The organism is Streptomyces sp. NPDC030798 (genome assembly GCF_055572275.1).
The window spans coordinates 401298-516640 of the sequence record NZ_JBVIDR010000003.1 but is presented as its reverse complement, the minus strand read 5'-3'; the positions used below and the strand labels follow the sequence as shown (position 1 = coordinate 516640).

General features: G+C 73.2%; 96 protein-coding genes and 1 pseudogene (2 of these 97 cut by a window edge). 57 read left to right on the top strand and 40 right to left on the bottom strand.

Annotation, left to right across the window (positions count from 1 at the left end; translation table 11 throughout):
* Positions 1–889, bottom strand: partial view of a fibronectin type III domain-containing protein gene (locus ACZ404_RS10570; protein WP_468438045.1) — the 5' portion only. The gene continues 98 nt to the left of window position 1, outside the view; the window shows 889 of its 987 coding nt (coding positions 1–889); it begins with the start codon at positions 887–889; its stop codon lies off the left edge, out of view.
* 384 nt (positions 890–1273) lie between these two features.
* Here ACZ404_RS10570 and ACZ404_RS10565 point away from each other — a divergent pair, with 384 nt between their 5' ends.
* Positions 1274–1969: a glycoside hydrolase family 75 protein gene (locus ACZ404_RS10565; protein WP_468438043.1), complete on the top strand. Its 696-nt coding sequence runs from the start codon at positions 1274–1276 to the stop codon at positions 1967–1969.
* A gap of 31 nt (positions 1970–2000) precedes the next feature.
* Here the strand turns inward: ACZ404_RS10565 and ACZ404_RS10560 are convergent, their stop codons facing one another.
* From ACZ404_RS10560 to ACZ404_RS10530, 7 genes are all read right to left on the bottom strand, one after another.
* Positions 2001–2411 (bottom strand): PTS sugar transporter subunit IIA domain-containing protein, encoded by a 411-nt coding sequence (locus ACZ404_RS10560; RefSeq protein ID WP_468438041.1) that lies wholly within the window; start codon positions 2409–2411, stop codon positions 2001–2003.
* Positions 2404–3015: a dihydroxyacetone kinase subunit DhaL gene (gene dhaL / locus ACZ404_RS10555; RefSeq protein WP_468438039.1), complete on the bottom strand. Its 612-nt coding sequence runs from the start codon at positions 3013–3015 to the stop codon at positions 2404–2406. The genes ACZ404_RS10560 and dhaL overlap by 8 nt, the downstream gene beginning before the upstream one ends.
* 46 nt (positions 3016–3061) lie before the next feature.
* The gene (dhaK, locus tag ACZ404_RS10550) at positions 3062–4054 is read right to left on the bottom strand and encodes a dihydroxyacetone kinase subunit DhaK (protein ID WP_468438037.1); all 993 of its coding nucleotides are present in this window, start codon (positions 4052–4054) and stop codon (positions 3062–3064) included.
* A gap of 415 nt (positions 4055–4469) precedes the next feature.
* Positions 4470–5174 (bottom strand): FadR/GntR family transcriptional regulator, encoded by a 705-nt coding sequence (locus tag ACZ404_RS10545; protein ID WP_468438036.1) that lies wholly within the window; start codon positions 5172–5174, stop codon positions 4470–4472.
* 33 nt (positions 5175–5207) lie between these two features.
* Positions 5208–6251 carry an ABC transporter permease gene (locus tag ACZ404_RS10540; RefSeq protein WP_468438035.1) on the bottom strand — a complete coding sequence of 348 codons (1044 nt, stop codon included), beginning with the start codon at positions 6249–6251 and terminating at the stop codon, positions 5208–5210.
* The gene (locus ACZ404_RS10535; RefSeq protein WP_468438034.1) at positions 6235–7824 is read right to left on the bottom strand and encodes a sugar ABC transporter ATP-binding protein; all 1590 of its coding nucleotides are present in this window, start codon (positions 7822–7824) and stop codon (positions 6235–6237) included. Before ACZ404_RS10535 ends, ACZ404_RS10540 begins: the two co-directional genes overlap by 17 nt.
* 48 nt (positions 7825–7872) lie before the next feature.
* On the bottom strand, positions 7873–8922 hold the full coding sequence (locus ACZ404_RS10530) for a sugar ABC transporter substrate-binding protein (RefSeq protein WP_468438033.1): 1050 nt from the start codon (positions 8920–8922) through the stop codon (positions 7873–7875).
* Positions 8923–9260: 338 nt separating this feature from the next.
* On the opposite strand from ACZ404_RS10530, the gene ACZ404_RS10525 reads away from it, so the two are divergent.
* Genes ACZ404_RS10525 through ACZ404_RS10500 form a run of 6 tightly spaced genes read left to right on the top strand, consistent with a single transcriptional unit; the run spans position 9261 to position 14515 of the window.
* Positions 9261–10115 carry a fumarylacetoacetate hydrolase family protein gene (locus tag ACZ404_RS10525; RefSeq protein WP_468438031.1) on the top strand — a complete coding sequence of 285 codons (855 nt, stop codon included), beginning with the start codon at positions 9261–9263 and terminating at the stop codon, positions 10113–10115.
* Positions 10116–10138: 23 nt separating this feature from the next.
* Positions 10139–11515, top strand: coding sequence for an L-fuconate dehydratase (locus tag ACZ404_RS10520; RefSeq protein WP_468438029.1), 1377 nt, complete (start codon positions 10139–10141; stop codon positions 11513–11515).
* Positions 11512–12267, top strand: coding sequence for an SDR family NAD(P)-dependent oxidoreductase (locus ACZ404_RS10515; RefSeq protein WP_468438027.1), 756 nt, complete (start codon positions 11512–11514; stop codon positions 12265–12267). The genes ACZ404_RS10520 and ACZ404_RS10515 overlap by 4 nt, the downstream gene beginning before the upstream one ends.
* 9 nt (positions 12268–12276) lie before the next feature.
* Entirely contained in the window at positions 12277–13302 is a 1026-nt protein-coding gene (locus tag ACZ404_RS10510; protein ID WP_468438026.1) for an aldo/keto reductase, read from the top strand.
* Positions 13299–13610 carry an L-rhamnose mutarotase gene (locus tag ACZ404_RS10505; RefSeq protein WP_468438024.1) on the top strand — a complete coding sequence of 104 codons (312 nt, stop codon included), beginning with the start codon at positions 13299–13301 and terminating at the stop codon, positions 13608–13610. Before ACZ404_RS10510 ends, ACZ404_RS10505 begins: the two co-directional genes overlap by 4 nt.
* Positions 13607–14515: an amidohydrolase family protein gene (locus ACZ404_RS10500; protein WP_468438022.1), complete on the top strand. Its 909-nt coding sequence runs from the start codon at positions 13607–13609 to the stop codon at positions 14513–14515. Before ACZ404_RS10505 ends, ACZ404_RS10500 begins: the two co-directional genes overlap by 4 nt.
* Positions 14516–14642: 127 nt before the next feature.
* Here the strand turns inward: ACZ404_RS10500 and ACZ404_RS10495 are convergent, their stop codons facing one another.
* The 8 genes from ACZ404_RS10495 to ACZ404_RS10460 form a co-directional block, all read right to left on the bottom strand.
* Positions 14643–15341, bottom strand: a complete 699-nt coding sequence (locus tag ACZ404_RS10495) for a gamma-glutamyl-gamma-aminobutyrate hydrolase family protein (RefSeq protein ID WP_468438020.1) — start codon at positions 15339–15341, stop codon at positions 14643–14645.
* The gene (locus ACZ404_RS10490; RefSeq protein ID WP_468438018.1) at positions 15338–16828 is read right to left on the bottom strand and encodes an aldehyde dehydrogenase; all 1491 of its coding nucleotides are present in this window, start codon (positions 16826–16828) and stop codon (positions 15338–15340) included. The genes ACZ404_RS10495 and ACZ404_RS10490 overlap by 4 nt, the downstream gene beginning before the upstream one ends.
* A gap of 18 nt (positions 16829–16846) precedes the next feature.
* Positions 16847–17653 (bottom strand): acetoacetate decarboxylase family protein, encoded by an 807-nt coding sequence (locus tag ACZ404_RS10485; protein WP_468438016.1) that lies wholly within the window; start codon positions 17651–17653, stop codon positions 16847–16849.
* 153 nt (positions 17654–17806) lie between these two features.
* Positions 17807–19171, bottom strand: a complete 1365-nt coding sequence (locus ACZ404_RS10480) for a pyridoxal phosphate-dependent decarboxylase family protein (protein ID WP_468438014.1) — start codon at positions 19169–19171, stop codon at positions 17807–17809.
* Between the two features lie 39 nt (positions 19172–19210).
* Positions 19211–20056, bottom strand: coding sequence for a fumarylacetoacetate hydrolase family protein (locus ACZ404_RS10475; RefSeq protein ID WP_468438012.1), 846 nt, complete (start codon positions 20054–20056; stop codon positions 19211–19213).
* A 14-nt stretch (positions 20057–20070) separates the two neighbouring features.
* Positions 20071–21006 carry a 3,4-dihydroxyphenylacetate 2,3-dioxygenase gene (locus tag ACZ404_RS10470; protein ID WP_468438010.1) on the bottom strand — a complete coding sequence of 312 codons (936 nt, stop codon included), beginning with the start codon at positions 21004–21006 and terminating at the stop codon, positions 20071–20073.
* Positions 20999–22468: an aldehyde dehydrogenase gene (locus ACZ404_RS10465; protein WP_468438008.1), complete on the bottom strand. Its 1470-nt coding sequence runs from the start codon at positions 22466–22468 to the stop codon at positions 20999–21001. Before ACZ404_RS10465 ends, ACZ404_RS10470 begins: the two co-directional genes overlap by 8 nt.
* 152 nt (positions 22469–22620) lie before the next feature.
* Entirely contained in the window at positions 22621–24012 is a 1392-nt protein-coding gene (locus ACZ404_RS10460; protein ID WP_468438006.1) for a helix-turn-helix domain-containing protein, read from the bottom strand.
* Between the two features lie 282 nt (positions 24013–24294).
* On the opposite strand from ACZ404_RS10460, the gene ACZ404_RS10455 reads away from it, so the two are divergent.
* The 4 genes from ACZ404_RS10455 to ACZ404_RS10440 all read left to right on the top strand — a co-directional run bounded on the left by ACZ404_RS10455 (position 24295) and on the right by ACZ404_RS10440 (position 27974).
* Positions 24295–24762, top strand: coding sequence for a hypothetical protein (locus ACZ404_RS10455; protein ID WP_468438004.1), 468 nt, complete (start codon positions 24295–24297; stop codon positions 24760–24762).
* A 94-nt stretch (positions 24763–24856) separates the two neighbouring features.
* Positions 24857–25096: a hypothetical protein gene (locus ACZ404_RS10450; RefSeq protein WP_468438002.1), complete on the top strand. Its 240-nt coding sequence runs from the start codon at positions 24857–24859 to the stop codon at positions 25094–25096.
* A gap of 147 nt (positions 25097–25243) precedes the next feature.
* On the top strand, positions 25244–26224 hold the full coding sequence (locus tag ACZ404_RS10445) for a LysR family transcriptional regulator (RefSeq protein WP_468438000.1): 981 nt from the start codon (positions 25244–25246) through the stop codon (positions 26222–26224).
* 148 nt (positions 26225–26372) lie between these two features.
* Positions 26373–27974 carry a M4 family metallopeptidase gene (locus ACZ404_RS10440; RefSeq protein WP_468437998.1) on the top strand — a complete coding sequence of 534 codons (1602 nt, stop codon included), beginning with the start codon at positions 26373–26375 and terminating at the stop codon, positions 27972–27974.
* Between the two features lie 82 nt (positions 27975–28056).
* On the opposite strand, the gene ACZ404_RS10435 is transcribed toward ACZ404_RS10440, so the two are convergent.
* The 4 genes from ACZ404_RS10435 to ACZ404_RS10420 all read right to left on the bottom strand — a co-directional run bounded on the left by ACZ404_RS10435 (position 28057) and on the right by ACZ404_RS10420 (position 32191).
* Positions 28057–28737: a pyridoxamine 5'-phosphate oxidase family protein gene (locus ACZ404_RS10435; protein ID WP_468437996.1), complete on the bottom strand. Its 681-nt coding sequence runs from the start codon at positions 28735–28737 to the stop codon at positions 28057–28059.
* Between the two features lie 150 nt (positions 28738–28887).
* Positions 28888–30549 (bottom strand): serine/threonine-protein kinase, encoded by a 1662-nt coding sequence (locus ACZ404_RS10430; protein WP_468437994.1) that lies wholly within the window; start codon positions 30547–30549, stop codon positions 28888–28890.
* 89 nt (positions 30550–30638) lie between these two features.
* Positions 30639–31115 carry an SRPBCC family protein gene (locus tag ACZ404_RS10425; RefSeq protein ID WP_468437992.1) on the bottom strand — a complete coding sequence of 159 codons (477 nt, stop codon included), beginning with the start codon at positions 31113–31115 and terminating at the stop codon, positions 30639–30641.
* A gap of 344 nt (positions 31116–31459) precedes the next feature.
* A complete protein-coding gene (locus tag ACZ404_RS10420; protein ID WP_468437990.1) occupies positions 31460–32191 on the bottom strand; it encodes a GAF and ANTAR domain-containing protein in 732 nt (243 codons plus the stop codon).
* Positions 32192–32447: 256 nt separating this feature from the next.
* Here ACZ404_RS10420 and ACZ404_RS10415 point away from each other — a divergent pair, with 256 nt between their 5' ends.
* Together ACZ404_RS10415 and ACZ404_RS10410 are read left to right on the top strand one after the other, a co-directional pair.
* A complete protein-coding gene (locus tag ACZ404_RS10415) occupies positions 32448–32885 on the top strand; it encodes a hypothetical protein (protein WP_468437988.1) in 438 nt (145 codons plus the stop codon).
* Between the two features lie 441 nt (positions 32886–33326).
* Complete coding sequence (locus ACZ404_RS10410; protein ID WP_468437986.1) at positions 33327–33788, top strand: hypothetical protein; 462 nt, start codon at positions 33327–33329, stop codon at positions 33786–33788.
* A 133-nt stretch (positions 33789–33921) separates the two neighbouring features.
* On the opposite strand, the gene ACZ404_RS10405 is transcribed toward ACZ404_RS10410, so the two are convergent.
* Together ACZ404_RS10405 and ACZ404_RS10400 are read right to left on the bottom strand one after the other, a co-directional pair.
* Positions 33922–34485, bottom strand: a complete 564-nt coding sequence (locus ACZ404_RS10405) for a hemerythrin domain-containing protein (protein ID WP_468437984.1) — start codon at positions 34483–34485, stop codon at positions 33922–33924.
* A gap of 101 nt (positions 34486–34586) precedes the next feature.
* On the bottom strand, positions 34587–34802 hold the full coding sequence (locus ACZ404_RS10400; RefSeq protein WP_468437982.1) for a hypothetical protein: 216 nt from the start codon (positions 34800–34802) through the stop codon (positions 34587–34589).
* Between the two features lie 662 nt (positions 34803–35464).
* On the opposite strand from ACZ404_RS10400, the gene ACZ404_RS10395 reads away from it, so the two are divergent.
* The 16 genes and pseudogenes from ACZ404_RS10395 (at position 35465) to ACZ404_RS10320 (ending at position 52031) form a co-directional block, all read left to right on the top strand.
* A complete protein-coding gene (locus ACZ404_RS10395) occupies positions 35465–36550 on the top strand; it encodes an NAD-dependent epimerase/dehydratase family protein (protein ID WP_468437980.1) in 1086 nt (361 codons plus the stop codon).
* A gap of 33 nt (positions 36551–36583) precedes the next feature.
* On the top strand, positions 36584–38218 hold the full coding sequence (locus ACZ404_RS10390; protein WP_468437978.1) for a carbamoyltransferase family protein: 1635 nt from the start codon (positions 36584–36586) through the stop codon (positions 38216–38218).
* Entirely contained in the window at positions 38215–39210 is a 996-nt protein-coding gene (locus ACZ404_RS10385) for a glycosyltransferase family 2 protein (RefSeq protein ID WP_468437976.1), read from the top strand. The genes ACZ404_RS10390 and ACZ404_RS10385 overlap by 4 nt, the downstream gene beginning before the upstream one ends.
* Positions 39207–39836, top strand: coding sequence for a D-glycero-alpha-D-manno-heptose-1,7-bisphosphate 7-phosphatase (locus ACZ404_RS10380; protein WP_468437974.1), 630 nt, complete (start codon positions 39207–39209; stop codon positions 39834–39836). Before ACZ404_RS10385 ends, ACZ404_RS10380 begins: the two co-directional genes overlap by 4 nt.
* Positions 39833–40843 carry a glycosyltransferase family 9 protein gene (locus ACZ404_RS10375; RefSeq protein WP_468437972.1) on the top strand — a complete coding sequence of 337 codons (1011 nt, stop codon included), beginning with the start codon at positions 39833–39835 and terminating at the stop codon, positions 40841–40843. Before ACZ404_RS10380 ends, ACZ404_RS10375 begins: the two co-directional genes overlap by 4 nt.
* On the top strand, positions 40840–41802 hold the full coding sequence (locus ACZ404_RS10370) for a glycosyltransferase (RefSeq protein ID WP_468437970.1): 963 nt from the start codon (positions 40840–40842) through the stop codon (positions 41800–41802). Before ACZ404_RS10375 ends, ACZ404_RS10370 begins: the two co-directional genes overlap by 4 nt.
* Positions 41799–43034: a glycosyltransferase gene (locus tag ACZ404_RS10365; protein WP_468437968.1), complete on the top strand. Its 1236-nt coding sequence runs from the start codon at positions 41799–41801 to the stop codon at positions 43032–43034. The genes ACZ404_RS10370 and ACZ404_RS10365 overlap by 4 nt, the downstream gene beginning before the upstream one ends.
* 34 nt (positions 43035–43068) lie before the next feature.
* Positions 43069–43648, top strand: a pseudogene (locus tag ACZ404_RS10360) (D-sedoheptulose-7-phosphate isomerase); the annotation flags it as partial.
* Positions 43649–44150: 502 nt separating this feature from the next.
* Positions 44151–45581 carry a PfkB family carbohydrate kinase gene (locus tag ACZ404_RS10355; RefSeq protein ID WP_468437966.1) on the top strand — a complete coding sequence of 477 codons (1431 nt, stop codon included), beginning with the start codon at positions 44151–44153 and terminating at the stop codon, positions 45579–45581.
* A gap of 402 nt (positions 45582–45983) precedes the next feature.
* Positions 45984–46961, top strand: coding sequence for a glycosyltransferase family 9 protein (locus tag ACZ404_RS10350; RefSeq protein WP_468437964.1), 978 nt, complete (start codon positions 45984–45986; stop codon positions 46959–46961).
* A 458-nt stretch (positions 46962–47419) separates the two neighbouring features.
* Positions 47420–48346: a glycosyltransferase family 2 protein gene (locus tag ACZ404_RS10345; RefSeq protein WP_468437962.1), complete on the top strand. Its 927-nt coding sequence runs from the start codon at positions 47420–47422 to the stop codon at positions 48344–48346.
* A complete protein-coding gene (locus tag ACZ404_RS10340) occupies positions 48343–49251 on the top strand; it encodes a glycosyltransferase family 2 protein (protein WP_468437960.1) in 909 nt (302 codons plus the stop codon). Before ACZ404_RS10345 ends, ACZ404_RS10340 begins: the two co-directional genes overlap by 4 nt.
* A gap of 131 nt (positions 49252–49382) precedes the next feature.
* Positions 49383–49823: an STAS domain-containing protein gene (locus tag ACZ404_RS10335; protein ID WP_468437958.1), complete on the top strand. Its 441-nt coding sequence runs from the start codon at positions 49383–49385 to the stop codon at positions 49821–49823.
* A 120-nt stretch (positions 49824–49943) separates the two neighbouring features.
* On the top strand, positions 49944–51200 hold the full coding sequence (locus tag ACZ404_RS10330) for an ANTAR domain-containing protein (protein WP_468437956.1): 1257 nt from the start codon (positions 49944–49946) through the stop codon (positions 51198–51200).
* 81 nt (positions 51201–51281) lie between these two features.
* Positions 51282–51476: a hypothetical protein gene (locus tag ACZ404_RS10325; protein WP_468437954.1), complete on the top strand. Its 195-nt coding sequence runs from the start codon at positions 51282–51284 to the stop codon at positions 51474–51476.
* Positions 51477–51575: 99 nt separating this feature from the next.
* On the top strand, positions 51576–52031 hold the full coding sequence (locus ACZ404_RS10320; protein WP_468437952.1) for an RpiB/LacA/LacB family sugar-phosphate isomerase: 456 nt from the start codon (positions 51576–51578) through the stop codon (positions 52029–52031).
* 39 nt (positions 52032–52070) lie between these two features.
* On the opposite strand, the gene ACZ404_RS10315 is transcribed toward ACZ404_RS10320, so the two are convergent.
* Positions 52071–52436, bottom strand: a complete 366-nt coding sequence (locus ACZ404_RS10315) for a DUF6479 family protein (RefSeq protein ID WP_468437950.1) — start codon at positions 52434–52436, stop codon at positions 52071–52073.
* A 142-nt stretch (positions 52437–52578) separates the two neighbouring features.
* Here ACZ404_RS10315 and ACZ404_RS10310 point away from each other — a divergent pair, with 142 nt between their 5' ends.
* Positions 52579–52953, top strand: a complete 375-nt coding sequence (locus tag ACZ404_RS10310; protein ID WP_468437948.1) for a four-helix bundle copper-binding protein — start codon at positions 52579–52581, stop codon at positions 52951–52953.
* Positions 52954–53065: 112 nt separating this feature from the next.
* Positions 53066–54244, top strand: a complete 1179-nt coding sequence (locus tag ACZ404_RS10305) for an acyl-CoA dehydrogenase family protein (RefSeq protein WP_468437946.1) — start codon at positions 53066–53068, stop codon at positions 54242–54244.
* A gap of 56 nt (positions 54245–54300) precedes the next feature.
* On the opposite strand, the gene ACZ404_RS10300 is transcribed toward ACZ404_RS10305, so the two are convergent.
* On the bottom strand, positions 54301–55011 hold the full coding sequence (locus tag ACZ404_RS10300) for a response regulator (RefSeq protein ID WP_468437945.1): 711 nt from the start codon (positions 55009–55011) through the stop codon (positions 54301–54303).
* A 119-nt stretch (positions 55012–55130) separates the two neighbouring features.
* Positions 55131–55499: a CBS domain-containing protein gene (locus ACZ404_RS10295; RefSeq protein ID WP_468437943.1), complete on the bottom strand. Its 369-nt coding sequence runs from the start codon at positions 55497–55499 to the stop codon at positions 55131–55133.
* A gap of 253 nt (positions 55500–55752) precedes the next feature.
* Here ACZ404_RS10295 and ACZ404_RS10290 point away from each other — a divergent pair, with 253 nt between their 5' ends.
* A complete protein-coding gene (locus ACZ404_RS10290) occupies positions 55753–56661 on the top strand; it encodes a universal stress protein (RefSeq protein ID WP_468437941.1) in 909 nt (302 codons plus the stop codon).
* 15 nt (positions 56662–56676) lie between these two features.
* On the opposite strand, the gene ACZ404_RS10285 is transcribed toward ACZ404_RS10290, so the two are convergent.
* Positions 56677–57132: a pyridoxamine 5'-phosphate oxidase family protein gene (locus ACZ404_RS10285; protein WP_468437939.1), complete on the bottom strand. Its 456-nt coding sequence runs from the start codon at positions 57130–57132 to the stop codon at positions 56677–56679.
* 256 nt (positions 57133–57388) lie between these two features.
* On the opposite strand from ACZ404_RS10285, the gene ACZ404_RS10280 reads away from it, so the two are divergent.
* Positions 57389–59113 carry a GAF domain-containing sensor histidine kinase gene (locus ACZ404_RS10280; protein ID WP_468437938.1) on the top strand — a complete coding sequence of 575 codons (1725 nt, stop codon included), beginning with the start codon at positions 57389–57391 and terminating at the stop codon, positions 59111–59113.
* A gap of 123 nt (positions 59114–59236) precedes the next feature.
* Here ACZ404_RS10280 and ACZ404_RS10275 read toward each other — a convergent pair whose 3' ends face one another.
* Positions 59237–59695 carry a Crp/Fnr family transcriptional regulator gene (locus ACZ404_RS10275; RefSeq protein WP_468437936.1) on the bottom strand — a complete coding sequence of 153 codons (459 nt, stop codon included), beginning with the start codon at positions 59693–59695 and terminating at the stop codon, positions 59237–59239.
* 275 nt (positions 59696–59970) lie between these two features.
* Between ACZ404_RS10275 and ACZ404_RS10270 the strand changes: the two genes are divergently transcribed.
* The 6 genes from ACZ404_RS10270 (at position 59971) to ACZ404_RS10245 (ending at position 69584) form a co-directional block, all read left to right on the top strand.
* The gene (locus ACZ404_RS10270; protein ID WP_468437934.1) at positions 59971–62355 is read left to right on the top strand and encodes a phosphoketolase family protein; all 2385 of its coding nucleotides are present in this window, start codon (positions 59971–59973) and stop codon (positions 62353–62355) included.
* Between the two features lie 3 nt (positions 62356–62358).
* Positions 62359–62931, top strand: a complete 573-nt coding sequence (locus tag ACZ404_RS10265) for a TspO/MBR family protein (protein ID WP_468437932.1) — start codon at positions 62359–62361, stop codon at positions 62929–62931.
* 337 nt (positions 62932–63268) lie between these two features.
* Positions 63269–63832: a fasciclin domain-containing protein gene (locus ACZ404_RS10260; protein WP_468437930.1), complete on the top strand. Its 564-nt coding sequence runs from the start codon at positions 63269–63271 to the stop codon at positions 63830–63832.
* A gap of 73 nt (positions 63833–63905) precedes the next feature.
* Complete coding sequence (locus ACZ404_RS10255) at positions 63906–64772, top strand: oxygenase MpaB family protein (protein WP_468437928.1); 867 nt, start codon at positions 63906–63908, stop codon at positions 64770–64772.
* Positions 64773–64892: 120 nt separating this feature from the next.
* Positions 64893–67112, top strand: coding sequence for a serine/threonine-protein kinase (locus tag ACZ404_RS10250; protein ID WP_468437926.1), 2220 nt, complete (start codon positions 64893–64895; stop codon positions 67110–67112).
* Positions 67113–67520: 408 nt separating this feature from the next.
* The gene (locus tag ACZ404_RS10245; RefSeq protein WP_468437924.1) at positions 67521–69584 is read left to right on the top strand and encodes an alpha-L-fucosidase; all 2064 of its coding nucleotides are present in this window, start codon (positions 67521–67523) and stop codon (positions 69582–69584) included.
* A 549-nt stretch (positions 69585–70133) separates the two neighbouring features.
* On the opposite strand, the gene ACZ404_RS10240 is transcribed toward ACZ404_RS10245, so the two are convergent.
* Positions 70134–70349, bottom strand: coding sequence for a hypothetical protein (locus tag ACZ404_RS10240; protein ID WP_468438164.1), 216 nt, complete (start codon positions 70347–70349; stop codon positions 70134–70136).
* Positions 70350–70368: 19 nt separating this feature from the next.
* Between ACZ404_RS10240 and ACZ404_RS10235 the strand changes: the two genes are divergently transcribed.
* The 5 genes from ACZ404_RS10235 (at position 70369) to ACZ404_RS10215 (ending at position 77500) form a co-directional block, all read left to right on the top strand.
* Positions 70369–70974 (top strand): expansin EXLX1 family cellulose-binding protein, encoded by a 606-nt coding sequence (locus ACZ404_RS10235; RefSeq protein ID WP_468438152.1) that lies wholly within the window; start codon positions 70369–70371, stop codon positions 70972–70974.
* Between the two features lie 584 nt (positions 70975–71558).
* Positions 71559–73124, top strand: coding sequence for a phytoene desaturase family protein (locus ACZ404_RS10230; protein ID WP_468437922.1), 1566 nt, complete (start codon positions 71559–71561; stop codon positions 73122–73124).
* Between the two features lie 143 nt (positions 73125–73267).
* A complete protein-coding gene (locus tag ACZ404_RS10225; protein WP_468437920.1) occupies positions 73268–74377 on the top strand; it encodes an NAD(P)H-dependent flavin oxidoreductase in 1110 nt (369 codons plus the stop codon).
* Complete coding sequence (locus tag ACZ404_RS10220) at positions 74374–75924, top strand: acyl-CoA synthetase (protein WP_468437918.1); 1551 nt, start codon at positions 74374–74376, stop codon at positions 75922–75924. Before ACZ404_RS10225 ends, ACZ404_RS10220 begins: the two co-directional genes overlap by 4 nt.
* Positions 75925–76003: 79 nt before the next feature.
* A complete protein-coding gene (locus ACZ404_RS10215; protein ID WP_468437917.1) occupies positions 76004–77500 on the top strand; it encodes an acyl-CoA synthetase in 1497 nt (498 codons plus the stop codon).
* A 25-nt stretch (positions 77501–77525) separates the two neighbouring features.
* On the opposite strand, the gene paaK is transcribed toward ACZ404_RS10215, so the two are convergent.
* The 5 genes from paaK to ACZ404_RS10190 form a co-directional block, all read right to left on the bottom strand.
* A complete protein-coding gene (gene paaK, locus ACZ404_RS10210) occupies positions 77526–78821 on the bottom strand; it encodes a phenylacetate--CoA ligase PaaK (protein WP_468437915.1) in 1296 nt (431 codons plus the stop codon).
* A gap of 160 nt (positions 78822–78981) precedes the next feature.
* Positions 78982–80709 (bottom strand): allophanate hydrolase, encoded by a 1728-nt coding sequence (gene atzF / locus ACZ404_RS10205; protein WP_468437914.1) that lies wholly within the window; start codon positions 80707–80709, stop codon positions 78982–78984.
* A gap of 89 nt (positions 80710–80798) precedes the next feature.
* A complete protein-coding gene (gene uca / locus ACZ404_RS10200; RefSeq protein WP_468437912.1) occupies positions 80799–84365 on the bottom strand; it encodes an urea carboxylase in 3567 nt (1188 codons plus the stop codon).
* The gene (locus tag ACZ404_RS10195; protein WP_468437910.1) at positions 84362–84952 is read right to left on the bottom strand and encodes an urea amidolyase associated protein UAAP2; all 591 of its coding nucleotides are present in this window, start codon (positions 84950–84952) and stop codon (positions 84362–84364) included. Before ACZ404_RS10195 ends, uca begins: the two co-directional genes overlap by 4 nt.
* Entirely contained in the window at positions 84949–85782 is an 834-nt protein-coding gene (locus tag ACZ404_RS10190; RefSeq protein WP_468437908.1) for an urea amidolyase associated protein UAAP1, read from the bottom strand. Before ACZ404_RS10190 ends, ACZ404_RS10195 begins: the two co-directional genes overlap by 4 nt.
* Positions 85783–85921: 139 nt before the next feature.
* On the opposite strand from ACZ404_RS10190, the gene ACZ404_RS10185 reads away from it, so the two are divergent.
* Positions 85922–86599 carry a TetR/AcrR family transcriptional regulator gene (locus tag ACZ404_RS10185; RefSeq protein ID WP_468437906.1) on the top strand — a complete coding sequence of 226 codons (678 nt, stop codon included), beginning with the start codon at positions 85922–85924 and terminating at the stop codon, positions 86597–86599.
* A gap of 39 nt (positions 86600–86638) precedes the next feature.
* Here the strand turns inward: ACZ404_RS10185 and ACZ404_RS10180 are convergent, their stop codons facing one another.
* Complete coding sequence (locus ACZ404_RS10180) at positions 86639–88207, bottom strand: amino acid permease (RefSeq protein ID WP_468437904.1); 1569 nt, start codon at positions 88205–88207, stop codon at positions 86639–86641.
* Between the two features lie 197 nt (positions 88208–88404).
* On the opposite strand from ACZ404_RS10180, the gene ACZ404_RS10175 reads away from it, so the two are divergent.
* Positions 88405–89241 (top strand): alpha/beta fold hydrolase, encoded by an 837-nt coding sequence (locus ACZ404_RS10175; protein ID WP_468437902.1) that lies wholly within the window; start codon positions 88405–88407, stop codon positions 89239–89241.
* Between the two features lie 34 nt (positions 89242–89275).
* Here the strand turns inward: ACZ404_RS10175 and ACZ404_RS10170 are convergent, their stop codons facing one another.
* Positions 89276–90889 (bottom strand): acyl-CoA synthetase, encoded by a 1614-nt coding sequence (locus tag ACZ404_RS10170; RefSeq protein ID WP_468437900.1) that lies wholly within the window; start codon positions 90887–90889, stop codon positions 89276–89278.
* Between the two features lie 180 nt (positions 90890–91069).
* On the opposite strand from ACZ404_RS10170, the gene ACZ404_RS10165 reads away from it, so the two are divergent.
* The 7 genes from ACZ404_RS10165 (at position 91070) to ACZ404_RS10135 (ending at position 97791) form a co-directional block, all read left to right on the top strand.
* The gene (locus tag ACZ404_RS10165; protein WP_468437899.1) at positions 91070–91870 is read left to right on the top strand and encodes a crotonase/enoyl-CoA hydratase family protein; all 801 of its coding nucleotides are present in this window, start codon (positions 91070–91072) and stop codon (positions 91868–91870) included.
* Positions 91871–91983: 113 nt separating this feature from the next.
* Positions 91984–92925, top strand: coding sequence for a Zn-ribbon domain-containing OB-fold protein (locus ACZ404_RS10160; protein ID WP_468437897.1), 942 nt, complete (start codon positions 91984–91986; stop codon positions 92923–92925).
* A complete protein-coding gene (locus tag ACZ404_RS10155) occupies positions 92922–93992 on the top strand; it encodes a thiolase domain-containing protein (protein ID WP_468437895.1) in 1071 nt (356 codons plus the stop codon). The genes ACZ404_RS10160 and ACZ404_RS10155 overlap by 4 nt, the downstream gene beginning before the upstream one ends.
* Positions 93989–95155 (top strand): thiolase domain-containing protein, encoded by a 1167-nt coding sequence (locus ACZ404_RS10150; RefSeq protein WP_468437893.1) that lies wholly within the window; start codon positions 93989–93991, stop codon positions 95153–95155. Before ACZ404_RS10155 ends, ACZ404_RS10150 begins: the two co-directional genes overlap by 4 nt.
* A 92-nt stretch (positions 95156–95247) precedes the next feature.
* On the top strand, positions 95248–95490 hold the full coding sequence (locus tag ACZ404_RS10145; protein ID WP_468437891.1) for a DUF397 domain-containing protein: 243 nt from the start codon (positions 95248–95250) through the stop codon (positions 95488–95490).
* A 138-nt stretch (positions 95491–95628) separates the two neighbouring features.
* The gene (locus ACZ404_RS10140) at positions 95629–96531 is read left to right on the top strand and encodes a universal stress protein (RefSeq protein ID WP_468437889.1); all 903 of its coding nucleotides are present in this window, start codon (positions 95629–95631) and stop codon (positions 96529–96531) included.
* A gap of 762 nt (positions 96532–97293) precedes the next feature.
* Positions 97294–97791, top strand: a complete 498-nt coding sequence (locus ACZ404_RS10135) for a hypothetical protein (RefSeq protein ID WP_468437888.1) — start codon at positions 97294–97296, stop codon at positions 97789–97791.
* 19 nt (positions 97792–97810) lie between these two features.
* Here the strand turns inward: ACZ404_RS10135 and ACZ404_RS10130 are convergent, their stop codons facing one another.
* Both ACZ404_RS10130 and ACZ404_RS10125 read right to left on the bottom strand, forming a co-directional pair.
* Entirely contained in the window at positions 97811–99784 is a 1974-nt protein-coding gene (locus ACZ404_RS10130) for an N-acetylmuramoyl-L-alanine amidase (protein WP_468437886.1), read from the bottom strand.
* Between the two features lie 255 nt (positions 99785–100039).
* The gene (locus ACZ404_RS10125) at positions 100040–101185 is read right to left on the bottom strand and encodes an aminoglycoside phosphotransferase family protein (protein WP_468437884.1); all 1146 of its coding nucleotides are present in this window, start codon (positions 101183–101185) and stop codon (positions 100040–100042) included.
* Positions 101186–101495: 310 nt separating this feature from the next.
* Between ACZ404_RS10125 and ACZ404_RS10120 the strand changes: the two genes are divergently transcribed.
* Positions 101496–102989 carry a DNA-binding protein NsdB gene (locus ACZ404_RS10120; protein WP_468437882.1) on the top strand — a complete coding sequence of 498 codons (1494 nt, stop codon included), beginning with the start codon at positions 101496–101498 and terminating at the stop codon, positions 102987–102989.
* 66 nt (positions 102990–103055) lie between these two features.
* Here ACZ404_RS10120 and ACZ404_RS10115 read toward each other — a convergent pair whose 3' ends face one another.
* Positions 103056–104486: a PP2C family protein-serine/threonine phosphatase gene (locus ACZ404_RS10115; RefSeq protein WP_468437880.1), complete on the bottom strand. Its 1431-nt coding sequence runs from the start codon at positions 104484–104486 to the stop codon at positions 103056–103058.
* Between the two features lie 348 nt (positions 104487–104834).
* Here ACZ404_RS10115 and ssgD point away from each other — a divergent pair, with 348 nt between their 5' ends.
* The gene (gene ssgD, locus ACZ404_RS10110; protein WP_468437878.1) at positions 104835–105248 is read left to right on the top strand and encodes a spore wall synthesis regulator SsgD; all 414 of its coding nucleotides are present in this window, start codon (positions 104835–104837) and stop codon (positions 105246–105248) included.
* 11 nt (positions 105249–105259) lie between these two features.
* Here the strand turns inward: ssgD and ACZ404_RS10105 are convergent, their stop codons facing one another.
* Positions 105260–106276, bottom strand: coding sequence for a Gfo/Idh/MocA family protein (locus tag ACZ404_RS10105; protein WP_468437876.1), 1017 nt, complete (start codon positions 106274–106276; stop codon positions 105260–105262).
* Positions 106277–106909: 633 nt separating this feature from the next.
* Positions 106910–108004 (bottom strand): baeRF3 domain-containing protein, encoded by a 1095-nt coding sequence (locus ACZ404_RS10100; protein ID WP_468437874.1) that lies wholly within the window; start codon positions 108002–108004, stop codon positions 106910–106912.
* A 421-nt stretch (positions 108005–108425) separates the two neighbouring features.
* Between ACZ404_RS10100 and ACZ404_RS10095 the strand changes: the two genes are divergently transcribed.
* Together ACZ404_RS10095 and ACZ404_RS10090 are read left to right on the top strand one after the other, a co-directional pair.
* Positions 108426–110150: a fatty acyl-AMP ligase gene (locus ACZ404_RS10095; protein ID WP_468437872.1), complete on the top strand. Its 1725-nt coding sequence runs from the start codon at positions 108426–108428 to the stop codon at positions 110148–110150.
* A 110-nt stretch (positions 110151–110260) separates the two neighbouring features.
* Positions 110261–115343, top strand: the beginning of a protein-coding gene (locus ACZ404_RS10090; RefSeq protein WP_468437870.1) for an SDR family NAD(P)-dependent oxidoreductase. It continues 8573 nt past the right edge of the window; the window shows 5083 of its 13656 coding nt (coding positions 1–5083); it begins with the start codon at positions 110261–110263; the stop codon falls past the right edge of the window.

Below are 115343 nucleotides of genomic sequence, written 5' to 3'. Positions count from 1 at the left end.
CGTGGGGGTCCCGGCCGGCGTAGAAGCTGTAGTGGGCCCTGCCCGCCGGTGGGTTGCCGCCCCAGACCAGGGACGTGGCCGTGGTGCCGTCCAGCTGGATCTGGTACTCGGTGACGACCCCGTCGACGGCCGGCGGATCCCAGGACAGGTCGAGGTAGTACGACCCGCCGGAGCCATGGCTGGTGGCTCTGAAGGCGGTCGGTGCGGTGTCGCGGCCGTCGTCGGTGCCGGGCGTGGCGAGCCGGACCGGTGTGCTCGCGGGCGAGAGGTTGTCGGCCGCGTCCCGCGCCCGCACGGTGAAGACGTACCGGGTGCCCGGCCGCAGCCCGGTGACCACGGTCGCGGTCCGGTTCCCGCCCACGCTGTGGATCTTCGCACCGCCCTGGTACACGTCGTACGACACCACGCGCCGGTCGTCCCGGGAGGCGCCCCACGACAGCCGCACGGCCCGGCTGCCGACCACACGCCCGGCCGCCTGCGAGGGCCGGGTCGGCGCCGAGCGGTCCGCCGCAGCCGCCGCGGGTGTCCGCGCCCGCACCGCCCGGCTCGGCGGGCCGAGGCGGCCGTCCGCGTCCCGGGCCCGCACGGTGAAGACATACATGGTGGACGGCCTGAGCCTGGTGACGTCCACCATGTGCTGCGAGCCCGGCACTTCGGTGACTTTCGTAGGGCCCCGATACACCTCGTAGGTGCGGATCCCGGTGCCGCCCGCCACCGCGTTCCACATCACATGCACGCTGGTGGCGCTCCCCGCGGCGGCGGTCACCCCCATCGGGGCGCCCGGCGCCCGGCCGCCGTCGCTCTCGGCCGCACCGCTCCAGCCGCAGGACGCGACCAGCAGCAGCGCCGCGCAGGCCGCCGGCACGGCCGGAAGGGGGGTACGTCGCACCGTGTGCCTCCCCGGGGGACGATTTCGCGGGAAAGGTCCGGACCAATATGGCCCTGCCTCGGTGGCGACGGCAAGGGGGCGGTGCTGGTCCCGCGCGCGGGGAGTTACGTATGCTGAGGTCTTCCTACGGCTGAACCACCCGCGAGGGCAGGGGAGTTCATGCCTCGGTGGGCGCGGAAACGCTGTCGTCGCAGGACCGGCGCCCCCCGCGGGCGGCCGGGTGACCTGGGCGAACGCGCGCCCGGGTCCCCGGCCCCCCCGCCACCTCCTCACGAAGCGTCAGGACACTGCTCCATCCGGCCCCATCCGGAGTGGCCGTCCCCGCCGACCGGCATCGGATTGTGCATGGTGTCCGGAATGTCCCCGAGGAGAGGGTCCCTCAGAGTGCGTGTCCCGCCGCTGACGCTGGCCGCTGCCGGTGCCGCCCTGCTCGCCCCGACGACGTTCCCCGCCGCCGCCGTGCCACCCCGCGACCATCCGGCGGCCCGCAGCGAGGGCGCCGTCACCGCCGCCGACCTGCTGGACCGGCTGCACACCTGCACCCGGGTCTCCAGGGGCCGCTACCGCACCGACGACGGCGCCCCGAGGAGCGTCCCCGTCTGCGGCACCCGCACGGCGGTGTTCTGGAAGGCCGACCTCGACATCGACTGCGACGGGCGCCCGACCGGCCGCTGCAACCGCCGCACCGACCCGTGCTTCTCCGCCACCACCGCCTACCAGCAGTCCGACGGCCGCTACCTGAACGCCCAGTCCCTGCCCTACATCGTGCTGCCGGCCCCGAGCCGGATCTGGGACCACCGGGCGTCCGACGTCGGGGGCGGGTCCGTCGCCGCCGTGATCTACCGGGACCGGATCCAGTACGCGGTCGTCGGCGACATCGGCCCCCGCGACCTCATCGGCGAGGCCTCCTACGCCACCGCCAAGGGGCTCGGCATCCACCCGGACCCGCGCGGCGGCGGTGCCGCCAAGGACGTCACCTACGTCGTCTTCAAGGACTCCCGGGTCGATCCCATCGAGGACCACGGCGCCACGACGGCCGCGGGGGAACGGCTGGCCCGGCTCTTCGCCCGGGTCGGCTGAGCGCGGCCCCGGCCTGCCGCCCCACGGACGCTCACGCCTTCCGGTAGCTGTACGCCTCGGTGGCCGCCGCCTCCACCGCGTCGAGATCGGCGCCCGTGGCCGCCGTGACGACCGCGGCCACCGCACCCTCGACGAACGGCGCGTCCACCAGCCGTGCGCCGTCCGGCAGTTCACCGCCCTCCGCGAGCAACGCCTTCACGGTGAGCACCGCGCTGCCGAGATCGGTGATCAGAGCGACTCCCGCCCCCCGGTCCACGGCCGCCGCCGCCGCGGAGACCAGCGCCGCGCTGGTGCCGATCCCACCGCCCTCGGTGCCGCCCGCAGCGGCGACGGGCACGGTCGCCCCGCCGCCCGCCAGCCCCTTCGCCAGCTCGGCGACGGAGGCCGCGACCTCCGCGCTGTGCGACACCAGCACGATGCCGACCCGCTTCTCCTCACCCACCGGACGCCCCCGCAGCCGCTTCCTCCAGCGCCGCGATCAGCAGCGCCGAGGACGTGGCCCCAGGATCCTGGTGCCCGATGCTGCGCTCGCCCAGATAGCTGGCCCGGCCCTTGCGGGCCTGCAGCGGGGTGGTGGCCACCGCGCCCTCCTCGGCGGCCGACCGCGCCGCGGCGAAGCCGTCACCGAGCGCGTCCACGGCCGGCACCAGGGCATCGATCATGGTCTTGTCGCCGGGGGCCGCCCCGCCGAGCGCCATCACGCCGTCCACGCCCGCCCGCAGCGCCTGCGCGAGCTGCTCCTCGCTGACCTCGGCGCCGTCCCCGAGTGCCTTGCCCGCCCGGCGCAGCAGCGTGCCGTACAGCGGTCCGGACGCCCCGCCGACCGTCGAGATCAGCTGGCGCCCGGCCAGGGTGAGCACGCCTCCCGGGGTGTCCGGCGCCTCCTTCTCCAGGCTGGCCAGCACGGCCGTGAACCCGCGCTGCAGATTGCTGCCGTGGTCGGCGTCGCCGATGGCCGAGTCGAGGGCGGTGAGCCGGTCCGCCTCCCGGTCGACCGACGCGGCGGTCGCCGTCATCCAACGGCGGAAGAAATCGGCGTCGAGCACTGGATCTCCTTCGGTGGTAGAGGGGTTGACCGCCGCGTCCGCCGCGTCACATGCCCCAGCGCAGCGCCGGCGTGTTCACCGGGGCGTCCCACAGCCGCAACAGCTCCTCGTCGACCTGGCACAGCGTGACCGAGGCGCCCGCCATGTCGAGGGAGGTGACGTAGTTGCCGACGAGGGTGCGGGCCACGGACACGCCCCGCTCGGCCAGTACCCGCTGCACCTCGGCGTTGAAGCCGTACAGCTCCAGCAGCGGCGTGCCGCCCATGCCGTTGACCAGGACGAGCACCGGGTTGCGCGGGGGCATGTCCTCCAGGACGGCGTGCACCGCGAAGTCGGCGATCTCGCCGGAGGTCATCATCGCCCGCCGCTCGCGACCCGGCTCGCCGTGGATGCCGATGCCCAACTCCAGTTCGCCGGGCGGCAGATCGAAGGTGGGCGTGCCCTTGGCCGGCGTCGTGACCGCGGTCAGCGCGACACCGAAGCTGCGCGCGTTCTCGTTCACCTGGCGCCCGATCGACTCCACGCGCTCCAGCGGCTGCCCCTCGGCCGCGGCGGCACCCGCGATCTTCTCCACGAACAGGGTCGCGCCGGTGCCGCGCCGCCCGGCCGTGTACAGGCTGTCGGTGACGGCCACGTCGTCGTTGACCAGTACCTTGGCGACCTGGATGCCCTCGTCCTCGGCGAGTTCGGCGGCCATGTCGAAGTTGAGCACGTCACCGGTGTAGTTCTTCACGACGAACAGCACCCCGGCCCCGCTGTCGACCGCGGCCGCGGCCCGCGCCATCTGGTCCGGCACCGGCGAGGTGAACACCTCTCCGGGACAGGCCGCCGAGAGCATCCCCGGACCGACGAATCCGCCGTGCAGCGGCTCGTGCCCCGACCCGCCCCCGGACACCAGCGCCACCTGCCCGGCCACGGGCGCGTCCCGGCGCACGACCACCCGGTTCTCCACGTCCACGGTCAGCTCCGGGTGAGCGGCCGCCATACCCCGCAGCGCATCCGCGACGACGGTCTCCGGGACGTTGATCAGCATCTTCATGCCTGTCTCCTCGTGAGCTTCGCACTGGGGCTCAGGACCCGCGTCTTCACAGGTCACCGGCGCCGAGGACGGTTGTTGATCAAGGGTCACCCGATGGAGGCGGTCGCCCACCCCGTCTATTGGCAGTATCGGCCTTGCGGCAGCGAAGGTCACCTGCGGCGGCCCGTCTTCACGGTGCGTGGTCGGGTGGTCGACCGATGGTCGTCACTGCCCGTGCACGTCCACAGGTTGTGGTGAGGGCCGTGCCGCCGTGGAGCTGGACGGAGACCTGGTGCCCGCCCTGGACGAACACCGTGCCCGTCCCCGTCCCGGCCGGACGGCGGGACGGGGACGATACGCAGCAGCGGGGGACATCAGCGGGGGGCAGCGGTGGGGGACAGTGGTGGGGGATCGCCGAAGACAGTGAGGCGGCCGGTCAGCCGGCAGTCGGCTCGGCCTCGTCGCCCGTGCTCAGGCTCCGGGCCAGCCACTGCTCGACGCTCGACACGTGCACCGTGGCGGCGGAGGCCGCCAGTTGGGCGTCGCGCGAGGCGAGCGCGGCGAGGATCGCCTCATGGTCGCGATGGGCGTTCTCGATCGCCGGGCCGACACTGGCTCCCCGCAGGATGCGGACGCGCTGGGTCGGGGTGGAGACCACCTGCAGAAGCATCGAGAGCACCGGATTGCCGGACAGGGCCACGATCGCGCTGTGGAACTCCATGTCCAGCCGGACGAACGCCTCGGGGCTCTCGGCGGCCGCGCTCCGGTCCAGGATCGACCGCAGGTGGACGAGGTCCTCGTCGGTGATGCGGCCGACCGCCAGGGCCGTCGCCGGCGGCTCGAGCAGCCGGCGGACCTGGAGCAGTTGCAGGGCCGTCCGGCCGTGGGAGACGTCGGACGCGAAGGAGAGGGTCTCCAGCAGCAGGTGCGGTTCGAGGCTGGACACGTAGGTGCCGTCGCCCTGCTTGGGGATGAGGATCTTCATCGCCGTCAGTGCCCGGACCGCCTCGCGCAGCGAGTTGCGGGACAGGCCCAGCTCCTGCGCGAGGTCGTCCTCCTTGGGCAACCGGGTGCCGGGCCGCAGCTCGCCGGAGACGATCATCTCCTTGATCCGGTCGATCGCTTCGTCCGTCACGGCCATGGCGACCCCCTCCTTTCCCGTCCTTCAGCCTGCTCAGTCCTGCTTCTCACCGGAGGCGAACCGGGAGATGATCAGGGCGATGATGATGATCGCGCCGTTGAGGAACTGGTTCCACAGCGGGGGGACACCGGCCAGCGTCATCACGTTGACGACGAGCTGGAGGGTGAGGACGCCGGTCAGGGCGCCGAAAAGGGTGCCGCGGCCGCCGTTGAGGCTCACCCCGCCGATGACGGTGGCGGCGAACACCTGGAAGATCCAGCCGCTGCCCTGGTCGGCGGAGATGGAACCGTAGTGGCCGGTGTAGAGGATGCCGGCGAAGGCGGCCAGCAGGCCTCCCAGGATCAGCACCACCCACACCACGCGGTCGACGCGGATGCCCGCGGTCCGGGCGGCCTCGCTGTTGCCGCCGATCGCGTAGAGCGCGCGGCCGTGCCGAAGCCAGGCCAGGGCGCTGCCGCCGGCCAGGAACAGCAGGACGCAGATCCAGACCGGGGCCGGTACCCCGAGCCACGAGGTGCTGCCCAGGTAGGTGAAGGAGCCGGGCAGCTCGACGATGGACTGGCCCTGGGAGATGGCGACCTGGAGGCCGCGCAGCATGGTGAGGGCCCCGAGCGTCACGATGAAGCCGTTGAGCCGCAGTTTGAGGATCAGGAAGCCGTTGATCGCGCCGATCAGGACGCCGACCAGCAGACAGACCGGAACCGCGGTCCATGACGGCAGCAGGCCCAGGCCGTGGAACCGCCCCCCGTGCGCGGGCAGCACCAGCCACACGGCGATCACGGGCGCCACACCGATGGTGGACTCCAGGGACAGATCCATCCGGCCCGCGATGAGGATCATGGCCTCGGCGAGGACCAGCAGGCTCAGCTCGGTCGACTGCTGTGCGACGCCGAGCAGGTTGTCGGAGGTGAGGAACGCCGGCGAGACGATGAAACCGATCAGCCCCAGGACCACAAGCACCGGGATGAGCGACAGGTCACGGTAGCGCCGCAGGTCGAGTCCGCGCCGTTGGCCGGCGCTGCTCGGGAGATCCTCCGTCGCCGTCTTCGCGGCGGACGTGTCAGTCGTGGCGGACATGGCCGGTCGATCCCTTCGTTTCGTTCGTGTCGGCCTTCGCGGCCATGCCCTCCATGGCCGAGACCAGTTGCTCGTCGGTCCATCCCGCCGGGAACTCGGCCACCACCCGGCCGTGGAACATCGCCACCACCCGGTCGCAGACGCGCAGGTCGTCCAGTTCGTCGGAGACGATGAGGGCGGCCTTGCCGTCGTCCGCGACGCGGCGGATGCGGCCGAGCAGGGATTCCTTGGACCTGATGTCCACACCGTTGGTGGGCCGGATGGCGACCAGCAGGTCGGGCTCGGTCGCCAGTGCCCGGGCGACGACGACCTTCTGCTGGTTGCCGCCGGAGAGGTCGGCGACGTCCGTCGCCGCGCCGGGTGTCTTGATGTCCAGGTCGTCGATCATGCGCTGCGCGAAGACCCTGGCCCGGGAGGGCAGCACGGTGCCGCAGGGGCCGAGCTGGTCGGTGACGGTCAGCGTGGCGTTGTCCGCGACGCTCCGCCCGGTCACCAGGCCCTGGAGGTGCCGGTCCTCGGGGACGAAGCCGACACCAACCGCCAGCGCCTTGGGTACGTCGCCGGTGCTCAGGGGACGGCCGGCGACCCGGATGCTGCCCCCACGGGTGCGGTGCAGCCCGGCCAGGGTCTCACCGAGCTGCACGTTCCCGCTGGCGGTGGCACCGGCCAGGCCGACCACCTCTCCGGAACGCACCGTCAGCGAGACATCCTGGAAGCTGCCGGGCAGGGCCAGGTCCGTCACCTCCAGGACGGACCTCGCGTTGTCCCGCCGCACACCGTTCGCCGGGCTCGACGGGGCCGGCCGGGCGGCGCTCTCCCCGGTCATCGCCTCCACCAGGGCGTCATGGCCGAGTTCGGCCACGGGCGCGGTGAGGATGTGCCGCGCGTCCCGGTAGACGGTGACGCTCGTGCACAGGTCGTAGACCTCCTGCAGGTGGTGGGAGATGAAGAGGAAGGCCACCCCCTGCTCCTGCAGCTCGCGCAGCTTGGCGAAGAGCCGGTCGATGCCGCGCGCGTCGAGTTTCGCGGTGGGCTCGTCCAGGATGATGAAGCGGGCACCGAAGGAGAGCGCCCTCGCGATCTCCACGAACTGCCGCTGCTCCACCGACAGATCCTTGATCACCGCCGACGGGGAGACCTCCACCCCGTACTCGGCCAGCAGCGTTCCGGCCCGGTTGCGCAGTTCCTTCCAGCGGATCGGCCGCCACGACCCCGAGCTCTGCCGGTCGAGGAACAGGTTCTCCGCGACCGTCAGTTCGGGGATGACGGTGGACCGCTGGTAGACGCAGGCGACCTTGGAGCGCCAGGCGTCGGTGTCGCCGAACGCCGGCGCCGGTTCACCGGAGAAGCGCAAGCTGCCGGAGTCCGGCTGCTGGATGCCGGTCAGTACGGAGACCAGCGTCGACTTGCCCGCGCCGTTGCGCCCGACCAGCGCGTGGGACTCCCCGGGCGCGACCGATATGCGGGCCTCGCGCAGGGCCACCGTGGCGCCGAAGCGCTTGGTGATCCCCGCGGCCTCCACCACGGGGACCGTCGTGGCCCCCGTGGTGGAGGCGGTCAGCGTGTCCGCCATGCTGAGTGCCTTCCTTTCTCGTGGATGAGGCGGGCTGCGGACCGGGGGTCACTTGGAGATGTTGTTGCCCCACAGGCTCTTGTCGTCCACGTTCTTCTTGGTGACCAGCGGGGCGGGCAGCTGGTCCTCCAGGCCGTTGGGCAGCTTGATGATGCGGGAGCCGTGGTCGGTGGCCCCGGGCTTGAACGTCCTGCCCGACGCGGCGGCCTGGGCGTAGTACAGGGCGTACTTGGCGTAGAGGTCGGCGGGCTGCGAGATCGTGGCGTCGATCTTGCCGCTGCGGATCGCGTCGTACTCCTGCGGGATGCCGTCGTTGGAGATGATCGTGATGTGCCCCGCGGAGCCCGCCGGCTTGAGCAGGCCCTTCTGCTTGAGCAGGGAGAGGGTCGGCTGCAGGAAGACGCCACCGGCCTGCATGTAGATGCCGTTGATGTCCTTGTGCTGGGCCAGCAGGGTCTGCAGCTTGCTGGAGGCGACCGAGCCGTCCCAGTCGGTGGCCAGCGGGTAGACGGTGATGTTCGGGAACTCCTTCTTCATGCAGGCGGCGAACGCCTCGGAGCGGTCACGCCCGTTGATGGAGTCCAGCGCACCCTCGAGTTCCGCGACCTTGCCCTTGCCGCCGAGCTGCTTGCCGAGGTACTCGCAGGCCTTGGTGCCGTACGCCTTGTTGTCGGCCCGCACCACCATGTAGACCTTGCCGCTGTCGGGCCGGGTGTCCACGCTCACCACCGGGATGCCCTTGTTCGCCAGTCGGCCGAGGGTGGAGGCGATGGCACCGGTGTCCTGCGGCGCCATGACGACGGCCTTGGCGCCGGTGTTCTCGAAGACCTGGACGTTGGCCACCAGCTTGGTGACGTCGTTCTGGGAGTTGCTGATCGGCAGGGCGTTGATGTCCTGGGTGCCGATGAACCGCCTGGTGTACTGCGCGTAGGAGTTCCAGAAGTCCGAGTCGGATCGCGGCAGGTCGATACCGATCTTGGGCTTGCCGGCGGTGGTGGCGCCGGCGGCGCTGCTGCCGCGGTTGCACGCCGTGGTGGCTCCGGCGAGCAGTACGGCTCCGGCCACGAGGGCAGTGACACGCAGGTGGTTGGGCTTCATGGGCTGCTCTCCTCATGGAGGGGCTGTCATCGGTGTCATCGGATGTCTCACGACGTGGCGAGGACGTTACGACCGCGTCACCGACGCTGACAAGAGCCCTCCGATGAATTCGCGAATTCGTGACCTGACAGCCCCTCGATTCGGCGGACACAGCAGGCCCACGCCGTGCAGGACACGGACATACGAGCCCAACCCGGCATCGCCGCTGATCAAGTCATCGGATGACTCCTTGCGCAAGCCCCAGCCCGGTCGTATCGTCATGGCCCGCTACGACATTCATCCGAGGAATACGTTCTCGCTGGTCGTGACGACCGGCGCGGGCGCAAGGAGCTGCACCGATGAGACTGATGCGCTTGGGAGCCCCCGGAGAGGAAGCTCCGGCGGTCCTCTCGGACGACGGCAGGGTGCTGGACCTGTCCCCGCTCACGGCGGACATCGACGCAGGGTTCCTGTCGACCGGCGGCATACCGAGGACCCGGGCCGCACTCGAGGCCGGCGAACTCCCGGAGCTCGCCGGATCGGACGGCCTGCGGATCGGTCCGCCGATCGCCCGCCCGGGGAAGATCGTGTGCGTCGGGCTCAACTACCGCGACCACGCCGCCGAGACCGGCGCGCCCGTCCCGCCGCGCCCGGTGGTCTTCATGAAGGACCCGAGCACGGTGGTGGGCCCCTACGACGAGGTCCTCATCCCGCGTGGTTCGCTGCGGACCGACTGGGAGGTGGAACTGGCCGTCGTCATCGGCGCCACCGCCCGCTACCTGGAATCCCCGGAGGCCGCCCTTGCCTGCGTCGCCGGCTACGCCATCAGCCACGACGTCTCCGAGCGGGAGTTCCAGCTGGACTTCTCCGCGCAGTGGGACCTCGGCAAGTCCTGCGAGACCTTCAACCCGCTGGGCCCCTGGCTGGTCACCGCCGACGCCGTACCCGACCCGCAGGCGCTCGGGCTGCGGCTGTCGGTCAACGGCACGGCGCGCCAGGACGGCCACACCAAGGACATGATCTTCGATGTGCCGTACCTCGTCCGGTACTTGAGTCAGTACATGGTGCTCCGCCCCGGCGACGTGATCAACACCGGGACCCCCGCCGGCGTGGCGCTCGGCCTGCCCGGAACCCCCTATCTGCGCCCCGGCGACACGGTCGAGCTGTCGATCGACGGCCTCGGCAGCCAGCGTCAGACCTTCGCCCAAGCCTGACCGCCCGAGTGAAAGGCCTCCCCGTGCCCACGAGCGTCCCGCGGATCACCGCCCTGGACACCTACGACATCCGCTTCCCCACCTCCCGTGAGCTGGACGGGTCGGACGCCATGAACCCCGACCCCGACTACTCGGCCGCCTACCTCGTGCTGCGCACGGACGCGCCGGACGGGCCGGAGGGCCATGGCTTCACCTTCACCATCGGCCGGGGCAACGACGTCCAGGTGGCGGCGATCGAAGCCCTCCGGGCCCACGTGGTGGGCCGCTCCCTCGACGAACTGTGCGCCGACCCCGGTTCGCTGGGCCGCGACCTGACCGGCGACAGCCAGCTGCGCTGGCTCGGCCCGGAGAAGGGCGTGATGCACATGGCCATCGGCGCGGTCCTCAACGCGGTCTGGGACCTGGCCGCCAAGCGCGAGGGCAAGCCGCTGTGGCAACTGCTGGCCGACGCCGAACCCGAGTGGCTGGCCGACCAGATCGACTACCGCTACATCGCCGACGCCCTCACCCGCGACGAGGCGGTCACGATCCTGCGGCGCGGCCAGGAGGGCAGGGCGGTCCGCGAAATGGACCTGCTCGCCCGCGGCTATCCCGGCTACACCACCTCGCCCGGCTGGCTCGGCTACAGCGACGAGAAGCTGACCCGGCTGGCGCGCCGGGCGGTGGCCGACGGCTTCACGCAGATCAAGCTCAAGGTCGGTGCCGACCTCGACGACGACATCCGCCGCATGCGTGCCGCCCGCGCGGCCGTCGGCCCGGACGTACGGATCGCCATCGACGCCAACCAGCGCTGGAACGTGGACGAGGCCGTCGCCTGGACCACGGCGCTGGCCGAGTTCGACCCGTACTGGATCGAGGAGCCGACCAGCCCCGACGACGTCCTCGGACACGCCGCCATCCGGACCCGGGTGGCGCCGGTCAAGGTCGCCACGGGCGAGCACGTGCAGAACCGCATCATCTTCAAGCAACTGCTCCAGGCCGACGCCATCGACGTGCTCCAGCTGGACGCCGCCCGTGTCGGAGGCGTCAACGAGAACCTCGCGATCCTGCTGCTCGCGGCCAAGTTCGGGGTGCCGGTCTGCCCGCACGCCGGCGGCGTGGGCCTGTGCGAACTGGTCCAGCACCTGTCGATGTTCGACTACCTCGCGGTCTCCGGCACGGCCGAGGACCGGATGATCGAGTTCGTCGACCATCTGCACCAGCACTTCATCGACCCGGTGGTGATCCGGGACGGCCGCTACGTGGCCCCTAGGGCGCCCGGCTTCTCCGCCCGGATGTCACCCGAGTCGATCGCCCGGTTCACCTACCCGGGCGGCGAGTTCTGGGCCGCGGATCTGGCGGACGACGCGGACGACACCCACGTCACCGGCGGTGCCGAGAACGAGGAGGCGGCAGCGTGAGCGAGTTCGACGGACTGCGGGCCGTGGTGACCGGCGGAGCTTCGGGCATCGGCCGCGCCACCGCCGAGCTGCTGGCCGGGCGCGGAGCGAGGGTCGCCGTGCTCGACCTCGATCCCTCCGCTGTCGAGCAGCCGCTCGTACCACTCCGCGCGGACGTCAGCGACGACGCGGAGGTGCGTGCCGCCGTGGCGGAGGCCGCCGAACGGCTCGGCGGCATCGACATCCTGGTCAACAACGCCGGCATCGGCGCGGCCGGAACCATCGAGGACAACCCGGACGAGCAGTGGCACCGGGTCCTCGACGTCAACGTCCTCGGCATCGTCCGCACCACCCGGGCGGCGCTGCCGTACCTGCGGGCGTCCGCGCACGCCGCCGTCGTCAACACCTGCTCCATCGCCGCCACCGCGGGCCTGCCGCAGCGGGCCCTGTACTCGGCCAGCAAGGGAGCGGTGCTGTCGCTGTCCCTGGCCATGGCCGCCGACCACGTCCACGAGGGCGTCCGGGTCAACTGCGTCAGCCCGGGCACCGCCGACACCCCTTGGGTGGCCCGGCTGCTGGACGCGGCCGACGACCCGGAGGCGGAGCGGGCCGCGCTCAACGCCCGTCAGCCCATGGGACGTCTGGTGACGGCGCACGAGGTGGCCGCGGCCATCGTCTACCTGGCCGGCCCCGACGCCGCGTCGGTCACCGGAACCGCCCTCGCGGTCGACGGCGGCATGGCGGGCTTGAGGCTCCGCCCGCCGGGGAAGTGAGCCGAGACCATGCGATCCAAGGAACTGGGAAGCAGCGGCGTCCGGGTCACCGGCCTGGCCTTCGGAGCGGCCGCTCTCGGCAATCTCTACGCCCCCGTCGGCGACGACCAGGCCGCCGCGACGGTCGACGCCGCCTGGAGCGCCGGCATCCGCTACTTCGACACCGCTCCCCACTACGGCCTCGGCCTCTCCGAACGGCGGCTGGGCCGGGCGCTCGCCCAGCGGCCGCGCGGCGAGTTCACCGTCTCCACCAAGGTCGGACGGCTGCTGGAGGCCGTGGCCGAACCCACCGGTGACGACCTCGCACAGGGCTTCGCCGTGCCGGCGACCCACCGCCGGGTGTGGGACTTCAGCGCCGACGGAGTGCTGCGCAGCATCGAGGCCAGCCTGGAGCGGCTCGGCCTGGACGCCGTCGACATCGTCTACCTGCACGACCCGGACGACCATCTGGACCAGGCCCTGCGCGAGGCCTACCCGGCACTGGAGCGGCTGCGCTCCGAGGGGGTCGTGGGTGCCGTCGGCGCCGGCATGAACCAGGCGGAGGCGCTGACCCGCTTCGTCCGCGAGACCGACATCGACGCCGTCCTGCTCGCCGGCCGCTACACCCTGCTCGACCGGACGGCCCTCACCGCACTGCTGCCCGCCGCGGCCGAACGGGGGGTGAGCGTGGTCGTCGGAGGCGTGTTCAACTCCGGCCTGCTCGCCGATCCCCGGCCGGGCGCCACGTACAACTACACGACGGCCCCGACGGCGCTGGTCGAGCGTGCCCTGGCCCTGAGGACGGTGACCGAGCGGCACGGCGTACCGCTGCGGGCCGCGGCGCTGCGCTTCCCCTTCGGCCATCCCGCGGTCGCCAGCGTGCTGACCGGCGCGCGGTCCCCCGAGGAGGTTCGCGACACCGTGGAACAGGTGCGGCGCCCGGTCCCGGCCGCCGTCTGGGACGACCTGCGCGCCGAGGGCCTGCTGGCCCCGGACACCCCCGTGCCCGTGTCCACGCCGATCCCGGCCCCCGCGCCGTCGAAGGAGCCGTCATGAGAGTCGCCCTGCACACCAAGGTCCGCGCCGATCGCGTCGAGGAGTACGAGGCGGCGCACCGCGAGGTCCCCGAGGAGCTGACCGCCGCCATCCGGGCCGCTGGGGTGAGCGAGTGGACGATCTGGCGCAGCGGCACCGACCTGTTCCACGTCCTGGAGGTCGAGGACTACCGGGCGATGATCGCCGAACTGGAGAAGCTGCCGGTCAACATCGCCTGGCAGACGCGGATGGCCGAACTGCTGGACGTCGTCCACGACTACTCCGCCGAGGGCGCCGACGCCTCGCTGCCGGTGGTGTGGCGGCTGTGACCGGTACGGAGCCCGGCACGGGCATCGTCGACGCCCACCACCACGTCTGGGACCTGTCCGTCCGCGACCAGGACTGGATCAGCGGCCGCGAACTCGCCTCGCTGCGCCGCGACTTCCCGCTCGCCGAACTCGAGCCGGAGGCCGCCGCGGCCGGGGTCACCGCCACGGTGCTGGTGCAGACGATCACCGTGGCCGAGGAGACACCGGAGTTCCTGGCCCTGGCCGCGGCGAGCGACCTGGTCGCGGGTGTGGTCGGCTGGACCGACCTGACCGCTCCCGAAGTCGCCGACACCCTCGCCGGACTGCGCGCGTGTCCCGGCGGGGAGCACCTGGTCGGCATCCGCCACCAGGTGCAGGGCGAACCGGATCCGCGCTGGCTGCTGCGCCCGGACGTGCTGCGGGGCCTGGCCGCGGTCGCCGACGCCGGACTGGTCTACGACCTGGTGGTGAAGCCGCATCAGCTGGCGGCCGCCGTCGAGGCCGCGCGGCGCCTGCCGGGGCTCACGTTCGTCCTCGACCACCTGGGCAAGCCGCCCGTCGCGTCCGGCGAACTCGACCCGTGGGCCGGACCGGTCCGACAGCTCGCCCTGCTGCCCAACACCGTCTGCAAGCTCTCCGGCCTGGTCACCGAAGCCCACTGGGGCTCGTGGACCACCGACGACCTCAGGCCGTACGCCGACACCGTCCTGGACGCCTTCGGCCCCGGCCGGCTGATGTTCGGCTCGGACTGGCCGGTCTGCCGGCTCGCCGCCACGTACGAAGAAGTCGTCGCGGCCGCACGGGAGTTGACCAGCCACCTCGCCCCCGTGGAACGCCACGAGGTCTTCACCGGCACCGCCGTGCGGACCTACGGCCTCACCGTCACCGAACCCCCGGGCCCGCCCCGGGAAGCCCCATGCGCATAGCTCTCTTCATCACCCGTTTCAACGACACCATGTTCCCCCGCACCGGCCGGCGGTGACCGAACTCCTCGGCCACACCGTGGAGTTCCCGCAGGGCCAGAGGCTGCCGTGGTCCCACGTGGCGGACTGCTCAGCGGAAGCGGGCATGACGGACGAACGTGTCGAAGAGGGCTTGTTGCGCCCTGTCCTCGTGGGCGGTGTCTTCCGGGTGCCATTGGACGGCTGCGAACCAGCCGGGCCTGCCGGGCAGTTCGAGGGCTTCGACGGTGCCGTCCTCGGCGGTGGCCGCGACGGTCAGTCCGGTGCCGAGGCGGTCGACGTGCTGGTGGTGGTAGCAGGACGCCTCGACCTTGTCCGCGCCCGTTGCCCGGGCGAGCCGGGTGCCGGGGTGGACGGTGACCGGGTGCAGGAGGTGGCGGTGCGCGTGGTCCGGGCCGCCCATGTCCTGGTGCAGGGTGCCGCCGAGGGCGACGTTGACGACCTGCAGGCCTCGGCAGATCGCGAGCAGGGGCAGCCCGGCGTGCAGGGCGTGGCGGGCGGCGCGGAGGTCGAAGGCGTCCTGGAGGTCGTCCACGTCGTAGACGGTGTGGTGGGTGTGGGCGGCGCCGTAGCGGTGGGGGGCGAGGTCGCCGCCGCCGGGGAGCAGGACGCCGTCGAAGCGGGACAGGCGGGCGGCGATGTCTCCTTCGGCGGGGTGGAGGCCGACGGGTTCGCCGCCGGCGCGCCAGACGGCCTCGAGGAGGGCGCGGGCGTTGACCTCGGCGGCGTGACGCAGGGCGGAGGTGGTGGCGGCGAACCGGGCGGGGACGGCGATGAGCGGGCGGGTCACAGCTGGATCCAGGTGGTTTTGAGTTCGGTGTACTTCTCCAGGGCGTGGGCGGATTTGTCGCGGCCGTTGCCGGAGTGCTTGATGCCGCCGAAGGGGACGGTCAGGTCGCCCTCCTCGTAGCAGTTGACCCAGACGGTGCCGGCTTTGAGGGCGCGGGCAAGGTGGTGGGCGGTGGCGAGGTCGGAGGTCCACAGGGCGGCGGCGAGGCCGTAGTCGGTGGCGTTGGCCAGGCGCACCGCTTCGTCGAGGTCGTCGAAGGTGAACACGGACAGCACGGGTCCGAAGATCTCCTCGCGGGCCAGCCGCATGCCCGGCTCGACGCGGTCGAAGACGGTGGGCTGCAGGTAGGTGCCGCCCGTCTCGGTCAGGACGCGGTGGCCCCCGGTGGCCAGCCGGGCGCCTTCCGCCCGTCCCGTGGCGATGTGGTCCAGGACGCGGTCCAGGTGGGCCGGCGAGACCAGGGCGCCCATCTCGGTTGCGGGGTCGAGGGGGTCGCCCACCCGCAGTTCCCGGGCCCGCGCCACGATGGCGTCGGTGACGTGTTCGGCGACGGAGGAGTGGACCAGCAGCCGGGAGGGGGCGGTGCACATCTCCCCCTGGTTGAAGAAGATGCCCCAGGCGGCGGTGGCGGCGGCCTTCTCCAGGTCGGGGGCGTCGGGGAGCACGATGTTGGGTGACTTGCCGCCCAGTTCCAGCCACACGCGTTTGAGGTTGGAGTCGGCGGCGTAGTGCAGGAAGTGGCGGCCGACGGCGGTGGAGCCGGTGAAGGCCAGTACATCCACGTCCCGGTGCAGGCCGAGGGCGCGGCCGGCGACCGGACCACGGCCGTTGACGACGTTGAGTACACCCGGGGGCAGTCCGGCGTCGGTGGCGATCCGGGCGAGCAGGAGGGCGGACAGCGGAGAGTTCTCGGACGGCTTCAGCACCACCGTGCAGCCGGCCGCGAGCGCCGGGGCGATCTTCCAGCCGGCCAGGGTGAGCGGGAAGTTCCACGGCACGACCGCACCGACCACACCGGCCGGCTCCCGGGTGACCAGGGCCAGGGCGTCGGGCGCGGTGTGCGGGGACTCATCGGTCAGCTTGTCGGCGAGCTGCCCGTACCAGCGGAATGTATTGACCACGGCGCGCAGCTCGATGCCGTAGGCGTCCGTGATGGGCTTGCCCATCTCCAGACTGACCGTCAACGCCAGTTCCGCACGACGCTCCTCGATCAGGTCGGCGATCCGCAGCAGTGTCCGGCCCCGCTCGACGGGCGCCAGACGCGGCCACGGGCCGGAGTCGAAGGCCCGGCGGGCCGCCGCGACCGCGAGATCGACCTCCGCCTCCTGCGCGTCGGCGACCCGAGTGAGGACCTGTCCGTCGCGGGGCGCGACGACGGCGAACGCCGCGCCACCGCCGCTTTCGGCCCGGCCGTCGATGTGGTGCTGCGTGGGCGGGGCGAGGTCCTCGGCCCGGGCCAGCAGTTCTGCATGGGTGAGGTTGCGCATGCGGGTCTCCGTAGGCCCTTACTCGGCGCCGGAGGTTGTGGACTCCAGCAGTCGGCCGCCGTCCCAGACGACGCCGACCTGGCGGTAGTAGGCGGCGATCGGCTCGCGGATCTCCAGCCGGGCGAGTTCCTCGGTGGGCGCCTCGAACAGCTCCAGTTCCGCGTCGCCGACCCAGGGCCGGCCGCCCTCGATGGAGGCGGCCCGGGACTCGATCAGCTCGTCCAGCGCGAGCCCCTTGCCCTTCTCGATCGACGGCAGCAGGCGGTGGTGGGCCATGGGGTGGGAATTGACGAAGCCGTTGGTCTCCGAGGGCTCGCGCAGGGTCACGACCGCCTGGGCGAGACGCCGGTCGGCGGCGGCGAGGGTGGCGCCGAACCGTGCCCCGGCCTCGATCCGGGGCGCCGGACCGTACGGGTGCGGGCGAGTCTGGTGAATGGACCCGAGCTTCTTCGGATACCCCTGGTGCAGTCCGCGCGCGATCGCGAAGTCCTTGTCGACCCAGATGTAGACGCAGCGGGTGTAGGTCCGCCCCTTGTACGTGCAGCGGACGACGGCGAACGCCTCCTTGTACTGCGCGCGCACCGGGTCCAGCAGCTCGTCACCGGAGGCGGCGCAGGACTGCCAGTCGGCCCAGATCAGCGCCACGGCACCGGGATCCTCGTCGGCGAGGCCCAGGGGTTCGGGCAGCAGTTCACGCACCCGGTCCGGGTCGGTGCGGTACTCGACGGTGAGCAGGTCACCGGAGTAGCGCCACGGCGGGGACGGGATCAGCGACGAGACGCCCGTCGCCGTCCTCGGGTGGAAGTAGCCACGGACACTGGCCATGTCGTCACGCTCCATGGAGATCAGCAGGGGCGAGCACGCCGTCTGCACGAGACGCGGCGCACCGGGGGAGGGGATGCGCCGTCGCGTGTGGTTCGGGTCGGGCGCCTGCTCACCGCCGGCCGGGCCGCGGCGAGCAGGTGACACCTCGGGCGGTCAGGAGCGGGCGAGCTGCTCCAGCCGCTGGTGCAGGTGCTCGACGTAGGTCTCGGACTCGGGCTTCATCAGCACGCTGCGCAGGATGCGCGCGCCGTCGGCGTCCGCGGTGACCTTCGGGTGGCGGGCGGTGAAGCGCTCGGCGTCGACGCGGAGGGTGCTGAGAAACACCGGGTCCTGGGTGTCGGTCATGCCGTCCCGCAGGATGCGGCTGCCGGCCGCGTCGATCTCCGAGAGGGTGCGGCCGGCGGTCACCGGGAAGTAGCTGACGATGTCGAGCTCCGGGGGCTGGTACAGCTCCAGGTGTTCGGAGCCTTCGATCAGCTCGGCCCAGCGCAGTGCCGCTCGCCGGCCGGCGGCCAGCACCTGGCCCAGTCCTTCGCGGGTGGGCGGCAGCAACTGGAAGGTCAGCCACAGCGCGGCGGCGGCCGCGCCGGCCCGGGAGCACTCCAGGCTGATCTCGCCCAGGTGCAGTTCGTCGGAGGTGAAGTAGGTGTACGGCGAGTCGTGCAGGTAGAACCGGCCGACCGTGGGGTCGCGGAAGAGGACGGCGCCGCAGCCGTAGGGCTGCAGGCCGTGCTTGTGCGGGTCCACCACGACGGAGTCGGCCCGGGCGACGGCCTGCCAGGGCGCGGCCGGCAGGCCCTCGGGGCCGTCCGCGCCGGCCAGCAGGGTGAAGAAGCCGCCGTAGGCCGCGTCGACGTGGATCCGGATGCCGTAGCGCTCGCGCAGCGCCAGGGCCTCGTGGATCGGCTCGACGGCGCCGAGCCCGGTGGTCCCCGCGGTCAGGACCACGGTGCCGACCTTCCCGCCACGCAGCACGTCCTCCAGCGCGCCGAGGTCCATGCGGCCGAGGTCGTCGGTGGGGACGGGGAAGCCTTCCATCCCGAGTACGCCGCACATCCGGCCGTGCGTGTAGTGGGCCTCGGTGCTGTAGGCGATGCCCTGGCCGGGGTGCAGTTCGCGGGCCACGAAGAGTGCTTCGAGATTGGCGATGGTGCCACTGGTGGTCAGATGCCCCAGGTGGGTGTCGTAGCCGAACATCGTGGCCAGTTGCTGGACGACCTCTCGCTCCATCGCGGCGGTGGCCGGCCCGCCGTCCAGCGCATGGTTGTTCGGGTTGATCAGCATCGCGGTCAGGTAGCCCACCACGGCCGCCGGGTGCGGCGGCTTGAGCATCTGGCCCGCGTAACGGGGGTGGAAGAAGGGGTAGTTGTCCTTCAGCCGCTCGGTGAAGACCTCGAACGCGGCGGCGAACCGTCTGTCGTCGACCGCCGACGCCGGGTGCGGGGCGAAGGGACCGAAGGTCTTCCCCCACTCGGTGTTCGACGCGACGGCCGCGGCCAGCCACTTGGTGAGATCCACTGCGTCACTCTCCTTGTCCGGTGTGGTACGGGTGCGGGCTCAGCGGCGCGGCGGGCGGATGCCCCGGAACTCCCAGTCGCCGCCGAGGGCCGTGGAGAGGACCTCTTCGGATTCGGTGGGCCGGGCGCCGATGTCGGTACGCAGGGGGGTCGGGCCGGTGACGATGTGGTTGGTGAGCCGGCCCAGGCCTTCGACTTCGACGTCGACGGTGTCGCCGGGTCGGACGGGCCGGGAGTTGGCGGGGGTGCCGGACAGCAGGACGTCGCCGGGGTGGAGGGTGATGGTGCGGGCGATGTCGGCGACGAGGTAGTGCATGTCCCAGGTCATCTCGTCGGTGGAGCCGTCCTGGACGATCCGGCCGTTGACGTAGGTGCGCAGCGCCTTGCCGCGGAAGTCCCAGTCGGTGACGAGACCGGGGCCGAGCGGACAGAGGGTGTCGGAGCCCTTGACACGGAGCATGGAGCCGGCGTCGGTGTCGCGGAAGTCGTGCAGCCCGTAGTCGTTGGCGATGGTGTAGCCGGCGATGTGGTCGCCTGCCTCGGCGGGGGAGATGTTCCGCGCGGTCCTGCCGATGACGATGGCCACCTCGCCCTCGTAGTTGAGCCACTTGCAGCCCTCGGGGCGGACGATCGCACCCCCGTGGGAGTTGAGGGACGAGGTCGGCTTGTGGAAGTAGGTGGGGGTGTCGGACAGGCGGATCCGGAACTCCGCCACGCGGCTGCGGTGGTTGAGATGCACGGCGATGATCTTGGACGGGACGACCGGCGGGAGGTGGTGGGCGGCGTCGGCCTTGACGCGTCGGCCGTCGCCGGCGACGAGTTCGTCCCCGTCGCGGACGGTGTCGACGACCGCGCCGTCGAGCAGGATGCGACGGTACTCGGGCATGAGCGGGAACCTTTCTAGGCGCGGCTGTGAGGGGTGCGCGGGGAGGCGGGCGCGGGGAGTGCGGTGCCGGTCCAGCCGTCGGCGGGGCGGTCGAACCACAGGTGGGCCTGGCCGGTGCCGACGGAGTTCTCGTAGGCGCCGTACTGGCGGGCCCGGGCGGTGCACGCTCGTTCGCCGAGGGCGCCGGCCATCATCAGGTAGTGGAAGAACTTCGCCTCCGGCCTGACCTTCCAGAACTCGTCCATGGTGTCGAGGACCTTGTCGTGGCGGCCCTCCTTGAACCAGGCGATGCGTTCCTCGTCGGCCTGCCGGGCCTGCGGGGTGAAGATGTGGACGGGGTCGCTGGCCTCGTGGTCGCGGATCTCGCGCAGCGGCCAGAAGGTGTGCGACAGGGCACCGGAGGCGATCAGCAGCACCCGGCGTCCCGGGGTGGCGGCGATGCCGTCCGCCAGCGCGCGGCCCAGACGCAGGTGGTCCTCCATGTCGCCGGTCTGGCAGACCCCGATGGTCACCCAGCGTTTGTCCGGCAGGCCCTCGCCGAGGAACTTCCACAGGTTGACGGTGGCGTAGAAGATGGGGAGGTAGGCGTCGTCGATCGCGGTGATGAAGGTGCCGTGCCTGTCGGCGAACTTCTCGACGTTGCGGGCCAGTTCGGGGTCGCCGGGAAAGTCGTAGGGCATCCGGCACATTCCGCGTGGCAGCTCCTCGGAGGTGAACAGCCCCGCCCGGCGCTCCTGCGCGGTCACCACGAACTCCACGGTGGTCGCCCAGTGGGAGTCCAGGACGACGACGGTGTCGTAGTCCTCGCGTGCGAAGACCTCCCGGCGCAACTGCTCGAGGCCGGTGACGAGGGTGATCTCCTTGCCCTCGTTCAGCTCCAGCCGCTCCTGCCTGGGCAGCACGATGGTGGGGACGTGGGCGAGCAGCCCCGCCCCGACGATCTCACCCATGGTTGTTCCATCCGTTCGGTGCGCTGACGGTGTTCTTCACGTCGCAGTAGAAGTCGAAGCTCCAGGTGCCGCCCTCGCGCCCCACCCCGGACTCCCGGGAGCCACCGAACGGGGCCCGAAGGTCGCGGACGAAGAAGCAGTTGACCCAGACCGTGCCGGCCACGAGCCGGGCGGTCACCCGTTCGGCCCGCTCCCGGTCGCCGGTGGCGACGGTGGCGGCGAGGCCGAAGCGGGTGCCGTTGGCGAGGCGGACCGCCTCGTCCTCGTCCGCGAAGGTCTGCAGGGTCAGGACCGGGCCGAAGACCTCCTCCTGCACGATCTCCGCATCCTGGGCGACGTCCGTGAGGAGGGTCGGCGCGTAGTACTGGCCGTCCCCGCGGTGGCCGCCGAGGACCGCGCGGGCCCCGGCGGCGAGCGCCCGCTGCACAAAGCCGTCGATCTGCTCCAGCTGACGGGGATGGATGGTGGGCCCGATGTCGGTGGCCTCCTCACGCGGATCACCCTGCTGCAGGGCACCGGCCTTCTCCACGAAGCGGCGCGTGAACTCCTCGACGACCGACTCCTCGACCAGCAGCCGGGTGGCGGCCAGACACACCTGGCCGGCGTTGTCGTACTGCTCCACCGCCAAGTCCACGGCCAGGTCCAGGTCGGCGTCGGCGAACACCAACAGGGGTGACTTGCCGCCCAGTTCGAGACTGAGCGGGGTGAGGTTCGCCGCCGCCGACGCCGCGATCCGCCGGGCGGTGGGCACCGAGCCGGTGAAGCTGATGCGCCGCACGTCCGGGTGCGAGGTCAGCGCATCGCCGATCTCGGAGCCGTAGCCCTGCACGACGTTGAGCACCCCGGCCGGCAGCCCCGCCCCGGCGGCGATGTCCGCCAGCAGCGAGGCCGTCAGCGGCGACCACTCCGCCGGCTTCAGGACCACCGTGTTGCCGGCCGCGAGCGCCGGGGCGACCTTCCACGTGGCCAGCATCAGGGGCGCGTTCCACGGCGTGATCAGCACGCAGGGGCCCGCCGGGTCCCAGCTGACGTGATTGCCGTGGCCGCGGGTCTCGAAGTCCTCGTGCTCCAGCTTCCGCAACCAGTCCGCGAAGAACCGGAAGTTGTGCGCGACCCGGGGCATCACACCCCGCCGGTGGGAACGCAGCAGAGCGCCGTTGTCGCAGGTCTCGACGATCGCCAGCTCCTCCAGCCGCTTCTCCACGCCGTCCGCGACCGCGTGCAGGATCCGGGCGCGCTCGGCGCGCGAGGTGGCCGCCCAGCCGGGGAAGGCGGCCTTCGCGGCGGCCACCGCGGCCGCGGCCTCGCTCGCGGTACCCCGGGCGATCCGCCCCAGGACGCTGCCGTCGATCGGTGAGATGTCGCTGAAGGTGTCGGTCGATGCGACGCGCTCGCCGCCGATCCAGTGCCGGGTGTCAACGGGTACCCCGGCGACGACAGATGCGTGGGGCTCGCGGGTCATGATCCCAACCTCCAGTTCATTTGAACCCAAATAATTAGCTCGGGTTGTGGATCTGTCAAGGGACGCGGGAAGAGTCGTTTGGGATCAAACGTTGGGGCCGGGCTGCGCGCCCGGCATCAGCCCCGTCCGCCGTCCGGCCACGGCGGGACGCGTCAGTCGGTCAGGGGCACCCACTGGTGTTTCCAGGTCGCGTACATGTAGTGCGGCAGGCCCTTGATGCCGGTCGTGCGGAAGGGGCGGCCGTGGTCGTCGATGCGGACCGTGCCGGTGCGGCCCTGGGACGACCACTCCAGTTCCAGGTACCAGCGGCAGTCGCAGTCCACGGTCTCCGCGGTGACCCGCAGGACTTCCGGATCCTCGGCGGAGACCCGGTAGGGCAGGCGCACGGCCGGGGTCGGTGTGCCCATGTCGCTGCCGGGGACCGGGCGGGCGACGGGCCGTTCCTTGTCGAGGTCGACGCCGAAGTGGCGCGGGGTCATCTCGCCGCCGCACCCCTGGTCCATGGCGTAGACGTTGCCCTCGGCCGGCGCCGCCGTGCGTCCCACGACGCGTACGCGGAGCGCCTCCAGGACGACGGCCGTGGACGTCTTTCCCTGCACGGAGATCTCCACCAGCGTGTTGCGTCCGTGCACCGCATGCTGCGTCGCCGCCCAGGCCCCCGCGTCCTGCGGTGCCGGGGGCGGCGGCACCTGCCGGGGCGGCTTGGCGATGACGTAGTCGTGGCTGCAGCCGATCTCCCACACCTGGGAGTTGACGGTCCAGGTGAGGGGGACGCCGGCGGCGGGCGGCTTCGACGGCCCGCCCCGCCGGGAGCCGTGAGGGGTCCCGGTGGGGGAGCCCGAGGGCTGCTTCGCGGGGTCCGTCGAGGGTGTGGGGCTCGCAGAGGCGGTGGCCGGGCCGTGGCCCGCCGTCGTCGTCGTACGGGGCGGTGTCCGGCCGTGCGCGGCGCCGCGCCCCGTGGGGCGGCCGGACGGCATGCTGGGGAGGCTGACGAGGGTGGCTGCGAGCACGGAGGCCGCGGCTGCGGCGACGACGACCCGTCGGCGGCGGTACCAGGGGCGGCGGGGAGGGACTGCGGCGGGGGAGGGGCCGGGGGCCTCACTGCCGAGCGCCTGCCCCTGCTGTTCCCCCTGGTCCTGGGCCGCCGGTTCGGGTTCGGGCGGGGCCGGCCTCTCGGCCGCGCGGGGACCGGCACCCGCGACGCCGCCCCCACCGGAGCCGGCGCCTCCACCCGAGGACGCACCCCCGGCGGAAGCGGTACCCGCTCCCGCACCCCCCGTACGAGCCCGCTGTCGTACCGCCAACGCCAGGATCCACAACCGGTGCAGTTCCAGCCGCTCCTGCGGTGTCGCCCGGCACAGCGCGGCGAGGCGTTCGACCGGGGCGAAGTCGACGGGGACCGTGTCACCGGCGCAGTAACGGTGCAGCGTGGAGGTGTTCATGTTCAGACGCCGGGCCAGCCGGCCGTAGCTGCGATCCGCACGCTCCTTCAGGCGCGTGAGCAGCGCCGCGAATTCCTGGACCTCGTCCGGTGCTGCCGACACTGTTCCCCCGTGTCCTCCCCGTCCCGGGACGGCATCCCAGGCACTCCATGAAGGTGCACGTCAGGGGGGCTGGGATGGTTCCATGGCCGCGGATCGGCCGCCGGCCGTTGCGCCCGCCACCGGCGACCGCCGATGCTCTGGGTGTCGCCCCGACCAGGGCCGGACGGACCATCCGGCGTCGGCGGTGACAAGCCCCCCCGCACCCACTTGCGTACGCACTCACGGGGGACATCCATGCCCAGACGCGCCCAAGCCGGCGCAGCCGGAAATCGGAGAGCACACATGACCAGCAAGCGCACCACCGCCCGCCGCACCGCCCTCGCCTCGGGCCTCGCCCTGGCGCTCGCCCTCGGCGTGACCGCCACGGCGTCCGCGGGTGCACCGCGCACCATCAGCGGCAAGCCGTCCGACGCGATCACCCGGATCGCCGACTTCTACGGCGCCTACATCGACGCCCAGAGCGACCCGGACCACGGCGGCGCGCTCGCCGACGAACTCCGCGCGTACTACCTGACCCCCGGTCTGCAGAAGCAGCTCAGGACCTGGGAGAGCAGGAACCATGCGGACGGGGTGCTGCGCGCCCAGAACGTTCCCCTGAAGTGGAAGGTCACCGACAACGGCACCGCCGGCCACACGGAGGCGGGCATCACCCTGACCTGGGGCAGCGGCTCGACCAGCAAGCTGGTCGTCGACATGACGCGCGACCACAAGATCTTCCACATCGGAACGAAGGGCGCCGCCGGCAGCTGACGAACCTCGTCACGGACCGGACCCCCGGGTGGGCAGGGCGGTTACGCGCCGCCCTGCCCGGCACCCACCCGCACCACACTGGCAGGATGACGCCATGACTCAAAAACGCCCATGGCAGCGCGCCGAGTTCACCCAGGCACCGGCCTCGGAGGACTTCGACTTCGCCGCGGCCGGCGACGCCGAAGTGCGCGACTACTGCCTGCAGCGCGCGCGGGCCTTCCTCGCCCGTGCCGAGGCCACCGATGCGGCGATCAGCAGTAGCCGCCAACTGGAGATCGCTGCCCAGTACGCGATGATCGCCCAGGCATTCCGGCCCGGCCCGGCGGCGGAGTAGGCGCAGGCCTCGTGCCGAAGGAAGGCACGTCGAAAGAGGAAGACCGGCAGCGTGCTGCCGGTGCGACGCCGTAGCGTTCGCACGTGGGTTTTGTCGTTCTGCTGGTCACGGGGGTGCAGAGGCCCCCGCGCTGAGCGGGGAATGTTCATGCACCTCGAGTTCCGGCACCTCCGTATCCTGCTGACCGTTGCCGAGGCCGGCAGCATCCGCAAGGCCGCGGCACGGCTGCAGCTCTCTCAGCCTGCGACGAGCGCTCAGCTGAAGCGGATCGAACACGAGTTGGGCGGACCGCTCTTCGTCCGCAGTGCCGACGGGGTGAAGCCCAACGAGAACGGACAGTACGTCCTGCGCTGCGCCCGCGACCTCGTCGTCGGCTTCGACCGGCTGCGCGAGCACGCGCGCTCGGCGGCCGAGGCGGACAGACGGGCCACCGCCCCGCTGAAGGCGGGCGGGACCGCCGGCCCTCTGATGTCCCTGCTGGTCTCCGCCCTCTTCGAACTCGTCCCGGAGCGCCGGCTCACCATAGATGCCCGGCGCTCCGTGCACACGCTGGTGAAGTCGCTGAGTCTGGCGAAGTGCGACATCGCGGTCTTCGGTGAGTTCCCGGGCTTCCCTCTGCCGGTCGGCGAGTCGGTGGCGACACGCACCCTGCTGCGTGAGCCGGTCTTCGTCCTGCTCGCCGAGGATCACCCGCTGGCGCGGAAGGAGACGGTCCGGCTGGCTGAACTGGCGGGCGAGGACTGGGTCATGCCGGAGGCCGACGAGAGCGGCGTACACGCGTACCTTCATCTCACCTGCCAGTCGGCGGGATTCACCCCGCGCATCGCCCATGTGACGCCGGACCTCTCCGTGGCACAGATCCTGGTCGCCGGTCGGCGGGCCGTCTGCGGCGTATGGCCGACCGCGGACGTCGCCGCTCACGGCACCGTGCAGCGGCCGCTGGTGGACGTCCCGTTCCACCGGCGGCTCCTGCTGGCCTGGAACACGGAATCGGTTCCGCCCGAGCTCGCCGACGCGGCGTGCGAGCGTCTGCTGGCCGCCTATCTGGCGGTGGTGCGGCAGCGGCCGCAGTACCTGGCCTGGTGGGAGGACGGGGGAGCGGAGTTCGCGCTGGGCGAGGGGATGTGACGGACCGGACCGCACCCCTCCGCCGTATAGCTCCGCGGTTATACCCCAGCTGAAGTCGCGTCAGGGACATGTCACCTGTTGAACACTTCGCGTCAACGTCCCTCCCCGGACGTCGTCACCCCACGACGAGCGAAGGAATCACCCCCTCATGTCCCGTCCTCTCCTTGCCCTTTCCGCGATGGTCGCCGCCGGCGTCATGACCACCGGTGCGATGGTCGTCCCCGCGCACGCACAGCCCCACGCGGCGCAAGCCGGAACCTCCGTCCGCGACACGGCGATATCCCGGGCCAGGGCGAACGTGGCCCGGCACGCCGACACCTTCGGTTTTGGCCCCGGCCAGAGACTCAAGGTGAAGGACGTCGTGATCGACGCCGACGGCACTCAGCACGTCCGCTTCGAGCGGACCTACCACGGCCTCCCCGTCGTCGGCGGCGACTTCGTCGTCCACCAGAAGGCCGACGGCTCCCTCAAGGGATCCACCCGCGCCAAGGCGCACAAGGTGGCGCTCAAGTCCGTCACTCCCGCCGTCGACGCCAAGGGCACCGCGGCCGCCGCCCTGAAGCGCTCCCACGGGCTGGTCCGCAAGGCCAAGTCCAGCCCCGAGCTGATCGTGTGGGCCGCCGACGGCACCCCCCGTCTGGCCTGGCGCACCACCGTGCAGGGCCTCGGCGACAAGGGCCAGCCGCACGGCGAGGTCTTCGTCACCGACGCCACCACCGGCAAGGCGATCGAGAACTACGACGCCGAGCGCGAGGCGACCGGCACCGGCCACTCCGAGTACACCGGGGACGTCGGCATCGACACCACCCCGCAGGCCGACGGCACCTTCGCCCTGATCGACCCGGTGCGCGGCCACATCACCAAGGACGCGCACAACATCTCGTCGTCGTCCCTGAAGAGCTCCTCCGGCACCCTGTTCACCGACGCCGACAACATCTGGGGCGACGGCAGGAAGTTCTCCACGGACCGCGCCACCGCCGCCGTCGACGCGCACGTCAACACCGCGGAGACCTTCGACTACTACAAGGCGACCTTCGGCCGCAACGGCATCAAGAACGACGGCCGCGGCGCCACCGTCTTCGTCCACGTCGGCACCAACTGGGACAACGCCCAGTGGTCGGACTCCTGCTTCTGCATGATGACCGGCGACGGCAACGGCAGCACCGACCCGGAGCAGGTCGACCTCGACACCATGGGCCACGAGATGACCCACGGCGTCACCTCGGCCACCGCCAACCTGCGGTACAGCGGTGAGTCCGGTGGCCTGAACGAGGCCACCAGCGACATCCTCGGCACGATGGTCGAGTGGTACGCCAACAACCCGGTCGACACGCCCGACTACCTCTTCAGCGACCAGTCCACGCCGCCGTGGCTGCGCCGCTTCGACAAGCCGTCGCTGGACGGCGGTTCCGCCGACTGCTGGTCGAAGTCGGTCGGCCGCCTCGACGTGCACTACTCCTCGGGCGTCGGGAACCACTGGTTCTACCTCGCGAGCGAGGGCAGCGGCGCCAAGACCATCAACGGCGTCTCCTACAACAGCCCCACCTGCGACGGCTCCACCGTCACCGGCATCGGCAACCGGAAGGCCTCCGCCATCTGGTACCGGGCGCTGACCGTCTACATGACCTCCACGACGGACTACAAGGGGGCCCGCACCGCGACCCTGAACGCGGCGAAGGACCTCTACGGCGCCACGAGCCCCGAGTACGCCACCGTGGCCGCGGCCTGGAGCGCGGTCAAGGTCGGCTGACGCGCCCGCGCACCGGCCGCCCCGTCGCAGCCGACCCGGACGAACGGGACCGCCGCCTCCTTCGGGCGGCGGTCCCCAGGGCTCAGTTGGCCGCGGTGCCGACCCGCTGCGTCAGGTGAGCCGGGGCCTCGATGCCCTCGGGCAGCAGCGGGTCCGGCTCGAGATCGCCCCAGGTGGAGCGCAGCGGCATGACGCCCGCCCACAGTCCGAGACGGCCGTCCTCGCCAGTGCCGTCGTCCGGTGAGCCGGTGCGGATCTTGACCGATGCCTCGTCCAGGGGCAGCGCGAGCAGAGCCGTGGCGGCGAGCTCCTTGCGGCTGGGTCGGCGGGCGTAGTCCCACTGGCCCGGTGTGGCCTGCTCCGTCAGGCAGCGCAGGCCGGCCAGCTTCTCGTCGGGGTCCGTGACCGGACGGGGAGTGCCGAAGATCATGGCGCTGCGGTAGTTGACTCCGTGCTCGAACACCGACCGGGCGACGACCAGCCCGTCGACGTGGGTCACCGTGACGCAGACCGTGGCGGCCGGCGCGGCGACCAGGCTCCGGCTGGCGACGGAGCCGTGGAAGTACAGGGTCGTGCCGTCGGACCCGTAGACAGTGGGCACCACCAGAAGGTTTCCGTCGACGCCGACGCCGAGGTGACAGAGGAAGCCCGCAGCGAGGATCGCGTCCAGTCGGTCGCGGTCCAGGCTGCCCTGCTCCCGCAGCCGCCGGTGGCGCGTGCGCTCGGTCACCGGCAAGAGCCTCTGGGGAGAACCACTGTTCATCGGAGCCTGCTCCTTCAAGGTGCCACCCGGTGCATGACCGGGTGCGGGACGACGAGCGGAACAGTACTGATTCCGTCCCTGCTGGGCCATGAATATTTCGCAATCAGTTGTTCAATGCGCTTGACTCGATGGATTCCGCAGTTCTCCGGTTCAGCCGCCGTCGTACGGCATCACTCTGCCGACCTTGCCGTGCGGGTCCGCCTGGAGGTAGCCGCTCTCGCTGTACGCGTTGCTGAGGTAGACCGACATGCCCGCCGGAGTCCCGAAGACGTCGTCCGGGACGTTGACCAGCAAGTAGCGGGTGTCGGGGTGGTCGACCTTCAGCTTCCGCCCGGCCTCGGCCAGCAGGGAGGGCACCTTGTCCCAGTCGAAGGCGTCCAGGGAGACCGGCTTCTTCCCGCCCGACAACGAGCCGCTGATGATGCCCTTCTCCACGCCCTGGCCGGGACGGTAGGTGTAGGAGTCGTACCGGGTGTCGCTGCCTTTCACCATGAGGCCGGCGTTGACGTACCCGGGGTAGACGGTGAAATCCGCGTACCGGTCGCGGCCAGTCGCTTCCTGGAACGCCTTGATCGCGGTGCGGATACCGGCCGGGGTCAAGAGGTTCGTCGTCCCGGTAGGAGCGTCGGCCCAAGGGGAGGCGCCGGTGCGGGCCGGGGCGCTGACCGACGGCGCGGTCGAGGGCGTGTCACCGGACGCCGCGGCGGGCGCGTCCTTGCCCCGTCCGGGCAGCAGTGTCCACACCAGGATGCCGGCCAGTGCGACTCCGGCGACGGGAAGACCTATCCGGACGTGGCGCCGGCGGCGTGGCGCGGTCACGGGTGCGGTCACGGCCGCGGGCGGGCTGTCGTACGGTCCCGGAGACATCGTGGGCGCCGGGCCGAAACCCGTCGGAACCGGTGCGGGGCCGGGCTGCCGCGTCGCCTCCGGCGGAGCCAGGCGGAAGGACGTGGGTATCTCGGCCCCCCGTTCGGCCTCGGCCAGCATCCGGTCGAGTTCGTCGGCACCGGGCCGCAGCGCGGGATCCCGGACGAGGACCCGAGTGAGGACGTCCCCCAGCGGGCCGCACTTCATCGGGGGAGGGACGTCGTCACCGAGGACGGCGGCGAGCGTCGCGAGCGTGGTGCCCCGGCGCAGCGGATGATGTCCCTCGACCGCCGTGTAGAGCATCATCGCCAGTGACCACAGGTCCGAGGCGGGACCCCCGTCCTTCCCCGACACGCGTTCCGGGGCCATGTAGTCGGGCGTGCCGATGACCGAACCGGTCGCCGTGAGCGTGGTGGCGTCACGGACGGCCGCGATGCCGAAGTCCGTCAGCACCGGCCGGCCGTCCGGGCGCAGCAGGACGTTGGCCGGTTTCACGTCGCGATGCTGGATCCCGGCGCCGTGCGCGGCCCGGAGTGCTGCCAGCACCTCTCGGCCCGTCCGGGCCGCGTCCTGCGGATTCATCGGCCCGCGCGCGAGACGGTCGGCCAGGGATCCGCCGCTCACGAGCTCCATCACGATCCAGGGATAGCTCCCCGGCCCGCCGTCGACCACGTGATGGATGGTCACCACGTTGGGATGATCGATACGGGCCAGCGCACGGGCTTCGCGCAGGACCCGCTCGCGCAGCATCCGGGCGGCCTCCGGGTCGTACTCGGCCAGGTCCGGATCGGGCGGCCGTACCTCTTTGACAGCGACGTTCCGGTGCAGGACGAGGTCCGTGGCGCGCCAGACCGTCCCCATGCCGCCACCGCCGAGCCGTGCCTCCAGCACGAACCGCCCGTCGACAACCCGTCTGCCGCTGCTGTCGCTACCCGCTTCACTCATGCGCGGGAGCTTAGACGGTGCCGGTGGGCGGCTCGTCGAGCCGGGCACGCACCCGGCCCGCCCTCAGGCGGGCCGGGCCGGCCGTGGTGTCACAGGGAGGTTCCGCTGTCTTCCGGCCTGATGCGTCCGCGCCATGCTCCGGACTCGCCTCCGCGCTGCTCGATGTACTGCTTGAAGCGCTTCATGTCGCCCTTGACCCGCCGGTCGAGCGTTCCGAGCATGTCCGCGGCCTTCTCCACGACTCCGCCGGGCTCCACATCCATGACGAGCTCGACCCTGGTGTGCATGTCGTCCACGCGCTCGAAGCGGACCATGCCCTTCTGGCTCGTGTCACCGCTGGTGGTACGCCACGTGATGCGCTCGTCGGGAAGCTGGTCGACGATCTCCGTGTCGAACTCCCGCCGCACTCCACCGATCTTGGTGGTCCAGTGGTTGTGGCGGTCGTCCAGTTGCCTGACCTCCTCGACGCCCTCCATGAATTCGGGGAACGTCTCGAACTGCGTCCACTGGTTGTACGCGGTGTGAAGCGGAACGTCGACTTCCACCGCTTCCTTCACTGTGCTCATCAGCATGCCTCCCTTGTATGGGTCTGCCGCTGAGGCGAGTACCCGAGCGGTCCTTCCTCTACCAGGGGGCTGGGCCGGTCCGGTCGGCGAGGGACATCGAGGGCCGCATCCGCACGCCGGTGCCGATTCGGGGATGCACCCGCCGTCCGGCACGTTCCGGGCGGGCGGGTGCACCGCTGTCGCGCTCTCGCGAGAGCGGACGGTCACCGCCTGACTTCCCAAGCGATCCCTGGCGGAACGGCAGCCGCCCGGCATGCCGGGGCAGCGCCGTCCCGCGTTCCTTCACGTTCTCACCATCGTCGTGCGGCGCACAGGGGAACGGGAACTCCGCCGTCAGTTCGAGGTCATCCTCGCTGCCGCAGGGGCGGCCGTGGGGCGGGGGGCCGACCGGCGATGTCGGTGAGCAGACGCGTGCAGACGTCACGAAGCTTGAGATTGGTCTGCTGGGACAGTCTGCGCAGCAGGTCGAAGGCCTCTTCCCCGGTGCAGCGCTGTTGTTGCATGACGCTGCCGATGGCCTGGTCGATCACGCTTCGGGTCGCGAGTGCGGTCTGCAGGTCGCGGGTGAAGTCCTCGGCATCGGCCAGTCGCTGCGCCAGGGCGATCCCGCCACCGGCCTGTGCGGCGAACAGCGCCAGCATCTGCCGATCGGTGTCGGAGAAGGCGTGCGGATCGGCGGCGTAGAAGTTCAGCGCTCCCGCGGTGTGGGTGTGCACCGGGATCGGCACGGACAGCGAGGAGCGGATTCCCAGGTCGGCCGCGAAGCGCGGATAGGAACCCCATCGCGTCTCTTCCAGCGTGTCCGGCACGGGCACGATCCGGCCGGTGCGCAGGGCTTGCAGGCAGGGGCCGTCGTCCTGGCCGTACTGCTTCTCGTCCAGTTTGTCCGCGACGCCCCCCGTGCTGACGACGGTCAGCGGCCGCTGCCGGCGCTGGATCGTCACCCCGCAGCCGTCCGCCTGTGAGGCGTTGACCGCGTCATCGACCAGGTGCTGCAGGAACTCACGTACGGAGGCGGTTTCCAACAGCCAGTCGATCATGTCGAGTGCGTGCTGATGGTGGTCGAGCCGGTCCACCGCCTGTCACCTCCACGGCATGTCTGTGTTTCGTCGTCCGGCCGGGTTCAGTTGTGCAGATACCCCCTGGGCGCGTCGTCTTTGCCACCTGCCTCTCCGGCCGGGGCACATCGGACGAAGCGGGCATCCGTGGTGAGACACTGGAACCGGGGTTGAGCCCTTTGGCCATGCGGAGGGAGTCGAGATGAGCCGGTTCAGTACGATTGCATCCGATCTTCCCCGGCCGGTGCGGGCAGTCGCCTCGCAACTTGGCCACTTGCCCGGAGCTGAGCAGGTCGGCAAGGCCGCCGACGGCGCGCTGGACTTGATCGGAGCGGTCTCTCCGCGCGGTCGGCGGATGGCGGTGTACGCCGGAGCCGGAGTGCTCGGTGCGGCGGGGCTCGTCGAATGGCCCGTCGCCCTCACGGGCGCGGTCGTCGCCTGGTTCACCCAGCCGCGCCCGGGACAGGGTGCGCAGGGCACCCAGGAAGACACGGCCCGGGGCGGCACGCGGCCGGCCGCCGATCTCGCCCCCGTGGCCCCCGCCGACGCGGAGCCGGAGCGCTACGGGGCCGGCGACAGGCTGGCGCCCGCCCATTTCCATCACGGCGGCCCGGAAGGCCACGTGCACGAACAGCCCGCCAAGGTCGGCGATCCGGCCACGGCGTCAGCGCTCAAGCAGGTCGCGGAGGCGTCCGCACACCACAACGAATGACGATCCGCCGGTCGCGGCCGGCCGCCCGGCACCTCCGGGTGAAGCGACGGTCCGAGCTTCGGGACGACCCGGCCGCTCCCGCCCGCCGAGCTGTTCGAGGCCCACTGACAGGGCCGGCCGTCGCCCGGAGCGGGCAACCGCGCGCGTCCGGCCTTCCCGGCCCGAGCTTCGAGGCCCGCTGCACAGGGCCGGCCGTCGCCCGGAGCGGGCAACCACGCCCGTACCGGCCTTCCCCGCCCGACCGCCACGCTCGCGTGGATGCCCGCATTCCCCTCTCGGCCGCGGACACCTTCGTCCGCCGGCATCGCGGCAGGCGCGGCGAAGAGCACTCGCTCGAGGGCTACCTCGGCGGGTCACCGCTTCGGGTCGGCCTTCGGGGGGAACTCGGCCCTCGGGGTGAGGGGGTGCGAAGGCCACCGGCCGGAGGAGGTGCCGTTTGCCGTGAACGACTGGGAGACACCAGACGACGTCCGGCTCTCGCCGCGTGAGCGGCTCGCGCTGCTGCGGATCGAGGCGGACCTCCAGCAGGACCGCCGCCTGGCGCGCGCCATGGGGTCGCCGGAGCGGACGGGCTCGGCGCGGCGCATGGGCGCCGCGCCGAGGGAGCGCACGTCCCGCCCGGCGACCGGATCGGCGCGCCGGCCCCGTGCACCGCGTCAGGCGGACCGGCAGCGCCGGGCGGACCGGCCGCGGCGGGGCGTGTGGCTGCCGCTGGCCGTGCTGCTGCTGGCTGCCGCGTCCGTGTTCGTGGCCGTCATGGGCATCCGCACCTCGGACCCCGCCCTGCTGTGGTGCTTCGCCCTGCTGTGGCCGCTCACCCTGCTGCAGGCGTTCCGCCTGCTCTGCCGCGCCACCCGCCGGTCGCGGCCCAGGTCCGGCGGCCGGGTGATTCCGTGGCTGTGAGCGACGACGACCTCCGGGCGCCCGCCGGCCTCTGTGGGCCGGCGGGCGCCCGGAGGTCCCGACCGGATCGCGGCGGCGGCGTAGCAACCCTGGCCGGGCCGCCCGCGCCGCCACTGAACGCCCCGCGAGGGGCTCAGCTCTCCTTGCCGCGCCCCGACAGCGCGTCGCGCAGCCGGTCGACCAGGCCGGCTCCCGGCGCCAGCAGCTTGTTGGCCGGGGGGTGGTCCGGTGCCGACGGGTGCGGGCGGGTCGGTGCGGTCTTCTTCGCGCGGCGCACCTTGTCGCCGAGCTCGTCCAGCGCCTCGGGCGGGCAGGCCGTCTGCAGCTGCGGGAAGAGGTTCTCCTCCTCGTCGGTCACATGGGACCGGATCTCGCTCATCAGCCGGCCCATGAGCGTGTCGAACTGCGGATCGTCCGGCTCCAGGCCCTCCAGGTCCTTCATGATCTGCTCGGCCTGGGCGTGGTCCTCGAGCTCCTTGTCGGCCAGGGCGTCCCCGCCCTTCAGGTGCTTGCGCACCGCCGGGTAGAGGTAGGCCTCCTCGGCCACCGAGTGCCGGACGAGCTCGATCGTGGCCTGGTCGGCCAGCATCTTGCGGTCCTTGGAACCGGGCGGCAGAGCCTCGATGCGGGCGAAGATCTCCTCGACCTCACGGTGATCGGTCGTCAGTTCCTGGATGACGTTTCCGCCGTGACCCATGTCGTTTACCTCCTCAACAGCACCCGGCGGCCCTGAGCGGCCCGCCGGTCGTGGCGTCGAGTGCCCCGTCCCCGGCGCGCTACACGGCCGTCACCACGCCGTCAGCTCATCGAGTGGCGGGCCGCCGCCGTCCGGCCCTCCTCGGAGAGCGCCCGTCCCCACCAGTGGTCCAGAATGCGCGGCGCCGGCGCGCCCGCGTCCACCAGCGCCGGCCGGCCCACCGCCCGGGCCTGGGCGGTGACCTTGGCGCCACCGGCCAGCCGGCCAGGCGCTCGTTCCCCCGTTCGTGCCGCCGGCGTGCGCAGTACACCGGCCACCGGCCAAAGCGGGCCCAGCGGGGCCCGGGCAGCCAGGTCGGTGCGGGCGGGGACCGCCGTACCGTCGCGGGCAGGACCTCGTGGAAACCGGTCACCGTGGGATCCGCCGGATCCACGACGGCGGCGTCGGCGGCGAGTCGTCTGCAGGTCCTGAACCTGGCATGGAGCGCGGCGACCCGCGGCCCGTGCACCGGACCGCACACGAAGTGCAGCGCGGCGTGCCGCTGGGAGAGGACGTCGCCGGCGGGGGCCTCGCCGGCGCGGAAGCTGAACCATCCGGTGAGCAGCAACCGCCCTGCCGGGCGCCCGGCCGTCAACGGGCTGCGCAGCAGAGCCGCCGTGAGGTCGTCGTCCATGGGCCGTCTCCACGGGGCGGCGAGCAGCGGAGTCGCGCGAGTACCCGTCATTTCGGACAATAAGAATCCAACGTGTGAAACCAACTGGCACGGGAACCCAGTGCCAGTGCCGTCCAGCAAGCGGCGGCCGACCAGGGCGGTCCTCCGGATCTGCGGGGACCCGCGGCCCTGACGTCCTCCCACGAGTCCATCCCCCGGCGCGCCGACGCCCTCGGCCCGGGGACACGGCACGCGCCGAACGCCCGGACGCGGAGCGTTCCCCGGGCGCATCGCACGTGGACGACCTGGACGAAGGAATGAGCCCCCATGACCGGTGAGACCCTTCCCGTTCCCTGGCGGCGCGCCGTCGTGACCGGCGGCGCCGGCTTCCTCGGTTCCCACCTGTGCGAACGGCTGCTGGATTCGGGCGCCGAAGTCGACTGTGCGGACAACCTGGTCTGCGGCCGGCGCGAGAACGTCGCCCACCTCGAAGGCAGGCCCGGCTTCCGGTACGTGCACTGCGACGTCTCGGACCCCGACTGCCTCCGGCTGCTGCCCGGCCCCTACGACCTGGTCCTGCACTTCGCCTGCCCGGCGTCCCCGGCCGACTACCTGCGACTGCCCCTGGAGACCCTGGACGCGGGCAGCCTCGGCACCCGCAACGCCCTGGCGCTGGCCGAGCGCGACCGGGCGCGCCTCCTGCTCGCCTCCACCTCCGAGGTCTACGGCGACCCGCTCGTGCACCCCCAGCACGAGGGCTACTGGGGCAACGTCAACCCCATAGGGCCGCGCAGCGTGTACGACGAGTCCAAGCGGTTCGCCGAAGCCCTCGTCACCGCGCACGCCGGGACGCGGGGGACCGACGCCGGGATCGTCCGGCTGTTCAACACCTACGGGCCGCGGATGCGCGCCCATGACGGCCGCGCCGTGCCGACGTTCATCAGCCAGGCCCTGGCCGGCGAGCCGGTCACGGTGACCGGCGACGGCAGCCAGACCCGCTCGCTGTGCTACGTCGACGACACCGTCGACGGGGTGCTGCGGGTGGCGGCCAGCCGGTCCGTGCGGCCGGTCAACATAGGCGGCGCCGACGAGATCACCATGGCCGACCTCGCCCGCCGGGTGGTCGCCCTGACCGGCTCCCGCTCGCCCATCGCCTTCATCGACCGGCCCGTCGACGACCCCGGCCGCCGCCGCCCCGACACCAGCCTGGCCCGCGAACTGCTCGGCTGGACCCCCCAGGTCCCCTGGGAGGAGGGCCTGAAGCAGACGATCGCCTACTTCGCGGCACCGCCACCGGCCGAGGCGTGCCCGAGCACGAACGCGGAGCCCACCGGCCGGGCCAGGGTGATGCCACCCCCGCCCCCGGACGAAGACGCCCTCCCGCCGGACGGGGAGCCGGCCGCGCAGGCCTGACCAGTTGCCCGACCGTCGCCCTGGAGACAGCGCATGCACGTCCTCGGTATCAACGCACTCTTCCACGACCCCGCCGCCGCCCTCCTCACGGACGGCAAGGTGGTGGCGGCGGCGGAAGAGGAACGGTTCTCCCGTCGCAAGCACGGCAAGCGGCCCGTCCCCTTCTCCGCCTGGGAGCTGCCCGAGCAGTCGGCCCGCTGGTGCCTGGAGCAGGCCGGCCTGACCCCCGCCGACCTGGACGCCGTCGCCTACTCCTACGACCCCTCGCTCGCCCGCCCCGCCGAGCAACTGGGCCTGCACGACCCCTGGGACCATCTGCGCCAGGAGTACGCCCGCCAGGCCCCCGGCTTCCTCGCCGAGGCACTGCCCGGCCTGGACCCGGCCAAGGTGCGTTTCGTCCCGCACCACGTGGCGCACGCCGCCTCCGCGGGGCCCGTCTCGCCGTACGCGGACTGCGCCGTCCTCGTCCTCGACGGCCGCGGCGAGTGCGGCTCCCACCTGGCCGGCCGCTGCACCAACCGGGAACTCACCGTCCTCGGCACCCAGCAACTGCCCGACTCCCTCGGCCTGTTCTACGAGGACCTCACCCACCACCTCGGATTCCTGCGCAGCAGCGACGAGTTCAAGGTGATGGCCCTCGCCTCCTACGGCACCCCGCGCTTCGCCGGCCGGCTGCGCGCGTACGTCCATGCCGACGACCGGGGCGGCTTCCGGGCCCGCCCGGTGCCCTGGGCCGAACTGGTACCGCCGCGCCCCGCCGGCGGGGCCTGGAACCAGGACCACGCCGACCTGGCCGCCAGCGCCCAACTCTGCCTGGAGGAAACCATGCTGGCGCTCGCCCGGTGGCTGCGCGAACGCACCGGCGAGGACGCCCTCACGCTGGCCGGCGGCGTCGCCCTCAACTGCGTGGCGAACACCCGGCTGTGGCGGGAGAGCGGCTTCCGGCACGTGTGGGTGCAACCCGCCGCCGGGGACGCCGGCACCGCCCTGGGCGCGGCGGCACACGTCGCCGGCCAGAAGGACACCCTCGAGCCGATGCCGACCGCCGCCCTGGGGCGCGGCTGGAGCGACGCCGAACTGCGCGCCTGGCTGGAGCGGGCCGCCGTGCCCTACGAAGAGCCCGCCGACATCGCCGAGACGGCCGCCGAGACACTGGCCGCCGACGGGATCGTGGCCTGGTTCCAGGGCCGCAGCGAGTACGGCCCGCGGGCTCTCGGCCACCGCTCGCTGCTCGCCCACCCCGGACGCGCCGAGAACGTGGAGCGCCTGAACGCGGTCAAGGGACGCGAGGAGTTCCGGCCCGTGGCGCCCATGGTGCTCGCGGAGCGGGCGGCCGAGATGTTCGACGGGCCGCTGCCCAGCCCGCACATGCTGTTCGTGCACGACGTGGCGCCCGACTGGCGGGACCGCATCCCGGCCGTGGTCCACGTCGACGGCACCGCCCGCATCCAGACCGTGGACCGGGCGCAGGAACCCCTCGTCGCCCGCATGATCGACGGGTTCGAACGGCGGACCGGGCTGCCGGTGGTGGTCAACACCAGCCTGAACACCGCCGGGCGCCCCATGGTCGACGATCCCCGCGACGCCCTCGAGTGCTTCGGCTCCGCGCCCGTCGACCTGCTCGTCCTCGGCCCGTTCGCGATCCGCCGCGGGAAGGCGTTCGCATGAGCCCCGCGCCCGCCTACACCGTCGTCGTCCCGACCATCGGCCGGCCCTGCCTCGCCGAATGCCTGCGGGCGCTGGCCGCGGCCGAGGGACACCCGCCGCACGAGGTCGTGGTGGTCGACGACCGGCCCGCGCCCGAGGGCGGTCTGCCGCTGGAACCGGCGGGGGTGCTGCTCGACCGGGTCCGCACGCTGCGCACCGGCGGCCGGGGCCCGGCCGCCGCCCGCAACGCCGGGTGGCGCACCGTGCGGACCCCGTGGACGGTCTTCCTCGACGACGACGTCCAGGTGCTCCCGGACTGGTCCCGGAGGCTCGCCGAGGACCTGCGGCGGGCCGGCGAGGACATAGGCGGCATCCAGGGGCGGCTGCGGGTCCCCCTGCCGCCGGACCGTCGGCCCACCGACTGGGAACGGGGCACCAAGGGCCTGGAGAACGCGGCCTGGGCCACCGCCGACATGGCGTACCGCACGGCCGCCCTCACCCGGGTCGGCGGCTTCGACGAACGCTTCCCGCGGGCGTTCCGCGAGGACGCCGACCTCGCGCTGCGCGTCGAGCGGGCGGGCTGGGCCCTGCGCCGCGGCACCCGCGTCACCCGGCACCCGGTCCGCCCGGCGCACTGGTGGGCCTCGCTGCCCGCGCAGCGCGGCAACGCCGACGACGTCCTGATGAGCAGGCTGCACGGGCGCGACTGGTGGGCCCGGGCCCAGGCGCCCCGGGGGCGGCTGCCCCGGCACCTGGCGGTGACGAGTGCGGCGCTCGCCTCGGCCGGCTGCGCGCTGGCCGGCCGGCGCCGGGCCGCCACCGTCTGCGCGGCCCTGTGGACGCTGGGCACCGCCGAGTTCGCCCTCGCCCGCATCCTGCCCGGCCCGCGCACCACGCGCGAGATCGCCGGGATGCTCGGCACCAGCGTGCTGATACCGCCGCTCGCCGTCCGGCACTGGCTGGCGGGGCTCGTCCGGCACCGGAGCGCCGAACCCCTGGGAGGCACCGAGTGAGCACCGACCGGTCGCCCGTCCGGGCCGTGCTGTTCGACCGCGACGGCACGCTCGTGGCGGACGTGCCGTACAACGGCGACCCGGACCGCGTCCGCCTGCTGCCCGGCGCCGCCGAGGCGGTGGCGCTCGCGCGCGCGGCGGGTCTGGCCACCGCCGTGGTCAGCAACCAGTCGGGCATCGGCCGCGGCCTGCTCACCACCGAGCAGGTCGAGGCGGTCAACCGGCGCGCGGACCGCCTCCTGGGCGGCCTGGACGCCTGGCTCCACTGCCCCCACGCCCCCGAGGCCGGCTGCGCCTGCCGCAAACCCCGCCCCGGCCTGATCCTCGCGGCAGCCGCCCGCCTCGGCGTCCCCGCGGACCGCTGCCTGATGATCGGCGACATCGCCGCCGACGTGCTGGCCGCCCACGCGGCGGGCGCCCGGGCCGTCCTGGTCCCCAACCGTGCCACGGCGCCGGCCGAGATCACGCGCTTCGCGCCCCTCACGGCCCCGGACGTCCTGACGGCCCTGCGCACGGCGCTGGACACACCGGCGGCCCCGGGGTCCCCCGCCGCCGGAACCGGCACGGGCGCGCCCCGTCCGCCCGCCGCGAGCCGGCCGGGCACGGGCGGGAGGTGGGCGTCGTGAAGGGGCTGGTCGTCCGGCTCGACAGTTTCGGGGACGTGCTGCTCGCGGGGCCCGCCGTCCGGGCCGTCGCCACGCGCTGCTCCGGCGTGACCCTGCTGTGCGGGCCGCGCGGAGCGGACGCCGCGCGGATGCTCCCGGGGGTCGACGAGGTGCTGGTGTGGGACGCGCCCTGGGAAGGGTTCGATCCGCCGGCGGTGAGCACGGCCGACGTCGACGGCCTGCTGGCGCGCCTGCGGGCCGCCGCCTGCGACACCGCCCTGATCCTCACCTCCTTCCACCAGAGCCCCCTGCCGACCGCCCTCCTGCTGCGGCTCGCCGGCGTCGGCCGCATCGGCGCCGACAGCGTCGACCACGCCGGCCGGCTGCTGGACGTGCGGCACCGGCGGCAGCAGGGGCGGCACGAGGTCGAGGCGGCCCTCGACACCGCCGCCGCCATGGGCTTCCTTCTCCCGCCCGGCGACGACGGCCGCCTGCGCGTCCTGCCCCCGCCGGACGCCAGTGCCCTGACCGGCAACGGCCCGTACGTCGTCCTGCACCCCGGCGCCAGCGCCCCCGCCCGCGCCTGGAGCCCGCACCGCTGCGCGGAGGCCGTCGCCCTGCTCACCGACGCCGGGCACCGCGTGGTCGTCACCGGCGGGCCCGACGAGACCGCGCTCACCCGGGAGGTCGCCGGCGACCTGGCCGTGGACCTCGGCGGCCGCACCGGCCCGCGCACCCTCGCCGGCGTGCTCCGCCTGGCCGACGCCGTGGTCAGCGCCAACACCGGCCCCGCCCACCTCGCGGCCGCCGTCGGCACGCCCGTCGTCTCGCTGTTCGCGCCCGTGGTCCCGGCCGCCCGCTGGGCACCGTACGGCGTCCCCACCATCCTGCTCGGCGACCAGTCGGCGCCGTGCGCGAACACCCGGGCCCTGACCTGCCCGGTGCCCGGCCACCCCTGTCTGGACGAGGTCACCGGACAGGACGTGGTGCGCGCGGTGCACAAGCTCATCCAGGAGCGGCACTCATGAACATCCTCGTCTGGCACGTGCACGGATCCTGGCTCACCGCCTTCGTCCAGGGCCCGCACACCTACCTGGTCCCGGTCACCGAGGACCGCGGCCCCGACGGACTCGGCCGGGCGGTGACCTGGGACTGGCCGGCGGCGGTCGAGGAGCGCACGCCCAGGGAACTCTGGGACGGCGACATCGACCTGATGGTGCTGCAGCGCCCCCACGAACTCGACCTGGCCCTGCGCTGGACCGGCCGCCGCCCCGGCGTGGACGTGCCCGCCGTCTACGTCGAGCACAACAGCCCCGACGCGTCGCCGGAGCGTCAACTGCATCCGCTGGCCGGGCAGACCGGGATCCCCGTCGTCCACGTCACCCACTTCAACCGCCTGATGTGGGACAACGGCAAGGCCCCGACCGAGGTCGTCGAGCACGGCATCATCGACCCCGGCCCGCTGTGGACCGGCACCGAGAAGCGCGCCGCGGTCGTCGTCAACGAACCCGTGCGCAGGGGCCGTACCACCGGGACCGACCTGCTGCCCCGCTTCGCCCGCTGCGCGCCCCTGGACGTCTTCGGGATGCGCACCGAGGGGCTGGCCGAGCAGCTGGACCTGCCGCCGGGGCGCTGCCGCACCCGGGACCTTCCCCAGCAGGCCCTGCACCGGGAGATGGCCCGCTGCCGGCTCTATCTGCATCCGGTCCGCTGGACCTCGCTCGGCCTGTCCCTGCTGGAGGCGATGTTCCTGGGCATGCCGGTCGTCGCCCTGGACACCACCGAGGTCCGCGAGGCGATACCCGAGGGCGCCGGGGTGGTCTCCAACCGCCTCGACGTCCTGGAAGAGGCCGTACGGACGTTCCTCGCCGAACCCGAGCAGGCGCGCCTGACGGGACAGGCCGCCCGAGCCGCGGCACAGGCCCGCTACGGAGAGCGGCGCTTCCTGGACGACTGGGAGCGCCTGATCAAGGAGGTCACCCGATGAGCCGCACACTGCCCACGGCCGGGCGCATCGCCATGGTCTCCGAGCACGCCAGCCCGCTGGCCGCGCTCGGCGGACCTGACGCGGGCGGCCAGAACGTGTACGTGGCCCAGGTCGCCCGGCAGCTGGCGAGAAAGGGCTACCGGGTCACGGTGTACACCCGGCGGGACTCCACGGGCCTGCCGGACCGGGTGACCCTCATCGACGGCGTCCAGGTGGTGCACGTGCCCGCCGGGCCGCCCGCTCCCGTTCCCAAGGACGAACTCCTGCCCCACATGGCCGAGTTCGGCGCCTTCCTGGCCGGGCAGTGGGCCGTGGACCCGCCCGACGTGGTGCACGCCCACTTCTGGATGTCCGGCCTCGCCGCCCTGACCGGCACCCGGAACCTCGGCATCCCGGTCGTGCAGACCTACCACGCCCTCGGCACCGTCAAGAAGCGCTACCAGGGCGCCGACGACACCAGCCCGCCGGAGCGCATCGCGATCGAGGAGGCCGTCGGCCACGAGTGCGCCCGGATCATCGCCACGTGCTCCGACGAGGTGGGCGAGCTGCGCGCCATGGGCCTGCCCGAGGACCGCATCACCGTGGTGCCCTGCGGGGTGGACCCCGACCAGTTCGCCCCCGTCGGGCGGCCCCGCACCGTGCCCGGCCGCCGGCGGCTGCTGGCCGTCGGCCGGCTCGTGCCCCGCAAGGGCTTCGACCGCGCGATCCGCGCCCTGGCCGGCGTCCCGGACGCCGAACTGCTCATCGCCGGCGGCCCCGAGGCCGACCTGCTCGGTGTCGAACCCGAGGCCGAGCGCCTCTACGGCATCGCCGCCGAGTGCGGCGTCGCCGACCGCGTGACGCTGCTCGGCGGGGTCGGCCGGGCCCGGATGCCCCGGCTGATGTCCAGCGCCGACCTCGTGCTGTCCCTGCCGCGCTACGAGCCCTTCGGCATCGTCCCGCTGGAGGCCATGGCCTGCGCCACCCCGGTCGTCGCCACCGCCGTGGGCGGACAGCTCGACACGGTCGTGGACGGCGTCACGGGCGTGCACGTCCCGGCGGACGACGACCATCACGACCTCAGCGGGGTCATCCGCGCGCTGCTCGACGACCCGGACCGGCTCGCCCGGTACGGCGCCGCAGGCCGCGAACGGGTGCTCGCCCGCTACACCTGGGACCGCGTGGCCGACGGTGTGGCCGGCGCCTACGGCGCCGTGTCCTCCATCCCCTCGCTGTCGGGAGTCGTCCGATGACGGGTGGAAATCGCCCGACGAAGGGAGCCGTCCGATGAAGACCGTCACCGACACCGCGCACTGCGACGACCTGATGAAGGCGCTGGAGACGTTCCGCGACAGCGGCCCCCTCATCGAGCGCTGGGGCACCGAACTGGCCCGCCGGCTCGGCTCCGGCGGCCGGCTGCTCGTCGCCGGCAACGGCGGCAGCGCCGCGCAGGCGCAGCACCTCACCGCCGAACTCGTGGGCCGCTACCGGGACGACCGGGCGCCGTTCTCCGCACTCGCCCTGCACGCCGACACCTCCTCCACCACCGCGATCGCCAACGACTACGGCGTCCAGGAGGTGTTCGCCCGGCAGACCGCCGCCCACGGCCGGCCCGGCGACATCCTGATGCTGCTCTCCACCAGCGGGGCCAGCGCCAACCTGCTGACCGCCGCCGAGCGCGCCCACCGCCAGGGCATGACGGTCTGGGCGCTGACCGGCCGGGCCCCCAACCCGCTCCACCTCGCCGCCGACGAGGCCCTGTGCGTGGACGCCCCGGTGGCCGCCACCGTGCAGGAACTGCACCTGGTCGCCGTGCACATGCTCTGCGAGGCCTTCGACGAGGCGGTGGAACGAGGCGCGACCGGGCGGCGCGGCGAGGCCGGGCAGGGCGGTGAGGCCGGGCAGGGCGGTGAGACCGGGCGGGACGGAACGGAGGGCCGTACGGTCCGCTCCGGCCTGCACGGCCGGGTGGACGGCCGCGGTGGCGTGGTCGGACGCCTGGTCGGCCGCGCCCGCTCCGCGAACCGGTCCGCCGACCGCCCTGCGGACCGGGCTGCCGCCCGCGCCGCTATCCGGCCCGCCGACGGCACCGCGGACGGCACCGCGGACGGCACCGCGGACGGCACCGCGGACGGCACCGCGGACGGCACCGTGGACGGGGCGGCCGATCACATAGCGGGCCCGCCCGCCGACCGCTCTTCGGGCCGGGCCGTTGATCGCACCGCGGATCGGGCCGTCGACCACGCTGCGGACCAGGTCCCCGGCCGCGCCACGGGCCGGGATCCCGACGGCGCCACGGAGCAGGCTCCCGACCGCGCCACGGACCGGGCGGCGCCCGGGGCGCCCGGAGGCCGGCGGGAAGGTGACGCATGAGCGGCTCCCGTACGCCCCTGCTCGTCGTGGGTGATGCCCTGCTCGACCACGATCTGTGCGGCCGGGCCGAGCGGCTCGCGCCCGACGCGCCGGTGCCGGTGGTGCACGGCACCCGGCGCAGCTCCCGCCCCGGCGGCGCCGCCCTCGCCGCCTGCCTGGCCGCCTCCGACGACCGCCCGGTCACCCTCGTCACCGCCCTCGGCGACGACGCGGCCAGCGCCACCCTGCGCGAGCTGCTGGCCGGCCGCGTCGAACTGGTGGAGGTGCCGCTGGACGGGGAACTGAGCAGCAAGACCCGGGTGCTCGCCGGTGACCGGCCGCTGCTGCGCCTGGACGACGGCGAGGGACGCGCCCGCGAGGCCGCCGAGGCCGCCGTGGCGGCGGTCACCGGGGCGCAGGCCGTCCTCGTCGCCGACTACGGGCGGGGCACCGCCGACGTGCTGCGGGAAGAACTGGCCCGGGCCGCCGCACGGGTGCCCGTGGTGTGGGACCCGCACGTGCGGGGCGCGCCGCCGGTTCCCGGCGCCCGGCTGGCCACGCCCTCCGCGCAGGAGGCCCGGGCCTTCGCGCAGCGGCTGGGGGAGGAGGCCGAACCCGGCGACGAGGGCGGACTGCGAACGGCCGCCCGGGACGCCCGCGCCCTGGTCCGGGCCTGGCAGACACACGCGGTCACGGTGACCCTCGGGGAGCGGGGCGCGCTGCTCTCGTACGGCGAGACACCCCTGCTGGTGCCGACGCCGGCCACCGCGTCGGGCGACCCCTGCGGCGCCGGCGACCGCTTCGCCGCGGCCGCCGCCGGGCTGCTCGCCGACGGCGCCTTCACCGAGGACGCCGTCCAGGCGGCCGTCCACGCCGCCACCCGGTACGTCGCGGAGGGCGGCGCCCGCGCCCTCGCCGAGCCCGAGACCGCGGAGGAACCGCCGGGACAGCAGGGCGACGGCGGCGCCACGGCCGACGCCCGGCGCACGGCCGCCCGGGTCCGGGCCGCGGGCGGCACGGTCGTCGCGGCCGGCGGCTGCTTCGACCTGCTGCACGCCGGACACGTCGCCCTGCTCCAGGCCGCCCGCCGGGCCGGGGACTGCCTGATCGTCTGCGTCAACTCCGACGACTCGGTCCGCCGGCGCAAGGGCGAGGGGCGCCCCCTGGTCCCGGCCGCCGACCGGGTCCGGGTGCTGCGCGCCCTGGAGTGCGTCGACGCGGTCGCCGTGTTCGACGAGGACACGCCCGAACGCATCCTCGGCGAACTCCGCCCGCACATCTGGGCCAAGGGCGGCGACTACGCCCGCACCCGCCTCCCCGAACAGCCCCTGGTCGAGAGCTGGGGCGGCCAGGTCCTCCTGCTGCCCTACCTGGACGGCCGCTCCACCACGGTCCTCGCCCGCCGAGCGGCGCTGGCACCGTCGCCCACGGGAGGGCGGGCCCAGTGACCCGCACGCCGCGCTCGGCCGCCCCGCCCGGCGGAGGCTCGTGGCCCTTCGTGACCAGGCTGCCTGGCGTCCGGCGCCGCAGGTGCCTCGCCGGGCGCCGTGGGGTCCGCCTATCGGCGGCGAGGCGGATCGGCGGAGGGCGGAGGGCGGACCCCATGACTCGGACGCCGCATTCCCCCGGCCCGCCGCGCGTCGGCCGCCCGGGGCCGTCGTGCCGCCGGTGCCTCGCAGCCGCCGTGCGGAGCGGGCCGCCGGGCGATCCGTACGCCGCTCGCCCGGAAACTCCGCGCGGCGGCGGCCACCGGCTCCTCGTGCCCGCGCTGCCCGCCGCGTCCCCCGTCCGGCGCCCGCCGCCCCGGTGAACCGCACTGCCCCACGGACCCGAACCGGAGGACAAGCCCGTTGACTCGCACCCCGTACCCCCCGCGCCTGCTGGTGCTGCGCGCACTCGGCCTCGGTGATCTGCTGGCCGGGGTGCCCGCGCTGCGCGGTGTCCGGCGGGCCTTCCCCGAGCACCAGCTGCACCTCGCGCTGCCCGCCGGCCTCGCCGAGGCGGCCCACAGCACCGGGGCGGTCGACGCCGTCCTCCCGGCCGAGGCGCCCGGGCGGGCGGTGCCGTCGCTGGCGCACTGGGCGGGGCCGCCGCCGGACGTGGCGATCGACCTGCACGGCAACGGCCCCGAGAGCCGTGACGCCCTGGCCGAGCTGCACCCCGGCCGCCTGCTCGCGCACGCCCTGCCGGACGGGCCGCCCTGGCAGGCACGGGTTCACGAGCGGGAACGCTGGTGCGGTTTCCTGCGCGCCCACGGCATCCCGGCCGACCCCCTCGACCTGCGCCTGGCGCGTCCCGCCACACCGTCGCCGGCGCCGGGTGCGGTGCTGGTGCACCCGGGCGCGGCGTCGGGGTCGCGTCGGTGGCCGGGAGAGCGGTTCGCGGCGGTCGTACGGTGCCTGCGCGCGGCGGGGCACCGGGTGGTGCTCACCGGCGGTCCGGGGGAGGACGCCCTCGTGCGGTCGGTCGCCGAGCGCAGTGGACTGCCCGCCTCCGACGTGCTGACCGGTGGGCTGCCCTACGGCGAGCTGTCGGCCCTGGTGGCCGAGGCGTCCCTGGTGCTCAGCGGGGACACCGGCCTGGCCCACCTCGCCGTGGCCCACGGCACGCGTTCGGTCACCCTGTTCGGACCGGTCTCCCCGCGCCTGTGGGGCCCGCCACCCGGCCCCGACCACCTCGCCCTGTGGAAGCCCGGCCCGCCCGGCGACCCCCACGGCCGCACCCCCGACCCCCGGCTCCTGGGCCTCGGCACCACCGAGGTGGCCGCCGCCTGCCTCGCACAACTACGGCCCGGCCGGACGGCACCGGAGGTGGCCCATGCCCACTGACCGCGCCCCCCGCCCCACCGGCCGCCCCGCCCCGGGACCCGAGCCGAGGACGGCGGTCGGCCTCCGCCTCCTGTGCCTCGCCACCGTCGAGTCGACCGGGGCTGCCATGGCCCCGGCGCGGCACCTGCCGCGGCCTCTGCCCACCGCTGGCCGCCCCGCTACGGAACCCCTCGAGCCGAGGGAGAACGCACCCGGCCCCACCGGCCGCCCCGCGCGGGGACCCGAGCCGAGGACGGGGGGCGGCTCCCGCCTCCTGTGCCTCGCCACCGTCGAGTCGACCGGGGCTGCCATGGCCCCGGCGCGGCACCTGCCGCGGCCCCTGCCCACCGCGGGCCGCCCCGCCACGGAACCCGAGCCGGGGAAGAACGCACCGGGCACCGCCGGCCGGCCCGCCACCGAACCCGAGCCGAGGACGACGCCGGCCGTCATGGCCCCGGGCACGGCACCGGAGGCCGCTCATGGCCACTGAGCACGCGCCCGGCAGCACCCGGCGGACGGCCGCCGGGGCCGACTCGAGGGTCACGGTCGCCGTCATCACGCGTGACCGCTGTGCCAGCCTGCTGCGCACCCTCGACGCGCTCGCCGCGCTGCCCGAGCAGCCGCCCGTCGTCGTCGTCGACAACTCCCGTGACGACACCACCCGCCGGGCCGTGCGCGGTCATCCGGCGGTCAGCCGGCTGCTGCGGCCCGCAGCCAACACCGGAGCCGTCGGCCGCAACCTCGCCGTCCGGCACGCCCGCACCCCGTACGTCGCCTTCAGCGACGACGACTCCTGGTGGGCCCCGGGCTCCCTGCGCCGCGCGGCCGACCTGCTCGACCGGCATCCGCGTCTCGGCCTGCTCGCGGCCCGCACTCTCGTCGGCGAGGAGGGCGCCGACGACCCGCTGAACGCCGTCCTCGCCGAGTCCCCCCTGCCCGGCGAGCCCGACCTGCCCGGCCGCCCGGTGCTCGGCTTCCTGGGCTGCGCCTGCGTCGTGCGCCGCGAGGCCTTCCTGGGAGTCGGCGGCTTCCATCCGCTGCTCTTCTTCGGCGGCGAGGAGACCCTCCTCGCCTACGACCTCGCCGCCGACGGCTGGGGCGTCGCCTACGAACCGTCCCTGCGCGCCTGCCACCACCCCGAGGACCACGGCCGCAGCGGCCGCTCCGCGCTCGTACGCCGCAACCACGTGCTCACCACCTGCCTGCGCCGCCCCTGGCCGGTGGCCCTGCGCGCCGGCGGCGACCTGGCCCTGGCCGCCGTCCGGGACCGTCCCGGCGCCCGCCGCGCCCTGAAGGAGACCCTCGTCCGGCTGCCCGCCGCCGTCGCCCGGCGCCGCACGCTGCCCCCGCACGTCGAACACGCCGCGCGGCTGCTCGACCGGCAGCCGGCCGGAGGACCGCCATGAGCCAGGGCCGCCCGGACGGCCGTACGACCGTCGTCCTGATCACCCACAACCGCCGCGACGAACTCCTGCGCACCCTCGCGCTCCTGCGGCGCCTGCCCGAGCGCCCCCGCGTCGTCGTCACCGACAACGCCTCCAGCGACGGCACCGCAGAGGCGGTCGCCCGCGACTTCCCGGAGATGACCCTGCTGTGCCCCGGCCGCAACCTCGGCGCGATCGGCCGCAACCTGGCGGTCCGGCAGGTCCGCACGCCCTACGTCGCCTTCTGCGACGACGACAGCTGGTGGGAGCCGGGCAGCCTGCGCCGGGCCGCGGACCTGCTCGACGCCCGGCCCCGGCTCGCCGGTGTCACCGCGCGGATCGTCGTCGAACCGGACGGCACCGAGGACCCCGTCGTGCGCGAACTGCGCGAGTCGCCGCTGCCCGGCCCCGACTGGCTGCCCGGGCCGGCGCTCGGCTCGTTCCTCGCCGCGGCCACCGTGCTGCGCACCGAGGCGTTCCGCGCCGCCGGCGGCTTCCATCCCGGTCTGTGGCTCGGCGGCGAGGAGGAGCTGCTCGCCTGCGACCTGCTCCGGCAGGGCTGGTGGCTCGCCTACGGCGAGGACCTCACCGTCCACCACCAGGCCTCCCGGCTGCGCGACAGCACCGCCCGCCGCGTCCTCGGGCTGCGCAACACGCTGTGGTTCACCTGGCTGCGCCGGCCCCTGCTGCCCGCCCTGCGCCGGACCGGCCACCTGATCCGCACCGTCCCGCGCGACGCCGCGTCCGCCCGCGCGTTCGCCCGCGCCACGGCCGGGCTGCCCTGGGTGCTGCGCCAGCGCGACCCCGTGCCGCCCGAGCTGGAGCACCGTTTGGCCGCGCTGGAACGGGCCCGCCGGACGTCCCCCGCCCGGCGGTACGTCGGCTGAGACGGCGGCCGGAGGGCGGCCCACGACACGCCCGGGCCTGTCGTTGCACCGGACACCCCCGCGGGGCAGAGTGGTCCCCCTCCCCGGTCAAGACGCGGCCGGCTGATCGCTCCCGAGCAGGAAGCCCTTCCATGGAAAAAGGTCAGCTGTCCTCCGCCCGCGTCCGCCCGACCGGCTCCGCACCGCTGCTCCTGCAGTCCGTCCGGGAGCGCCGTCCCGACGGGGGCCACATCGCCGTACTGAAGGCACGCGGCACCGTGGACGCCTCCAACGCCGCCGAGTTCTCCGAGGCCCTCGCCGGTCACCTCGCCCAGGCCGACCGGGCCGGCGAACACCCGGTGCTGGACATGTCCGAGCTCTATCTGGCCAGCGCCGTGGCCGTGCGCTCGCTGGACCGGGCCACCGGCGGGCTCGCCCTGGCCGGCCGGTGCCTGCCGATCGTGCAGCCCAGACCCCACGTACGCGAGGCGCTGCGGCTGGCCGGGCTGCCCGGCGTGCGCGCCCACGCCACCATGGCGTCCGCCCTGCACTCCCTGGAGACGCAGGACGGGCCCGGCCCGGTCACCCGCTAGCGGGGCGGCGGCCGGGCCCCGTCACGGTGCGGTTGAGAGCCGGGCACCGAGCGTGCAAGGTGGTTCAAGGTCAGGAAGAGGCCGTGCGAGTTCCCTGTGACGTTCTGGTGTGGTGATGCGATGAAACCCTCTTCCGACCGCCCGGGCGCACCGGCTCCGCTCGTCATCGAGTCGTCCCTCGTCGAGGGCCTGCCCGCGGAAGGCGCCCTGCTCCTGCGCATGTCCGGCACCCTGGACCCGCTCGGGGCCGAGGCCTGGTCGGACGAACTGCGCGGCCACCTGGAACGGGCCGACCGGGCCGGGCTGCGGCCCGTGCTCGACATGGCCCATGTGCAGCTCGGCGGTGCGGCGGTCCTGCAGACGCTCAGCGAGACCACCCGGGCCCGCTCCGGCCGCCCCGACCTGATCATCGTGCGGGCCCGCCCCGGCGTCCGGGAGGCCGTGCACCTCGCCCGCCTGGACGGCGTACGCCTCTACGCCACCCTCGACGAGGCCCTGCGCGAACTGGCCCGTGCCGCGTCCCAGGCCGAGGACCTGCCCGCCTGGCGCTCCCAGATCGCCGACCCGCTGCGGCCCTCGTACGAGGACCTGCACAAGGAGGTCCGCGCCCTGCGCGCCCGGGTGCGCACCGCGCCCGTCATCGGCATGGCCCAGGGGACCCTCATGACCCGCTACGGCCTGCCCGACTCCGGCAGCGCCTTCCGGGTGCTGCGCGAGGGCTCCCAGCGGTTCAACGTGCCGCTGCGGGTGCTGGTGTCCGCCGTGGTGGTCGCGCGGGCCCCGGACGGCGAGGTGTGGTTCCCCGGGCGCCGCTCCCCGGCCGTGCCGGCGCTGCGCCTGCTCGGCCGCGGCGGCCGGGACCCGCGCTGCCGGCGGCAGATGATCGACGCCGTGCTGCACGAGGCGCTGGCCGCCGGGAAGGCCCCCGCCGGGTACGTCCAGCTGGTCGACCCCGCGGTGAACGCCCTGACGCCGGAGACGCACCACGGCTGTGACGAAAGGTTTCTGGACCATCTGGTGCGCGGCCGGAACCAGGGCTCGGCGGACGCGGCCGCCCGCGTCCGGGGCCGTCCGGTGACCGTGCCGGACGTGGCCGGGGAGCCGCTCCTGTCCGACGACGTCCGGCGCGCCCTCCTCGCCACGGGCGCCCACGCCCTGCACGCCGTGCCCGTCGTCTCCCCGGCCGGCTCCTGCACGGGCGTGATCACCCTCCACTGGACCGCCCCCGGCCACCGCCCCACGGCCGCACAGGCCGAGAGGCTCGCCGTCCTCGCCGGCGACACGGCGGCCTGGCTGAGCTGGTACCACCGTACGGTCCTGCTCGACGCGCTGGAGCATCTGCACCGCAGCCTGACGGCGCGCGCGCCCGCGAGCTGAACCCGGCCGGTGTGCGTCACCCGTCCGCGCCTGGGAACCCGGACACGGCACGCACACCTGCACCCGGAGGGAGCCCGGCGCATGTCGAATCCGCAGCAGCCCGAACAGCGGCGCAGTGACAAGGGAGGCGCCACACCGCAGGACAGCGGCGAACTCAAGGCCCGCCAGTCGGCCGAACGCGGCGCGGGTGCCCGTCCCCACGGGACGGACAAGGGGAAGAAGGGCGGCGGCGAGGGCGGCGCAGTGCCCCCGGCGCAGCAGCCCGAGCACCCCTGACCTGCCCGGCCACCCCCTGCACGGCCGGCTCCGGAAGCGTCGGTGCAGACGCTTCCGGAGCCGCTTCGTGCCCGCTGCAGGAGCGGCTAGGCTCGCCGTATGCGGATCTCCGTCTCCTCCGACATGGACGAACCCGTGGCCCGGCTCCTCACGCAGGAGCTGCGTCGGCGCGGTCACGAGGTGCGTGAGCACGGCGCTCTGCGGCCCGGTGCCGACCCCCAGTGGGCGGTCTGCTCGGAGGCGGCCGCGCGGGAGGTCGCCGAGGGCGCGGCCGACCAGGCGGTGGTGTGCTGCTGGACCGGCACCGGCGCCTCCATCGCGGCGAACAAGGTGCCGGGTGTCCGCGCGGCCCTGTGCACCGACGCCGCGACGGCCGAGGGCGCCCGGCGCTGGAACGACGCCAACGTCCTGGCGCTCAGCCTGCGGCTCACCTCGGCGCCGGTGCTCCGGGAGATCCTCGACGCCTGGTTCGCGGCCGAGCCCAGCCAGGACCCGGAGGATGCGCGCAACGTGGCCCGCGTCGGCCGCCTCGACGCAGCCAGAAAAAGCTCCTGACGGCGCGGGGCAGCCGACGCGGGCCCACGGGACGCTGTGTCAGTGGGCGCCCAGTCCGCCGCCGCCGAACGAGCCGCTCGACCCCTTGCTCCAGCGCGGGCGCTCCTTCGAGGCGCTGGGCCGCGTGTCCTGGTTTCTCAGTTCGTACGGCGTGAGCGGACGTCCGCCCGGGGGAGTGCGGGGGACCTCCTCGGATTCCCTGTTCTCCCGGATCTCGCGGACCGCGCCCTCCGGCGGCAGATGCGGCTGCTCCTCGGGACGCGGCCGAGGAGACTCGCGGTACTTGATGCGGGAGTTCATCCAGAAGCCGCCGGCGAGAAGCGCCAGCAGACTGACGGCTATCCCGAAGAGCACGAGGCTCATCAGACCGCTTGCCGCGGCCAGCTCCATCTGTGCGGTACCCATAACCCATGAATACCCACCCAGATGAGAGCGAACCGGACACCAGGTGTGGCCGGGTGCGAACGTACGGCGACCCTTCCGGGTTGCGGCGTCTCCCGGCCCGGGGTACGGGTTTGCGGCGTCCCGGCCCGGCTACCCGCCCGGTGTGACATCGCCGACTTCGCAGCAGCAGCTCTACAGGTTCCTGGAGGACCGGTTCACCTGCGCGCAGGCGTGCACGGAGTGCGCCAGGGCGTGTGCGGTGCGCGCGAGCCTCCTGGACCCGGACGGCACCGAGGAGCAGGAGCGGGTGCGCCGGCTGGGCATCATGTGCGCCGAGGTGTGCGACGCGACCTGCCGGGTGCTGTCCGAACAGAACCGTCAGGACGAGGAGGGAATCAGGATCCAGCTGGAGTGGTGCCGCTCGGTCTGCCTGGAGTGCGCGCACGCCTTCGACGAGCAGTCCGGCGCCGAATCGGCCGCGGGCGCCTGCCGGGCCTGCGCCGCCGCCTGCACGGACTTCATGGCGACGCTGAACTGAGCGCCGGGACGCCTGGCGCCGGAACTGGGCACCGGCGCCGCCATTCCCAATTTCTGGAACACGTTCTACGGTGTGCGCCGTCAGGACCGCCCGTGGGGACCCTGGAGGCGCCGTGCACCTCGACCACACGCCCGAGCAGCAGCGACTGCGCAGCGAACTGCGCGACTACTTCGCCGAGCTGGTACCCGACCACGCCTACGCGCGCTACGCCGACCCGGCCGCGCAGAAGCGGTTCTACCGCGAGACCATCCGGCGGCTCGGCGCGGACGGCTGGCTCGGCGTGGGCTGGCCGAAGGAGTACGGCGGGCGGGGCATGACGGCCATGGAGCAGTTCATCTTCTTCGACGAGGCCGCGCAGGCGGGCGTCCCGCTGCCCCTGATGGCCCTGAACACGGTCGGCCCGACGCTCATGCGCTACGGCACCGACGAGCAGAAGGCGTACTTCCTGCCCCGCATCCTCTCCGGTGAGATCGACTTCGCGATCGGCTACAGCGAGCCCGACGCCGGCACCGACCTCGCCTCCCTGCGGACCCGCGCCGTACGGGAGGGCGACGCGTACGTCGTCAACGGGCAGAAGATCTGGACCACCAACGGCGACACCGCGGACTGGGTGTGGCTGGCCGTCCGGACGGCCCCCGAGGCCCCGCCGCACCAGGGCATCACGATGCTCCTGGTGCCGACCTCCGACCCGGGCTACTCCTGCACCCTCATCACCACGCTCGCCTCGCACGACACCACGGCCAGCTACTACGAGAACGTCCGCGTCCCCGTCTCCCGCCGGGTCGGCGAGGAGAACCAGGGCTGGAAGCTGATCACCAACCAGCTCAACCACGAGCGGGTCACTCTCGCCGCCCACGGCACCATGGCGATCCGCGCCCTGCACGACGTCCAGCGCTGGGCCATGGAGACCAAGCTCGCGGACGGCCGCCGGGTGGCCGACCTGCCCTGGGTGCGCCGGCTGCTCGCCCGCACCCACACCCGGCTCGACGCCCTGAAACTCCTCAACTGGCAGATGGTGAGCGCCGTCGAGGACGGCACACTCACCCCGCAGGACGCCTCCGCCGTCAAGGTCTACGGCTCCGAGGCCCGCCGGGACGCCTACGCCTGGCTGATGGAGATCGTCGCGGCCGCGGGCCCGTTGAAGGAGGGCTCGGCGGGCGCCGTCCTGCACGGCGAACTCGAGCGCGGCTACCGCTCGGCGGTCATCTTCACCTTCGGCGGCGGCAACAACGAGATCCAGCGCGAGATCATCTCCTGGATCGGCCTCGGCATGCCTAGGGTGCGCCGTTAGCCCACGGGCGCCGAGGACACGAACCCCGGCCGGCCGGTGTCGCGGCCCGACCGCTTTCAGCCGGGGTGATGATCTGCCGGGCCGTGATGTTCGTGCGGGGCCAGCTGGGAGGCGAGGACCGCCGCCTGGACCCGGCGCTGCACGCCCAGTTTGGCCAGCAGCCGGGAGATGTGGTTCTTGACGGTCTTCTCCGACAGGTACAGCCTCCTACCGATCTCCCGGTTGGTCAGACCGTCGCCGATCAGCGCGAGGACATCGCGTTCCCGGGGTGAGAGTGCGGCCAGTTCGGGGGGCAGCGAGGGCACCTCGGTCGGGTCGGCCCGCAGGGAGCGCATCAGCCGGGCGGTCGTCGCCGGGTCCAGCATCGACTGCCCCGAGGCGACGGTGCGTACGGCCGACACCAGGTCGGAGCCCTTGATCTGCTTCAGCACGTAGCCGGACGCCCCGGCCATGATGGCGTCCAGCAGGGCCTCCTCGTCGTCGAAGGAGGTCAGCATGAGACACGCCAGCTCCGGCATGCGGTCGCGCAGTTCACGGCAGACCGTGATGCCGTCGCCGTCGGGCAGGCGGACGTCGAGCACGGCGACGTGCGGTCGCAGCGCGGGGCCCCGGGCGAGCGCGTGCTCCGCGGTGTCCGCGTCGCCGACCACCGAGATGTCCGGTTCCGTATCGAGGAGGTCGGTCAGGCCGCGTCGTACGACCTCATGGTCGTCGAGCAGGAACACGCGGATCGGGTTCTGCTCGCTGAAGGCCGGTGTCTCGGTCATGCTGACCTCATTCCACGGACGGCGCCCTGCCGACTCCCCCTGGAGGTCGATCATCATCCGCCCGCGCCGGTTGCACCAGGGCCGACCGGCCCCCGTCGGCCGACGGGTTCCGCTGAGCGTCACCACGTCGTCCTCCACCTCCACGCGCACAGCCGACGACGGGGGTGGGAAGAGGTGCGAGGCGATCTCGCACCGGACTCCTCGGCGATCTCCTCGTCCCCGCGCAGAAAGAGCCTGAGCAGGTCGGCGCGGCTGACGATCCCCGCCGGCAAGCCCGTGCCGTCCACGACCGGCAGCCTCTTGATCTCCTGGCGCGCCATGATGCGCGCGGCCTCGACGGGGGTGGCGCAGGGTCGTCGCGGAGTTCCTCCTTGGGCAGCAGGTCTGCCTCGGAGACGGGGCAGGGCGCCGACCTGCCAGTCCTGCATCAGCCGCACGATCTCCTCGACGGGAGCCCGTCGGCCCACGGCGGCGACCGTCCAGGTCATGACCTCGCGGATGGGCCTCGCCGGGGTGCTGGGCTCCTTCCAGCGTGATCCGGGCGGGCGGTGGCGTGCCAGGTGCCGTCCGGCCCCTGCGGCACCGGACCCGCAGTGGGCCGATCGGTCCTCGACCGGGCCGTATGGCCCCTGCTGACGGAGGAGCCGGGCAGCCATCCTGATGTCAGGAACCTCGCACCGGGAGAGGGAGAGTCGCGGTGGTCACGCACGGCTGAACGGCCATTTCCCGAGGAGACGTCCCATGAAGGCATCAGTCGCACGGGCGTCCGGCGAGTTCGTGGACCTCCCGATCGTCGTCGGTGTCGACGGCTCGGAGCCGAGCCTGAGAGCCGTGGAGTGGGCTGCCGACGAGGCGGCACTGCGCGGGGCCACGCTCCGACTGGTGTACGCCTCGCTCTGGGAGCGCTACGAGGGCATGTCCCCTGCCCACGACCCCGGCAAGCCCTCGGAGGAGGTGATGGCCGACGACGTCGTCGAGACCGCCGAGCGGCGCGCCCGTCACCGGCAGCCGGGCGTGAAGGTCACCACCGAGGTGTTGCCCGAGGAAGCCGAGTACGGCCTGATCCGGGAGAGCCGCAGTGCCCGCGCCATGGTCCTCGGCAGCCGTGGCCGCAGCGGTGTGACCGAGGCACTGCTCGGCTCGGTGAGCCTCACGGTGGCCGGGCACGCGCACTGTCCGGTGATCGTGCTGCGCGGCAGCCATGACCATGGGGTCCGCTCGGCGGCATGCGGTCGAATCGTCCTGGGTGTGGCGCGCAGGCCGGCCGACTCGGCCGCCCTGGGGTTCGCGGTCGAGGAGGCCCTGCTGCGCGGAGCCACGCTGGAGGCCGTACGGGCCTGGCGACGGCCGCTGCACGAATCCCGGGCCCACCCGCTGATCACCGGAGAGCCGGCCCACTTCGAAGAGGCGCGAGCCGCGGAACTGGTCGAGGAGGCGCTGGCGACCGTGCCGGCCGACCTGCAGGTGCAGCGCCGCACGATCGAGGGCTTCGCCCGGGACGTGCTGCCGGCCGTCTCCCGTGGAGCCGACCTGCTCGTCGTCGGCGCGCGGCGCCGCCAGAGCCACTTCGGACTCCCACTCGGCCGCGTCGCCCACGGGGTGCTCCATCACGCGGCCTGCCCGGTGGCCGTCGTACCGGAGCCCGGCTGAGACACGGTGAACCGGTCAGTGACCCCCGTCGTCGCCGCCCGGCTCCATGAGCAGGACACCGGTGACCAGTTCCGGGTGGATGCGCACCGCCTGGTCCCTGCCCTCCGTCGGCGCCCACGGCTGCACCAGCGCACGCACGCGCGTCAGTTCCAGCGGATCGCTCACGACGCGGGCGTATCCGGTGACGACGACGCTCCATCCGACGTGGGTGTCCGGATCGATGGCGTCGGCCTCGTACGCGACGACGACCCCCGTGCCGTCGGACTGCTGGGCGTGCGAGGCCGGTGCGGTGCCCTCGTGCGTGAGGATGACGATGTCCCCGTTGTCCAGGACGTGGTGGACCGGGCGGACGGCGGGCAGGGCCTGCCGGGTGAAAACGATCCTTCCGAGGGACACGCTGCCCAACAGCCGCAACGCCTCGGCGTGGTCGAGGTCGATGCGCCGAGGCGCTCGCCTGTCACGGCCTGCCATGACGTACCTTCCTTCCGCTGCCGGTCGGCTGGACTCCGTACCTCCCAGCCTGGGGTGGAGCCGCGCACCAGGGCAGGTGCACCCGGCCCCCGAGCGATGGGCCGACCGGCCCTCCGTGCGCCTCCGGGCACACGGACGTACGGCCGAAAGACGCCGTCACCGAGGCGAGCGGGCTGCCTTTCCCGCGGAGGATGATTACCGTGGGCCATGACCGCGACCGTCCGGACTCGCGTACGAGGGGACACGGAGGACCGTGGTGGCGAACTCGCAGGAGCCCCGGGTACGCCTGCCGGAGCTGAAGCTCGACGAGCTGTTGGAGGAGCTGCAGGCCCGGATCGACGCGGCCCGTGGCACCCGGGACCGGGTGCACAGTCTGCTGGAGGCGGTGCTCTCCGTAGGCCGGGAGCTGGAGCTCGAACAGGCCCTGCGCTCCATCGTGGAGGCCGCCGCCGTGCTGGTCGACGCGGAATACGCCGCCCTGGGGGTCATCGGCCCCGGTGGCGCGACCCTGTCGGCCTTCCACACCGTCGGGGTCACCGAGGAGCAGATCGCCGCCATCGGTCACTTCCCGGAGGGGCACGGCATCCTCGGTGAAGTGATCCGGCACCCGGAGCCGCTCCGGCTGGAGAAGATATCCCAGCACCCGGCCTCGTACGGCTTCCCGGCCCACCACCCTCCGATGAACAGCTTCCTCGGCGTCCCGATCAGGGTCCGTGACCAGGTCTTCGGCAATCTCCATCTGACCCAGAAGCGCGGCGGTGTGCAGTTCGACCAGGAGGACGAGTCGGTGCTGTCCACCCTGGCCGTGGCAGCCGGTGTGGCGATCGACAACGCCCGCCTGTACGAGGAGTCCCGGCTGCGGGAGCGGTGGCTGCGGGCGAACGCCGAGATCACGCACTGCCTGATGTCCGGCAGCGAACGCGCCGAGGCCCTGAAACTGATCGCGGAACGTGCCCGCGAGATCATGGGATCGGCACTGGCGGCGGTGGCGCTGCCCGTACAGGACACGGAGTCCCTGACGGTGGAGATCGCCGTCGGTGTGGACGCCGAGGCGCACCAGGGCCTCGTGCTGTCCCTGCCAAAGACGCTGATGGGCCTTGCCTTCTCCACTGCCGCCCCGGTCACCAGCGACGATGTGCACCAGGATCGGCGGATCTCCCCAGAGCCTCCGCGCTTCCACGGGCTCGGCCCCGCTGTCGCCGTCCCCATCGGCACCGCGGGAGGCGGCGTACGAGGCGCGGTGCTGGTGGCCCGCGAAGCCGGCCGGCCGGTGTTCTCGGGGCAGGAGGCGGACATGCTGGGCGGGTTCGCCGCCCAGGCCGCCATCGCCATGGAATTGGCCGAGCGCCGCAAGGACGCTGAACAGATCGCGGTCCTCCAGGACCGCGACCGGATCGCCCGGGACCTGCACGACCTGGCCATCCAGCGGCTCTTCGCCACCGGCATGACTCTGCAGAGCGCCGGCCGCTTCATCGAACACCCGCAGGCCGCCGAGCGCGTGCTGCGGGCCGTGGACGACCTGGACGAGACCATCCGCATCATCCGCTCCGCCATCTTCGGGCTGCGAGCGCGTGCGGGCACAGCCGACGCCGGGCTGCGAGCCCGGGTCGTGCGCCTGGTCGGCGAGGAGGCACCGGTGCTGGGGTTCACGCCCGGCCTGCGCATGGAAGGCCTCCTCGACACGGACGTGCCGCACGAGATCGCCGACCAGATCGTGGCCGTCCTCTCCGAGGCGCTCACCAACATCGCCCGGCACGCCCGCGCCGACCGGGCACAGGTCGTCCTGACCACCGACAGCCGCGACGTCTCCCTGACGGTCTCGGACAACGGTGTGGGCATACCGCCCGACGGCCGGCGCAGCGGTCTGCGCAACATGGCGGAGCGTGCGGCACAACTGGGGGGTCAGCTGGAGGTGTCCAGCGCCGACGGCGGCGCCCTCGTGCGCTGGCGAGTGCCGCTCACCCGTCCCCGGGCGACGTGACGGCGTGGCCGGGAACCCTCGCACGGGCCGTCGGCATCGGCGGTGCCGGACGGGTGCGTTGATGGGACGTCACCCCGCGTCGGCATCGGCGGCAGTGAGCTGCCGGACGGAGCGGGCGCGCGGTCACCACTGGTCGCCGCTGCCGTAGGGGGCGTACAGGTCGAGCAGCCGGACCCGGGTGGCATGCAGCCGCTGGGCGACCACGCGTCCCACCCACACCGCTACGGCCCGGCCGAAGGCGGGGTCCGCGGCGCACATCGCACGCACCGCCTCGGCGTCGAACTCCCAGGCCCGCACCGGGGTCATCGCCTCGGCGCCCAGGTGCCAGAGGTAGGGCGGGAAGTGCCAGGACCAGCCGACGAGTTCGCCGTGCCCGAGGGACTCGACGACGGCCGGCCGGCGGCCGGGGACGTGCAGATCGAGGGCGACGGTTCCGGTGCGGAGGATCCAGAAGCGGTCGGCGTGCCGGCCCTCCTCGAACAGACGGGTACCGGCCTCGAAGGAGACCTCGTGGGCGAGACGCATCAGCCGTTCGCGGTGCACGGGCTCGAGCGCCGTGCTCATGGTGGTCGCGGAGGTCATCGCACCGGCTCCCTTCCTGGGCTGTCGATCCCAGCGTGCGCGCCCTCGGGAGCCGGCACCACGGGCCGCCCGGACCCGGCCGTGGGCCCTTCGGCTCATACCTCGGGGACGCGGCCCTCGTGCTGCGGCCCTCGACCCGGCCCGCCCCGGGCGACTCGCTCCGCGGGGTGGCCCGAACGGCCCTGTCGGGTACCCGGGGCCCTGATGGAAGGTGGTCGTACAGCGGCCGACACGGACGAGTCCGCCGGCGCTGCCCCCGCAGGGAAGGGAAACCGATGGCCCTCGACACGCAGCAGGTGCCCGTTCAGCTGGACGAGGAGGAGCTGAGGTCGCTGGACGCCCACTGGCGCGCCGCGAACTATCTGGCCGTCGGCCAGATCTACCTCATGGCCAACCCCTTGCTGACCGAGCCCCTGCGGCCCGAACACGTCAAACCGCGGCTTCTGGGACACTGGGGCACCTCTCCGGGCCTGAACCTGGTGCACACCCACCTCAACCGCGTCATCAGGGCCCGCGGCCTGGACGCCCTGTGCATCTGGGGCCCCGGCCACGGCGGACCCGCCGTACTGGCCAACTCCTGGCTGGAGGGCTCGTACACCGAGACGTACCCGGACGTCACCCGGGACGCGGTCGGCATGGCCCGGCTCTTCCGGCAGTTCTCCTTCCCCGGCGGGGTGCCCAGCCATGTCGCTCCCGAGACACCGGGCTCGATCCACGAGGGCGGTGAACTCGGGTACTCCCTCTCCCACGCCTACGGCGCTGCCTTCGACAACCCGGGCCTGCTCGTCGCCTGCGTGATCGGTGACGGTGAGGCGGAGACGGGGCCGCTGGCCGCTTCCTGGCACTCGAACAAGTTCCTCGACCCGGTCGCTGACGGGGCCGTCCTGCCCATCCTGCACCTGAACGGCTACAAGATCGCCAACCCGGCCGTCCTGGCACGCCTCCCCGAGGCCGAACTGGACGAGCTGCTGCGCGGCTACGGCCACGATCCGGTCCACGTCACCGGTGACGACCCCATGACCGTCCACCGCGCGATGGCCGGCGCGCTCGACACCGCGCTGGACCGCATCGACGCGATCCAGCGCGCGGCCCGTGAGGACGGGGCCGCGGACCGGCCCCACTGGCCGGTGATCGTACTGCGCACACCGAAGGGCTGGACCGGTCCCGCCGAGGTCGACGGACTGCCGGTGCAGGGTACCTGGCGCGCCCACCAGGTACCGCTGGCCGCCGTACGGGACAACCCCGAGCACCTGCGGCAGCTGGAGCAGTGGCTGCGCTCCTACCGGCCCGGGGAACTGTTCGACGAGCACGGCGCCCCGCGCCCGGACGTGCTGGCCTGCGTGCCCCGGGGCACCCGCCGACTCGGCGCCACCCCGCACGCCAACGGCGGTCTGCGCCTGCGTGAACTGCCGCTTCCGCCACTGGAGAAGTACGCCGTCGAGGTCGACAAGCCCGGCGCCACCCTGCACGAACCGACCCGGGTCCTGGGTGAGCTGCTCCAGGACGTCATGGCGGCCACCGCCGACCGCCGGGACTTCCGCCTCGTCGGGCCCGACGAGACCGCTTCCAACCGCCTGCAGGCCGTCTACGCGGCCAGCGGCAAGGCATGGCAGGCCGAGACCCTGCCGGTGGACGAACACCTCGACCGGCACGGACGGGTCATGGAGATCCTCTCCGAGCACACCTGCCAGGGCTGGCTGGAGGGCTACCTGCTCACCGGCCGGCACGGGCTGTTCTCCTGCTACGAGGCGTTCGTGCACATCGTCGACTCCATGGTCAACCAGCACGTCAAATGGCTGCGCACCACCCGCCGCCTGTCCTGGCGCGCTCCCGTCGCCTCCCTCAACTACCTGCTGACCTCGCACGTGTGGCGACAGGACCACAACGGCTTCTCCCACCAGGATCCCGGCTTCGTCGACCACATCCTCAACAAGAGCCCCGAAGCCGTCCGGGTCTACTTCCCGCCGGACGCCAACACCCTCCTGTCCGTCGCCGACCACGTCCTGCGCAGCCGGGACTACGTCAACGTCGTCGTCGCCGGCAAACAGCCCTGCTTCGACTGGCTGCCGATGGCGGAAGCGAAGGTCCACTGCGCCCGCGGCGCCGGCATCTGGGAATGGGCCGGCACCGAGGACGGCACCCGGGAACCGGACGTGGTGCTCGCCTGCGCGGGCGACGTTCCCACCCAGGAGGTCCTCGCCGCGGCCCAGTTGCTCCGCCGCCACCTGCCCGGCCTGGCCGTGCGCGTGGTCAACGTCGTCGACATCGCCCGGCTGCTGCCGGGCGAGGAACACCCGCACGGCATGAGCGACTTCGAGTACGACGGCCTGTTCACCCCGGACAAGCCGGTGATCTTCGCCTACCACGGCTATCCATGGCTCATCCACCGCCTGGCCTACCGCCGCACCGGGCATCCGCACCTGCACGTGCGCGGCTACAAGGAGATCGGCACCACGACCACGCCGTTCGACATGGTGGTCCGCAACGACCTCGACCGCTACCGCCTCGTCATGGACGTCATCGACCGCGTTCCGGGCCTCGCGGTCCGCGCGGCGGCCGTACGCCAGCAGATGGAGGACGCCCGGCAGCGCCACCATGTCTGGGTCCGCGAGCACGGGACGGACCTACCGGAGGTGGCGGACTGGACGTGGGACGGCTGAACCGTGTTCACACCGAGGCCGGCCGACGGACGCAACGGCTCCACCCGACCGATCGCACCCTGGCTGCGGTACGGCGCCGCCGCGGCTGCCGTGGCGGCCACGGCCGTGGCAGGAGCCAGGGCCGTGGAACCGGACAGCGCCTGGTACAAGTCCCTGCGGAAACCACCGTGGCAACCGCCGTCCTGGGCTTTCGGGGCTGTCTGGACACCGCTGTACGCCACGATCGCCTACGCCGCGGGGCACGCTCTCGGCAGGACCGGGACCCCTCGGCAGCGGACTCGGCTGATCAGCGGCCTGGCCGTGAACCTGGCGCTCAACGCGGGGTGGAACTGGCTGTTCTTCGCTCGGAGAAGCCCCACGGCGGCACTGGCCGACACCCTCCTGCTCGATCTCAGCAACGCCCAGGTCATCAGCCGGATCGCCCGAACCGACAGGACCGCGGCATGTCTCCTGGCCCCCTACGCCGCCTGGTGCGCCTTCGCGACCACGCTGAACGCCTCCCTCGTCAGACGCAACCGCGCGGTCACTTCGCGGACCGGCCGTTCGCCGTCACCGGGGACCACCCGCTTGTCGTGAGCATCCATCAGGAAAGCGGCTGCCTCGGGACACACCGGCTGCCGACGGCAGGAGTCGCGGTCCACGGCCGGTCAGGCGGACCACGGGCCGCTTGCGTTGCACGCCGAGCCCCACAGCCCGAGCCCGCAGGGCGGAGGGCCGGCGCGTCCGGCTTCGAGATGCGGTCCCCGGCACATGGTGGATACGCTCGCTGAGTGGCCGGGTGAAGACGGCCCAGTGCCGTGGCGCAGCAGCAGCGCCCCGCCCCGCCGGCGGAAGCGAGGGCTTCCGTGGTCACAACCTTCGCGTGTTTCACGCCTCCACGGACGGGAGGAAGGTTGCGATGAGGTTCACTCGCATGCGTACAGCAAGGGCCACCGGGGCAGTTCTGGTCGCCGTCCCGCTCGCGCTGGGAGGTCTGGCGTCGCAGAGCCACGCACAGGGTCCGTCTCCCAGTCCGTCGGGGACATTCGGTTCCGGCTGTTCGGGGCTTGCTCAGAAGGTCGACACGGCCAAGGACAAGGTCTCAGAGGCCGCGGCCGCGTATCCGCAGCTCAGCCAGCTGGTCGCAGCCGCGGTGAGGGCAAGGCTCAACACCGCTCTCGACGGAAAACCCGACGTCACCGTCTTCGCTCCCAACAACCAGGCGTTCCAGAACGTCACCGTCTCGCAGCTCTCCTCGCTGCTGCGCAATGAGGGGCAGCTGAAGAAGGTGCTGAGCTACCACGTCGTGGACCAGCAGATCACCCCGGACGAGCTGTCCAAGGGCTCCTTCAAGACGGTGGAAGGCGGCAAGCTGACCACGTCGGGCTCCGGCACCAGCTTCAAGGTCAACGGCAAGGCGAACATCGTGTGCGGCAACATCAAGGCCGCGAACGCCACCATCTACGTCATCGACCAAGTCCTCCAGCCTCCGTCCTGACTCATGGCTCCCGCAGCCGCCGTGTGCCACAGTGCGAGGAGCAGGGTCGGCCGGCGACAAGAGGTGACGCTCCATGGCTGTGGTCCCACCGGCGGGCACGGGCGACCCCGGGCTGTTCACACCGCGGTCCGTGACCTGGCAGATGCACGGCGACCCCATGATGTGGGTCGCCGGTGTCCGCGCGCTGTACCTCCAGGCCCTCCATCCGCGCGCCGTCCGCGGAGTCGTGCAGAACTCCGACTTCCGGCGCGACGCCTGGGGCCGGCTGATGCGCACCGCCGACTTCGTGGGCACGACGACGTACGGCACCGTCGAGTCCGCCGAGCGGGCGGGCGCCCGGGTGCGCAGGATCCACCGCACACTGACGGCCACCGACCCGGACAACGGCGAGCGCTACCGCGTCGACGAACCCGCGCTGCTGCTCTGGGTGCACTGCGCGGAGATCGACTCCTACCTGCACGTCCTGCGCCGCTCCGGCTTCCTGCTCACCGACGACCAGGCCGACCGGTACATCGCCGAACACCGCGTCAGCGCCCGCCTGGTGGGTCTCGACCCGGACGCCGTACCGGCCGACCGGGCCGCGATGGCCGCCTACTTCGAGACGGTGCGACCGGAACTGGCCGCGGGAGCCGAGGCACGCGAGGTGGACGACTTCCTTCTCCGCCCGCCGACGCACCCCCTCCTCGTCCCGGCGCGCGAGGTGCTGTGGCGGCGCGTGGCCCACCTGGCGTACGCCGCCCTGCCTCCGTACGCCCACGAGCTGTACGGCAGACCGGCCCCCGCACCCGCCGCCGTGACCCGCCGGCTGCGCACCACCGGTGCGCTGCTGCGCCGCGTTCCCGCACGTCTGCGCTGGCAGCTGCCGCCCAAACACATCCTGCGGGCCATGGCGAGGCTCGGTCCGGGCGCGCGACCGGCCCCGTACAAACCGGGGCGATAGACCGCCATACTGGACGAGCAGGGGGGTGTGTCACGGACCGGGCCGGGTTCCGCGCGGCCGCGGCACCGTGACGCCGTTCCCAGGGGGCGGGGCGGACAGTGACGGGGGCGACGGCGCGCGATGGGGGAGAACAGGCTGATTCAGGGCCGCTACCGGCTGCTCGATCTCATCGGGCGGGGCGGCATGGGCGAGGTGTGGCAGGCGCGGGACGAGTCCCTCGGCCGGCGCGTCGCGGTCAAGTGCCTCAAGCCGCTCGGCCCGCAGCACGATCCGGCCCTGAGCCGTGTGCTGCGGGAGCGGTTCCGCCGGGAGGCCCGGGTCGCCGCCGCGCTCTCGCACCGCGGGGTGACCGTCGTCCACGACTTCGGCGAGGACGACGGCGTCCCCTACCTGGTCATGGAGCTGCTGGAGGGCCGTGACCTGAGCCGGCTGCTGGAGGACAACAAGGGCCATCCGCTGCCCGTGGACGACGTGCTCGACATCGCCGAACAGGTCGCCGCCGCCCTCGCCTACACGCACCGGCAGGGCATAGTGCACCGCGACCTCAAGCCCGCCAACATCGTCCGGCTGACCGACGGCACGGTGAAGATCTGCGACTTCGGCATCGCCCGCCTCGGCCACGACATCGGCGTCACCGCCCGGCTGACCGGCACCGGCGTCGCGATGGGCACCCCGCACTACATGTCCCCGGAGCAGATCGGCGGCACCGAGGTCGACCAGCGCAGCGACCTGTACTCGCTGGGCTGTGTGCTGTACGAGATCGCCACCGGGGCACCGCCGTTCGACCTGGACGACGCCTGGGCGGTCCTCATCGGGCACCGCGACACCCCGCCCCGCCCGCCGCGCGAACACCGGCCCGAGCTGCCCCTCGCCTTCGAGCGGACGGTGCTGGAGCTGCTGGCCAAGCGCCCGGAGGAACGGCCGTACGACGCCCGGGAGCTGGGGCGCCGCCTGACCGCCGGGCGCACGGCGGGGTCGTACGTGCCGACTGTCGTGGCGGCGCCGCGAGCGGACGAGGCGGCGTCCGGTGAGCGGCGGCTGCCGTCCTGGACCCGGGGCATGACCACCGGCCACAAGGCGGTCGGTCCCGGACCGCGCGCCACCCCGCCGGACCCCGGCGCGGCCCTGACCGGCCCCTGGACCGCCCTCCCCGCCGCCGTCCGCGCCGGCGCCGCGGTGCTGTCCCGGCCGGCGCCGGCGTCCGTCGCCGCCCTGACCGCGCGGCACCAGCAGGGCCTCGGTCTGGCCCGGCGCGGCCACTGGGCCGAGGCGTGCGAGATCCACCTGGCCGTCGCCGGCGAACGGGCGGCCCTGCTCGGCCCCGACCACCCCGACACCCTGGCCAGCCGGTACGAGGCCGCCTTCGCCCTCAGCCGCACCGGCCGCGCCGCCGACGCGCTGGACGCCTACACGGCCGTCGCCGAGGCCAGGGAGCGCACCCTCGGCCCCGACCACCCCGACACCCTGGCCGCCCGCCAGGAGACGGCCTACGTCCTCGGTCGGCTGGGCCGCCACTTCGAGGCCCACCAGGGCTACACCTCGGTGCTCGCCGCCCGGGTGCGGGTGCTGGGCCAGGACCACCCCGACACCCTGCGCTGCCGGCACAACCTCGCCTTCAACCTCGGCCGGCTCGGACGTCTCGACGACGCCTACCGCATGGCCCTCGACGTGGCCGCCGCCCGCGCCCGGGTGCTCGGCCCCGACCACCCCGACACGCTGGTCACCCGGTACGAAGTCGCTTACGCTCTCGGGCAGTTGGGGCGCTGGGAGGAGGCCCTGGACACCTACCGCGAGGTCGTCGAGGCCCGCGCCCGCACCCTCGGTCCCGACCACCCGGACACCCTCGCCGCCCGGTACGAGGCGGGCATCAGCCTCGGCCGGCTCGGCCGCAGCGCGCAGGCCCTGCTCGTCTACCGCGCGCTGGTGGAGGACCGTACCCGGGTCCAGGGGGCCGCCCACCCCGAGACCCTGCGCGCCCGGCACGGCCTCGGCGTCAATCTCGGCCGGCTCGGCCGCTGGGAGGAGGCGCTCGCCGAGGCCCGCGACGTGTGCGCCCGGCGGGAGCGGATCCTCGGCGCATGCCACCCGGACAGCCTGGTCAGCCGCCGCGAGGTCGCGGTCGCCCTCGGCTGGCTGGGCCGCTGGGCGGAGGCGCTCACCGAGTACCGCGCGGTCGCCGCCGCCCGCGAACACGTCCTCGGCCCCGACCACCCCGACACCCTCGCCAGCCGCAACGACGAGGCTCACTGCCTGGAACAACTCGGCCGCGGCCACGAGGCCGTCGACCTGTACCGCAGGGTGGCCGTACTGAGCCGGCAGCGGGCGTCGGGCGGACACTGACGAGAGCCGGAGCACCACCCCCGCGGTCCAGGACGCGCCGGCAGCCGCCGACGTCGTACGGCATCTGACGGCGACCAGGAACCCGTGCCGCCGGTCCTGGCACCTCGGGTCGCACTCCGTCGCGCTGCTCCTTGCTGTGCTGACCGAAGGGACGCATAGATCCGAGCTATGCCAGCAGTTGGTCCCACCACTCGTCCATCCTGAACCCAGGATGATCTCAGGATTGTTCGTTGAACAGGGTTCATTGGCGAACTTCTGCCTCCACTCTAGACGACAACGCGAGCAGCCCCTATAAATTCATCCGATGTCACCGACGGCGCTGACGTACGGAACGCGTCCGAGGTGCCGGCGGACCCGACGTCCTTGCACGCGCCCTGCCTCTCCCCTCACGCCTCCAGGAGCCGCACCATGTCCTCTGCGCCCCTCAGCAGACGTTCCCTGATCAAGGCTGCCGCGCTCGCGGGAGGCGTCGCGGCCTTCGGGCTGCCTCAGGCCCTATGGGCTGCACCCGCCCAGGCCTACACCGTCCCGTCCAAGATGAACTGGTGGTACCAGGCCCGGTTCGGCATGTTCATCCACTTCGGCTCCTACTCCTACCTCGGCCACGGTGAATGGGCCTTCTCCGCGGAGAACTGGTCCAAGTCCGCCTACCAGACCCAGGTGTCGCAACGGTTCAACCCCACGGCCTTCAACGCGGCGGCCATCGCCCAATTGGCGGCGGACGCCGGTATGAAGTACCTGGTGATCACGGCCAAGCACCACGAGGGCTTCGCCATGTGGGACTCCGACGTCCCCAGCTTCACCGACACCACCGGCACCAAGCTGTACAACCTGCACGACTACGCCGGCGTCCAGGGAGATCTTCTCGCGGCGCTCAAGACCGAGTGCGAGGCGAGAGGCGTCAAGTTCGGGCTCTACTACTCGATCCTGGACTGGAACCATCCCTCCCAGACCATTCGGAGCGGTGGTGTCACCACCATGGCCTCCCACGGTGCCCGCACAAGTTACATCGCCGACATGAAGGCCCAGTTGCAAGAACTGCTGGATCGCTACGACCCGGCGCTCCTGTGGTTCGACGGCGACTGGTTCGGCGAGCCCTCCAGCCCCACGCTCCAGGACTGGTGGCTCAAGTCGGACGGCGTGGACCTCTACAACTGGCTGATCGCCCGCAAGCCCCAACTCGTCGTCAACGAACGGGTCAAGCGGGACCTGGGACTCGGCGACTACGCGGTCGCGGAGTTCGGTGTCCCCGCTGCGCCGTTGGAGCGCCAGTGGGAGCGGTGCGACACCATGAACGGCGCCTGGGGCTACAACGCGGGCCAGGAGAACTCCTACCGACCCGTGAAGGATTTCGTCCAGGAGCTCGTCACCTGCGTCTCGCGGGACGGCAACTTCCTGCTGAACATCGGTCCCAAGGGCGACGGCTCGGTCACCGCCGGATCCGTGACCGTACTTCAGGGCCTTGCCTCCTGGATGGCGACGTACGGCGACAGCGTGCACGGAGCAACGGCGAGCCCTTTCGCCACCGACCCCACCTGGGGAACGGCCACCAAGAAGGACGGCAAGCTGTACGCCCATGTCTTCGCCTGGCCTTCGGGCGGCGTGCTGCAGATTCCGGCGCTCACCAACACGATCAGCCGCGTCTACCTGATGAACAACCCGGCGTCCTCCCTCAGTTACACCGTCAGCGGCGGCCAGATCAACGTCACCGTGCCCTCTGGTGCGCCGGACGCCAACGACTCCGTGGTGTGCGTGGAGGTCAGCGGCGTCCCGACGTCCGTCGGCGCGGGCCGGGTGACGGCGTTCAAGGACGTGGACTACTCCGCGGCGAGCGCGGTGCTGACGCTGGGCAGCTACACCTCCTCCCAGCTGACGGCCGCGGGGGTGGGGCCGTCGTCCATCTCCTCGCTGCGGGTGCCCCAGGGTTACCGGGTGACGGGCTACTCCGGCGACAACTTCACCGGCACGACCTGGAGCTTCACCGCCGACACCCCCGACCTGCGCACAACCGGCAACAACGACGCCATCGTCTCGCTCAAGGTGACGTTCAATCCGGCCACCTACTTCCGGCTCATCAACGTCACGGACGGTCTGGCCCTGGACAGCGGTGGCAATGTCGCCAGCGGCTCGAACCTCAAGCAGTGGACTCCGATCGACAGCACCAACCTCCAGTGGCAGGCCGTCGACCTCGGCACCGGTTACTACCGGCTGGTCAACCGCACCAACGGCATGGTCGCCGACGGCTGGGGCTCGACCGACAACGGCTCCCCCGTGCGGCAAGCGGCCTGGAACAGCGGCCCCAACCAGCAGTGGCAGATCACCGACCGCGGTAACGGCCAGTACTCGATCGCCAATCGCAGTACGGGACTCGTCCTCGACGGCGGAGGCCAGGTGCCCTCCGGCTCCGTGACGAAGCAATGGACGTGGACCACCAGCACCAACCTGCTGTGGACGCTTCAGCCCGTGTCCTGATCGCCCCGCGTCGGCGCCGTTCCCCCTGGTCGAATGCCCGCGACCGGATTCCGATCGCCTGTCAGGGACTTGTTCCGTCTCTGTCAGGGGTCCGACGGCCCCTGCCGATTCCGTGCCCCGAGCGCGATCCGGCCCGCCGGTCCTCCCCAGACGGCGCCCATGTGTGCGTACCGGGTGCTCGCCGACGACGGCATGGCCGCGGGCCTTGACCCAGCCGTGCGTGCTTCCCGACCGCCCCGACGAAGGCGTTGGCGGCGGTCTGAGGCAGACGAACCCCTTGAACGGAGGCAGCGTCCGGCGCCTCCGCTCGATGGCCGACGAGGCGTCGACGGCCTGCGCACAGGCGGCGAAAATCCGTCGGCAACCCTTTCCCTGTGGGTGGCGACTGTCCAGTGCACCATCGACTCCACCCTGAACGGACAGGCAAATGATGACAACGAGGCAGGTCGCGCGGCAGCGCAGGCGCAGACGCAGACTCGTCCTGGGCGCCACGGCGGCGCTGGCCGTCACGGGCGTACTCGCCTACCTGCTCATGTCAATGCTCCCCGGTCACCAGGCCGATGCGGGGCCGGCCGTGGCCACACCCTTCGTCACCACCCAACCGAAGGCCACCGGCGCCGACGGCACAGCGTCTGCGACTGCGACGCCGAGCCCGTCGGCCAGTGCGAGTGCGAGCGGCTCCGCCACCCCGAAGACGACAGCGACCCCCAAGACGCCAAAGGCGTCGCCGAAACGCACCCGGAACTCCTCCCACACGTCCGTCACGCCCCCGTCGGCGGGGCGGATTCGTCCCCACACCTCCTACCAGGGCGTTGCGACCGCCTACGAGGCCGGGGACGGGGACGGGGCCTGTCTCTTCGGTCCGAGTCCGGATCTCATGATCGCGGCCATGAACACCACCGACTACGAGACCTCCAGGGCCTGCGGCGCGTATGTGCTCGTCCGCGCGGCGAACGGCAAGTCGGTCACCGTACGGATCACCAACGAATGCCCTCTTCCCTGCGCTCCGGGGCAGATCGACCTCAGCCAACAGGCCTTCGCCAAGCTCGCCGATCTCAAGGTCGGCCGGCTCCCCATCACCTGGAGCCTGGTGAGTCCCGGCTCGATCGGCACGATGTCCATCCGCTACAAGACCGGGTCCAGCGCCTTCTGGTGCGGCATCCAGGTGATCGGTCACCGCAACCCGATCGCACGGCTGGAGGTGAGCACCGGGGGCGGCTGGCGGCAGTTGCCCCGCACGAGCTTCAACTACTTCATCTCCGCCGACGGCAGCGGCTGTGGCAAGGCGATCAGAGTCACCGACATCTACGGGGAACAGCTGACCGTCAGCGACCTCGCGGTGCTGCCGAATGTCGCACAGCCGACGCACGTGCAGTTCACCCGACACTGATCCCGACGTCCGAGCCACCTGTGGCCCGACGGCCACCCCTCGGCTGCCATGTCGCATGAGCCGAGCCTGAGCTTCGAACGCGACCGGGGCCGCGCGGCAGCCGACCGAGCGGCCCCGGTCGCGTTCGGCCGGCTCCTCACAGCAGCCACGTCCGGTCTCCTCGGGAAGACGGGACCGTCCCATCCTTGGGGAGCAGCCGACCGGCTTCCTCACCGCCCGGCCACGGTCGTCGACCCGCGTGGCGGTGCCGCGGCCGTCGTCGGACACGGACACCGAGCCGTCCCGGTGGAAGACGACTGCACACCGCCCGCCGTGATGGGCCTCCGCCTCGTCAGCCGCGTGGGCGACGACCTCGAGGACGAGATGCCGTACACCGCCAGGGGCGGACCCGGCCGGGTTCCGGCGGATGCGGGCGAGATGGTCGCTGTCCACGGCGATCGCCCCGTCGTGCGTCGTCCCCTGTCGTGGGCTCTTCGGGGTTCTCCGTCCGGGCACTCTTCCAGCCGGCCGCCCCGCCTCGCTCGAAGCGGCGAGTGGCCGGCCTGCCTCTGGTGGGCGTGGATCATGGCGTGTTACGAAGGACCATGTCTGCCAACGAGGGAACCCGGACGTATGACGCCTTGATCGTGGGCGGTGGCCACAACGGTCTGGTCGCCGCCGCCTATCTGGCCCGGGCCGGGCGGTCCGTGCTGGTGCTGGAGCGGCTGGAGCGCACCGGCGGTGCCGCCGTCTCCACCCGGCCGTTCGCCGGGGTCGACGCCCGGCTCTCGCGCTACTCCTACCTGGTCAGCCTGTTGCCGCGGAAGATCGTGCGCGACCTGGGGCTGGACTTCAGGGTGCGCGGGCGGACCATCTCCTCGTACACCCCGACCGAGCGCGGTGGACGCCCCACCGGGCTGCTCGTGGGCGGCGGGGAGCGGCGCACCCGGGAGGCCTTCGCCCGGCTGACCGGCGGCGAGCGCGAGTTCGAGGCCTGGCAGCGCTTCTACGCCATGACCGGCCGGCTCGCCCAGCGCGTCTTCCCGACCCTCACCGAACCCCTGCCCACCCGCGAGGAACTGCGCCGCCGCATCGACGACGAGGCCGCCTGGCGGGCCCTGTTCGAGGAGCCCATCGGCGCCGGCATCGAGGAGCGGTTCAGCGACGACCTGGTGCGCGGCGTGGTCCTCACCGACGCACTGATCGGCACCTTCGCCGACGCCCACGACTCCTCCCTCGCCCAGAACCGCTGCTTCCTCTACCACGTCATCGGCGGCGGCACCGGCGCCTGGGACGTGCCCGTCGGCGGCATGGGCGCCCTCACCGACGCCCTGGCCGGCGCCGCACGCGCGGCGGGCGCGGTCCTGGCCACCGGGCACGAGGCGGTCCGCATCGCCACCGACGGACACACCGCCGAGGTCACCTACCGCACCGCCGACGGCGAGGGCGTCGCCGCCGCCCGGCACGTCCTGGTGGGCGCCTCGCCGCAGGAACTGGCCGCCCTGACCGGGGACACGGCCCCCGCACCCGCCGAGGGCGCCCAGCTCAAGGTCAACATGCTCCTCACCCGGCTCCCCAGGCTGCGGGACTCCTCCGTCGACCCCCGCGAGGCCTTCGCCGGCACCTTCCACATCGCCGAGGGCTACGAACAGCTCGCCACCGCCCACGCCCAGGCGGCCGCCGGCGAACTGCCCGCCGCGCCGCCCTCGGAGATCTACTGCCACTCCCTGACCGACCCCACCATCCTGGGCCCCGGCCTCGCCGAGCGCGGCCACCACACGCTCACCCTGTTCGGCCTGCACACCCCCGCCCGGCTGTTCGCCCGGGACAACGACGCCGTCCGCGAGGACCTGCTGAAGGCCACCCTCGCGCAGCTCGACGCCCACCTCGCCGAGCCGCTCGCCGACTGCCTGGCCACCGACGCCGACGGCAGGCCCTGCATCGAGGCGAAGACCCCGCTCGACCTGGAACGCGACCTGCGGCTGCCGGGCGGCAACATCTTCCACCGCGCGCTGTCCTGGCCGTACGCGCAGGAGGGCACCGGGCGCTGGGGGGTGGAGACCGGCCACGCCAACGTCCTGCTGTGCGGCGCGGGCGCGGTGCGTGGGGGAGGGGTCAGCGGGGTGCCGGGGCACAACGCGGCGATGGCGGTGCTGGAAGAATCCGGGTGACACCGCGACCGCGACCGGGATCGACACGGCGACCGGCATCGACACCGCGACCGGGATCGAGCACGAGAGGTTGCGGCGGCGGAATCTGACACCGCATCAGAAAACCTCTTCCCTCGTCCGGCCCGCTGCGGCATCCTGCGCCCATGCAGACGGAGCTGAGCAGGAAACTGGGAGTCGAGCACGCCGTCTTCGGCTTCACGCCGTTCCCCGCCGTCGCCGCGGCCATCAGCCGGGCCGGTGGCTTCGGTGTGCTCGGCGCGGTCCGCTACACCGCCCCCGACGACCTCAAGCGGGACCTCGACTGGATCGAGGCGAACGCCGGGGGCCGACCCTACGGGCTGGACGTGGTGATGCCCGCGAAGAAGGTCGACGGCGTCACCGAGGCCGACGTCGAGGCGATGATCCCCGACGGGCACCGCCGGTTCGTGCGCGACACCCTCGCCAAGTACGGGGTCCCGGAGCTGGCCGAGGGCGAGGCGTCCGGGTGGCGCATCACCGGCTGGATGGAGCAGGTCGCCCGCACCCAGCTCGACGTCGCCTTCGACTACCCGATCAAGCTGCTCGCCAACGCCCTCGGCTCGCCGCCCGCCGACGTCGTCGCCTGCGCCCACGAGCGGGGCGTCCCCGTCGCCGCCCTCGCGGGCAGCGCCCGGCACGCCCGCAAGCACCAGGAGGCGGGCATCGACATCGTCGTCGCCCAGGGCTACGAGGCCGGCGGCCACACCGGGGAGATCGCCACCATGGTGCTGACCCCCGAGGTCGTCGAGGCCGTCGCCCCGCTGCCCGTGCTGGCCGCCGGAGGCATCGGCAGCGGCGAGCAGGTGGCCGCCGCCCTCAGCCTCGGCGCCCAGGGTGTGTGGCTCGGATCCATATGGCTGGCCACCACGGAAGCCGACCTCCACTCGCCCGCCCTGACCCGCAAGCTCCTCGCCGCCGGGTCCGGTGACACCGTCCGCTCCCGCGCGCTGACCGGCAAGCCCGCCCGCCAGCTGCGCACCGAGTGGACCGACGCCTGGGACGACCCGGCCGGCCCCGGCACCCTGCCCATGCCGCTGCAGGGCCTGCTGGTGGCCGAGGCGGTCTCCCGGATCCAGAAGTACGAGGTCGAGCCGCTGCTCGGCACGCCCGTCGGTCAGATCGTCGGCCGGATGACCGGCGAACGCAGCGTCCAGGCCGTCTTCGACGACCTCACCCGCGGCTTCGAGCAGGCCGTGGACCGCATCAACCGCATCGCCGGAAGGAGCGGCCAGTGAGCACACCCCCCGCCGGATTCTGGGCCCAGGCCGCCGCCGACCCCGGCCGCCCGGTGCTGGTCGCCCCCGACGGCGAGCAGTGGACCGCCGGCCGCCTGCACGCAGCCGCCAACCGGCTCGTCCACGGGCTGCGGGCGGCCGGCCTCGGGCGCGGCGACGCCTTCGCCGTCGTCCTGCCCAACGGGCCCGAGTTCCTCACCGCCTACCTCGCCGCCACCCAGGCCGGGCTGTACCTCGTCCCGGTCAACCACCATCTCGTGGGACCCGAGATCGCCTGGATCGTCGCCGACTCCGGCGCCAAGGTGCTCGTCGCCCACGAGCGGTTCGCGGATGCCGCCCGGCACGCCGCCGACGAGGCGGGCCTGCCCGCGACCCACCGGTACGCGGTCGGCGAGGCCGACGGCTTCCGCCCGTACGCCGAACTCCTCGACGGCCGCCCCGAGTCGGCGCCGGCCGAGCGCGAGCTGGGCTGGGTCATGAACTACACCTCGGGGACGACCGGACGCCCGCGCGGCATCCGCCGCCCGCTGCCCGGCAAGCGGCCCGAGGAGTCCTATCTCGGCGGCTTCCTCGGCATCTTCGGCATCCGGCCGTTCGACGGCAACGTCCACCTGGTCTGCTCGCCGCTCTACCACACGGCCGTCCTGCAGTTCGCGGGCGCGTCCCTGCACATCGGCCACCGCCTGGTGCTGATGGACAAGTGGACCCCCGAGGAGATGCTCCGGCTCGTCGACACCCACCGGTGCACCCACACCCACATGGTCCCCACCCAGTTCCACCGCCTCCTCGCCCTCCCCGTGGAAGTGCGGGAGCGCTACGACGTGTCGTCCATGCGGCACGCCATCCACGGCGCCGCCCCGTGCCCGGACCACGTCAAGCGGGCCATGATCGACTGGTGGGGGCACTGCGTCGAGGAGTACTACGCGGCCAGCGAGGGCGGCGGCGCCTTCGCCACCGCCGAGGACTGGCTGAAGAAGCCCGGCACGGTCGGCAAGGCCTGGCCGATCAGCGAACTCGCCGTCTTCGACGACGACGGCAACCGGCTCCCGCCCGGTCAACTGGGCACCGTCTACATGAAGATGAGCACCGGCGGGTTCTCGTACCACAAGGACGAGGCCAAGACCCGCAAGAACCGCATCGGCGACTTCTTCACGGTCGGCGACCTCGGGTACCTCGACGAGGACGGCTACCTCTTCCTCCGCGACCGCAAGATCGACATGATCATCTCGGGCGGGGTCAACATCTACCCCGCCGAGATCGAGTCCGTGCTGCTCTCCCACCCCGCCGTCGCCGACGCCGCCGCCTTCGGCATCCCGCACGACGACTGGGGCGAGCAGGTCAAGGCCGTCGTGGAGCCCGCGCCCGGACACGAGCCGGGCCCCGCCCTCGCCGCCGCCCTCCTCGACCACTGCGCCGAGCGGCTCGCCGGCTACAAGCGGCCCAAGAGCGTCGACTTCATCGCCGAGATGCCCCGCGACCCCAACGGCAAGCTGTACAAGCGGCGCCTGCGCGCACCGTACTGGGAGGGCCGCACCCGCCCGGTGTGACATCGGGCGCCCCGGGCCACGGGCCCGCCGCCGTGCGGCGACTTGACCTCCTGCGGCGGCGGGCCGAGGATCACCTGTCATGACGCCTGGACACGGGAGCACGGTCGACGGAGTCCTGCGACGCAGCGCGCGGCGCACCCCGGCGCGGGTCGCCGTCACCTACCGGGAGCGCTCCTGGACGTACGCGGAACTCGACGACGCCGTCTCCCGTGCGGCGGCCCTCCTGCTCGCCGAGGGGCTCACCCCCGGCGACCGGGTCGGCGCGTACGGCCACAACTCCGACGCCTACCTCATCGCCTTCCTCGCCTGCGCCCGCGCGGGCCTGGTGCACGTGCCGGTCAACCAGAACCTGACCGGTGACGACCTGGCGTACGTCGTCGGCCAGTCGGGCAGCACGCTGGTGCTCGCCGACCCGGACCTCGCCGGCCGGCTGCCGGCCGGCGTACGGGTCGTACCGCTGCGGGACGCCGAGGACTCCGTGCTCGCCCGGCTCGCCGGCACCGCGCCCCACGACGGGCCGGAACCGCGCACCGAGGACCTGGTGCAGCTGCTGTACACCTCCGGCACCACCGCGCTGCCCAAGGGCGCGATGATGACCCACCGGGCCCTGGTGCACGAGTACCTGAGCGCGATCACCGCCCTCGACCTGAGCGCCGGCGACCGGCCCGTGCACGCGCTGCCGCTGTACCACTCCGCGCAGATGCACGTGTTCCTGCTGCCGTACCTGGCGGTCGGCGCGACCAACGTCATCCTGGACGCGCCGGACGGGGACCGGCTGTTCGACCTGATCGAGGCGGGCCTGGTGGACAGCCTGTTCGCACCGCCCACGGTGTGGATCGCCCTGGCGAACCGGCCCGACTTCGCCACCCGCGACCTCGGCGGCCTGCGCAAGGCCTACTACGGCGCCTCGATCATGCCGGTGCCGGTGCTGGAGCGGCTGCGCGAACGGCTGCCGGAGCTCGCCTTCTACAACTGCTTCGGGCAGAGCGAGATCGGCCCCCTCGCCACCGTGCTCGCCCCCGACGAGCACGAGGGCCGGCTGGACTCCTGCGGCCGTACCGTGCTGTTCGTGGACGCCCGGGTGGTGGACGACGCGGGCGAGGACGTGCCCGACGGCACGCCCGGCGAGATCGTCTACCGCTCGCCGCAGTTGTGCGAGGGCTACTGGAACAAGCCCGAGGAGACCGCCGAGGCCTTCCGGGACGGCTGGTTCCACTCCGGCGACCTCGCGGTGCGCGACGCGGACGGCTACTTCACGATCGTGGACCGGGTGAAGGACGTCATCAACTCCGGCGGGGTGCTGGTGGCCTCCCGCCAGGTCGAGGACGCCCTCTACACCCACGAGGCCGTCGCCGAGGCCGCCGTGATCGGCCTGCCCGACGAGCGGTGGATCGAGGCCGTCACGGCGGTGGTCGTCCCACGCGGCGAGGTGACCGAGGAGGCACTCGTCGCCCACGTACGGCAGAAGCTCACCGCGTTCAAGGCGCCCAAGCGGGTGCTGTTCGTGGACGAGCTGCCGCGCAACGCCAGCGGCAAGATCCTCAAGCGGGACCTGCGGGACCGCTTCGGCGGCTAGCTGCTCTCGGCCACCGTGCCGGTCGTCAGCGGGGGCGCAGGTCCACGATGCGGCGGATCTTGCCCACCGAGCGCTCCAGCGACTCCGGTTCCACGATCTCCACGTCCACGGACACGCCGATGCCGTCCTTCACGGCGGCGGCGATCGACCGGGCCGCCGCCTGCCGTGCCTCGGGCGTGGCGCCGGGACGGGCCTCGGCGCGCACGGTGAGCGCGTCCATACGGCCCTCGCGGCTGAGGCGCAGCTGGAAGTGCGGGGCCACGCCGGGCGTGCGCAGCACGATCTCCTCGATCTGGGTCGGGAACAGATTGACCCCGCGCAGGATCACCATGTCGTCGCTGCGGCCGGTGACCTTCTCCATCCGCCGGAACACCCGGGCCGTGCCGGGCAGCAGTCGGGTCAGGTCCCGGGTGCGGTACCGGACGATCGGCATGGCCTCCTTGGTGAGCGAGGTGAACACCAGCTCGCCCCGCTCACCCTCCGGCAGCACCTCACCCGTGATCGGGTCGACGATCTCCGGATAGAAGTGGTCCTCCCACACATGGAGGCCGTCCTTGGTCTCCACGCACTCCTGGGCGACGCCCGGGCCGATCACCTCGGACAGCCCGTAGATGTCGACGGCGTCGATCGCGAACCGCTCCTCGATCTCGCGCCGCATCTGCTCGGTCCAGGGCTCCGCGCCGAAGACGCCGACCCGCAGCGAGGTGCCCCGCGGGTCCACGCCCTGCCGTTCGAACTCGTCCAGCAGCGTCAGCATGTACGACGGGGTGACCATGATGACGCCGGGTTCCAGGTCCTGGATCAGCTGGATCTGGCGGGCCGTCATGCCGCCGGACGCGGGGACGACCGTACAGCCCAGGCGTTCGGCACCGTAGTGGGCGCCCAGGCCCCCGGTGAACAGACCGTAGCCGTACGCCACATGCACGACGTCGCCGGGGCGTCCGCCCGCCGCGCGGATCGAGCGCGCCACCATGTCGGCCCACAGGGAGAGGTCGTTGTCCGTGTAGCCGACCACCGTGGGCCGTCCCGTGGTGCCGCTGGAGGCGTGCAGGCGGCGGATCCGGTCGCGGGGCACGGCGAACATGCCGTAGGGGTAGTGCTCGCGGAGGTCGGCCTTGGTGGTGAAGGGGAAGTGCGCCAGGTCGGCGAGCGAGCGGCAGTCCTCGGGGCGGACGCCGGCCTTGTCGAAGGACTCCCGGTAGAAGGGGACGTGGTCGTAGGCGTGCCGCAGCGAGGCGCGCAGCCGCTCCAGCTGGAGCGCCCGCAGTTCCTCGGGGCCGAGCCTCTCGCCCGCGTCGAGCAGGTCCGTCGCATCCGCCATCGGGACGTTCTCCCTCGCCAGCCGCACCGTACGGACGACCGATCATTCGGTCGATCTCTTCGGGGCCAGTAATGCAGGCCATCGGGTTCCAGGCAAGAGGCGGACCCGCATTTTTCCGGCAGGAGGCCCCCGCCGTGTCGCATCGCCGCGCAGCGTCTCATCAGGCGTGTCCTGCGTTCCGGCGCGTCGGCCCGGTGCCGCTGCGACCGTCGTGCAGGTACGCACGCCAACCGCCGTACGAGGTGATGTCCACGGCCCCGTTGATCGCGGCTGGTTCGCACAGAAAGCCGGGCACGCGGCTGCCGTCGGCCAGGTCGACCCCGCCGATCGCCATCGGCGCGGGCAGGGCCGCGACGAGCGTGCCCAGCCCCTCCACGGGCAGCTCCCACACCTCGGCCTCGATCGCGGCGCCCCCTTCGGGGACACGGACGAGCCCGGGCTTGGGCGGCGCGGTGTCCAAGGCATGCAGCCGGTAGGCCGGGGCGGTCGTCGTGGTGGCCGTCAGGCGGGCTCCCAGGGCGCGCAGCTGATGGTTGAGCGGCTGGCCGGAGAGGTGGGCGCCGACCACGGCCAGCCGGACGGTGGGTGTGAGCAGACGGGCGATCGACGCAGCTCGTTCGTCGGTGAACGCCGGGGCGATCAGCATTACGCCGAACGGCAGTCCGCCGACCTGGCCGGCGGGGACGGCGATCGCGCACATGCCGAGCAGGTTGGTGGAGTTGGTGAACCGGCCCAGCCGGGTGTTGGCGCCGACCGGGTCGGCGGCGACCTCGGCGAGGGCGGGGTGGCCCGGGGCGGTGGGGAGCAGCAGCGCGTCGGCGTCCGCGAGCTGCGCCACGGCCTGTGCCCGCAGCGCGGCCAGTCGGTCCTGGTCGGCGAAGAGGCGGTGGGCCGGGATGTCCCGGGCGGCTGTGATGATCCGGGCGACGGTGGGGTCGAGGTCCGCGGAGTCCGCGTGTTCCTCGATGAAGGCGCCGACGGCGGTGTACCGCTCGGCCACGAACGCCCCTTCGTACAGCAGCTCCGCGGCCCGGGAGAACGGTGTCAGGTCGATGGTGCGCAGGTCCGCACCCGCCCGCGCGAGGCGGTCGGCGGCGGCCTCGAAGGCCTCGGCCCAGCCCGGGTCCATCTCGCCGAGTTGACCGGTCGGCGGCACGGCCACCCGCCACGGCCCCGGTCGGCGGGCCCCGGCCCCGGCCCGTGCCCAGCCGTCGGCCGGGTCCGGATGGTGCGCGCCGGCCGCCATGATCCCGAACGCCCGCTCGGCCTGCGGGACGGTGGGCGCGAACACGGTCACGCAGTCCAAGCCGGCGCAGGCCGGAACCACGCCCGCGGTCGGGACCAGCCCCCGGGTCGGCTTGATGCCCACGATGCCGTTGAACGCCGCGGGGATCCGGCCCGAGCCCGCCGTGTCGGTGCCCAGCGCGAAATCGGCGATGCCGAGCGCCACCGCGACGGCCGAGCCGCTGCTCGACCCGCCGCTGACGCGGTCGGGGTCGTGGACGCTGCGCACGGCTCCGTACGGGCTGCGGGTGCCGACCAGGCCCGTCGCGAACTGGTCGAGGTTGGTGCTGCCCAGCACGACGGCGCCGGCCGCGCGCAGTCGGGACACGGCGGGGGCGTCGGCCTCCGGCCGGTACGCGTACGAGGGGCATCCGGCGGTGGTGGGCAGGCCCGCGACGTCGATGTTGCCCTTCACCGCGAACACAGTTCCGGCCAACGGCAGCGGGTGTCCCGCGGCGGTGCGGGCGTCGATCCGACGGGCCTCCGCTTCGGCCTGGTGCTGCGGCCGCAGGGTGATCCAGATCTCCGGGCGGTCCGTCTCGGCGATGCGCGCGTAGGCGGCGCGCACGCGCGCCACCGCGGTGGTCTGCTGCTGCGCGGTCATGCTCTCTCCCCTACCGGTGGTGTCCGTGTCCGTGTGCGTGTCCGCGGCGCGGCGGCCCGTCCCGTCCGGTCGCGCCGGCGGGCGAGGTGTCACCGTCTGCCGGGCGGGGACAGCGTGATCAGCACGGTCCCCGCCTCGACCTGGTCGCCGGGCCGCACCAGGACCTCGGCGACGACGCCGTCGGTGGGAGCGCTGACCGCCGACTCCATCTTCATCGCTTCCAGGGCCATCAGCTTCTGGCCGGCCCGCACCGGGTCGCCGGGGCGCACCGCGACCTGCCAGACGCTCGCGGGGAACTCGGCCTCGACGGCGCTGCCACCGTCCGGAACGGTGGCCTCGGCCACCGGCGGCGCCGGGGCGTCCGCCTGTTCGGCGCGCGCGAACTCGCCCGCGGCCGCCCAGGCGGCCCGCTCGTGTGCGAACGCCGCGGCCTGGCGCCGGCCGAACTCGGCGATGGAGTCCGCGTTGTCCGCGAGGAACCGCTGGTGCTCGGCGAGGGCGAACTCACCCTCCTCCATGCGCAGTTCCAGCCGCCCGGCGGCCATGTCGGCCCGCAGGTCCAGGAGTTCCTCGGCGCTGACGGGGTGCCACTTGATCCGGTCGAAGAAACGCAGCAGCCACGGCCGCGGGGACGGCCGCCAACTCGACCACACTTGTACGGTGCGTCCCACGAACTGGTAGCCGCCGGGCCCCTCCATGCCGTAGATGCACAGGTAGGCACCGCCGATGCCGACCGAGTTCTCGGCGGTCCAGGTCCGGGCCGGGTTGTACTTCGTCGTGACCAGCCGGTGCCGGGGGTCCAGCGGGGTGGCGACCGGGGCGCCGAGGTAGACGTCCCCGAGCCCCAGCACCAGGTACTCGGCGTCGAAAACGGTCCGGTACACGTCGTCCACCGAGTCCAGACCGTTGATCCGGCGAATGAACTCGATGTTCCACGGGCACCAGGGGGCGTCGTCCCGCACCCCTGCCATGTACCGGGCGATGGCTTCGCGGGTCGCCGGGTCGTCCCAGGACAGGGGCAGGTGGACGGTGCGACTCGGCACGACCAGCTCGCCGGTGGGCGGCAGCTCCTGCTCCGCCTCCCGGACGAGACCGAGCAGCTTGGCCGTCGGGAGCCTGTCCGGATCGACGTGCACCTGCAACGACCGGATCCCCGGGGTGAGGTCCACGACACCGTCGAGGCGCTCGGCCGCCAGTCGTTCCGCCAGCGCGTGCACCCGCATCCGCAGCGCCAGGTCGAGTTGCATCGGCCCGTATTCGACGAGCAGGTTGTCGTCACCGCTGCGCCGGTAGGTGACCGAGGGCCGGGTGTCGGTCTCCGGCAGCCGGCCGAGCACCCCGCCGTCGCACAGCACCGGACGGGACGCCTGCGGCCGGCTTGCCGGCTTGCGGCGCAGGACGGCCGCGGCGTCCTCGGTCACCGGCACGAACCGGACGGTGTCGCCCGGTCGCAACTGGCCCAGCTTCCAGCGCTGCCCGGTGACGACGGTCACCGGGCACACGAAGCCGCCCAGCGACGGTCCGTCCGGGCCGAGGAGCACCGGCATGTCTCCGGTGTAGTCCACCGCACCCACGGCATACGGGGTGTCGTGGATGTTCGACGGGTGCAGACCTGCCTCGCCACCGTCCTGCCGCGCCCACCGGGGCTTCGGACCGACCAGCCGCACCCCGGTGCGCGCCGAATTGAAGTGCACCTTCCACGGGGCGGCATAGAAGTCGCGCACGTCGTCCTCGGTGAAGAACTCCGGCGCCGCGTGCGGCCCTTCAACGGCTGCGACCAGCCATTCGCGGTCGAAGACCGGGCGCCGCCCGACCGGTACGGGTGCACCGCCGGTGACGGTCCCGCCGTGCAGCACGTCCCCGGCGCGCAACGCCCGGCCGCCATGACCGCCGAACCGGCCCAGCGTGAAGGTGGCGGCGCTGCCCAGGAAGCCGGGGATGTCCAGACCGCCGCCCGCGAACAGCACATAGGTGCGCAGACCCGGTCCCTGCGGCGCCGACACCTCCAGCACGCCGCCCGCCGCCACGGTGACCGGTTCCCACTGCGGCACCGGCCGGGCGTCCACGGTGACGGCGGTCGGGGCGCCGGTCACGCACACCGTTGTGGGGTGCGTGAAGCGCAGCGCGGGGCCGTGCAGGGTGCACTCCAGGCCCGGGGCGCCCTCGTCGTTGCCCAGCGCCTCGTTGCCGAGCCGGAAGGACAGGTCGTCCATCGGGCCGCACGGCGGCACACCGACGTGCCACAGCCCGGTGCGTCCGGGCCAGTCCTGCACGGTGGTCAGCGTTCCGGGCCGGACCACCTCGATGCGCGGCGTCGGGTCGGTCAGCGTGTCCAGGGACCCGGTGGTGTGGCACGCTTCCCGGAGGTCCGGTGCCGCGACGGCGGCCCGCAGCAGCCCCAGGTTGGTCTCGATGCCGTCGATCCGGGTGGCGTCCAGGGCCCGGGCCAGCTTCTCCAGCGCCTGTCCCCGGTTCTCTGCGTGGGCGACGACCTTGGCCAGCAGGGGATCGTAGGCGGTGGTGACCTCCGTACCGCTCTCCACCCAGGCGTCCACCCGGACGCCCTCGGGCCAGGCGACGTTCGTCAGCAACCCGGCGCTCGGCCGGTGGCCGCGGCTCGGGTCCTCGGCGTAGATCCGCGCCTCGACGGCGTGGCCCCGAGGCGTGCCGGCGTCCAGGGCGAGGTCCTCACCGCGCGCCAGCCGCAGCATCCATGCGACCAGGTCGACTCCGTACGTCTGCTCGGTGACCGGGTGTTCCACCTGCAGGCGGGTGTTGACCTCCAGGAAGTACGCCTCGCCGCGCATGGTGTCGTAGACGTACTCGACCGTGCCCGCCGACCGGTACGCGACCGAGGCGCACAGCGCCCGTGCGCTGCTCGCCAGCTGTTCGCGCAGGCCGTCCGGCAGCCCGGGTGCGGGCGCCTCCTCCAGCACCTTCTGGTTGCGGCGCTGGAGCGAGCAGTCCCGGTCCCCGAGGGTGACGACACGGCCGTGCCCGTCGCCGAAGACCTGGACCTCGACGTGGCGGGCGCGCTCCACGAGCCGCTCGAGGAACACGCCGGCGGTCGAGAAGGACGCGGACGCGACCCGATGGACCTGCTCCCAGGCGTCGGTGAGCTCGGCGGGGGAGTGGCAGGCCCGCATGCCGATGCCGCCGCCTCCGCCGGTCGCCTTCAGCATCACCGGATAGCCGAGCCGGTCGGCGGCCTCGAGGGCGGCGGGCAGGTCGTCGAGCAGTCCGGTGCCCGGCAGCAACGGCACCCCTGCGGCCTCGGCAGCCGACCGAGCGGTGTGCTTGGTGCCGAACAGGTCCAACTGCTGCGGTGTCGGCCCGACGAAGACCAGACCGGCGGCCTCGCAACGCCGCGCGAACCCGGCGTCCTCGGACAGGAAGCCGTACCCGGGATGGACTGCTCCCGCGCCGGTGCTGCGGGCGGCCCGGAGCACCGCCTCCACATCCAGGTAGCTGGCTTTGGCGGGGGCGGGCCCGAGCCGGACGGCCTCGTCGGCGAGCCGGACGTGCGGGGCCGCGCGGTCGGGATCGGAGTGGACGGCGACGGTGCGCAGGCCCAGACGGCGGGCGGTGCGGATGATCCGAGCCGCGATCTCGCCCCGGTTGGCGACGAGCAGGGTGTCGAAGGCGCCGGGCGTCATGCGATCGTCATCTCGACGGGCGTCGGGTCGAACCCGTTGCAGGGGTTGTTGATCTGCGGGCAGTTGGAGACGAGGACCAGCACGTCCGTCTCGGCGCGCAGCACGACCTTCAGGCCGGGTGCCGAGATGCCGTCCACGATGCCGAGCGTTCCGTCCGCCTCCACGGGGACGTTCATGTACCAGTTGACGTTGCTCACCAGATCTCGCTTGCCCAGGCCGTACTTGGCGCCCTCGGCGAGGAAGTTGTCCACGCAGGCGTGCTGCGACCAGGTGTGGTGGCCGTAGCGCAGGGTGTTGGACTCCTTGGAGCAGGCGCCGCCGACCGTGTCGTGCCGGCCGCACGTGTCCTCCACCACGGTCATCAGCGGGGTGTGTTCGCACGACAGCAGCACGCTGCCGCGGGTGAGGAAGATGTTGCCCTGGGCGTGGACGGTGTCCGGCGCGCTGTAGCGCACGGAGGTGTCGTGGGCGTCGTAGACGAGGAAGTCCACGGCCTGATTGCCGCGAAGGTCGGTGATGGTCAGGTGACGGCCCTTCGCCACGATCGCGGACCAGGGCGCGCGGGCGGGAACGACGGTGCTGGTCATGCGATCCCCCGGGCGACGAGGTGGTCGGCGGTGTTCAGGAAGGCGCGGCGGCCCTCGAGGGAGGCGTCCCACAGGGGATCACCGGGAGCGGTGGGGCGCCCTCGCCAGGCGAGGATCTCCAGAGTGCTGCAGACGTAGGCCTCGCGCGGGTCCAGGGGGTGCGGCACATTGGCGATCAGCACCGTCAGCGGCTGCTCCGCGCGGAGCACCACGGACGCGCCGGGGCCGGCCGAGCCGGTGAACTCCAGCTTCCCGTCGGCGGCCACCCTGACGCCCTGGAAGAAGGAGAGGGACGGTGGCAGGTCGCGTGGCTGGAGGCCGTTCTTCAGCGCCGCGAGCTTCAGCAGCTCCCGCCCGGCGGGGGAGGGGCCCTGGGGGGAACCGTCGCCGTAGCGGGCGGTGTTGCGCACCGCGGTGGAGGTGCCGCACAACGCGTCGTGGCGGCCGCTGGTGTCGTCCACCACGGACGCGAGCACCCGGCCCTGGTCCGACAGGAGCAGGTGGCCCTCGCCCGGATAGGCGTTCCACAACACCTTGACCGTGTCGGCGGTGTTGAGCCGTTCCCACGGCCGGTCGGCGACGTGGAGCAGAACGTGGGCGCACGCGTCGCCGGCCCGGTCGGTCAACCGCAGCTGCGTGCCCCGGGCGAGCACCTTGTGGGTGTAGTTGCCGCCGGCCACGGTTTCCGCCCACACCAGGCTCTGCGGCGCGACGCCTTCCGGCAGCCGTCCCGGCCAGTCGGCGGCCGGGAGCACCGGCATGGTGTCCACCTGTGTGCCCGCCTGCGCACGGGCGTGGTCCCGGGCTCCGTGCGTCGTCCCTGTCGACACGGCGCTCACCTCCCTTAATTTCTGTCGTGCGACAGAAATTAAGGTGCGCCGGCTTCCGGCCGATTGCCCGCCGGTTTCACCCGAGTTACCGAGGTCTCACCGGGCGAGGGCAAACCCGTGTGTGTGGGACGATCGTCAGGTGAGCACAACGGGACGACGAGTGGGGCGGCCGCGCGCGGCGGGGCGGAGCGACAGCGGACTCTCCGCTCGCGAAGAGCTCCTCGAGGCGGCTGCCGAGCTGTTCACGACGCTCGGCTACGCCGCGACGACGACCCGTGCGGTGGCGGAGCGGGCGGGCATGCGGCAGGCATCCATGTACCACTACTTCGCCGGCAAGGAAGACCTCCTCGCCACGCTGCTGGAAGGCACCGTCCGGCCCTCGCTGGAGCTGGCCCACCAGCTCACCGCACGCGACGACGTGCCCGCGGAGGCCCGGCTGTGGGCGCTGTGCCGGGCGGACGTCGCCCTGTTGTGCGGAGGCCGCCACAACCTGGGTGCCCTCTACCTCCTCCCGGAGGTCTCCGCCGAGCGCTTCGCGGATTTCCGGGCCGTGCGCGACGAATTGAGGGCCGCCTATCGCGGGCTGCTCGCCGACACGGAGCCTGGCGGCGCACTTCCTCCCGCCGAACTCGACATCCGCGCCGAACTGCTCTTCGGGCTCATCGAGGGAGTCATCCTGGTACGCCGTGAAGCGCCGCACCGGGAGGTGGCGGCGATCGCCGCCGCCACCGCCGATGCGGCGCTTCGGATGGCGGGGTGCCCGGAGCACGTGCTCCCCAAGCTCGGCCGCGAGGGTGAAGCCCTCCTCGCCCCGTGACCGGTGGTCCCGTGCCGTTGGCGCCCCTGCACCGCCAGGTCAGACCTCGACGGGTTCCTCGACCGGATCCGATGCCCGCGCCTTGCCCGCGACCGGAGAACGACGGCGATACCACCGGTAGGCCGCGCCGAGCACGACGGTCGCACCGAGGAACAGCAGGGTGAACCACTGGAAGTACCAGTGCCCGCCCGCCGGGTCGTAGACGGCGGCCCGCGGCCAGGACAGATTCACGGTCATCAGCACCCCGTACACCACGGCGAGGACATTGACCGGCACGCCCCAACGGCCCAGTGAGAACAGGGGACGCCCCGTCTCGTCGCAGCCGTCGTCCCCGGCAGGACCGCCGCGCAACCGGCGGTACAGCTGCGGACCGGTGACCATGGCGTAAGCGAGGTAGAGCATCGCGATGCACGTCGTACCGATCGCCAGGAAGGCGTCCGGCGAGACGAAGTTCAGCAGGCACAGCGCAGCCGATGCGCACCCCACGACCAGGACCGGACCGGCCGGCATACCGGTGCGCGGAGAAACCTTCGCCAGCCGCCGGGAGAAGGGGATCGAGCCGTCCCGCGCCATGGAGAACAGCATCCGGGACCCGGCGGTCTGGATCGCCAGCGTCGCCACCGCGATCGCCACCGCCACGTCCGCCAGCAGCACCTTGCCGACACCGCTGCCCAGGCTGCTGGTGAGGACGTAGCTCAGTCCCTCGCCCGCCAGCCGGCCGTTGGTCATGCTCGGCGCGGCGACCAAGCCGCCCAGCAGCAGCAGGCCACCCAGCACGCCCGCGGAGGCGAGGGCGGTCAGGACCGTCCGAGGCGCCGTCCGGCGCGGCAGGCGGGTCTCCTCACTCATCTCCCCGGCGCTGTCGAAACCGATCAGGACATAGGCAGCGGTGAAGGAGCCCACCAGGAGCGCCCCGATCGCGCCGCCCTGCCCCCCGGTGTGCAGGGTGACCCCGGGTCCGCGCTCCGCGTGGGTGAACAGCAGCAGGATGATCAGGCACGCGCCGATGATCTCGGCTGTCACGCCGATCCGGTTGATCGCCGACATGATGCGGTTGTCCAGCACATTCACCGCGGTGGTGAGCCCGAGCAGGAGCACACCCAGCAGCGCGGCGTTGGCCGCCCCGCTCGAGGTGACGGGTGAGGGGTCTGTGCCGACCAGCTGGAACCCGGACCAGATGGCGGGCAGCACGACCTGGAGCGCGAGTGCCGCGGCCGCCACGACGACGATCTGGCCGATCACCATGATCCACCCTGCGAACCAGCCGAAGGCGGGTGTGCTCAGCCGGGTCGACCACTGGTAGATGGCTCCCGAGAGGGGGTAACGGGCGGCGAGTTCCGCGAAGCACGCCGCCACCAGCAACTGGCCGAGGAGCACGGCGGGCCAGGTCCAGAAGAAGGCGGCGCCGCCGAAGGCGTACCCGAAGGCGAAGAACTGGAAGACGGTGGTCAGCACGGAGATGAAGGAGAAGCCGGCGGCGAAGGACGCGTACCGGCCCATGCTGCGGTGGAGCTCCTGCCGATAGCCGAACGCTGCGAGCTCGGTGGCCTCCGCGGGCGCCGGAGGGGCGGGGGACGAGGGTGGTTCTGAGGGTGCGGTCGCGGTCATGGCGGACCCCTGTCGCTGGATTCCTGTCGATTGACAGAAATTAGGAGCGACCCGTTTCGGTCACGTCACGCGTCCGTGTCGGACCCGCGGCGAACATCTCACTCCCGCATCCGCGCAGCCCCGCTACGGGCCGGGCCCTGACCGGGCCTGCCTGTCGGGCGTTGCGACCGGGTCCGGTGGAGCCGGATGATCAGTGCATGCCGATCTTCACCGCCGCCGACGGAACCCGACTCGCCTACCACCTCCGTGGCGAGGGAGCGCCCCTCGCCGTCATACCCGGCGGCCCCATGCGCGCCTCCGCCTACCTCGGTGACCTGGGCGGACTCACCGCGCACCGACGGCTGGCCCTGCTCGACCTGCGGGGCACCGGTGACTCCGGCCGGCCGGCCGACCCGGCGACGTACCGCTGCGACCGCCTCGTGGACGACGTCGAGGTGTGGCGGGATCACATGGGTCTGGAGCACATGGATCTACTCGCCCACTCCGCCGGCGCCTGCCTCGCGACCCTCTACGCCGCCCGCCACCCGGACCGGGTCCGCCGGCTGCTGCTCATCACCCCGAACCCCTCGGCCCTCGGTCTGCGCACGACGCCCGAGGACAGGCTGGCCGCGGCACGGCTGCGGGCCGGCGAGCCGTGGTTCGCCGAGGCCTTCCCCGCGTTCGAGGCCTGGCTGGCCGGGGAGGCCGGCTTCGACGAGGTCTTCGTGCCGTTCTTCTACGGCCGCTGGGACGACGCCGCACGCGCCCACGACGCCGCCGCCGAGGAGGAGACCAACGACGAGGCGGGCGACCGCTACTTCGCCGGGGGCGCCTTCACCCCGGAGGCCACCCGGGCCGCCCTCGCCGCCCTGACCGCCCCGGTCCTCGTCCACGCGGGCGAACTCGACGGCGGCCCCCGCCCCGACCTCGCCCGGCGCGCCGCCGCGGCCTTCCCGCACGCCGAGGTCACCGTGCAGCCCGGCGCCGGCCACTACCCGTGGCTCGACGACCCGGAGCACTTCGTACGCCGCACGCGGGCCTTCCTGGACGGGTGAGGACGGGCCGGCCCGGACCGGTGGGTCGCGGCGCCTACCGGTCCGCCGCGACCGCCACCTCCCGCGCCCACCGGTAGTCCGCCTTGCCGCTCGGGGACCGCCGGATGGACTGCGCGATCACCAGCTGACGGGGGACCTTGTACCCGGCCAGCCGGGTGCGGCAGTGCTCCTGGATGTCGGTCAGCGAGGGTCGGCGGGCTCCCGCGCGCAACTGCACCACCGCCGCCACGTGGTTGCCCCACGTGGCGTCCGGCACTCCGGCGACCAGCGCGTCGTACACGTCCGGATGGGCCTTGAGCGCCTGCTCGACCTCCTCCGGGTACACCTTCTCGCCCCCGGTGTTGATGCACTGCGAGCCCCGGCCGAGGACGGTGACGACTCCCTCCTCGTCCACCGTCGCCATGTCGCCGAGCAGCACCCAGCGCCGCCCGTCCTTCTCGAAGAACGTCTCCGCCGTCTTCCGCGGGTCGTTGTAGTAGCCGAGCGGGACGTGCCCGCACTGGGCCACCCGGCCGACTTCGCCCGGGGCGACCGGCTCGTGCGTCACCGGATCGACCACCTTGGTGCGGGAGTTGACCCGGATGCGGAAGCCGCGCTCGGGCCCGGAGTCCTGCGTCGCCGTGCCGTTGAAGCCGGACTCGGAGGAGCCGAAGTTGTTCAGCAGCATGGCGTTCGGCACCAGCTCCCGGAACTGCCGGCGCACCGTCTCCGACATGATCGCGCCCGAGGAGGAGACGCTGAACAGCGCCGAGCAGTCCGTGCCCTTCAGCGGCCCGGCGAGCGCGTCGATCAACGGCCGGAGCATCGCGTCGCCGACCAGCGACACGCTCGTGACCCGCTCCCGCTCGATCGTGCGCAGCACCTCCTCCGGCACGAACTTGCGGTGCAGGACGACGCGTTGACCGAAGTGGAAGCCGATGAACGCGGTGAGCGTCGAGGTGCCGTGCATCAGCGGGGGAGTGGGGAAGAAGGTGATCCCCGACCCGCCCGCGGCCACCCGCTCGGCCAGCTCCTCCGGCTTCTTCACCGGCTCGCCCGTGGGCGCCCCGCCGCCCAGCCCGGCGAAGAACAGGTCCTCCTGGCGCCACATCACCCCCTTGGGCATGCCGGTCGTCCCGCCGGTGTAGATGATGAACTGGTCGTCCCCCGACCGGGCCGGGAAGCCCCGCCCGGGCGCCCCGGACGCCTCCGCCTCGGAGAACGGCACCGCGCCCGGCACACCGGCCGTCCCCGTCCCCACCCGCAGCAGATGCCGCAGCTTCGGCGCACGCGGCAGCGCCGCCGCCACCCGCTCCCCGAACTCCGCGTCGAAGACCAGCGCGACCAGATCCGCGTCCCGGTAGAGGTAGACCAACTCATCTTCCACATAGCGGTAGTTGACGTTGACCGGGACGATCCGCGCCTTCAGGCAGCCGAGCACCGTCTGCAGGTACTCGACCCCGTTGTACAGATGCAGGCCCAGGTGCTCCCCGGGCCGGATGCCGCTGTCGATCAGATGGTGGGCGATGCGGTTCGCGGCCGCGTCCAGCTCCGCGTAGGTCAGGCGGCGCTCCGCGCCGGTGCCGGGGTGGTCGAGGTACACGAGCGCCTCGCGGTCCGGGACCACGTCGACGACCGACTCGAACAGATCGGCAAGGTTGTACTCCACCGCTCCTCCTGACCCCGGGCACCGCTCCCTGGCATCTGTCGGTTCGCCGGTCATCAGAGCAAAGGCCGCCCCAACTGTGAAGGGTCTGCACCAGAAAATCTGACTGTCTGTCAGAAAACTCTTGAAGTGCCTCCCCGCCTCCTGCAACCTGTTCTCGTTCTGACCGAGGGGAGATGGCCCATGGGTGGGACGGAACACCTCACCGTGCGACGCGAAGGCGCCACACTGGTGCTCACGCTCAACAGGCCCGACGCCAGGAACGCGCTCTCGCTCCCGATGCTCGTCGGCCTGTACGACGGCTGGATCGAGGCCGACGAGGACGACGAGGTCCGCTCGATCGTCCTCACCGGAGCCGGGGGCGCCTTCTGCGCCGGCATGGACCTCAAGGCCCTGGCCGGCGGCGGCATGCAGGGGCAGCACCACCGGGACCGGCTCAAGGCCGACCCGGACCTGCACTGGAAGGCCATGCTGCGCCACCACCGCCCCCGCAAACCGGTGATCGCCGCCGTCGAGGGCCACTGCGTCGCCGGCGGCACCGAAATCCTCCAGGGCACCGACATCCGCGTCGCCGGCGAGTCCGCCACCTTCGGGCTGTACGAGGTCCGGCGCGGCCTGTTCCCGATCGGCGGCTCCACGGTCCGGCTGCAGCGCCAGATCCCGCGCACCCACGCCCTGGAGATGCTGCTCACCGGACGCCCGTACACCGCCCGCGAGGCCGCCGCCATCGGGCTGATCGGGCACGTCGTCCCCGACGGGACCGCGCTCGCCGCGGCCCTGGAGATCGCCGAGCGGATCAACGCCTGCGGACCGCTCGCCGTCGAGGCCGTCAAGGCGTCGGTGTACGAGACCGCCGAGATGACCGAGACCGACGGCCTCGCTGCCGAACTCGCCCGCGGATGGCCGATCTTCGACACCGCCGACGCCAAGGAGGGCGCCCGCGCCTTCGCGGAGAAGCGGCCCCCCGTCTACAAGCGCGCGTAGCGCTCCGCCGGAGGTGCGGTTCGGACACCGCGGGCCGTGCGTGGCTGGTCGCGCAGATCCCCGCGCCCCGTGGGCGCGACCTCACCGACCTTCCCGAAGGAGGCACGTTCCCGATGCCCGAAGTCCTCACAGCACCCCTCGTCGTCGAGTTCCCCTTCACCCGCTCCCTCGGCCCCGTCCAGAGCGCCTTCCTCACCGGCCTGCGCGAACGCGTCGTCCTCGGGGTGAGGACCGCCGACGGCCGCATCCTCGTCCCGCCCGTCGAGTACGACCCCGACACCGCCGAGGAGATCCGCGACCTCGTGCCCGTGGCCTCCACCGGTACGGTCACCACCTGGGCCTGGAACCACGAACCCCGCCGCGGCCAGCCCCTCACCACCCCCTTCGCCTGGGCCCTGGTCCGGCTCGACGGCGCCGACACCGCGCTGCTGCACGCCCTCGACGCCCCCGGCCCCGACGCCGTGCGCACGGGCATGCGGGTGCGCATCCGCTGGGCCGGGGAACGCACCGGCGCCATCACCGACATCGCCTGCTTCGAGCCGTACGACGGCGACGACACCGTGGTCGCCGTTCACGCGGGTGACTTCGAGGACCCGCTCACCGGCATCGTCGCCCCCGCCCGGCTCGACTACACCTACTCGCCCGGCCGCGCCCAGACCGCCTACATCAACGCCCTCTCCGAGCGGCGCACCGTCGGCGAACGCTGCCCCTCCTGCCGCAAGGTGTACGTCCCGCCGAGGGGTGCGTGCCCCACATGTGGCGTCGCCACATCCGAACAGGTCGAGGTGGGGCCCCGGGGCACAGTGACCACCTTCTGCATCGTCAACATCAAGGCGAAGAACCTGGACATCGAGGTCCCGTACGTCTACGCCCACATCGCCCTCGACGGCGCCGACCTCGCCCTGCACGCCCGCATCGGCGGCATCCCCTACGACCAGGTGCGCATGGGCCTGCGTGTCGAACCGGTGTGGACGGACGGCGCCCGCTACCCCGACCACTACCGCCCCACCGGCGAACCCGACGCGGACTACGAGACGTACAAGGAGCTGCTGTGACCCGCGAGGAACCCCCCGGCACCCGGGACATCGCCGTCGTCGCCTTCGCCCAGACCGACCACCGGCGCTCCACCGAGGAGTCCTCCGAGGTCGAGATGCTCATGCCGGTGCTGCACGAGGTGCTGCACCGGACCGGGCTGAAGACCGCGGACATCGGCTTCACCTGCTCCGGCTCCAGCGACTACCTCGCCGGCCGCGCCTTCTCCTTCACCCTGGCCCTCGACGGCGTCGGCGCCTGGCCGCCGATCTCCGAGTCGCACGTCGAGATGGACGGCGCCTGGGCGCTGTACGAGGCGTGGACCAAGCTGCTCACCGGCGACGCCGACACCGCCCTCGTCTACTCCTACGGCAAGTGCTCGCCCGGCTCGGTCCGGGACGTGCTGACCCGGCAGCTCGACCCGTACTACCTCGCCCCCCTGTGGCCCGACTCCGTGGCCCTCGCGGCGCTCCAGGCGCAGGCGCTGATCGACGCCGGGGACACCGACGAGCCCGCGCTCGCCGCCGTCGGCGCCCGCAGCCGGGCCGACGCCGCCGCCAACCCGCACGCCCAGCTCCGGGGCGAGGCGCCGCCCGGCGAGTACGTCGTACGGCCGCTGCGCACCGGCGACTGCCCGCCCGTCGGCGACGGCGCCGCCGCCGTGGTCCTCGCCGCCGGAGAGCGGGCCCGCGAGCTGTGCGCGCGGCCCGCCTGGATCCGGGGCATCGACCACCGCATCGAGGCCCACGGCCTCGGGGTGCGCGACCTCACCGACTCGCCGTCCGCCCGGCTGGCCGCCGAGAAGGCCGGCGCGTTCGAACGGCCGGTCGACACCGCCGAGTTGCACGCGCCGTTCAGCTCCCAGGAGGTGGTGCTGCGCAAGGCCCTCCGGCTCGGCGACGGCGTGCGCGTCAACCCCTCCGGCGGCGCCCTCGCCGCCAACCCCGTCATGGCCGCCGGACTCGTCCGCATCGGCGAGGCCGCCGCCCGCATCCACCGCGGGGAGTCCGACCGGGCCCTCGCCCACGCCACCTCCGGCCCCTGCCTCCAGCAGAACCTGGTCGCCGTACTCGAAGGGGATCCCCGATGAGCAAGGAGCCCGTGGCCGTCGTCGGCGTCGGCCAGACCAAGCACGTGGCCGCCCGCCGGGACGTCTCGATCGCCGGACTCGTCCGTGAGGCCGCCCTGCGCGCCCTCGAGGACGCGGAGCTGACCTGGGCCGACATCGACGCCGTCGTCATCGGCAAGGCGCCCGACTTCTTCGAGGGCGTCATGATGCCCGAGCTGTACCTCGCCGACGCGCTGGGCGCCGTGGGCAAGCCCATGCTGCGGGTGCACACCGCCGGCTCGGTCGGCGGCTCCACCGCCCTCGTCGCCGCGAACCTGGTCGCGGCCCGCGTCCACCCCACCGTGCTCACCCTCGCCTTCGAGAAGCAGTCCGAGTCCAACGCCATGTGGGGGCTGTCCCTGCCCATCCCCTTCCAGCAGCCGCTGCTCGCCGGGGCGGGCGGCTTCTTCGCGCCGCACGTGCGCGCGTACATGCGGCGCAGCGGCGCCCCCGACACGGTCGGTTCCCTCGTCGCCTACAAGGACCGGCGCAACGCGCTGAAGAACCCCTTCGCCCACCTCCACGAGCACGACATCACCCTGGAGAAGGTCCAGGCCTCGCCCATGCTGTGGGACCCCATCCGCTACTCCGAGACCTGCCCGTCCTCCGACGGCGCCTGCGCGATGGTGCTGACGGACCGGGCCGGCGCGGCCCGGGCGCCGCGGCCGCCGGCCTGGATGCTCGGCGGCGCCATGCGCAGTGAGCCGACCCTCTTCGCCGGAAAGGACTTCGTCTCCCCGCAGGCCGGCAAGGACTGCGCCGCCGACGTGTACCGGCAGGCGGGCATCGCCGACCCGCGCCGGGACATCGACGCCGTCGAGATGTACGTGCCGTTCTCCTGGTACGAGCCCATGTGGCTGGAGAACCTCGGCTTCGCCGCGGAGGGCGAGGGCTGGAAGCTCACCGAGTCCGGGGTGACCGAACTGGAGGGCGACCTGCCCGTCAACATGTCCGGTGGGGTGCTGTCCACCAATCCCATCGGCGCCTCCGGCATGATCCGCTTCGCCGAGGCCGCCCTCCAGGTGCGCGGGCTGGCCGGAGAACACCAGGTGGACGGCGCCCGCAAGGTGCTCGGACACGCCTACGGCGGCGGCTCCCAGTTCTTCTCCATGTGGCTCGTGGGAGCTGAGCCCCCCGACGCGTGAAGGCGTCCGGAAAGTCCTCCTCACGTGGCCTGTCGGCGGTAGGAACCGGTCGCTAGGCTGGCCGCGGACGACGAACCGGGAGGAGCACGGACGTGGCCGAGACCATCACCCAGCACAAGCCGCTCGCGGGCTGGGACAAGCCGGAGCTGGATCTCAGCAAGGCCGAGTGGCAGTCCAGCAGCCGAGGTCTGGGGGATGTCCAGATCGCCTTTGTCGAGGGCTTCATCGCGATGCGCAACAGCGACCGCCCGGAGAGCCCGTCCCTGATCTTCACACCCGCGGAGTGGGGCGCGTTCGTCTCCGGGGCGCGGGAAGGGGAGTTCGACCTCACCTGAGCGATTCCGGGCGGGAGCCGAACCGGGGGTGTTCCGCGCGGAAATCCGGACACGCGATCAGCAGCGCCCGGCAGGGGCCTTGGCCTGAGCCAGGCTGGCCCCAGCAAGGGGAAGGTCGCGTTCCGGAGGTGAGCAACGATGAGCAGTGCGCCGGTCATCGCCGCGGTCGACGGGTCCGAGGACAGCCTGCGCGCCCTGGACTGGGCTCTGGACGCCGCCCGCCGCCGCGCGGCACCGCTGAGGGTGGTGCACGTACGGCAGTACGCCGCCTGGGGGCAGGCCGACGTCCTGGTCGCCGGCCCCCCGGACGCCGAGGGCGACCCTGTGCTCGACGAGGTGCGCGCCCGGCTGCGAGACGACGCGGACGGCCCGGCCGTGGAGTACGTGGCGCTGGAAGGGGTGCCGGGGGCGGTACTGCCCGAACTCGGCGCGGACGCCCAGCTGTTGGTGCTCGGCTCACGCGGCCGGGGCGGCTTCGCGAGCCTGCTGCTCGGGTCCAACGGGCTGGCCGCCGCGCGGGACGCCGAGTGCCCCGTGGTGGTGGTGCCCCGGCCCGGCCGCGAGGTGCACGGCCAGGGGCCGGCCGAGCCCGGACCCCGGGTGGTCGTCGGCCTGCACGCCGACAGTCCCGACGAGGCCGTCCTCCACTTCGCCTTCGCCGAGGCCGCCGGGCGCGGGGCCCGCCTGGAGGCGATCTCCGCCTACCCGTGGCCGGTGCAGACCTGGTCCGCGCCCGGCCAGCTGGTGCCGCCCCCGGTCGACCAGGACGCCGTCGAGCGGGAGACCCGCGTCCTCGCCGAGGGCTTCCTCGCCCCGCACCGCGAGCGCCACCCGGGTGTCCGCACCGACGTCCGCGTCCTGCCCGGCGACGCGGCCGGCCACCTCGTCGCCGCCTCGCGGGACGCCAAGCTGCTCGTCGTCGGCCGCCACCGCCGCCGCCTCCTCGCCCCGGCCCGCATGATGGGCTCGGTCACCCACGCGGCCCTGCTCCACGCGGCGAGCCCGATCGCGGTGGTACCCCCGGCCCCACCGGAGGAGTGAGGGGCGCTTAGCGGCGAGCAGCGGTCCGGTGCGGGGGCGCCCCTCGCGCCGCCCGATGCACCGCCGCACGGTGATGCAGCGGCGTCCGCCTCCGACCGGTGGGCGCCTCGCCCGGCGGCGAGGGCGCGCCGAGGGGGGTGCCCCGGGGAGGGGTGAGCGTCCCGCGGGAACCATCCGCCCGCATGGGTGACCCCCGCCCGATGGACGAGCCCGCGAGGACCAGACGCCCGCGACGATCCACGTCCCGCGAGGGGCCGGCGTCCCGCGAGGGGTCGGCGCCCGGTGAGGGGTCGGCGTCCGGCGAGGGTTGAGCGTCCCGCGGGGACCAGCCGTCCGCATGGGTGACGCCCGCCCGAGGGGCGAGCCCGCGAGGACCAGACGCCCGCGACGATCCACGTCCCGCGAGGGGTCGGCGCCCGGTGAGGGGTCGGCGTCCGGCGAGGGTTGAGCGTCCCGCGGGGACCAGCCGTCCGCATGGGGGACGCCCGCCCGATGGGCGAGCCCGCGAGGACCAGACGCCCGCGAGAACCGGACGCCCGTGAGGGGCCGCTGGCCGCCACGATCCGTCGCCCAGGAGGGCCGGCGTCCCGCGAGGGTGCGGGGGTGGGGGAGCGTGCGGGAGGCGTGGGTGGCCCTCGGGGACGGGGTGGGCGCCTGGGCGATGTCGTTTCGTGTCGGGGCCGGTGTGCGCAACGACTCTTCTGTGGTCCGCAGAGGGCGTCCGGGCGTCGGTGGAGGGGTGGGGGCACGTACCATGGCCGCATGTCGTTCCTCCGCCGCCGCAGCGCCACCCCCGCCGGACCCGACTTCGACGTGCTGGCCATGGACCCGGGTGACTGGCCGGGCAACCTCGGCGCGGGCCTGCTGCCCGCCCCCGACGGCACCTGCCAGGGCGTCTTCCTGCGCTACGACCTGTTCGGCGGTCGCGGCCCCGCCATGATCATCGGCAACCTCCCCGAGGGTTCCCCGGCCCGGGACGTTCCCGAGGGCGAGATCCCCTTCGAGGTGGGCCAGCTGCTGCTCGCGCTGGAGAACGACGAGGAGGTCACCGTCGTCGGCGTCGAGGACACCCCCGTCCTGCAGGGCGACAACCTGCTGATCGTGCGCCGCCTGAAGCTCTCGGAGAGCCGGATCTCCTGCGTCCAGTTCGACCGCAGCGACGGCGTCCTCGTGACCATCGCCGCCTGGGACCGTCCCATCACCGACGACCTGTACGCCCTGCTGAAGCCGCTCCCGGCGGAGCTTTTCCAGCAGGGCTGACGACGGCCGCAAACACGCCCTAGCGGCCCACCGGCACCTCCAGGCGGACGTCCGCTGCGCGCACGAACGCCACCCGGTGGCCGTACTGGATCTCGTAGTACAGGTCCTTGCCGATCACGACCCGGTGCGAGTCGGTGGTGAAGGTGACCGCGTAGTAGTACTCGCCGGGCATCACGTCACCGACCACGTACCGCTGCCCGGCCGGGATCGTGTACGGCAGCGGCACCACCGACTGCGCGGGCACCCCCGCCGGGTACGCCTCCTTCTCCGGGTACGCCCTGCCGTACACCGGGACACTCGCGAGACCGTCCCTCGGGGTGACGACGAGACCGGACGCCGGCACCGCCGTGTGCTGCGTGGGCGGGTTGCGGAACCAGGCCTTCTGGCCGAGGTACCAGATCGCCGTCCAGTCGCCCCAGCGGTCCGCGACCGCGTACTGCTGCCCGGTGGAGACCCGGGAGGACAGATCGTTGACCCCGTCGGTCGGCGCGGTGCCCAGCCCGATGTCCTTGATCAGCGGCGCGTTCTCGTCATGGTCGGAGTACAGCCGCACCTCGCTCGAGCCGTGCGCCGGACACGGCAGGCCCTTGGCGGTGCAGCCCGTGTACACCGGCTGGTTCGCGGCGTACTGCGGCAGGATCGTCACCAGGCCCGCGTGCGGCCCGCCGGTGCGCCGGAAGGGCTGGCCCAGCAGCTCGAAGTAGTGCCGCCAGTCCCAGTACGGCCCCGGGTCGGTGTGCATGCCGGGGACGGTCGAGGTGGTCGGGCCGGGCACGTTGTCGTGGCCCAGGATGTGCTGCCGGTCCAGCGGGATGCCGTACCGGTGCGCCAGGTACCGCACCAGCCGGGCCGAGGAGCGGTACATCGCCTCCGTGTACCAGGCGTCCGGCGCCGCGAGGAAACCCTCGTGCTCGATGCCGACCGACCGGGCGTTGACGTCCCAGTTGCCCGCGTGCCAGGCGACGTCCTTCGCCTTGACGTGCTGGGCGATCAGACCGTCGGTGGAGCGGATGGTGTAGTTCCAGGACACGTAGGTCGGGTCCTGGATCAGCTTCATGACCCCGTCCCAGGCGCCCTCGGTGTCATGGATGACGATGTACTTGATGTCCTGCGACACCGGGCGGTCGCCGAGGTCGTGGTTGCCGTAGTCGTCGTTGCCGAACTGGGCGTAGGGCGCCGGGATCCACTCGCAGGACACCGACCGCGGGCACTCCACGTCGTCCGCCGGGACCGTGCGCAGACCGGTCCGCTTCAGCTGGGCGGTGTCGGCGGCCAGCCGCGGCTGGCCGGCCAGGGACACCAGCTGGCCGTCGTCCGTGGTGCGCGCCTCGCCGGTGCGCAGGACGTCGTAGACGTCGTTCGCGTACGCAGCCGCGGTCGCCGTGTCGTCCGCGCCGGAGAAGCGGGCCACCGCGCCGTACCAGGCGGCCGGGTCGCTGCTGAGCGGCTCGCCCAGGTCCTTCTGCGCGGCGGCGAGCAGCGCGGCACCGCCCGCGACGTTGGCCGCCGGGTCGGTGCGCAGGTCGGCCGCCGGGATGCCGGTCAGCTCGGCGGCCCTGGGCAGGGTCTTCAGGCGGGCCGGGAGCACGGAGTCCGCCGGCACCGTGATGCCGGGGTGCAGGGCGGGGCGGGCGCTGTCGCCGCGCGCGTCCTCGGTGCCCTCGGCGAAGTGCTCGGCGGTGGCGAGCGCGGTGTGCGCGTCGGTCAGATGCATGGGGCCGTAGCCGCCCGACACGCTGGGCGCCCCGGCGTGGGAGTCCCAGCGGGACTGCAGGTAGGAGACGCCGAGCAGGACACTCTGCGGCACGTGGTACTCGGCGGCCGCGGCGGCGAAGGCGTGCTGCAGCCGGCCGGCCGAGGACTCGGGAGCACTGTGCGCCGGGGCCGCGCCGAGCAGCGGCAGCAGCAGGGCGGCGGAGGCGAGCGTGCCCGCGGTCCGTCTGCGCTGTCTGTGGCCGGGCGTGGACGTGGGGTCGGTGGCGGATCCTCGCAATGCGGCCTCCTGTGACGGGCGGGCGTGGCGGGGCGCGCGGCGCCGGGCTGGGTCAGTGGTACCGGCTGGCCGACGATCCGTCAATGATGCCTCCACGGAGGCGATTTCCCATGTCACGAAGGGGTTCGGCGAGTTTCGGAACGGCGATGCACGGGCCTGCGGGGCGTCAGTGGCATACACCAGTGGCCCCGGGTGCGCACACGAGGATCCGCGGTGCGCCGCCGCTCTGGGCGCACCGCGGATCCGTCGTCCCCGTCAGCGAGTGCCGACCGCCGCGCGCACGGCCCGCCGGGCCAGCTGGCAGTCGTCGTGCAGCCGCCTGAGCAGCAGCCGCTGTTCCTCGCCGGACGGCGCAGCACCCGGGTGGGCCGTGCCCGGTGCCGCCGGGGCCGTGTCCTGCATCGACCGCTGTACGGCCGTCTCGTACGTCCGGATCTCCCGGGTCAGCAGCAGCATCAGGTTCACCAGGAAGGCGTCCCGGGAGGCCGGGCCCGCCGACTGGGCGATCTGGCTGATCTGCCGCCGGGCCACCGGCGCGTCCCCGAGCACCAGCCACAGCGTCGCCAGGTCGTACCCCGGCAGATACCAGCCCGCGTGCTCCCAGTCCACCAGCACTGGACCGGCCGGTGAGAGCAGGATGTTCGAGAGCAGGGCGTCGCCGTGGCAGAACTGGCCCATCCCCTGCCGGCCCGCCGCGTGGGCGATGCCGTGCAGCAGCTTCTGCAGGTCGCCCAGGTCCCGGTCGGTCAGCAGGCCCAGCTCGTGATACCGCGAGATGCGCGCCGCGTAGTCCAGGGGGGCGTCGAAGGTGCCTGCCGGGGGACGCCAGGCGTTCAGCCGGCAGATCGCGCCGAGCCCGGCCCGAATGTCCGGCCGGGGCGGGGCCTCGACCGGATGCCGCTGCAGCGCCGCCACGCGGCCCGGCATCCGCTCGATCACCAGGGTGCAGTTGTCCGGGTCCGCTGCGATCAGTCTCGGCACGCGCACCGGCGGGCGGTGCCGGACGAACGAGCGGTATGCGGCTATTTCGTGCCGGATCCGCTCCGCCCAGGCGGGCGACTGGTCCAGCAGACACTTGGCCACGGCCGTGCTGCGTCCCGTCGTCCCGACCAGGAGGACGGACCGGCCGCTGCGGCGCAGCACCTGCACCGGAGCGAACTCCGGACAGATGCGGTGCACCGACGCGAGCGCGGTGCGCAACTGCGCTCCCTGGGGACCCGAGAGGTCGAGCCTCCCGCTGAGCGGCTGGGACCCGGGCTGTCCCGGGACCCGCCGCGGCCGGCCCGCGCCGAGCACGGGGGCGGCCGGCCGCGCCGCCGGGTCGAGGTACGGTCCGCCGCCCGCCGGGCGGGGACGCAGTGGCCGGGGCGGAGCGGACACGGAGGACGATGCTGCGTACATGGGAGATACAGATCCCTTCGTGTGCCTGCGGTGCCTGCCTGTAAGTCCATGTGGCGAGCGCACGCGCTCCGGCGTGCGGCTCGTTCGTGGCTGCGCCCACCCGGCCCGGCCGCCCGGGCACACCCTGGGGAGTGTGCCCGTCATATGCCGTCACACGAGAGTGGCGACCGGGTCGGGGTGGCGCGTTCCTACTCGACACCCGATGCCCAGTGGCACACCATCTGGCGCACCCTGGCGAACCCTGGCGAATACTCGCTCGGCAACCTCCACCGGGCTACTGTCAACTCAGCCGAGAACCTGGGGGCTTGACGTGAGCGGACAACCCAACACCCGCCTCGCGGACCTGTTCGGCCTGGCCGGCTGGTCCAAGGGCGAACTCGCGAGGCTGGTCAACAAGCAGGCGGCGGCCATGGGCCACCCCCAGCTGTCGACCGACACCTCGCGGGTGCGGCGGTGGATCGACATGGGAGAGATCCCGCGCGATCCCGTGCCGCGGGTGCTGGCGGCCCTGTTCACCGAGCGTCTCGGCCGTGTCGTGACCATCGAGGACCTCGGTCTGGTCCGGCACGGGCGCTCGGGGAAACGGCAGGGCGACGGGAATGCGGAACATCCCGACGGCGTGCCGTGGGCGCCCGAACGGACGGCCGCGGTCCTCACCGAATTCACGGGAATGGACCTCATGCTCAACCGACGCGGCTTGGTGGGCGCGGGTGCCGCGCTCGCCGCGGGATCCACACTCAGCAGCGCCATGTACGACTGGCTGCACACCGACCCCACCCTGAGGGCCGACGCCCCCGTTCTCGACGACCCCCTGCACGCCGACCCCGCCGGGTTCGACCGCTATGAGGCCGCCCCCATCGGGTCGCAGGAGATCGAGGAACTGGAGCGTTCGGTCGAGGTGTTCCGCGCCTGGGACGCCGCCCGTGGCGGCGGGCTCCAGCGCAAGGCGGTCGTGGGCCAGCTCAACGAGGTGGGCGGCATGCTCGCCTACCACCATCCACCCCATCTGCAGCGGCGCCTGTGGGGCGTCGCCGCCAACCTCGCCGTCCTCGCCGGCTGGATGTCCCACGACGTCGGCCTGGAGCCCACGGCCCAGAAGTACTTCGTCATCGCCGCCCATGCCGCCCGGGAGGGCGGTGACCGGCCGCGCGCCGGCGAGGCCCTGTCCCGGGCGGCCCGTCAGATGGTCCACCTCGGCCGGCCCGACGACGCGCTGGACCTGATGAAGCTCGCCCAGTCCGGCGCGGGGGAGCGGCTGCAGCCGCGTACGAAGGCCATGTTCCACACCATCGAGGCCTGGGCGCAGGCGTCCATGGGCAAGGGCCAGGCGATGCGCCGCACCCTCGGCCAGGCGGAGGACCTCTTCGTCTCCGACCGGCAGGACACGGAACCGCCGGACTGGATGCAGACCTTCAAGGACGAGGATCTGTACGGCATGCAGGCCCTCGCCTACCGCACCCTCGCGGAGTCCGACCCGAGCGCGGCCCCGCACGCCCAGCACTACGCGGAGAAGGCGCTGGCCCTGCGGGTCGACGGGCGGGAGCGGTCGAAGATCTTCGACCATCTCTCCATGGCCTCGGCCTGCTTCATCGCCGACGACCCCGAGCAGGCCGACCGCTATGCACGCCTGGCCCTGATGTCGATGGGCTCCAACTCCTCCCGCCGCACCTGGGACCGGCTGCGGCAGATGTACCGACTCACGGCCGAGTACGCGGGATACCCGAAGATCCACGAACTGCGGGAGGAGATCCGGCTCGCCCTGCCGCAGCCGAAGGGCAAGAGCGAAGGCAGCGCACCGGCCTAGCCGGCCTGTGCGCCGTGTTCCTCAGTACGCGGGCCCGCCGTCCGGCGCGCTCACCGGTGGACCCGCTCAGGCGGTGACCCTGGCGACGAGCGCACAGGCGTCGTCCTCGCGGTCCCCTCCGCCGCACTCCTCCACGACCGTGCGCACACAGTCCTGCGCGCTGCGTGCCGCGCGGAAGCGCGGGGCGAGGCCGAGCAGGCGGTCCATGGCGTCCACCCCGCTCTGCCCGGACACCAGTCCGTCGGTGTACAGCAGCAGGAGGTCGCCGGGTTCCAGGGTCACTTCGGCCTGCCCGTAGGTGGCGCCCGTGGTGGCGCCGAGCAGGACGCCGTCCGGCGCGCTCAGCGGCCGCCCCGTCCCGTCGCGGTACAGCAGCGGGGCGGGGTGGCCGGCCTGCGCCCACACCAGGGTGCGGGACTCGGGCCGGTAGTGACAGCACACGGCGCTGCCGAGGGCGGGCTGCACGGTGGCGTCGAGTAACTGGTTCAGCAGGCCGAGCAGATGGCCGGGCTCGGCGCCGGTCATCGCCATGCCGCGTACGGCACCCAGCAGCATCGCCATGCCGGAGGTGACGGCGACGCCGTGCCCGGTGAGGTCGCCGACGCTCAGCAGGGTCGTTCCGTCGGACAGCTCCAGCGCGTCGTACCAGTCGCCGCCGATCAGTGTGTGCGTCGCGGCCGGGAGCCGGTGGGCGGCGAGGTCGAGGGTCGCGGGGCCCTGATGCGGGAGCCGCAGGGTGCCGCGCCATGGCGGCAGCACGGCTTCCTGCAGCTCGACCGCGAGCCGCTGCTCGGTCTGCGCCCGGCTGAGGTGACGCTGCAGCGAGTCACGGGTCTCGCGCACCGTCCGCCGGTGCCGGCGCAGTTCGCTGACGTCCCGCAGCACCGCCCACATCGAGGCGGTGCTGCCGTCGGCGCCGAGCACGGGCTCGCCCATCATGTGCACGGTCCGCTCGGAGCCGTCGGGCCGCACGACGCGGAACTCCCCGTCGATGGGCCGCGCGTCGACCAGACAGTCCGTGACCATCGCGGTCAGCTTCGGCCGGTCCTCCGTGGCGACCAGGGTGGGCAGCTCGTCCAGGGTGAGCGCGGGGGCGGCCGGGTCGAGGCCCAGGATCCGGTACAGCTCCCCGGACCAACTGGCCTCGTCCGTGAGCAGGTTCCACTCCGCGCTGCCGACCCGGCTGAGCAGCGAGCCGCGTGCGGGGCCGGGCGGGGCGGGGCGGACGACCGCGGTGTCGGGGGACTCCGCCGGGGCGGGGTCGGGGCCGTCCCTGAGCTGCGCCAAGTGCGCGTCCAGGTCGTCGAGTTGATGCAGGGCGAGGTCGTACAGCGCCCGCTGCCAGCGTTCCTCGGGGTCTGGACCGTCGCTCCGCGCGTCCCGCCGCACGGCGTCCACATCGCCCTTGAGCCGCCGCGTCTGCGTTATCAGGGCCTCGACCGAGCCGCGCCCGGGCGGCTGGGCGGCTGAGCGGTCCGCGGAGACTGGGGACGGCATGACGCACTCCGAAGGGGGACGATACGGCCAGGGAGGACGGAGGGACCGTTACGACTGTTGCACAGCCGGCGACGCCCTGTAAGGGATTTGGCAACACACGATACGGTGGTGCTTCCGGCATATGCCAGAGTCTTCCCGGCGTGCTCCGAGGGTATGGACCGCCTACGCGGGAGCGGGTCCAAGTCGTAGCGGGCTTACGGGATTTGACGGAGGTGGAGGGCCGTCGGCGGCGCGCTCAGCCGGGTGTTCGACGCTCTGATGTTCCATCATGACGCCGACCGTTCGATGTGCGCCAACTCTGACCGGAATTGGGGTCCTGGAAACGGCCTCTGCGGACTCCTTAATGGCATGGACATCCTCATCGAGCAGCCCGCGCCCGCCCGACTCGTCACCGCCGAGGATCAGGAGATCCCGGTGTCGGCCACCCTGCGTTACACGGCCGACGATCCACTCGCCGTCTTCGTCGACTTTCCGCCCGAGGCCACGCTGTCGGGCGACGAGGTCACCTGGACCTTCGCCCGCTCCCTGCTGGACCAGGGCCTGCGCGCGCCGGCGGGCCACGGCGACGTGCAGATCTGGCCGTACGGCCGCACGCGCACGGTGGTGGAGTTCCACTCGCCGTGCGGGCTGGCCCTGATCCAGTTCCCGACCTCGGCGCTGCGCCGCTTCCTGCTGCACACCTACGCGGTCGTGCCGGCCGGGCAGGAGGACGTCGCCGCCGTCGTGGAGCGGGGGCTGAGCGCGCTGTTCGGCGGAGTGTGAGCAGCCACCGGTCAGGGGGTGTACAGCTCCGGGCGCGGGGCCCGGTCGACGGCCACCCGGCCCCCGGTCTCCAGCGACCGGACCCCCGCCTCGGCGACCACGGAGGCCGCGTAGCCGTCCCAGACGCCCGGGCCGGTGACCTCGCCGCGCCGGGTGGCGTCGACCCAGGCCTGCACCTCGCGGTCGTAGGCGTCGGCGAAGCGGACGAGGTAGTCCTGGGGCACGTCCTCGGCGGCGGTGCCGCGCGCCGTGACCACCATCGTGTGCTCGTCGCCGATCCGGGCGCTGCCCGCCTCGCACACGGCCTCGCAGCGCACCTGGTAGCCGAAGCCGCAGTTGACGAAGACCTCCACGTCGACCAGGGCGCCCCCCTCGGTCTCGAAGATCACGAACTGCGGATCCGCCAGGCCCTCCGGCGCGCCGGCCGAGGGCGCGGGACGCAGCACGGTGACGGCCGTCAGCTCCTGGCCGAGCAGCCAGCGGGCCGCGTCGATCTCGTGCGAGACGGAGCTGTTGATCAGCATGGCGCTGGTGAAGCCGGCGGGGGAGGAGACGTTGCGGTGCGTGCAGTGCAGCATCAGCGGACGGCCCAGGCTGCCGCCGTCCAGCAGGGACTTCAGGCGCCGGTACTCGCGGTCGTAGCGCCGCATGAAGCCGATCTGCGCCAGCCGGCGGCCGAGCCGGGCCTCGGCCTCCATCACGCGCAGCGCACCGGTGGAGTCCGGCACCATGGGCTTCTCGCACAGCACCGGCAGACCGCGCGCGAAGGCGGCGAGCAGTGCCTCCTCGTGCGCCGGCCCCGGGGAGGCCACGAGCACCGCCCCCACGCCGGGGGCGGCGAGCGCGGCCGCCACCTCCGCGTGCACGCCGACCCCGTCCAGCCCGGCCACCGCATCCTTCGCCCGCTCGACATCGGGATCGGCCACAGCGGCCACCCGCGCACCACTCACCACCCGACTGATGCGCCGTATGTGATCGGCCCCCATGTGCCCAGCCCCCAACACCGCCACCCCGAGCACCTCGCCCATGCACCCACTCCTCTCCTCGCCGATCCCGCCGAGCGTACGCCGGGCACGAGGCGCCGGGTCCGGAGCGGGGAGGGGCGATGACGGGGGCGCCTGTCCGCGACGCCGGGAGCGGGGTGCCGTGTGCGAGGCCTGACGGCATCGGGCCCGGAGCGCCGGAGGCGAACGCCGGGTCGAAGCGCCGCCACGGGCACCGAACCGGGACCGTGGGCCTGGAAGGGCGGCCCTGGAGCGCCGGGCGGGAGCGCAGACCTGACGTCCGGGACGAGGGCCGGCCGGGAGCGTCGAGCAGCCGAGTGCGGGCCGTGTGACGCGGGGTGTGAAGAGCCGGCCAGGAGCCGGGGCGGGCAGCGTCGGACCCGGAGCCCAGGCCTTGAACGCCGGACATGGAGCGCCGGTGAGTGAGCGCGGACCTGGAGCGCGGAGAGAGGTGCCGGACCCGGAGGGGCGGAAAAAGGCGCCGGGGCGCGAGCGGCGGGGAGGGGCGTCGGGCCGCGAGCGAGGGTGGCCGGGGTGGCGGACCGGGACCGGTCGCGAGCGGCCGGGGGCCAGGGGCGGCGGGGGAGCGTGGGCGACGTGGGGAACGGTCGGTCGGGGGTGCTGGGGAGCGCGGCCCCCGGTCGGGGGGCGGGGGCCTCAGTAGCGCAGTACTCCCGCGATGCCGCTCGCGTCGCCCAGGGTGCCGTCCGGTACGAAGCGGACGTCGGCGCCGGTCTCCAGGCACTGCTCGACGATCTCGTCCACGATGTCGTCGCGGGCATCGAGGTCCTCGGGCTCGGCGGGGACGAGGTGGTCGCCCTGGTCGCGGACGGCCGCGCGGAAGTTCTCCTCCACCGCCAGGAGCCGCACGCGGCCCTCCCGGGCGCTCTGCCACAGCTCGTCCACCCCGGCCGCGAACGTCCGGTGCCCGCGCGCCGAGATCAGCTCCCGGATCACCTCCGTGGTGTCCCGCCGCGCCTCCGCCGCCAGCACCGGCCGCAGGGCCTGCCACACCGCCTCGGGCCCGGCGTTCGCGAGCCCCCCGTGCGGCACGTGCACGGCGGACCGGGCCACACTGCCGGCCTCGTCCAGCAGGGACAGCGCGGCCTGCTCCCCGGTGACGTACACCGGACGCGGATGGTCGCGCAGCACCGCCCCGAGAGCGGTGTCCGCCTCGCGCAGGAACTGACGCGTGCCCTCGTCGCGGAACGTGCTCGGCATGTCGCCGACCCGCATCTGGCGCTCCGCGTCGAAGTTCTCTCTGTTGCGGACCAGCGGGAAACCGCCGGCGTGGTCCTCCACCACCCGGTCGTCGCCGCCGCTCCACAGCGTGACGCGGTCGGCCGACACCGACAGCACCCAGAAGGGCCGCTCGGCGGCCTGCGCGGAGACTAGGTTGCGGGTGAGGAAGGTGTCCGACAGCACCACCCGCTCGGGGACGGAGCGGGTCAGCGACCACACCTGGTGCTCCCCCGGCGCCGCGAAGATCACCAGACCCTCCTCGGCGTGCGCGAGGTCGACCTCCGACAGTGCGCGGTCGAGCTGGGCGACGACTTCCGCGCGCCGCTCCCGGGTGACCGCGGGGTCGGATTCCAGCCGCTTCTTGGCCTCGGTCACCACATTGCGCAGCCGGACCGGATCCTGCCCGTTCTCGGGTTCGCGGCGGTGCGTCGGCGTCAGCACGGACACCGCCGGGTAGGGACGCGGGCGCCGCAGTTCGGCGAGGGTTGCGGGACTCAGTGCGTGCTCCATGACAGAACGATAGGGCGGAATCACCTGTCCGGCATTCGGGGCAAATCCCCTCGCCCGACAGCGTTGTGTCGTAGATCGCATGCACAGTGTGAGCGGACCGACAGGGGGCGCGACAGGCGAGGACAGAGGCCTTCCCGCGCACTGCTGTCACACACCGTCAGCTTTCCCAAGTCCGTTGGACACACAGCGTTTACATGCGTTCGGCATCTCGATCAAACGGACTTGCTATGGTCTACCCGTCGGTAGCGCAGAGCTGCCGGGGGGATCACGAGGAGCCGTCCGACCAAGGGCTCCCCGGGCGTGGGGTCGAGCGCGACGACCCGGCAACGAGGCCGGGCCGGCCACCGCCTCCGAGCGTTCGTGCGACGCTCCTCGAACTCCGCCTCCTCGCCCACTCATTCAGACAGGTGAGACTCGTCCTATGGCACGTTCCCTGGTCGATTTACTGACCACGCACGCCTCGAACCATCCTGACCGCATCGCCTACCGCTACCTGGTCACGGGCGACTGCGACGGAGAGATCCAGGAACTCACCTACGGCCGGCTGACCACCCGCTCCCGCGCCGTCGCCGCCTGGCTGCAGGAGCGCGGACTGGCCGGCTCGCGCGCCATGCTCCTCTTCCCGCCCGGCCTGGAGTTCGTCTCCGCCTACCTCGGCTGCCTCTCGGCCGGCGTCGTCGCCGTACCCGGCGTACCCCCGCAGGGCCGCGCGCAGAACCACCGCGCCCTGACCCGGATGAAGCGCCTGCTGGCCGACGCGGACGCCAGGGTCGTCCTGGGCGGCCGCGAGGTGATCGCCGCCCTGGACGGCATCGCCGCGCACCTGCCCGAACTCGACACGGTCACCCGCGTCGCCACCGAGGACATCCCCGACGAGGCGGCCAACGCCTGGGCCCCGCCCCGACTCGGACCGGACGACGTCGCGTTCCTCCAGTACACCTCCGGCTCCACCTCCGCCCCGCGCGGCGTCGTGGTCACCCACGGCAACCTGCTCGACAACGAGCGGGTCATCACCGAACGCATGGGCCACACGCCCGAGGCCATCGCCGCGCACGGCCACGAGATGTTCGTCAGCTGGCTGCCCGTCTACCACGACATGGGGCTCATCGGCCCGGTCCTGAACACCGTCTACCTCGGCGCCACCGCAACCCTGTTCTCCCCGCTGCACTTCCTGCAGCAGCCCACCCGCTGGCTGAGCGCCATCGACCGCTACCGCCCGCACACCAGCGGCGGCCCCAACTTCGCCTACGAACTCTGCCTGAAGCACGCCGACCCCGACCTCCTGGACGGTCTCGACCTCGGCTCCTGGCGGGTCGCCTTCAACGGGGCCGAGCCGGTGCGCGCCGCCACCCTGCGCCGCTTCGCCGACACCTTCGCCCCGGCCGGATTCCGCCGCGAGGCCCTCTACCCCTGCTACGGCCTGGCCGAGGCCACCCTCATGGTCACCGGCGGCACCGTCGGCGTCCCGCCGACCCTGCTCGCCGCCGCCGACGGCACTCCGAACGCGGGGGAGGCCGACGCGGCCGCCGTGGGCTGCGGCCGGCCCGGTCCCGGCGTGACCGTGGCGATCGTCCACCCCGAGCGGCAGCAGGAGCTGCCCGAGGGAGAGGTCGGCGAGATCTGGGTGGGCGGAGCCGGCGTCGCCAAGGGCTACTGGCGCAACGCCCTCGCCACCCGCGAGACCTTCCGCGCCCAACTCCCCGGGCACGAGGGCCGGTTCCTGCGCACCGGCGACCTCGGCCTGCTGCGCGGGGGCGAACTCTTCGTCACCGGACGGCTCAAGGACCTCATCGTCGTCGACGGCCGCAACCACTACCCGCAGGACCTGGAACTCAGCGCCGAGCTCACCCACCCGGCCCTGCGCCCCGGCTGCACGGCGGCGTTCTCCGTGGACACCGGCACGGACGGCGAACAGGCCGTCGTGGTCGCCGAGATCTCCCCGGACAACGCGGGCGAGGCCGAGAAGATCACCGACCTGATCCGCAGCGCCGTCGGCGAGTCCCACGGACTCGCCGTGCACGACGTCGTCCTCGTCAGGGCCGGCACCATCCCCAAGACCTCCAGCGGGAAGATCCAGCGCCGCGCCACCCGCACGGCGTACCTCGACGGCACCCTCTCCGTGGTGACCGCCCCCGCCCTGGACTGACACCGGCCGCCGGTTCCGTACCGCCGCGACGCCCCTCTTCGCCGTACCGCGCACGCCTCGCGCCGTACGGACCTCCAGCCTGACCCGAGTTTCCGAGGACACCTGCCCAGATGCCTGCGAACGAGTCCCCGAAGCGGACCCCCGAGCCGTCCCTGACGACCTCCGAGGGCGTCCGGGCCTGGCTGGCGTCGGCCGTCGCCGAGGCGACCGGGACCGACCCGGCGCACCTCGACCACGACCGGCCGCTCGCCGAATTCGGCTTCGGATCACGGCAGTTGGTCACCCTGGCCGCCGAACTCGGCACGCTGACCGGCCGGACCCTGGAACCCTCCCTCGTCTTCAACCACCCCACCATCACCGCCGTGGCCGAGGCCGTCCTCCAACCGGCGGCCCCCGAGGTGACCTGGGCGACGCCCGGAGCCGTCGGCCGCACGGCGTCCGGGGACGACGTGGCGATCATCTCCCTGGCCTGCCGCTTCCCCGGCGGAGCCGAGGACCCCGAGAGCCTGTGGCGGCTGCTGGCCGCGGGCGAGGACGCCATCGGCGAGGTACCGGCGGGCCGCTGGGACGCCAGCGGCCTGTACGACCCCGATCCCGAGGCCACCGGCAAGGCCTACACCCTGCGCGGCGGCTTCCTCGACGGCGGCATCGACCGCTTCGACGCGGCCTTCTTCGGCATCTCGCCGCGCGAGGCCGCCGCGATGGACCCCCAGCAGCGGCTGCTCCTGCAGACCACCTGGGAGGCCGTGGAACGCGCCGGGATCCTCCCGGAGTCGCTGAACGGCAGCTCCACGGGCGTCTACCTCGGCCTGTACGACAGCGGCTACCTCGCCGCCGCCTCCCTCGCCCAGCTCGACGGACACGTCGGCACCGGCTCGGCCGCCAGTGTGGCGTCGGGACGCCTCGCCTACACCCTGGGCCTGCAGGGGCCCGCGGTCACCGTCGACACCGCCTGCTCCTCCTCGCTGGTGGCGCTGCACCTGGCCGCGCGTGCCCTGGCGAGCGGGGAGTGCGACCTCGCCCTGGCCGGCGGGGCCACGCTGCTGGTCACGCCGCGCGGGCACGTCGAGTTCAGCCGGCTGCGCGGGCTCTCCCCGACCGGGCGGTGCAGCCCCTTCTCCGCCGACGCGGACGGGGTCGTCTGGGCCGAGGGCTGCGGTCTGGTGCTGCTCAAGCGGCTCGCGGACGCGCGGCGGGACGGTGACCGGATCCTGGCCGTCGTCAAGGGCTCGGCGATCAACCAGGACGGCCGCAGCCAGGGCCTGTCCGCCCCCAACGGCCCCGCACAGGAACGGGTCGTGCGCGCAGCCCTGGACGCCGCCGGGCTCACCCCGCACGACCTGGACCACGTCGAGGCGCACGGCACCGGCACCCGGCTCGGCGACCCCATCGAACTGCGGGCACTGGCCAACGTGTTCGGGCCGGGCCGCCCGGGCGACCGGCCGCTGCGCATCGGCTCACTGAAGTCCAACATCGGCCACACCCAGGCGGCCGCGGGCATCGGCGGCGTCATCAAGACCGTCCTCGCCCTCGGCCACGAGCGGATACCCGCGTCCCTGCACGCCGAGCGGCTCACCGACCACCTCGACTGGGCCGACAGCGGGCTGGAGGTGCCGACCGGCGGGGTCGCCTGGCCGCGCGAGGAGGGCCGGGTGCGCCGGGCGGGGGTCAGCGCCTTCGGCATCAGCGGCACCAACGCCCATGTGGTGCTGGAGGAGCCACCGGCCGCCGCCGCTCCCGCCGAGGTCCGGGCAGGTGCCGTACCCACCCTCTTCCCCCTCTCCGCCCGCAGCCTGCCCTCCCTGCACGGCCAGGCCGCCCGGCTGCTGGCCGCGCTCGAAGAGCGCCCGGAGCTGCCGCTGCCCGCGGTCGCCGCCACCCTCGCCCACCACCGCACGGCCTTCGACCACCGTGCCGTGGTCCAGGCCGACGACCGCCCCCAGCTCCTCGACGCCCTGCGCGCCCTCGCCGCCGGCCGGCCCGACCCCGACCGCACCGCCGGCCCGCAGCACGCCGCCCCCGCCGGAAAGCTGGCCTTCGTCTTCCCCGGACAGGGCAGCCAGTGGGCGGGCATGGCCCGCGACCTGCTCGAGCGGGACCCCGTGTTCGCCGACGAACTCGAACGCTGCGACGCCGCCCTGCGCCCGTTCACCGAGTGGTCCGTGGCGGCCGTGCTGCGCGGCGACACCGGCGCCCCGCCCCTGGACCGCGTGGACGTCGTCCAACCCGCCCTGTTCGCCGTGATGGTCTCGCTGGCCGCCGTGTGGCGGGCCCGGGGCGTCCGCCCGGACGCGGTGATCGGGCACAGCCAGGGCGAGGTCGCGGCGGCCTGCGTGGCCGGCGCGCTCAGCCTCAACGACGCGGCCGCCGTCGTCGCCCTGCGCAGCCAGGCCCTGACCGGACTGTCCGGCACCGGCACCATGGCCCTGATCGCCCTGCCGCACACCGACGTCGAGCCGCTGCTCGGCGACGGCCTCGCGGTCGCAGCCGTCAACAGCGGCCGGGCGACCGTCGTCGCGGGCCCCGGGGAACCGCTCGACGCCCTGCTCGCGGACCTCCAGGCACGCCAGGTCTTCGTCCGCCGCCTCGACGTCGACTACGCCTCCCACAGCGCCCAGGTGGCACCCGTCCGCGACCGGATCCTCGACGAACTCGACGGCGTCACCACCTGCCCCACGGACATCGCCTGGTACTCCACCGTCACCGGCGAACCGGTCACCGAGGAGCAGGAGGCAGGCTACTGGTACACCAACCTCCGCGAGACCGTCCGCTTCGCGCCCGCCGTCGCGCGCATGCTCGCCGACGGCTACCGCCACTTCGTGGAGCTGAGCCCCCACCCGGCCCTGCTCACCGCGCTGCGCACCGTCGGCGAGGACACCGGCCACGACCTCACCGCCGTCGGCTCGCTGCGCCGCGACGAGGACGGCCCCGCCTGCCTGGACCGGGCCGCCGCCGAACTCCACGTCCACGGACGGCCGCTCGACTGGCGCCGCCTGGTCCCCGACGGCGACATCGCCGACCTGCCGACGTACGCCTGGGACCCGCAGCGCCACTGGATCGAGCCCGAGGCCGGCACCGGCGGCCCCGCCCTGTTCGACCGCGCCGCGCACCCGTTGCTGGGCATCCAGCTGCAGTCCGCCGACGAGACCCGCTGGACCTTCCGCAACGAGTGGTCCGCGGCCACCGCCGACTGGCTGCCCGACCACACCGTCTTCGGCCGGACGGTGGTCTCCGGCACCACCCTGATCGAGCTGTGCCGCGCCGCCCTCGCCGCGGCCCGGCCGGACGCCGCCGACGTCACCGACCTGCTCCTGCTCAGCCCCCTGGTGCTGCCCGCATCCGGCACGGTCGAGGTCTCCGTCGAGGTCGTCACCGCCGGCGCCGTACCAGAGATCACCGTGCACAGCCGGCCGCGCGCCACCGACGCCCCCGGCTGGACCCTGCACGCCACCGCCTCGGCCGCCGACCCGGCCCCGCCCGCCGCCGACCGGCCCCCGGTGTGGCCCGACGCCGCCGAGGAGAGCTGGACCGCCGGGACCTACGACCGCCTGGCCGCCCTCGGCCTCGGTTACGGCCCCGCGTTCCAGGGCGTACGGTCGGCGGTCACGACCGGAGACGGCGTACTCCTCGCCCGCCTCGCCCTGCCCGCCGCCGCCCGGGACGGGGCCGACCCCTACCCGGTGCACCCGGCCCTGCTGGACGCCGCCCTGCACGTCTCGGCCGCCCTCGCGGCCGACGACGGGCGCCCCCTGCTCCCCGTCGCCGTGGGCCGCTGCGTCCTGCCGTACGGCGGCACGGGCGAGCTCACCGCGCGGGTGCGGCACACCGGCGGCTCCGCCACGGACCTCACCCTGGACGTCACCCTGTGGGACACCGACGGCCTGCCCGCCGGCCGCCTGGAGGCCGTCCGGCTGCGCGCCGTCGACGCGGCCGACCTCGACGCCGGTTCCGGGAACGCCCGGCACCTGTACGAAACGGCCTGGACGGCCGTCGAGCGGCCCGCCGCCGCACCGGAGACCACCTGGACCGTGACCGGTGACGCCGCCGACCCGCAGGTCGCCGCCGCCCGGAGCGGCCTGGAGCCGTGTGAGACGGGCGCCGGGACCGTCGTACGGTTCTGGCCGCGCCCCGCACCGGACGCCGAACCGGTGGCCGGCGCACACGAGTGGGCGGCCACCGCGCTCGGTGAACTGCAGCGGCTTCTCGCACTGCCCGGGGAGCAGGCGCCGGCCCGGACGGTCTGGGTGACCCGCGGAGCGGTCGCCGCCGCCGACGGGGACCCGGTGTCCGGGTACGCCCAGGCGGTGCTGTGGGGCCTGGCCCGCAGTGCCCGGGCCGAGCACCCCGACCTCGGGCTGACACTGCTGGACCTCGACGACTCCGACCCCGTGCCCGCGCTCCGAGCCGTGGCGAAACTCGCCGACGAGCCCGAGATCGCCGTACGCGACGGGAGGTTGTTCGCGCCCCGGCTGGTGCGCGCCCGTCCGGCACGCGAGGGGGCCGAACCGGCCGGCCCGCGGGACACCGTTCCCACGGACGGCACCGTCCTGGTCACCGGCGGACTCGGCGCGGTCGGCGGCCACATCGCGCGGCTGCTGGCCGAACGCGGCGTTCCCAGGCTCCTGTTGACCGCCCGCATGGGAGCCGATGACCCGCGTGCCGCCGAGGCGGTCGCCGAACTGGCCGCGCTCGGCGCCCAGGCGGAGGTCGTCGCCTGTGACGTCACCGACCCGGACGCCGTCGCCGATGTCCTCGCCCGGGCCGGTGCGCACGCGCCCCTGCGCGGGGTCGTCCACTGCGCCGGCGTCCTCGACGACGGCGTGGTCGCCGAGCTGACCCCCGAGCGGCTGGAACGGGTGCTGCGGCCCAAGGCCGACGGCGCCGCCCATCTGCACCGGCTCACCGCCGACGCCGAACTGGACCTGTTCCTGCTGGTGTCGTCCGCCGCCGGCGTCGTGGGCAACCCGGGCCAGGGCAACTACGCCGCCGCCAACGCCTTCCTCGACCAACTCGCGCACCACCGCCGGGCCATGGGCCTGCCCGGTCTCTCCCTCTCCTTCGGTGCCTGGGCCGGTGAGGGCCTCGCCGCCGCCCACGCCGACCTGGACCGGATGGCCCGGCTCGGCCACCGCGCCCTCACCCCGGAGCAGGGCCGCGACCTGGTGGCGCTCGCCCTGCGGCGGGGCGCCCCGC

What these genes read in the sequence shown, in the direction of transcription:
- ACZ404_RS10540 (WP_468438035.1), bottom strand. Translation starts at nt 6,251, where the DNA reads ATGTCCGCCACGACTGACACGTCCGCCGCGAAGACGGCGACGGAGGAT.
- ACZ404_RS10160 (WP_468437897.1), top strand. Translation starts at nt 91,984, where the DNA reads ATGCCCGAAGTCCTCACAGCACCCCTCGTCGTCGAGTTCCCCTTCACC.
- ACZ404_RS10270 (WP_468437934.1), top strand. Translation starts at nt 59,971, where the DNA reads ATGGCCCTCGACACGCAGCAGGTGCCCGTTCAGCTGGACGAGGAGGAG.
- ACZ404_RS10505 (WP_468438024.1), top strand. Translation starts at nt 13,299, where the DNA reads ATGAGAGTCGCCCTGCACACCAAGGTCCGCGCCGATCGCGTCGAGGAG.
- ACZ404_RS10525 (WP_468438031.1), top strand. Translation starts at nt 9,261, where the DNA reads ATGAGACTGATGCGCTTGGGAGCCCCCGGAGAGGAAGCTCCGGCGGTC.
- ACZ404_RS10385 (WP_468437976.1), top strand. Translation starts at nt 38,215, where the DNA reads ATGAGCCCCGCGCCCGCCTACACCGTCGTCGTCCCGACCATCGGCCGG.
- ACZ404_RS10335 (WP_468437958.1), top strand. Translation starts at nt 49,383, where the DNA reads ATGGAAAAAGGTCAGCTGTCCTCCGCCCGCGTCCGCCCGACCGGCTCC.
- ACZ404_RS10455 (WP_468438004.1), top strand. Translation starts at nt 24,295, where the DNA reads ATGACCAGCAAGCGCACCACCGCCCGCCGCACCGCCCTCGCCTCGGGC.
- ACZ404_RS10105 (WP_468437876.1), bottom strand. Translation starts at nt 106,276, where the DNA reads ATGGGCGAGGTGCTCGGGGTGGCGGTGTTGGGGGCTGGGCACATGGGG.
- ssgD (WP_468437878.1), top strand. Translation starts at nt 104,835, where the DNA reads ATGGACATCCTCATCGAGCAGCCCGCGCCCGCCCGACTCGTCACCGCC.
- ACZ404_RS10510 (WP_468438026.1), top strand. Translation starts at nt 12,277, where the DNA reads ATGCGATCCAAGGAACTGGGAAGCAGCGGCGTCCGGGTCACCGGCCTG.
- ACZ404_RS10255 (WP_468437928.1), top strand. Translation starts at nt 63,906, where the DNA reads ATGGCTGTGGTCCCACCGGCGGGCACGGGCGACCCCGGGCTGTTCACA.
- ACZ404_RS10180 (WP_468437904.1), bottom strand. Translation starts at nt 88,207, where the DNA reads ATGACCGCGACCGCACCCTCAGAACCACCCTCGTCCCCCGCCCCTCCG.
- ACZ404_RS10340 (WP_468437960.1), top strand. Translation starts at nt 48,343, where the DNA reads ATGAGCCAGGGCCGCCCGGACGGCCGTACGACCGTCGTCCTGATCACC.
- ACZ404_RS10215 (WP_468437917.1), top strand. Translation starts at nt 76,004, where the DNA reads ATGACGCCTGGACACGGGAGCACGGTCGACGGAGTCCTGCGACGCAGC.
- dhaK (WP_468438037.1), bottom strand. Translation starts at nt 4,054, where the DNA reads ATGAAGATGCTGATCAACGTCCCGGAGACCGTCGTCGCGGATGCGCTG.
- ACZ404_RS10390 (WP_468437978.1), top strand. Translation starts at nt 36,584, where the DNA reads ATGCACGTCCTCGGTATCAACGCACTCTTCCACGACCCCGCCGCCGCC.
- ACZ404_RS10325 (WP_468437954.1), top strand. Translation starts at nt 51,282, where the DNA reads ATGTCGAATCCGCAGCAGCCCGAACAGCGGCGCAGTGACAAGGGAGGC.
- ACZ404_RS10490 (WP_468438018.1), bottom strand. Translation starts at nt 16,828, where the DNA reads ATGCGCAACCTCACCCATGCAGAACTGCTGGCCCGGGCCGAGGACCTC.
- ACZ404_RS10290 (WP_468437941.1), top strand. Translation starts at nt 55,753, where the DNA reads ATGAAGGCATCAGTCGCACGGGCGTCCGGCGAGTTCGTGGACCTCCCG.
- ACZ404_RS10330 (WP_468437956.1), top strand. Translation starts at nt 49,944, where the DNA reads ATGAAACCCTCTTCCGACCGCCCGGGCGCACCGGCTCCGCTCGTCATC.
- ACZ404_RS10100 (WP_468437874.1), bottom strand. Translation starts at nt 108,004, where the DNA reads ATGGAGCACGCACTGAGTCCCGCAACCCTCGCCGAACTGCGGCGCCCG.
- ACZ404_RS10285 (WP_468437939.1), bottom strand. Translation starts at nt 57,132, where the DNA reads ATGGCAGGCCGTGACAGGCGAGCGCCTCGGCGCATCGACCTCGACCAC.
- ACZ404_RS10435 (WP_468437996.1), bottom strand. Translation starts at nt 28,737, where the DNA reads ATGAACAGTGGTTCTCCCCAGAGGCTCTTGCCGGTGACCGAGCGCACG.
- ACZ404_RS10300 (WP_468437945.1), bottom strand. Translation starts at nt 55,011, where the DNA reads ATGACCGAGACACCGGCCTTCAGCGAGCAGAACCCGATCCGCGTGTTC.
- ACZ404_RS10440 (WP_468437998.1), top strand. Translation starts at nt 26,373, where the DNA reads ATGTCCCGTCCTCTCCTTGCCCTTTCCGCGATGGTCGCCGCCGGCGTC.
- ACZ404_RS10535 (WP_468438034.1), bottom strand. Translation starts at nt 7,824, where the DNA reads ATGGCGGACACGCTGACCGCCTCCACCACGGGGGCCACGACGGTCCCC.
- ACZ404_RS10470 (WP_468438010.1), bottom strand. Translation starts at nt 21,006, where the DNA reads ATGGGTGAGATCGTCGGGGCGGGGCTGCTCGCCCACGTCCCCACCATC.
- ACZ404_RS10395 (WP_468437980.1), top strand. Translation starts at nt 35,465, where the DNA reads ATGACCGGTGAGACCCTTCCCGTTCCCTGGCGGCGCGCCGTCGTGACC.
- ACZ404_RS10450 (WP_468438002.1), top strand. Translation starts at nt 24,857, where the DNA reads ATGACTCAAAAACGCCCATGGCAGCGCGCCGAGTTCACCCAGGCACCG.
- ACZ404_RS10175 (WP_468437902.1), top strand. Translation starts at nt 88,405, where the DNA reads ATGCCGATCTTCACCGCCGCCGACGGAACCCGACTCGCCTACCACCTC.
- ACZ404_RS10250 (WP_468437926.1), top strand. Translation starts at nt 64,893, where the DNA reads ATGGGGGAGAACAGGCTGATTCAGGGCCGCTACCGGCTGCTCGATCTC.
- ACZ404_RS10230 (WP_468437922.1), top strand. Translation starts at nt 71,559, where the DNA reads ATGTCTGCCAACGAGGGAACCCGGACGTATGACGCCTTGATCGTGGGC.
- ACZ404_RS10430 (WP_468437994.1), bottom strand. Translation starts at nt 30,549, where the DNA reads ATGAGTGAAGCGGGTAGCGACAGCAGCGGCAGACGGGTTGTCGACGGG.
- ACZ404_RS10370 (WP_468437970.1), top strand. Translation starts at nt 40,840, where the DNA reads ATGAACATCCTCGTCTGGCACGTGCACGGATCCTGGCTCACCGCCTTC.
- ACZ404_RS10320 (WP_468437952.1), top strand. Translation starts at nt 51,576, where the DNA reads ATGCGGATCTCCGTCTCCTCCGACATGGACGAACCCGTGGCCCGGCTC.
- paaK (WP_468437915.1), bottom strand. Translation starts at nt 78,821, where the DNA reads ATGGCGGATGCGACGGACCTGCTCGACGCGGGCGAGAGGCTCGGCCCC.
- ACZ404_RS10195 (WP_468437910.1), bottom strand. Translation starts at nt 84,952, where the DNA reads ATGACCAGCACCGTCGTTCCCGCCCGCGCGCCCTGGTCCGCGATCGTG.
- ACZ404_RS10140 (WP_468437889.1), top strand. Translation starts at nt 95,629, where the DNA reads ATGAGCAGTGCGCCGGTCATCGCCGCGGTCGACGGGTCCGAGGACAGC.
- ACZ404_RS10465 (WP_468438008.1), bottom strand. Translation starts at nt 22,468, where the DNA reads ATGACCCGCGAGCCCCACGCATCTGTCGTCGCCGGGGTACCCGTTGAC.
- ACZ404_RS10165 (WP_468437899.1), top strand. Translation starts at nt 91,070, where the DNA reads ATGGGTGGGACGGAACACCTCACCGTGCGACGCGAAGGCGCCACACTG.
- ACZ404_RS10485 (WP_468438016.1), bottom strand. Translation starts at nt 17,653, where the DNA reads ATGGCCAGTGTCCGTGGCTACTTCCACCCGAGGACGGCGACGGGCGTC.
- ACZ404_RS10115 (WP_468437880.1), bottom strand. Translation starts at nt 104,486, where the DNA reads ATGCCGTCCCCAGTCTCCGCGGACCGCTCAGCCGCCCAGCCGCCCGGG.
- ACZ404_RS10275 (WP_468437936.1), bottom strand. Translation starts at nt 59,695, where the DNA reads ATGACCTCCGCGACCACCATGAGCACGGCGCTCGAGCCCGTGCACCGC.
- ACZ404_RS10475 (WP_468438012.1), bottom strand. Translation starts at nt 20,056, where the DNA reads ATGCCCGAGTACCGTCGCATCCTGCTCGACGGCGCGGTCGTCGACACC.
- ACZ404_RS10150 (WP_468437893.1), top strand. Translation starts at nt 93,989, where the DNA reads ATGAGCAAGGAGCCCGTGGCCGTCGTCGGCGTCGGCCAGACCAAGCAC.
- ACZ404_RS10545 (WP_468438036.1), bottom strand. Translation starts at nt 5,174, where the DNA reads ATGGCCGTGACGGACGAAGCGATCGACCGGATCAAGGAGATGATCGTC.
- ACZ404_RS10225 (WP_468437920.1), top strand. Translation starts at nt 73,268, where the DNA reads ATGCAGACGGAGCTGAGCAGGAAACTGGGAGTCGAGCACGCCGTCTTC.
- ACZ404_RS10445 (WP_468438000.1), top strand. Translation starts at nt 25,244, where the DNA reads ATGCACCTCGAGTTCCGGCACCTCCGTATCCTGCTGACCGTTGCCGAG.
- ACZ404_RS10125 (WP_468437884.1), bottom strand. Translation starts at nt 101,185, where the DNA reads ATGTACGCAGCATCGTCCTCCGTGTCCGCTCCGCCCCGGCCACTGCGT.
- ACZ404_RS10295 (WP_468437943.1), bottom strand. Translation starts at nt 55,499, where the DNA reads ATGACCTGGACGGTCGCCGCCGTGGGCCGACGGGCTCCCGTCGAGGAG.
- ACZ404_RS10345 (WP_468437962.1), top strand. Translation starts at nt 47,420, where the DNA reads ATGGCCACTGAGCACGCGCCCGGCAGCACCCGGCGGACGGCCGCCGGG.
- ACZ404_RS10095 (WP_468437872.1), top strand. Translation starts at nt 108,426, where the DNA reads ATGGCACGTTCCCTGGTCGATTTACTGACCACGCACGCCTCGAACCAT.
- uca (WP_468437912.1), bottom strand. Translation starts at nt 84,365, where the DNA reads ATGACGCCCGGCGCCTTCGACACCCTGCTCGTCGCCAACCGGGGCGAG.
- ACZ404_RS10245 (WP_468437924.1), top strand. Translation starts at nt 67,521, where the DNA reads ATGTCCTCTGCGCCCCTCAGCAGACGTTCCCTGATCAAGGCTGCCGCG.
- ACZ404_RS10365 (WP_468437968.1), top strand. Translation starts at nt 41,799, where the DNA reads ATGAGCCGCACACTGCCCACGGCCGGGCGCATCGCCATGGTCTCCGAG.
- ACZ404_RS10405 (WP_468437984.1), bottom strand. Translation starts at nt 34,485, where the DNA reads ATGGGTCACGGCGGAAACGTCATCCAGGAACTGACGACCGATCACCGT.
- atzF (WP_468437914.1), bottom strand. Translation starts at nt 80,709, where the DNA reads ATGACCGCGCAGCAGCAGACCACCGCGGTGGCGCGCGTGCGCGCCGCC.
- ACZ404_RS10425 (WP_468437992.1), bottom strand. Translation starts at nt 31,115, where the DNA reads ATGAGCACAGTGAAGGAAGCGGTGGAAGTCGACGTTCCGCTTCACACC.
- ACZ404_RS10315 (WP_468437950.1), bottom strand. Translation starts at nt 52,436, where the DNA reads ATGGGTACCGCACAGATGGAGCTGGCCGCGGCAAGCGGTCTGATGAGC.
- ACZ404_RS10530 (WP_468438033.1), bottom strand. Translation starts at nt 8,922, where the DNA reads ATGAAGCCCAACCACCTGCGTGTCACTGCCCTCGTGGCCGGAGCCGTA.
- ACZ404_RS10355 (WP_468437966.1), top strand. Translation starts at nt 44,151, where the DNA reads ATGAGCGGCTCCCGTACGCCCCTGCTCGTCGTGGGTGATGCCCTGCTC.
- ACZ404_RS10260 (WP_468437930.1), top strand. Translation starts at nt 63,269, where the DNA reads ATGCGTACAGCAAGGGCCACCGGGGCAGTTCTGGTCGCCGTCCCGCTC.
- ACZ404_RS10135 (WP_468437888.1), top strand. Translation starts at nt 97,294, where the DNA reads ATGTCGTTCCTCCGCCGCCGCAGCGCCACCCCCGCCGGACCCGACTTC.